At 67.6% G+C, this 114,255-nt stretch carries 107 protein-coding genes, 1 tRNA gene and 1 pseudogene (1 of these 109 only partly in view); 46 read left to right on the top strand and 63 right to left on the bottom strand.

Annotation, left to right across the window (positions count from 1 at the left end; genetic code table 11):
* Nucleotides 1–507: the 3' end of a VOC family protein gene (locus GOALK_RS08520; RefSeq protein ID WP_006358398.1), read on the top strand. 819 nt of this gene lie to the left of the window's left edge; only the last 507 of its 1,326 coding nucleotides appear in the window; its start codon lies off the left edge, out of view; its stop codon occupies nt 505–507.
* Between the two features lie 221 nt (nt 508–728).
* Nucleotides 729–2,291 (top strand): HNH endonuclease signature motif containing protein, encoded by a 1,563-nt coding sequence (locus GOALK_RS08515; RefSeq protein ID WP_006358397.1) that lies wholly within the window; start codon nt 729–731, stop codon nt 2,289–2,291.
* On the opposite strand, the gene GOALK_RS08510 is transcribed toward GOALK_RS08515, so the two are convergent.
* Nucleotides 2,288–2,761, bottom strand: a complete 474-nt coding sequence (locus GOALK_RS08510; protein WP_006358396.1) for an anthrone oxygenase family protein — start codon at nt 2,759–2,761, stop codon at nt 2,288–2,290. The two genes, GOALK_RS08515 and GOALK_RS08510, sit on opposite strands and share 4 nt — an antisense overlap.
* 52 nt (nt 2,762–2,813) lie before the next feature.
* On the opposite strand from GOALK_RS08510, the gene GOALK_RS08505 reads away from it, so the two are divergent.
* Together GOALK_RS08505 and GOALK_RS08500 are read left to right on the top strand one after the other, a co-directional pair.
* A complete protein-coding gene (locus tag GOALK_RS08505; protein ID WP_006358395.1) occupies nt 2,814–4,124 on the top strand; it encodes an outer membrane protein assembly factor BamB family protein in 1,311 nt (436 codons plus the stop codon).
* A gap of 186 nt (nt 4,125–4,310) precedes the next feature.
* Nucleotides 4,311–5,078 carry a lytic transglycosylase domain-containing protein gene (locus GOALK_RS08500; protein ID WP_006358394.1) on the top strand — a complete coding sequence of 256 codons (768 nt, stop codon included), beginning with the start codon at nt 4,311–4,313 and terminating at the stop codon, nt 5,076–5,078.
* A gap of 1 nt (nt 5,079) precedes the next feature.
* Here the strand turns inward: GOALK_RS08500 and GOALK_RS08495 are convergent, their stop codons facing one another.
* From GOALK_RS08495 to GOALK_RS08480, 4 genes are all read right to left on the bottom strand, one after another.
* Nucleotides 5,080–6,372: a M18 family aminopeptidase gene (locus GOALK_RS08495; protein WP_006358393.1), complete on the bottom strand. Its 1,293-nt coding sequence runs from the start codon at nt 6,370–6,372 to the stop codon at nt 5,080–5,082.
* Between the two features lie 10 nt (nt 6,373–6,382).
* On the bottom strand, nt 6,383–7,063 hold the full coding sequence (purQ, locus tag GOALK_RS08490; protein WP_005201295.1) for a phosphoribosylformylglycinamidine synthase subunit PurQ: 681 nt from the start codon (nt 7,061–7,063) through the stop codon (nt 6,383–6,385).
* Between the two features lie 5 nt (nt 7,064–7,068).
* Entirely contained in the window at nt 7,069–7,308 is a 240-nt protein-coding gene (gene purS / locus GOALK_RS08485) for a phosphoribosylformylglycinamidine synthase subunit PurS (RefSeq protein ID WP_005201292.1), read from the bottom strand.
* Nucleotides 7,309–7,376: 68 nt separating this feature from the next.
* Entirely contained in the window at nt 7,377–7,859 is a 483-nt protein-coding gene (locus GOALK_RS08480) for a glutathione peroxidase (RefSeq protein WP_006358392.1), read from the bottom strand.
* Nucleotides 7,860–8,030: 171 nt separating this feature from the next.
* On the opposite strand from GOALK_RS08480, the gene GOALK_RS08475 reads away from it, so the two are divergent.
* Nucleotides 8,031–8,525, top strand: coding sequence for a MarR family winged helix-turn-helix transcriptional regulator (locus GOALK_RS08475; RefSeq protein ID WP_006358391.1), 495 nt, complete (start codon nt 8,031–8,033; stop codon nt 8,523–8,525).
* 61 nt (nt 8,526–8,586) lie between these two features.
* Entirely contained in the window at nt 8,587–10,134 is a 1,548-nt protein-coding gene (locus GOALK_RS08470) for a DHA2 family efflux MFS transporter permease subunit (protein WP_006358390.1), read from the top strand.
* A gap of 76 nt (nt 10,135–10,210) precedes the next feature.
* On the opposite strand, the gene GOALK_RS08465 is transcribed toward GOALK_RS08470, so the two are convergent.
* Both GOALK_RS08465 and GOALK_RS08460 read right to left on the bottom strand, forming a co-directional pair.
* Nucleotides 10,211–12,358: a S9 family peptidase gene (locus GOALK_RS08465; RefSeq protein WP_006358389.1), complete on the bottom strand. Its 2,148-nt coding sequence runs from the start codon at nt 12,356–12,358 to the stop codon at nt 10,211–10,213.
* Complete coding sequence (locus tag GOALK_RS08460; protein WP_006358388.1) at nt 12,355–13,254, bottom strand: phosphoribosylaminoimidazolesuccinocarboxamide synthase; 900 nt, start codon at nt 13,252–13,254, stop codon at nt 12,355–12,357. The genes GOALK_RS08465 and GOALK_RS08460 overlap by 4 nt, the downstream gene beginning before the upstream one ends.
* Nucleotides 13,255–13,315: 61 nt before the next feature.
* Between GOALK_RS08460 and GOALK_RS08455 the strand changes: the two genes are divergently transcribed.
* Nucleotides 13,316–13,603, top strand: coding sequence for an Rdx family protein (locus GOALK_RS08455; protein WP_006358387.1), 288 nt, complete (start codon nt 13,316–13,318; stop codon nt 13,601–13,603).
* A gap of 3 nt (nt 13,604–13,606) precedes the next feature.
* Here GOALK_RS08455 and purB read toward each other — a convergent pair whose 3' ends face one another.
* The 3 genes from purB to GOALK_RS08440 form a co-directional block, all read right to left on the bottom strand.
* Nucleotides 13,607–15,034, bottom strand: a complete 1,428-nt coding sequence (purB, locus tag GOALK_RS08450) for an adenylosuccinate lyase (RefSeq protein ID WP_006358386.1) — start codon at nt 15,032–15,034, stop codon at nt 13,607–13,609.
* A gap of 65 nt (nt 15,035–15,099) precedes the next feature.
* Complete coding sequence (locus GOALK_RS08445; protein WP_006358385.1) at nt 15,100–15,486, bottom strand: hypothetical protein; 387 nt, start codon at nt 15,484–15,486, stop codon at nt 15,100–15,102.
* A 55-nt stretch (nt 15,487–15,541) separates the two neighbouring features.
* The gene (locus tag GOALK_RS08440) at nt 15,542–16,132 is read right to left on the bottom strand and encodes a TetR/AcrR family transcriptional regulator (RefSeq protein WP_197028075.1); all 591 of its coding nucleotides are present in this window, start codon (nt 16,130–16,132) and stop codon (nt 15,542–15,544) included.
* 298 nt (nt 16,133–16,430) lie between these two features.
* Here GOALK_RS08440 and GOALK_RS08435 point away from each other — a divergent pair, with 298 nt between their 5' ends.
* The 3 genes from GOALK_RS08435 to GOALK_RS08425 all read left to right on the top strand — a co-directional run bounded on the left by GOALK_RS08435 (nt 16,431) and on the right by GOALK_RS08425 (nt 18,170).
* Nucleotides 16,431–16,700 (top strand): metal-sensitive transcriptional regulator, encoded by a 270-nt coding sequence (locus GOALK_RS08435; protein WP_005201272.1) that lies wholly within the window; start codon nt 16,431–16,433, stop codon nt 16,698–16,700.
* A gap of 32 nt (nt 16,701–16,732) precedes the next feature.
* The gene (locus GOALK_RS08430) at nt 16,733–17,128 is read left to right on the top strand and encodes a DUF302 domain-containing protein (protein WP_040004088.1); all 396 of its coding nucleotides are present in this window, start codon (nt 16,733–16,735) and stop codon (nt 17,126–17,128) included.
* A 94-nt stretch (nt 17,129–17,222) separates the two neighbouring features.
* Nucleotides 17,223–18,170 carry an alpha/beta hydrolase gene (locus GOALK_RS08425; RefSeq protein WP_006358381.1) on the top strand — a complete coding sequence of 316 codons (948 nt, stop codon included), beginning with the start codon at nt 17,223–17,225 and terminating at the stop codon, nt 18,168–18,170.
* Nucleotides 18,171–18,195: 25 nt separating this feature from the next.
* Here the strand turns inward: GOALK_RS08425 and purD are convergent, their stop codons facing one another.
* Genes purD through GOALK_RS08410 form a run of 3 tightly spaced genes read right to left on the bottom strand, consistent with a single transcriptional unit; the run spans nt 18,196 to nt 22,710 of the window.
* Nucleotides 18,196–19,449, bottom strand: coding sequence for a phosphoribosylamine--glycine ligase (gene purD, locus GOALK_RS08420; RefSeq protein WP_197028074.1), 1,254 nt, complete (start codon nt 19,447–19,449; stop codon nt 18,196–18,198).
* A gap of 55 nt (nt 19,450–19,504) precedes the next feature.
* Nucleotides 19,505–21,460 carry an ArnT family glycosyltransferase gene (locus tag GOALK_RS08415; RefSeq protein WP_006358379.1) on the bottom strand — a complete coding sequence of 652 codons (1,956 nt, stop codon included), beginning with the start codon at nt 21,458–21,460 and terminating at the stop codon, nt 19,505–19,507.
* On the bottom strand, nt 21,457–22,710 hold the full coding sequence (locus tag GOALK_RS08410; RefSeq protein ID WP_006358378.1) for a glycosyltransferase: 1,254 nt from the start codon (nt 22,708–22,710) through the stop codon (nt 21,457–21,459). Before GOALK_RS08410 ends, GOALK_RS08415 begins: the two co-directional genes overlap by 4 nt.
* Nucleotides 22,711–22,816: 106 nt before the next feature.
* On the opposite strand from GOALK_RS08410, the gene GOALK_RS08405 reads away from it, so the two are divergent.
* Nucleotides 22,817–24,928: a RecQ family ATP-dependent DNA helicase gene (locus tag GOALK_RS08405; RefSeq protein WP_006358377.1), complete on the top strand. Its 2,112-nt coding sequence runs from the start codon at nt 22,817–22,819 to the stop codon at nt 24,926–24,928.
* A gap of 28 nt (nt 24,929–24,956) precedes the next feature.
* Here the strand turns inward: GOALK_RS08405 and GOALK_RS08400 are convergent, their stop codons facing one another.
* Both GOALK_RS08400 and GOALK_RS08395 read right to left on the bottom strand, forming a co-directional pair.
* Entirely contained in the window at nt 24,957–26,333 is a 1,377-nt protein-coding gene (locus tag GOALK_RS08400; RefSeq protein WP_006358376.1) for a wax ester/triacylglycerol synthase domain-containing protein, read from the bottom strand.
* A 143-nt stretch (nt 26,334–26,476) separates the two neighbouring features.
* The gene (locus tag GOALK_RS08395) at nt 26,477–26,902 is read right to left on the bottom strand and encodes an HIT family protein (protein ID WP_006358375.1); all 426 of its coding nucleotides are present in this window, start codon (nt 26,900–26,902) and stop codon (nt 26,477–26,479) included.
* Here GOALK_RS08395 and GOALK_RS08390 point away from each other — a divergent pair.
* The gene (locus GOALK_RS08390) at nt 26,877–28,094 is read left to right on the top strand and encodes a DNA adenine methylase (protein WP_006358374.1); all 1,218 of its coding nucleotides are present in this window, start codon (nt 26,877–26,879) and stop codon (nt 28,092–28,094) included. The genes GOALK_RS08395 and GOALK_RS08390 overlap by 26 nt on opposite strands.
* A 10-nt stretch (nt 28,095–28,104) precedes the next feature.
* Complete coding sequence (locus GOALK_RS08385; RefSeq protein WP_006358373.1) at nt 28,105–28,947, top strand: SPX domain-containing protein; 843 nt, start codon at nt 28,105–28,107, stop codon at nt 28,945–28,947.
* Here GOALK_RS08385 and GOALK_RS08380 read toward each other — a convergent pair.
* The 4 genes from GOALK_RS08380 to GOALK_RS08365 form a co-directional block, all read right to left on the bottom strand.
* Nucleotides 28,940–30,382 (bottom strand): sensor histidine kinase, encoded by a 1,443-nt coding sequence (locus GOALK_RS08380; RefSeq protein ID WP_006358372.1) that lies wholly within the window; start codon nt 30,380–30,382, stop codon nt 28,940–28,942. The two genes, GOALK_RS08385 and GOALK_RS08380, sit on opposite strands and share 8 nt — an antisense overlap.
* Complete coding sequence (locus tag GOALK_RS08375; protein WP_035752003.1) at nt 30,382–31,104, bottom strand: response regulator transcription factor; 723 nt, start codon at nt 31,102–31,104, stop codon at nt 30,382–30,384. Before GOALK_RS08375 ends, GOALK_RS08380 begins: the two co-directional genes overlap by 1 nt.
* A gap of 91 nt (nt 31,105–31,195) precedes the next feature.
* Nucleotides 31,196–31,882, bottom strand: coding sequence for a DUF899 domain-containing protein (locus GOALK_RS08370; protein WP_006358370.1), 687 nt, complete (start codon nt 31,880–31,882; stop codon nt 31,196–31,198).
* A gap of 74 nt (nt 31,883–31,956) precedes the next feature.
* Nucleotides 31,957–33,159 (bottom strand): winged helix DNA-binding domain-containing protein, encoded by a 1,203-nt coding sequence (locus tag GOALK_RS08365; RefSeq protein WP_006358369.1) that lies wholly within the window; start codon nt 33,157–33,159, stop codon nt 31,957–31,959.
* A gap of 441 nt (nt 33,160–33,600) precedes the next feature.
* Here GOALK_RS08365 and GOALK_RS08360 point away from each other — a divergent pair, with 441 nt between their 5' ends.
* Nucleotides 33,601–37,371: a WD40 repeat domain-containing protein gene (locus GOALK_RS08360; RefSeq protein WP_006358367.1), complete on the top strand. Its 3,771-nt coding sequence runs from the start codon at nt 33,601–33,603 to the stop codon at nt 37,369–37,371.
* Here the strand turns inward: GOALK_RS08360 and GOALK_RS08355 are convergent.
* On the bottom strand, nt 37,358–39,004 hold the full coding sequence (locus GOALK_RS08355) for a carboxylesterase/lipase family protein (protein WP_006358366.1): 1,647 nt from the start codon (nt 39,002–39,004) through the stop codon (nt 37,358–37,360). The genes GOALK_RS08360 and GOALK_RS08355 overlap by 14 nt on opposite strands.
* Before the next feature lie 85 nt (nt 39,005–39,089).
* Here GOALK_RS08355 and GOALK_RS08350 point away from each other — a divergent pair, with 85 nt between their 5' ends.
* Complete coding sequence (locus tag GOALK_RS08350) at nt 39,090–39,443, top strand: hypothetical protein (RefSeq protein WP_006358365.1); 354 nt, start codon at nt 39,090–39,092, stop codon at nt 39,441–39,443.
* On the opposite strand, the gene GOALK_RS08345 is transcribed toward GOALK_RS08350, so the two are convergent.
* From GOALK_RS08345 to GOALK_RS08335, 3 genes are all read right to left on the bottom strand, one after another.
* Entirely contained in the window at nt 39,433–39,690 is a 258-nt protein-coding gene (locus GOALK_RS08345) for a hypothetical protein (RefSeq protein ID WP_006358364.1), read from the bottom strand. The two genes, GOALK_RS08350 and GOALK_RS08345, sit on opposite strands and share 11 nt — an antisense overlap.
* A gap of 116 nt (nt 39,691–39,806) precedes the next feature.
* Nucleotides 39,807–39,881: transfer RNA gene (locus GOALK_RS08340), tRNA-Thr, on the bottom strand.
* Nucleotides 39,882–39,932: 51 nt separating this feature from the next.
* Nucleotides 39,933–40,319: a RidA family protein gene (locus GOALK_RS08335; protein ID WP_006358363.1), complete on the bottom strand. Its 387-nt coding sequence runs from the start codon at nt 40,317–40,319 to the stop codon at nt 39,933–39,935.
* A 166-nt stretch (nt 40,320–40,485) separates the two neighbouring features.
* On the opposite strand from GOALK_RS08335, the gene GOALK_RS08330 reads away from it, so the two are divergent.
* The 4 genes from GOALK_RS08330 to otsB all read left to right on the top strand — a co-directional run bounded on the left by GOALK_RS08330 (nt 40,486) and on the right by otsB (nt 44,588).
* Nucleotides 40,486–41,967 (top strand): threonine/serine exporter family protein, encoded by a 1,482-nt coding sequence (locus GOALK_RS08330; protein WP_006358362.1) that lies wholly within the window; start codon nt 40,486–40,488, stop codon nt 41,965–41,967.
* A gap of 113 nt (nt 41,968–42,080) precedes the next feature.
* Complete coding sequence (locus GOALK_RS24025) at nt 42,081–42,242, top strand: hypothetical protein (RefSeq protein WP_005200235.1); 162 nt, start codon at nt 42,081–42,083, stop codon at nt 42,240–42,242.
* Between the two features lie 4 nt (nt 42,243–42,246).
* Nucleotides 42,247–43,806, top strand: coding sequence for an alpha,alpha-trehalose-phosphate synthase (UDP-forming) (locus GOALK_RS08325; RefSeq protein WP_006358361.1), 1,560 nt, complete (start codon nt 42,247–42,249; stop codon nt 43,804–43,806).
* Nucleotides 43,803–44,588, top strand: coding sequence for a trehalose-phosphatase (gene otsB / locus GOALK_RS08320; RefSeq protein WP_006358360.1), 786 nt, complete (start codon nt 43,803–43,805; stop codon nt 44,586–44,588). The genes GOALK_RS08325 and otsB overlap by 4 nt, the downstream gene beginning before the upstream one ends.
* Before the next feature lie 6 nt (nt 44,589–44,594).
* Here otsB and GOALK_RS08315 read toward each other — a convergent pair whose 3' ends face one another.
* Both GOALK_RS08315 and GOALK_RS08310 read right to left on the bottom strand, forming a co-directional pair.
* Nucleotides 44,595–45,404 (bottom strand): transglutaminase-like domain-containing protein, encoded by an 810-nt coding sequence (locus GOALK_RS08315; RefSeq protein ID WP_006358359.1) that lies wholly within the window; start codon nt 45,402–45,404, stop codon nt 44,595–44,597.
* Nucleotides 45,405–45,474: 70 nt separating this feature from the next.
* Nucleotides 45,475–46,602, bottom strand: a complete 1,128-nt coding sequence (locus GOALK_RS08310; RefSeq protein ID WP_040004072.1) for an ROK family transcriptional regulator — start codon at nt 46,600–46,602, stop codon at nt 45,475–45,477.
* A 91-nt stretch (nt 46,603–46,693) separates the two neighbouring features.
* Between GOALK_RS08310 and GOALK_RS08305 the strand changes: the two genes are divergently transcribed.
* Entirely contained in the window at nt 46,694–47,470 is a 777-nt protein-coding gene (locus tag GOALK_RS08305) for an SDR family NAD(P)-dependent oxidoreductase (RefSeq protein WP_006358357.1), read from the top strand.
* A 12-nt stretch (nt 47,471–47,482) separates the two neighbouring features.
* Here the strand turns inward: GOALK_RS08305 and GOALK_RS08300 are convergent, their stop codons facing one another.
* Together GOALK_RS08300 and GOALK_RS08295 are read right to left on the bottom strand one after the other, a co-directional pair.
* Nucleotides 47,483–48,739 (bottom strand): L,D-transpeptidase, encoded by a 1,257-nt coding sequence (locus GOALK_RS08300; RefSeq protein WP_040004071.1) that lies wholly within the window; start codon nt 48,737–48,739, stop codon nt 47,483–47,485.
* Between the two features lie 50 nt (nt 48,740–48,789).
* Nucleotides 48,790–49,377 (bottom strand): helix-turn-helix domain-containing protein, encoded by a 588-nt coding sequence (locus tag GOALK_RS08295; protein WP_005200248.1) that lies wholly within the window; start codon nt 49,375–49,377, stop codon nt 48,790–48,792.
* Nucleotides 49,378–49,425: 48 nt separating this feature from the next.
* On the opposite strand from GOALK_RS08295, the gene GOALK_RS24580 reads away from it, so the two are divergent.
* Complete coding sequence (locus tag GOALK_RS24580) at nt 49,426–51,204, top strand: FAD-dependent oxidoreductase (RefSeq protein WP_306302396.1); 1,779 nt, start codon at nt 49,426–49,428, stop codon at nt 51,202–51,204.
* On the opposite strand, the gene deoC is transcribed toward GOALK_RS24580, so the two are convergent.
* The gene (gene deoC, locus GOALK_RS08280) at nt 51,169–51,915 is read right to left on the bottom strand and encodes a deoxyribose-phosphate aldolase (RefSeq protein ID WP_006358354.1); all 747 of its coding nucleotides are present in this window, start codon (nt 51,913–51,915) and stop codon (nt 51,169–51,171) included. The two genes, GOALK_RS24580 and deoC, sit on opposite strands and share 36 nt — an antisense overlap.
* Between deoC and purU the strand changes: the two genes are divergently transcribed.
* Nucleotides 51,874–52,767: a formyltetrahydrofolate deformylase gene (purU, locus tag GOALK_RS08275; RefSeq protein ID WP_006358353.1), complete on the top strand. Its 894-nt coding sequence runs from the start codon at nt 51,874–51,876 to the stop codon at nt 52,765–52,767. The genes deoC and purU overlap by 42 nt on opposite strands.
* On the opposite strand, the gene GOALK_RS08270 is transcribed toward purU, so the two are convergent.
* From GOALK_RS08270 to GOALK_RS08230, 8 genes are all read right to left on the bottom strand, one after another.
* Nucleotides 52,764–53,756 carry an alpha/beta hydrolase gene (locus GOALK_RS08270; RefSeq protein WP_006358352.1) on the bottom strand — a complete coding sequence of 331 codons (993 nt, stop codon included), beginning with the start codon at nt 53,754–53,756 and terminating at the stop codon, nt 52,764–52,766. The two genes, purU and GOALK_RS08270, sit on opposite strands and share 4 nt — an antisense overlap.
* A 763-nt stretch (nt 53,757–54,519) precedes the next feature.
* Nucleotides 54,520–56,298 carry an ABC transporter ATP-binding protein gene (locus GOALK_RS08265; protein ID WP_006358350.1) on the bottom strand — a complete coding sequence of 593 codons (1,779 nt, stop codon included), beginning with the start codon at nt 56,296–56,298 and terminating at the stop codon, nt 54,520–54,522.
* The gene (locus GOALK_RS08260) at nt 56,291–58,054 is read right to left on the bottom strand and encodes an ABC transporter ATP-binding protein (protein ID WP_040004070.1); all 1,764 of its coding nucleotides are present in this window, start codon (nt 58,052–58,054) and stop codon (nt 56,291–56,293) included. Before GOALK_RS08260 ends, GOALK_RS08265 begins: the two co-directional genes overlap by 8 nt.
* A gap of 779 nt (nt 58,055–58,833) precedes the next feature.
* Complete coding sequence (locus tag GOALK_RS08250) at nt 58,834–60,015, bottom strand: LmeA family phospholipid-binding protein (protein ID WP_006358347.1); 1,182 nt, start codon at nt 60,013–60,015, stop codon at nt 58,834–58,836.
* On the bottom strand, nt 60,012–60,887 hold the full coding sequence (locus tag GOALK_RS08245) for a carbon-nitrogen hydrolase family protein (protein ID WP_006358346.1): 876 nt from the start codon (nt 60,885–60,887) through the stop codon (nt 60,012–60,014). Before GOALK_RS08245 ends, GOALK_RS08250 begins: the two co-directional genes overlap by 4 nt.
* Before the next feature lie 24 nt (nt 60,888–60,911).
* Complete coding sequence (locus GOALK_RS08240; RefSeq protein ID WP_230461890.1) at nt 60,912–61,604, bottom strand: class I SAM-dependent methyltransferase; 693 nt, start codon at nt 61,602–61,604, stop codon at nt 60,912–60,914.
* Between the two features lie 107 nt (nt 61,605–61,711).
* Complete coding sequence (locus tag GOALK_RS08235) at nt 61,712–62,221, bottom strand: DUF2505 domain-containing protein (protein WP_006358344.1); 510 nt, start codon at nt 62,219–62,221, stop codon at nt 61,712–61,714.
* A 10-nt stretch (nt 62,222–62,231) separates the two neighbouring features.
* Complete coding sequence (locus GOALK_RS08230) at nt 62,232–62,738, bottom strand: DUF2505 domain-containing protein (protein ID WP_006358343.1); 507 nt, start codon at nt 62,736–62,738, stop codon at nt 62,232–62,234.
* A 38-nt stretch (nt 62,739–62,776) separates the two neighbouring features.
* Here GOALK_RS08230 and GOALK_RS08225 point away from each other — a divergent pair, with 38 nt between their 5' ends.
* Nucleotides 62,777–63,898: a UDP-N-acetylmuramate dehydrogenase gene (locus GOALK_RS08225; protein WP_006358342.1), complete on the top strand. Its 1,122-nt coding sequence runs from the start codon at nt 62,777–62,779 to the stop codon at nt 63,896–63,898.
* A 21-nt stretch (nt 63,899–63,919) separates the two neighbouring features.
* On the opposite strand, the gene GOALK_RS08220 is transcribed toward GOALK_RS08225, so the two are convergent.
* The 6 genes from GOALK_RS08220 to GOALK_RS08195 all read right to left on the bottom strand — a co-directional run bounded on the left by GOALK_RS08220 (nt 63,920) and on the right by GOALK_RS08195 (nt 69,393).
* Nucleotides 63,920–65,014 (bottom strand): alpha/beta fold hydrolase, encoded by a 1,095-nt coding sequence (locus GOALK_RS08220; RefSeq protein WP_035752122.1) that lies wholly within the window; start codon nt 65,012–65,014, stop codon nt 63,920–63,922.
* 60 nt (nt 65,015–65,074) lie between these two features.
* A complete protein-coding gene (locus tag GOALK_RS08215; protein WP_006358340.1) occupies nt 65,075–65,902 on the bottom strand; it encodes a MerR family transcriptional regulator in 828 nt (275 codons plus the stop codon).
* Between the two features lie 6 nt (nt 65,903–65,908).
* Complete coding sequence (locus tag GOALK_RS08210; protein ID WP_005200278.1) at nt 65,909–66,232, bottom strand: DUF2516 family protein; 324 nt, start codon at nt 66,230–66,232, stop codon at nt 65,909–65,911.
* A gap of 71 nt (nt 66,233–66,303) precedes the next feature.
* Complete coding sequence (locus GOALK_RS08205; RefSeq protein ID WP_006358339.1) at nt 66,304–67,389, bottom strand: hypothetical protein; 1,086 nt, start codon at nt 67,387–67,389, stop codon at nt 66,304–66,306.
* 14 nt (nt 67,390–67,403) lie between these two features.
* Nucleotides 67,404–67,937 carry a helix-turn-helix domain-containing protein gene (locus tag GOALK_RS08200; protein ID WP_006358338.1) on the bottom strand — a complete coding sequence of 178 codons (534 nt, stop codon included), beginning with the start codon at nt 67,935–67,937 and terminating at the stop codon, nt 67,404–67,406.
* A gap of 115 nt (nt 67,938–68,052) precedes the next feature.
* Complete coding sequence (locus GOALK_RS08195; protein WP_006358337.1) at nt 68,053–69,393, bottom strand: DUF445 domain-containing protein; 1,341 nt, start codon at nt 69,391–69,393, stop codon at nt 68,053–68,055.
* Between the two features lie 41 nt (nt 69,394–69,434).
* Here GOALK_RS08195 and GOALK_RS08190 point away from each other — a divergent pair, with 41 nt between their 5' ends.
* The 4 genes from GOALK_RS08190 to GOALK_RS08175 all read left to right on the top strand — a co-directional run bounded on the left by GOALK_RS08190 (nt 69,435) and on the right by GOALK_RS08175 (nt 73,041).
* Nucleotides 69,435–70,235, top strand: a complete 801-nt coding sequence (locus GOALK_RS08190) for a TetR/AcrR family transcriptional regulator (protein ID WP_187346472.1) — start codon at nt 69,435–69,437, stop codon at nt 70,233–70,235.
* The gene (locus GOALK_RS08185) at nt 70,232–71,059 is read left to right on the top strand and encodes an SDR family NAD(P)-dependent oxidoreductase (protein ID WP_006358335.1); all 828 of its coding nucleotides are present in this window, start codon (nt 70,232–70,234) and stop codon (nt 71,057–71,059) included. Before GOALK_RS08190 ends, GOALK_RS08185 begins: the two co-directional genes overlap by 4 nt.
* Nucleotides 71,056–71,907, top strand: coding sequence for a polyphosphate kinase 2 family protein (locus GOALK_RS08180; RefSeq protein ID WP_006358334.1), 852 nt, complete (start codon nt 71,056–71,058; stop codon nt 71,905–71,907). Before GOALK_RS08185 ends, GOALK_RS08180 begins: the two co-directional genes overlap by 4 nt.
* Nucleotides 71,908–72,087: 180 nt before the next feature.
* Nucleotides 72,088–73,041 carry a type IV toxin-antitoxin system AbiEi family antitoxin gene (locus tag GOALK_RS08175; protein WP_006358333.1) on the top strand — a complete coding sequence of 318 codons (954 nt, stop codon included), beginning with the start codon at nt 72,088–72,090 and terminating at the stop codon, nt 73,039–73,041.
* Nucleotides 73,042–73,209: 168 nt separating this feature from the next.
* Here GOALK_RS08175 and GOALK_RS08170 read toward each other — a convergent pair whose 3' ends face one another.
* The 4 genes from GOALK_RS08170 to GOALK_RS08155 all read right to left on the bottom strand — a co-directional run bounded on the left by GOALK_RS08170 (nt 73,210) and on the right by GOALK_RS08155 (nt 77,806).
* Nucleotides 73,210–73,992, bottom strand: a complete 783-nt coding sequence (locus GOALK_RS08170) for a hypothetical protein (protein ID WP_006358332.1) — start codon at nt 73,990–73,992, stop codon at nt 73,210–73,212.
* A gap of 252 nt (nt 73,993–74,244) precedes the next feature.
* On the bottom strand, nt 74,245–75,132 hold the full coding sequence (locus GOALK_RS08165; protein WP_006358331.1) for a 3-hydroxybutyryl-CoA dehydrogenase: 888 nt from the start codon (nt 75,130–75,132) through the stop codon (nt 74,245–74,247).
* 163 nt (nt 75,133–75,295) lie between these two features.
* Entirely contained in the window at nt 75,296–76,591 is a 1,296-nt protein-coding gene (aceA, locus tag GOALK_RS08160; protein WP_005200301.1) for an isocitrate lyase, read from the bottom strand.
* A 471-nt stretch (nt 76,592–77,062) separates the two neighbouring features.
* Nucleotides 77,063–77,806 carry a hypothetical protein gene (locus GOALK_RS08155; protein ID WP_006358330.1) on the bottom strand — a complete coding sequence of 248 codons (744 nt, stop codon included), beginning with the start codon at nt 77,804–77,806 and terminating at the stop codon, nt 77,063–77,065.
* Between the two features lie 93 nt (nt 77,807–77,899).
* On the opposite strand from GOALK_RS08155, the gene ramB reads away from it, so the two are divergent.
* On the top strand, nt 77,900–79,330 hold the full coding sequence (gene ramB / locus GOALK_RS08150) for an acetate metabolism transcriptional regulator RamB (protein ID WP_006358329.1): 1,431 nt from the start codon (nt 77,900–77,902) through the stop codon (nt 79,328–79,330).
* 3 nt (nt 79,331–79,333) lie between these two features.
* Here ramB and GOALK_RS08145 read toward each other — a convergent pair.
* Nucleotides 79,334–80,745, bottom strand: a pseudogene (locus GOALK_RS08145) (lipase family protein).
* Nucleotides 80,746–81,156: 411 nt separating this feature from the next.
* On the opposite strand from GOALK_RS08145, the gene GOALK_RS08140 reads away from it, so the two are divergent.
* Entirely contained in the window at nt 81,157–82,446 is a 1,290-nt protein-coding gene (locus tag GOALK_RS08140) for a lipase family protein (protein WP_035752127.1), read from the top strand.
* Between the two features lie 32 nt (nt 82,447–82,478).
* Here the strand turns inward: GOALK_RS08140 and GOALK_RS08135 are convergent, their stop codons facing one another.
* Complete coding sequence (locus tag GOALK_RS08135; RefSeq protein WP_006358325.1) at nt 82,479–82,943, bottom strand: MaoC family dehydratase; 465 nt, start codon at nt 82,941–82,943, stop codon at nt 82,479–82,481.
* Nucleotides 82,944–82,968: 25 nt separating this feature from the next.
* Here GOALK_RS08135 and GOALK_RS08130 point away from each other — a divergent pair, with 25 nt between their 5' ends.
* The 8 genes from GOALK_RS08130 (at nt 82,969) to GOALK_RS08095 (ending at nt 88,253) form a co-directional block, all read left to right on the top strand.
* Nucleotides 82,969–83,505 (top strand): carboxymuconolactone decarboxylase family protein, encoded by a 537-nt coding sequence (locus GOALK_RS08130; protein WP_035752040.1) that lies wholly within the window; start codon nt 82,969–82,971, stop codon nt 83,503–83,505.
* A gap of 26 nt (nt 83,506–83,531) precedes the next feature.
* Nucleotides 83,532–84,200 (top strand): class I SAM-dependent methyltransferase, encoded by a 669-nt coding sequence (locus tag GOALK_RS08125; RefSeq protein WP_006358323.1) that lies wholly within the window; start codon nt 83,532–83,534, stop codon nt 84,198–84,200.
* 28 nt (nt 84,201–84,228) lie between these two features.
* A complete protein-coding gene (locus GOALK_RS08120) occupies nt 84,229–85,047 on the top strand; it encodes a class I SAM-dependent methyltransferase (RefSeq protein WP_006358322.1) in 819 nt (272 codons plus the stop codon).
* Entirely contained in the window at nt 85,044–85,388 is a 345-nt protein-coding gene (locus tag GOALK_RS08115) for a cupin domain-containing protein (RefSeq protein ID WP_006358321.1), read from the top strand. Before GOALK_RS08120 ends, GOALK_RS08115 begins: the two co-directional genes overlap by 4 nt.
* Before the next feature lie 39 nt (nt 85,389–85,427).
* Nucleotides 85,428–86,093 carry a helix-turn-helix transcriptional regulator gene (locus GOALK_RS08110; RefSeq protein ID WP_006358320.1) on the top strand — a complete coding sequence of 222 codons (666 nt, stop codon included), beginning with the start codon at nt 85,428–85,430 and terminating at the stop codon, nt 86,091–86,093.
* A gap of 83 nt (nt 86,094–86,176) precedes the next feature.
* On the top strand, nt 86,177–86,656 hold the full coding sequence (locus GOALK_RS08105) for an MTB12 C-terminal domain-containing protein (RefSeq protein ID WP_006358319.1): 480 nt from the start codon (nt 86,177–86,179) through the stop codon (nt 86,654–86,656).
* Between the two features lie 5 nt (nt 86,657–86,661).
* On the top strand, nt 86,662–87,381 hold the full coding sequence (locus GOALK_RS08100) for an ABC transporter ATP-binding protein (RefSeq protein ID WP_006358318.1): 720 nt from the start codon (nt 86,662–86,664) through the stop codon (nt 87,379–87,381).
* Nucleotides 87,378–88,253 (top strand): ABC transporter permease, encoded by an 876-nt coding sequence (locus tag GOALK_RS08095; RefSeq protein WP_006358317.1) that lies wholly within the window; start codon nt 87,378–87,380, stop codon nt 88,251–88,253. The genes GOALK_RS08100 and GOALK_RS08095 overlap by 4 nt, the downstream gene beginning before the upstream one ends.
* On the opposite strand, the gene GOALK_RS08090 is transcribed toward GOALK_RS08095, so the two are convergent.
* The 3 genes from GOALK_RS08090 to lpdA all read right to left on the bottom strand — a co-directional run bounded on the left by GOALK_RS08090 (nt 88,174) and on the right by lpdA (nt 92,034).
* Nucleotides 88,174–89,058 carry a DNA-3-methyladenine glycosylase family protein gene (locus tag GOALK_RS08090; RefSeq protein WP_006358316.1) on the bottom strand — a complete coding sequence of 295 codons (885 nt, stop codon included), beginning with the start codon at nt 89,056–89,058 and terminating at the stop codon, nt 88,174–88,176. The two genes, GOALK_RS08095 and GOALK_RS08090, sit on opposite strands and share 80 nt — an antisense overlap.
* 135 nt (nt 89,059–89,193) lie before the next feature.
* The gene (locus GOALK_RS08085) at nt 89,194–90,432 is read right to left on the bottom strand and encodes a metal-dependent hydrolase family protein (protein ID WP_006358315.1); all 1,239 of its coding nucleotides are present in this window, start codon (nt 90,430–90,432) and stop codon (nt 89,194–89,196) included.
* Nucleotides 90,433–90,624: 192 nt separating this feature from the next.
* The gene (lpdA, locus tag GOALK_RS08080; protein WP_035752043.1) at nt 90,625–92,034 is read right to left on the bottom strand and encodes a dihydrolipoyl dehydrogenase; all 1,410 of its coding nucleotides are present in this window, start codon (nt 92,032–92,034) and stop codon (nt 90,625–90,627) included.
* Between the two features lie 119 nt (nt 92,035–92,153).
* On the opposite strand from lpdA, the gene GOALK_RS08075 reads away from it, so the two are divergent.
* From GOALK_RS08075 to GOALK_RS08065, 3 genes are all read left to right on the top strand, one after another.
* Nucleotides 92,154–92,774: a TetR/AcrR family transcriptional regulator gene (locus GOALK_RS08075; protein ID WP_035752045.1), complete on the top strand. Its 621-nt coding sequence runs from the start codon at nt 92,154–92,156 to the stop codon at nt 92,772–92,774.
* An 11-nt stretch (nt 92,775–92,785) separates the two neighbouring features.
* Entirely contained in the window at nt 92,786–94,066 is a 1,281-nt protein-coding gene (locus GOALK_RS08070) for an NADH:flavin oxidoreductase (protein ID WP_006358312.1), read from the top strand.
* 82 nt (nt 94,067–94,148) lie between these two features.
* On the top strand, nt 94,149–94,634 hold the full coding sequence (locus GOALK_RS08065) for a DinB family protein (protein ID WP_035752049.1): 486 nt from the start codon (nt 94,149–94,151) through the stop codon (nt 94,632–94,634).
* A gap of 7 nt (nt 94,635–94,641) precedes the next feature.
* Here the strand turns inward: GOALK_RS08065 and GOALK_RS08060 are convergent, their stop codons facing one another.
* Nucleotides 94,642–96,234 carry a serine hydrolase gene (locus tag GOALK_RS08060; RefSeq protein WP_035752130.1) on the bottom strand — a complete coding sequence of 531 codons (1,593 nt, stop codon included), beginning with the start codon at nt 96,232–96,234 and terminating at the stop codon, nt 94,642–94,644.
* 260 nt (nt 96,235–96,494) lie between these two features.
* Between GOALK_RS08060 and GOALK_RS08055 the strand changes: the two genes are divergently transcribed.
* The 4 genes from GOALK_RS08055 to GOALK_RS08040 all read left to right on the top strand — a co-directional run bounded on the left by GOALK_RS08055 (nt 96,495) and on the right by GOALK_RS08040 (nt 101,790).
* The gene (locus GOALK_RS08055; protein ID WP_006358309.1) at nt 96,495–98,555 is read left to right on the top strand and encodes a prolyl oligopeptidase family serine peptidase; all 2,061 of its coding nucleotides are present in this window, start codon (nt 96,495–96,497) and stop codon (nt 98,553–98,555) included.
* Between the two features lie 78 nt (nt 98,556–98,633).
* Complete coding sequence (locus tag GOALK_RS08050) at nt 98,634–99,332, top strand: TerD family protein (RefSeq protein ID WP_006358308.1); 699 nt, start codon at nt 98,634–98,636, stop codon at nt 99,330–99,332.
* Complete coding sequence (locus GOALK_RS08045; protein WP_006358307.1) at nt 99,329–100,108, top strand: cyclase family protein; 780 nt, start codon at nt 99,329–99,331, stop codon at nt 100,106–100,108. Before GOALK_RS08050 ends, GOALK_RS08045 begins: the two co-directional genes overlap by 4 nt.
* A gap of 5 nt (nt 100,109–100,113) precedes the next feature.
* Nucleotides 100,114–101,790: a thiamine pyrophosphate-binding protein gene (locus tag GOALK_RS08040; RefSeq protein ID WP_006358306.1), complete on the top strand. Its 1,677-nt coding sequence runs from the start codon at nt 100,114–100,116 to the stop codon at nt 101,788–101,790.
* A 39-nt stretch (nt 101,791–101,829) separates the two neighbouring features.
* On the opposite strand, the gene GOALK_RS08035 is transcribed toward GOALK_RS08040, so the two are convergent.
* The 9 genes from GOALK_RS08035 to groL form a co-directional block, all read right to left on the bottom strand.
* Complete coding sequence (locus tag GOALK_RS08035) at nt 101,830–102,624, bottom strand: hypothetical protein (RefSeq protein WP_006358305.1); 795 nt, start codon at nt 102,622–102,624, stop codon at nt 101,830–101,832.
* 50 nt (nt 102,625–102,674) lie between these two features.
* Nucleotides 102,675–103,625, bottom strand: coding sequence for a polyphosphate kinase 2 (gene ppk2 / locus GOALK_RS08030; protein ID WP_006358304.1), 951 nt, complete (start codon nt 103,623–103,625; stop codon nt 102,675–102,677).
* A 103-nt stretch (nt 103,626–103,728) separates the two neighbouring features.
* The gene (locus GOALK_RS08025; RefSeq protein WP_035752055.1) at nt 103,729–104,247 is read right to left on the bottom strand and encodes a DUF6764 family protein; all 519 of its coding nucleotides are present in this window, start codon (nt 104,245–104,247) and stop codon (nt 103,729–103,731) included.
* Nucleotides 104,248–104,380: 133 nt separating this feature from the next.
* Nucleotides 104,381–104,821: an SRPBCC family protein gene (locus GOALK_RS08020; protein ID WP_006358302.1), complete on the bottom strand. Its 441-nt coding sequence runs from the start codon at nt 104,819–104,821 to the stop codon at nt 104,381–104,383.
* A gap of 107 nt (nt 104,822–104,928) precedes the next feature.
* Complete coding sequence (locus GOALK_RS08015) at nt 104,929–105,606, bottom strand: DUF4166 domain-containing protein (RefSeq protein ID WP_006358301.1); 678 nt, start codon at nt 105,604–105,606, stop codon at nt 104,929–104,931.
* A gap of 148 nt (nt 105,607–105,754) precedes the next feature.
* Complete coding sequence (locus GOALK_RS08010; RefSeq protein ID WP_006358300.1) at nt 105,755–106,360, bottom strand: TetR/AcrR family transcriptional regulator; 606 nt, start codon at nt 106,358–106,360, stop codon at nt 105,755–105,757.
* A gap of 137 nt (nt 106,361–106,497) precedes the next feature.
* The gene (locus tag GOALK_RS08005; RefSeq protein ID WP_006358299.1) at nt 106,498–107,310 is read right to left on the bottom strand and encodes a tyrosine-protein phosphatase; all 813 of its coding nucleotides are present in this window, start codon (nt 107,308–107,310) and stop codon (nt 106,498–106,500) included.
* 50 nt (nt 107,311–107,360) lie between these two features.
* The gene (locus GOALK_RS08000) at nt 107,361–108,386 is read right to left on the bottom strand and encodes an alpha/beta hydrolase (RefSeq protein ID WP_006358298.1); all 1,026 of its coding nucleotides are present in this window, start codon (nt 108,384–108,386) and stop codon (nt 107,361–107,363) included.
* 701 nt (nt 108,387–109,087) lie between these two features.
* Nucleotides 109,088–110,713, bottom strand: coding sequence for a chaperonin GroEL (gene groL, locus GOALK_RS07995; RefSeq protein ID WP_006358297.1), 1,626 nt, complete (start codon nt 110,711–110,713; stop codon nt 109,088–109,090).
* A gap of 235 nt (nt 110,714–110,948) precedes the next feature.
* Between groL and GOALK_RS07990 the strand changes: the two genes are divergently transcribed.
* Nucleotides 110,949–111,842, top strand: a complete 894-nt coding sequence (locus GOALK_RS07990) for a TIGR03621 family F420-dependent LLM class oxidoreductase (RefSeq protein WP_006358296.1) — start codon at nt 110,949–110,951, stop codon at nt 111,840–111,842.
* A gap of 87 nt (nt 111,843–111,929) precedes the next feature.
* On the opposite strand, the gene GOALK_RS07985 is transcribed toward GOALK_RS07990, so the two are convergent.
* Both GOALK_RS07985 and GOALK_RS07980 read right to left on the bottom strand, forming a co-directional pair.
* A complete protein-coding gene (locus tag GOALK_RS07985; protein WP_006358295.1) occupies nt 111,930–112,589 on the bottom strand; it encodes a hypothetical protein in 660 nt (219 codons plus the stop codon).
* Nucleotides 112,590–112,605: 16 nt separating this feature from the next.
* Nucleotides 112,606–113,382, bottom strand: a complete 777-nt coding sequence (locus GOALK_RS07980; protein WP_035752063.1) for an SDR family NAD(P)-dependent oxidoreductase — start codon at nt 113,380–113,382, stop codon at nt 112,606–112,608.
* Nucleotides 113,383–113,642: 260 nt separating this feature from the next.
* Here GOALK_RS07980 and GOALK_RS07975 point away from each other — a divergent pair.
* A partial coding sequence (locus tag GOALK_RS07975) for a LysR family transcriptional regulator (protein ID WP_006358293.1) occupies nt 113,643–114,255 on the top strand: 613 nt, incomplete at its 3' end.

The raw sequence follows: 114,255 nt of genomic DNA, 5'->3' as shown, positions 1-114,255 counted from the left end.
GTCGACGATCTCGAGGCAGCACAAGCCCGTATCGTCGCGGCCGGCGGACAGGGCGAGTTCGGGACGAGCCCCGACGGTCACCGAGTCGTCGATGCCGTCGATGCGCAGGGCGTGCGTTTCGCAGTGTTCGCCCCCGAACCCGGCGACGTCCGACCCGACCAACACCCGCGCGGCATCGGAGCGATGAGCTACCTCACCGTGATGACCCCGGACAGCGCCCGCTTCCGCGACTTCTACGGTTCGGTACTCGGCTGGACGTTCCACGGCGGGCGGATCGACGACGGCTGGGAGGTCGACGACGGCCGACCCCAGGTCGGGATCGCCGGTGGCGCCGACACTTCCGTCGCAGTACCGATGTGGGTGACCGATGATGTCGAAGCAGCGGTCGAGCGTGTCCGCGCCGCCGGCGGCGGCGTCCTCGAGGAACCCCGCACTGCGCCATACGGCGTCTCGGCCCGATGCACCGACGACCAGGGAACGCAGTTCTACCTCGGCCAGTTGTTCTGAGGACGCGACTGACAGACGTCATTTCGGCGACGCGACTTCGATCGAGGTCGTGTCGCCGTATTGATGTCGCGTGCGACTTCATTTCGACGTAACCGACTGCCGCACAGGTGATTAGCTGCGGGCGCTGTGGATGGATTTCCGTTGTTGTCGGTGGGTTGCTTTAGATTGGTTGGTAACAGATTCAGCCAACCAGGTTGGGCTGTAGACGTTGTGGGGGCAGCGTGTCAGATACGTGGACCGATCTACCGGGCGAGTTCCTCGCCGGGGTCGATCCTGCCCACCCTGAACGCTCTGACACCGCAACCCATATGAAACGGTTCGGTTCGATCCGCCATGGTGAGGCTTATCTGGCGTGGTGCCGGTATGAGTCGATCGTCACCGTCTACGACCAGCTCGTGGTCAACACTCAGGGCGGGTTCTTCATCGACCGCTACACCGAGATGGTGACCCGGGTCTGCCGTGAGGGCGCCATCACCCGCTACCAGGCCGATCAGTGGGTGGGTGAAGCGCTCGCCCTGCGTGACCGGCTACCGAAAGTGCTGACCACCCTGCGCGACGGCATCCTGTCGCGGCAGTTGATCCAGACGGTCATCTCCCGCACCGACCTCATTTCCGACGCCGCGGTCATCGCGGACCTCGATACCGAGATCGAACGCATCCTGCGCACCAGGAAGGGCGCCTGGACCACACCGAAGCTGCGTGACATGGTCGATCGCCTCGTCTTCCGTCACGATCCTGACGCGGTACGGGAGCGGCGTCGTGAAGCGTTGGACAAGCGCGGTATGTGGACCGAGAACTTCACCGACGGCACCGGTGAGATCACCGGCGTGATGGCCGCGGAGAACATTCGCATCGCCGCGAAAGCAGTGAAAGCGCTCGCCGACACCGTCTGCGCCCACGACGGCCGCAACCGTAACCAGCGCAACTCCGATGCCATGTTCGCTCTGCTGACCGGCACCATCTTCGACTGCCAATGCCAGCGAGAGGACTGTGACGCCGAGATCCCCGACCCCGCCAAAGTGGTCCGGTCGGTGAGCACCGAGGTCGTCATCCACGTCGTCACCGACGCCGCCACCCTCGCCGGGGCACCAGGGATCGGTTGGGTCGACGGCGCCGGCGTCATCTCCGACGACCACGTCCGCGATCTCGCCGAACGGTCGGACTCCACCATCACACCCGTCACCCCGGTCCGCACACCACCGGCCCGCATCGTCGTCGAGGACGTCCCGTCGAAAGACGTCGTGATCGTCTACCCCGGTGCGCAAGCCGCCGACCCGTACCGGCCCACCACCGCGTGTGCTGACTTCGTGCGGGTGCGTGACGGCTATTGCACCGAACCCGGCTGCGGGTGTTCGGCTTTCGACTCCGATCTGGACCACGTCGCCGAGTACGACCACACCAATCCCGCCCAGGGTGGGGCCACATCGAGTGAGAACTTGAACGCCAAGTGCCGGTTCGGGCACCTGCACAAGACGTTCGGCGACTGGATCGACGTCCAGTACCGCGACGACGACGGCCACCTGGTCACCGAGTACCGCACGTCCGAGGGGTTCGTCATCCCCGGTGACGCCGAGAACCTCGAGGACTTCTTCCCGAACCTGCGTCGTATCCGCTACGAACAGCCACCCCAAGCCCCACCGACCCCACGGGTCATCACCGGGGACGACACCCCGCCCACCAGCAACCGGCTCGCGCACAAGCACGCACGCCGGCGGGCGGAGCGTGCCCGCAACCTCCGCGAGCGCGAACGCCGCGAGGCCGCGGACGGCCCGCCCCCGTTCTAACCCACGAGCAACCCGACCACCAGGACGACGACCGCAGCGGTGGTGAGCACCGATCGAACGATGTTCCACGGCATCCACACTGACGTGAATTCCGCCCAGACCCGGTCTGCCTCCGTGCCGTGGACATCGGCGGCGGCATCGAGGCGGTTGTTGGCCGGGACGTTCACCGTCATGGTGATGACGATGCCGAGCAGCGTGAGGAGGGTCGCGGCGAGGACCCACCAGCGCAGCCCGTCATTCCATGCGGCCCAGGTACCGAGGGCACCGAACACGACGCCACCGCCGAAGATGACCGCGAACAGCGGATTGAGGATGGCAGTGTTCATTCGTTGCATCGCCACGACCGCGACGTCGGCGCCGGCGCGGGTCAGTCCGGGGATCACGGCGTAGCCGAAACCTGCCAGCACACCAGCGCTGAGTCCCGTGGTCACGACCGTGAGGGTCACCAGTACATCCTGCAGTGGGTCCATAGAGAACAGTGCACCTCGTGGCCCGCGGAAACGCCATGGTTCACTCTTAGCCATGTCCTCACGCTCCCGCGCCCGGGCGCTTTCCGCGCGCCTGCCGTTCGGCATCGGGACGGTCGTACTGATCCTCTGCGCAGCAATGCTCGTCACCGTCGGAGTGGTGCTCTCCGGCGGCAAGTACCAGGTGGACGACGCCGAGTACGCCTACGGGGAACTGCGCGACTACCACCGTGCGCCGTCCATCGCCTGGACCATCGTCGGCCACGAGGATCTCCCCGACTATCGCGACGAGGTGACCATTCAGGTCGTCGACACCTCCGACGAGGGCTGGCTCATCGCCTACCCGTCGGGTCTGGGCCGCTCGTTCACGATGGTGGACCGCCGCAACGGCCGTCTCCTCTGGGACTCCCCGGTCAACGCCGGCCAGGGCGACTGCGCCTTCAACGAGGCCGGCCAGGTCGGGTGCGCTGTCCAACTCGGCACCCCGCTCGACGACGGCTTCTATCTCGTCGACGACGCCGGGGTCCCGACGCAGACGGCCCGATACCTCGACACCAAGAAGGTCGTGGGACTCGGCAACAACTTCCTACGGGTCAACCGGGTCGGTCACCAGCTCTCGTTGAACACGCCGGCCGGCAAGACCATCTGGGCACGCACCTTCGCGGCACCGGTCGTCGACATCGAGGTCACCGGCGACATCGTCGTCGTCAAGACCGCCGATGCCAGCCAGTTCCTGGTCAACCCGACGAACGGCGACAACCGCATCGCCTGCGACCAGTGCGACATCGCCCTCTATCCGACGGGCGTCACCGTCGAGCACCAGGACTACAACGCCGAGCGTGTCACCACGTACGCCACGATCAACGGACGCGTCGACCCCGACCCCGTCGACGACTCGGAGGGCCTGCAGGTCGAATCCGGGCCGTCGACGCTGCCGCTGCTGACCGCCTCCAACCGCATCTTCGCCGATCGCGGCGAGTACGAGGTGCGCGATCCGGCTCGGCAGGGCGCACTGTGGCGGATCAGCGACCGCGAACTGTCGAAGTCGGGCGCCATTGCCTGCGGCTCACTGGTGAACTTCGGACGCCTCGACGGGTCGCGGACGACGTACGCGCTCGCCGACGGCGATCACATCGGCAGCGGTCCGCCGCCCGGTCCGGAGCAACCAATCCTGGCCAATCCGGCCTGCATCGGATCGACGGGCACCACCATGATCCTGTCGAACCAGGGCCAGCTGACTGCCCTGACACCTGAGAACAGTGTGGCCTGGGAACAGGGCGTCGGTTCGCCCGGATTGATCAAGGTCGTCGAGGGTTACATCGTGCTCAGCGAGGGTTCCACGATGTCCGTTCTGCGCCCGAACTGAACCCGTGTGTGCGCCGTTTCACATTGTCGGCGGCGTCCACGCGACGACCTGCGCAGACACAAACCTGACCTGGTGTCCATACCCGCGTTGGTCACGGGAAGATAACGCTTTGCTCACGACCACGTGTACGGTCGGCTCGGTTCCGAAAGCACGAACCACAAGCAGTACACGTGAGGTCAGTCAGTTTTGGGTAAGCATTCCAAGCCACGGAAGAAAACACGCACACCGCTGTGGGCCACGGCCCTCCTCCCCGTCGGGGTCCTGGCAGGCGCGGCCACCGCAGGAGCCGAGCTGTCGCATCCGACAGCCGCCCCGGAGCCCAGCAGCCTCCCCACGGGCGTGACGGCCACCGCGGCCCCCGCTCTCACCCCCGCTGCGAAGGTGCACCCGGTCGCCCCGGCCCCCAAGCCGGCACACGCCCCGGTCATCCGCCCGGCGAGCGTCACCTCCGGCGCTGTCCCCGTGACCAACTACGACGCCTACAAGAAGGCCGCGAGTACCCTCACCGACACCACCCCTCGCTGCGGCATCGACTGGAAGGTCATCGCCGGCATCGGCAAGGTGGAGTCCCATCACGCCGACCAGGGCAACGTCAATCCCGACGGCGTGCTCCGCAGCGCCATCTTCGGCCCCCTCCTCGACGGCTCGCTCGGCGGCAACGAGGTCATCAGCGACACCGACGGCGGCGAGCTCGACGGCGACGCGACCTACGACCGCGCAGTCGGCCCCATGCAGTTCCTGCCGTCCACCTGGAAGGCCTACGCCGCCGACGGCAACGGTGACGGAAAAGCGGACCCGCAGAACATCTTCGACGCCGCGCTGACCACCGGTCGCTACCTGTGCGACGAGGGTCTGGACCTGCGCAACCCGGCGTCGCTGACCACCGCGATCCTGCGCTACAACAACTCCATGGAGTACGTGAACAACGTGCTCGGGTTCGCCCGCTCCTACTGATTCAGTTCCGAGCCAAGAAGGCTTGCAACGCAGCGGAATACATCGGCACGTCGGCGGCACCCATCAGTTCGCGCGCGGAGTGCATCGCGAGCTGCGGCGCGCCGACGTCGATCGTGGTGAGGCCCGTGCGGGTCGCGGTGATCGGTCCGATCGTCGAGCCGCAGGGCAGATCCGCGCGGTGGACGTATCGCTGCATCGGCACGCCCGCATCGTCGCACGCCACCGCGAAGATGGCTTCTCCCAACGCATCCGAGGCGTAACGAAGATTCTGGTTCACCTTGAGCACCGGGCCGCCGCCGATCGAGATGCGATGGCCGGGCTCGTGGCGTTCCGGATAGTTCGGGTGCGTCGCATGCGCCATGTCGCCGGACAGGCACACGCTCCCGGCCATCGCTTGCAGATAGTCGGAGCGGGAACCGCCGCGCGACAACACGATCCGCTCGCAGATCGAGGCCAGGAAGTCCGACGCCGCGCCACGCTCAGAGCCGCTGCCGACTTCCTCGTGGTCGAACAGCGCCAGCACTCGCGTATGCGCCGACGACGACCCGTCGAGCAGCGCCCGCAGACCCGCGTAGCAGGTGCCCTGATTGTCCAGACGCGGTGCGCTGAGCAGGTTCTCGGCCGCACCGATCACCGCCGACGGCGCGACGTCGTGGGTCATCAGTTCCCAGCCCAACAGGGTGTCGGGGTCGATGCCCGCGTACTCCGCGACCCAGCCGAGAACGTCCGGGGTGGCGTCGTCGAGACCCCAGAGACCGTTGACGTGTCGCTGCGGATCGGGTGAGACACCCTTGCGGTCCTCCGACAGGTGGATCGCCAGCTGCGGCACCCGCACCACCGCCTCGGTCACGTGGACGAGGGTGTGCGCCACCCGATCTCCCGCCCGATAGGCGAGCCGACCGGACAGACCGAGATCTCGGTCGAGCCAGGAGTTGAGCCAGGCGCCGCCGTAGGGTTCGAGCGCGATCATCGCCATCCCGGCCGACGTGCGGTCGGGATGCTGCTTCAACCGGAGGTTGGGGCTGTCGGTGTGGCCGCCGACGATGCGGAAGGCGGTACCGTCGCCGGTCTCCCAGGCGATGATCGAACCGCCGCGGATCACATAGGACTTCGACGACGCCGCGCTGACCGCAGCCGGCCACGCCTGCTCCTCGAAAAGCCTTGTGTATCCAGCATTCTCGAGCTCGCGGGCGACCGTGGCGCAGACGTGGAACGGCGACGGCGAGGCGTCGATGAACTCACCGAGCCCGGCCGCCGACGCGCTTGTCGGGATCCTCGGCGCTGCGTCGCTCATCCGGACGCACTCACACCGAGGCGAGGACCGAGTCGATCACCGAGTAGAACAGGCCGAGCCCGTCGTCGCTCGGGCCGGTCAGGGCCTCGGTCGCGTGCTCGGGATGCGGCATGAGACCGACGATCCGGCCGTTCGGGCTGGAGATCCCCGCGATGTCGAGTGCCGACCCGTTGGGATTGCGCTCCGGGTAGGTGAACACGATCAGACCCTCGCCCTCGAGTTCCTCGAGTTTGCGCTCCGACGCCACGTAGCGGCCCTCGCCGGACTTCAGCGGGATCAGGATCTCCGCGCCGCGCTCGAAACGCGTCGTCCACGCGGTCGTGTTGTTCTCGACCCGCAGCCACTCATCGCGGCAGATGAAGTGCAGACCCTCGTTACGGGTCAGCGCACCCGGCAGCAGGCCGGCTTCGCACAGAACCTGGAATCCGTTGCAGATCCCCAGGACCGGCATGCCCTTGCCCGCCGCCTCGACGACCGAACCCATGACCGGCGCGAAGCGCGCGATGGCTCCGGCGCGGAGATAGTCACCGTAGGAGAAGCCGCCGGGCACGATGACCGCGTCGACACCCTTCAGGTCGGCGTCGCCGTGCCACAGCGCAACGGGTTCGGCGCCGGCGAGCCGGACCGCGCGGGCGGCATCGACGTCGTCGAGGGTGCCCGGGAAGGTGATGACACCGATACGAGCTGTCATGCCGCCTACTCCGAGACCCGGGAGACGTTGAAGTTCTCGATCACCGTGTTGGTCAACAACTCTTCGGCGATCCGCTCCAGGGTCACGTCGTCGACGGTGTCGTCGACCTCGAGCTCGAAGCGCTTGCCCTGACGGACGTCGCCGATCCCGGTGAATCCGAGCCGACCCAGTGCGCCGACGATGGCCTGCCCCTGCGGGTCGAGAATCTCGGCTTTGGGCATCACGTCGACCACCACTCGCGCCATGGCACCGCTCCTCAATCTCTACTGATCAGTTCTCGCCTGGTCAGCTTACCGGGTGCCCCCAAATCGACTCAGAGCACGGATTCGATCGCGGCGACGACAGTCGGATCGGTCGGCTCGGTGCGGGGACGGAAACGGTTGACGACCTCACCGTCGGCGTTGACGAGGAACTTCTCGAAGTTCCACTGGATGTCGCCGGCCTCGCCGTCGGCGTCGGTGGCCTGGGTCAGCTCGGCGTACAGCGGATGGCGCGCGTCGCCGTTCACATCGGTCTTCTCCAGCAGCGGGAACGTGACGCCGTAGGTGGTCGAGCAGAAGGTCGCGATCTCCTCGGCGGTGCCCGGCTCCTGGCCCATGAACTGGTTGCAGGGCACGCCCACGACGGTCAGCCCCTTGTCGCCGTAGGTCTTCGCGAGCTGCTCGAGGCCCTCGTACTGCGGGGTGAGGCCGCACTTGCTGGCGACGTTGACGATCAGCAGCGGTCCGCCGAAGTCCTTCAGCGAGACTTCGGAGCCGTCGAGAGAGGTGACCGGGATGTCCTTGATGTTGCCCATGGGGAGAGATTAACCGGTCGCCAGAAGGCTGTCCGGCGCAGGACGACACGGTCAAACTCTGTACCTGCACCGAGCCTCCCGTGAGACGGGGGTCACACCATCGCGCAGATCATGTGCCATCTCACGCATATTGCGCTTCTGCAATAGTTGCGTCGGAGTTACTATTTTCCGGTGCCTGAGGAACCCACGTGCGCAGCGAGCGCCGACGAGTCGATCGAATCCGCTTCGGCGGCGCTCGTCGCATTCCTCGACCGTCTGCTCGACCTCGGCCGGCCGGAAACCATGGAGAGTCTCGCCGCCACCGACATCACCTTCTCCCAGCTCCGCGTGCTCTGTGCGCTCGGCAGCCACGACGGGCCGATGCCGGTCAACGCCATCGCCGACCAGGTCCAGTTGTCCCTCGCGGCCGCGGGCCGGACGGTCGACAAGCTGGTCAGCTCCGGTCTCGCCGATCGTCGTGAGGACTCGGCAGACCGTCGCATCAAGCGCGTCTCGCTCACCGACGACGGCATGCGCTACCTCGAGACACACCTGGCACTGCAACACGACACCGTGCGACGGTTCGTGGCCGGCCTCCCCGCCGAACTCCGGGACAACCTGTGTTCGGCGCTGCGACCCATCGTCGACGACGGCGTCGACCACTTCTGCAATCTGGCCACCCGTTGACCGCGAACACCTCCCGACACCTACTTCTCAGTCGCATCCCGACCGATAGGACAAACACCGCATGACATCCTCCACCGGAGGCCATCTCCACGAAGGTCCACCAGACACCAAGCTGGACAAGAACGTCCTGCTGGTCGCCGGTGTGGTCGTACTCGGCGCGATCATGTCGATCCTCGACGTCACCGTGGTCGGCGTCGCCCAGAACACCTTCCAGCAGGAGTTCAACACCGACGCCGCGGGTGCCGCGTGGACCGCGACCGGTTACACCCTCGCCCTCGCCGCCGTGATCCCGCTGGCCAGCTGGGCCGCGTCGCGTTTCGGCACCAAGAAGGTGTACCTGACCTCGCTGGTCCTGTTCACCCTCGGTTCGATCCTCTGTGCCTTCGCACCGAACATCGGCATGCTGGTCGCGTTCCGCGTGGTCCAGGGCCTCGGCGGTGGTCTGCTGATGCCGATCGGCATGATGATGCTGACCAAGGCGGCGGGTCCCGAACGCGTCGGTTCGGTGATGGCCGTCCTCGGTATCCCGATGCTCCTGGGCCCGATCTCGGGTCCGATCCTCGGCGGCGTGCTCATCGAGCAGCTCAGCTGGCACTGGATCTTCCTGATCAACGTCCCGATCGGCATCATCGCCTTCGTCTTCGCCTGGATCGTCCTGCGCGACGACGCCGAGACCAAGCGGTCCTCGATCGACTTCGTCGGGTTGCTGCTGTTGTCGCCGGGTCTGGCGCTGTTCCTGTTCGGCATCTCCTCGAGCGCCGAACACCGCACCTTCGTCAGCGGCTCGGTGCTGATCCCGACGATCATCGGCGCACTTCTCATCGTCGCGTTCATCGTCCATGCGCTCCGCGCGAAGAAGCCGCTCCTCGACCTGCGTCTGTTCAAGAACCGGACGCTGAGCATCGCGGTGATCACGATGGTCTTGTTCATGATCGCGTTCTTCGGTGCCGCACTGCTGTTCCCGCAGTACTTCATCGGTGTGCGCGGCGAGTCGACATTGACCGCGGGTCTGCTGCTCGCCCCGCAGGGTCTCGGCGCCATGCTGACGATGCCGATCGCCGGCAAACTCACCGACAGGATGGGCCCCGGCAAGTTCGTACTCGCGGGCATCGTGTTGATCCTCCTCGGCATGACCGCGTTCACCATGCTCGGCTCGGACACCTCGTACTGGCTGATCTGCGGTTCGCTGTTCGTCCAGGGCCTCGGTATGGGTATGACGATGATGCCGATCATGTCCGCGGCGCTCGCCACCCTGAGCAACGCCCAGGTGCCGGACGGTTCGACGTTGATGAACGCCATCCAGCAGACGGCCACCTCGATCGGCACCGCGGTGATCTCGGTGATCCTCGCCAGCAGCCTGGCCGGCAAGCCGGAGGCCGGTCTCGCGATCATGGCGAACACCTCCGACAAGCCGCTGCCCCCGGGTGTCCCGAACCCGTTGCCGGAGTCGTTCTTCGACACCGCCGCCGACGTGTTCTCCAACACCTTCCTGATCTCCGTGGTGTTGATCGCGCTCACCGTGATCCCGGCATTCTTCCTGCCGCGCAAGAAGATCGCGTCCCCTCTCGTCGAAGAGGACATGGATCGCGGTCCGATCATGATGCACTGATCGACCTCCTGGTCGAAACCAGAAGAGCCCCACCGCCCGCGAGGGTGGTGGGGCTCTTCTGATTCCTCTGTACCTTCTAGCCGTCGAGTGCGCCGGACTGCTGCAGAATCCAGGCGATCTCGAAAGCGACTTCCTCCCACTGCTTGTAGCGTCCGCTGACTCCGCCGTGACCGGCCGTCATCTCCGTTTTCAGCAGGATCGGGTTGCCCGACGTCGACTTCTCCTGGAGCCGCGCCACCCATTTCGCCGCCTCGGTGTACAGCACCCGGGTGTCGTTGAGCGAGGTCAACGCGAGGATCGGCGGATACGGCTTCGCGTCGACGTTCTCGTACGGCGTGTAGGTCTTCATGTACTCGTAGACCTTCGGGTCGTGCAGCGGGTCGCCCCACTCGTCCCATTCGATGACCGTCAGCGGCAGCGACGGGTCGAGGATCGAGTTCAGCGCGTCGACGAACGGCACCGAAGCCAGGATGCCGTTGAACAGCTCCGGCGCGAGGTTGGCCACCGCACCCATCAGAAGACCGCCGGCCGAACCGCCCTCGGCGACCATCTGCTGCGGCGTCGTCCATCCCGTCTCGACGAGATGGCGTCCGGCCGCGACGAAGTCGGTGAAGGTGTTCTTCTTGCTGAGGTCCTTGCCGTTCTCGTACCAGTAGCGACCCATCTCGCCGCCGCCACGGATATGGGCGAGGACGAAGACCATGCCGCGATCGAGCATGGACAGCCGGGACACCGAGAAATAGGGATCGATGCTGGCCTCGTACGAGCCGTAACCGTACAGCAGCAGCGGGGCAGGCTTCGCTGCGTCGGTCTCCTTGCGGCGCACCACCGACAGCGGGATCCGGGTGCCGTCGTCGGCGACCGCCCACTCACGGGACTGGACGTAGTCGGCGGGGTCGTAGCCGCCGAGCACCGGCTGCCGCTTCAGCAGTGTGCGTTCGCCGGTGGCGACGTCGAGTTCGAACAACTCCGCGGGTTCGATGAAGCTGCCGTAGCCGATGCGCAGCTTCGGTGACCACCACTCGGGGTTGCCGCCGAGCCCGGCCGTGCTCAGTTCCTGATCGAATTCGACCTCGTGGAAGTCGGATTCGACGGGGATGCCGTCGATCCGGCGGAGGTCCGCAATGGCCAGGCGCGGCAGCGCCTCTCGCCGGTATGACAGCACCAGGTAGTCGGCGAAGGCGTCGAGGTCCTCGACGCGGCGGGCCGGATCGTGTGCGATCAGCGGACGCCGGTCCGCGGGGCTGTCCACCGGCGCGATGTCGATGGCGAAGTTCTCCGCCTTCTGACCGTCCACGACCTCGTTGTGCACGATGACGAAGTAGTCGTCGCCGCCGATGACGGCATGTTCGACGCTGTACTCGACGCCGTCGACGCGCGGCACGACGCTGCGGAACTCACCGGTCGGGTTGTCGGCTTCGAGAACGTAGCTCTCCGAGGTGATCTTGGAGCCGACTCCGATGACGAGGTATTTGTCGCTGCGGGTGGTGCCCATGCCGACCCAGAACCGCTCGTCGGGTTCGTGGAAGACCTTGACGTCCTCGGTGCCCGCACCGATGTCGTGTCGCCACACCGTGTCCGGCCGCCATGCGGCGTCGACCGTCGAATAGAAGACGTGGCGGGCGTCGGCCGACCACACCGCGCTACCCGAGGTGTCGGTGACGACGTCGTCGAGGACCTGACCGGTACGAAGGTCCTTGATGCGCAGCGTGTATCGCTCGTCGCCGACGACGTCGGTGCTGTAGGCCAGCCAGTTGCCGTCGTCGCTGACGGTGAGCGCACCGAGGCTGAAGAAGTCGTGTCCCTCGGCCTCGACGTTGCTGTCGAGCAGGACCTCCTCACCGGGCAGCGTCACACCGTCGTCGACCTTCGGCGCGGTCCAGTCGTCGTCGCCGGCGATCGGGCACCGGCAGGACGTCGAATACTGTTTGCCCTCTTGCGTTCTGGCGTAGTACCAGAAGCGTCCACGTCGGACGGGCACCGACATGTCGGTTTCCTTGGTGCGGCTCTTGATCTCGTCGAAGATCTGCTTGCGCAGATCCGACAGGTGACCGGTGTGCGCCTCGGTGAACGCGTTCTGCGCCTCGAGGTAGGCGGTCACCTCCGGATCGTCCTTGTCGCGCAACCATTCGTAGTCGTCGACGAAGGTGTCGCCGTGGTGGGTGCGTTCCTTCGGGACCTTCTTGGCGACCGGCGGTGTCGCGGTGTTTCGCTCGTCGGTCACGAGGCCACCTCCGCGGTGGGCCAGTCGGCGAAGGACTTCTGCGAAATCCATTCGTAGGCATCGATGTACCGCTGGCGCGTCTTCTCGACGACGTCGTCGGGCAGCGATGGCGGAGCGACATCGGAGGCACGGTCCCAACCGGATTCGGCGCTGGTGAGCCAGTTCCGGACGATCTGCTTGTCGAAGCTGGGCTGGACCTTGCCGGCCGCGTAGGTCGCGGCCTCCCAGTAGCGCGACGAGTCGGGGGTCAGAACCTCGTCGGCGAGCACGAGCTCACCGTCGGGGCCGCGACCGAACTCGAACTTGGTGTCGGCGAGGATGATCCCGCGGTCGGCAGCCACCGCAGCACCGCGACCGTAGATGTCGAGGGTCGCCGACCGCAGCGCCCCGGCCAGCTCGGCACCCTCCTGTTCGACGACGCGCTCGAAGCTGATGTTCTCGTCGTGTTCACCCTGCTCGGCCTTGGTGGCCGGGGTGAAGATCGGCTCGGGCAGCTTGGAGGCCTCCGACAGACCCGCAGGCAGTTCGACGCCGCACACCGCACCGGTCGCCTGATAGTCGAGCAGACCCGAACCCGTCAGGTAGCCGCGCGCCACACATTCGACCTGCACCATCGGTAGGCGCTTCACCACCATCGAGCGGCCGACGACCTCGCCCGGGATGCGTTCGTCGGTGGGACCGCCGGCGAGGTGGTTGGGAACGCCGAGCTCGTCGAACCAGAAGAAGCTCATCGCTGTCAGGATGCGTCCCTTGTCGGGGATCGCGGGACTCAAGATGTGGTCGTAGGCCGAGATCCGGTCGGAGGCCACCAACAGCAGGGTGTCGGCGTCGATCTCGTAGATCTCACGGACCTTCCCCGACGCCAGATGCCGGTAGGACTGCAGTTCAGGACGCATGGACTCGACCCTAGAGGGTCACCGGTCGGCCGGGGGCGGCAGCCTCTGACATTCTTGACCGATGACCGCACCGCACATCACCATCACCTACTGCACCCAGTGCAACTGGCTGCTGCGGGCGTCGTGGATGGCATCGGAGCTGCTCAACACCTTCGGCACCGAGATCGGCTCGGTGACGCTGGTCCCCGGGACCGGCGGCGTGTTCCACATCGACGTCGACGGCACGCAGATCTGGGAGCGCAAACGCGACGGCGGATTCCCCGGGGCACCCGAACTCAAGCGCCTGGTGCGCGACGTCGCGCTCCCCGACTGGAAGCTCGGGCACGCCGACGCCTCCGCGCCGGAGTGACCCCTAGAGGATGGGGGCAGGTGCGTAGGCCGCGGCCTCCGGGTACTGGCCGATGATCTTCTCCGCGGCGGCGATGACGTCGGCGACCTGCTGTTCGGCGGCACCCACGAAGACCGACTTGTCGGCGAGCAGCTCATCGAGCTGGGCCCGGTCGAGCGGGATGCGGTCGTCGGCGGCGAGGCGGTCCAGCAGGTCAGGCTCGCGGCCCTCCTCGCGCATGGCCAGGGCCACCGCGACGGCGTTCTCCTTGATCGCCTCGTGCGCGGTCTCCCGACCCACGCCCGCACGCACCGACGCCATCAGCACCTTGGTGGTCGCGAGGAACGGCAGGTAGCGGTCGAGCTCGTTGGCGATGACCGCGGGGTACGCGCCGAACTCGGCGAGGACGGTCAGGAAGGTCTCCATCAGGCCGTCGATCGCGAAGAACGCGTCGGGCAGTGCGACGCGGCGGACCACCGAGCAGAAGACGTCGCCCTCGTTCCACTGGGCACCGGCGAGTTCGGCGGCCATCGAGCCGTAGCCGCGCAGGACCACCGCGAGACCGTTGACGCGCTCGCAGCTGCGGGTGTTCATCTTGTGCGGCATCGCCGAGCTGCCGACCTGGCCGGGCTGGAAGCCCTCGGTCACCAGCTCGTGGCCGGCCATGAGCCGGATGGTGTGGGCCAGCGACGACGGCGCGGCGGCGACCTGGACCAGCGCGGACACCACGTCGTGGTCGAGGGACCGCGGGTAGATCTGACCGACCGAGGTGAACGACCGCGCGAAACCGAGGTGGTCGGCGACGCGCGCCTCGAGGTCGGCGAGCTTGGTGGCGTCGCCGCCGAGGAGGTCGAGCATGTCCTGCGAGGTGCCCATGGGGCCCTTGATGCCACGCAGCGGGTAGCGGTCGATCAGCTCACGAAGTCGGGTGAGCGCGATCATGAGTTCGTCGGCGGCCGAGGCGAAACGCTTGCCGAGGGTCGTCGCCTGCGCGGCGACGTTATGGCTGCGGCCGGCCATCACGACCGAGGAGTACTGGGCGGCACGTTCGACGATGCGGGCCAGGACGGCGACGCCATGGGCGTGCACGTGCTCGAGGGAACGGAGGATCTGCAGCTGCTCGACGTTCTCGGTGAGGTCGCGGCTGGTCATGCCCTTGTGGATCTGCTCGTGACCGGCGAGGGCGTTGAACTCCTCGATGCGAGCCTTGACGTCGTGGCGGGTGACGCGCTCGCGGTCGGCGATCGAGGCGAGGTCTACCTGGTCGACAACGCGCTCATAGTCGGCGATGGCGTCGGCCGGGACGTCGATCCCGAGGTCGGCCTGTGCCTTCAATACCGCGATCCACAGTCGCCGTTCGAGGGCGATCTTGGTGGTGGCCGACCACAGCTCGGCGAGGTCGGTGGAGGCATAGCGGCTGGCCAGGACGTTGGCGATGACGGGCTTCGACACCCGCTCAGTGTAGGTCGCTCAGGAGCGGATCCCGAATTCCTCAACCCTGCCGACCCACACGACGCTCAGAACGCGAAGCAGGTGCCGTTGGACCCGTAGCCCTGTCGCACCTTCACGAGGGTGGGCTGCGAGGCCTTGCCGTTCTGGACGGCGTAGAGGTACTTGTCACCGATCCGACGGGGCACCCAGGTGACCGAGGCAAGGGCACCCGAGGGGAGATCGCGGCCGATGAATCGAGCCGGAAGACCCGGCTTGACCTCCCAGAACTCCACCCAGCCGGACGAGTTGACCGCGACGGTCACGGGGTAGGTGCACCCGGTTCCGTAGACCACCGACGACAACGGGACACCCGCGTCGACCCGACCGGCCGGCGCCGCCTGGGCGCCGGGAGCGACGAGCATCAGCACCCCGGCGATCGCGGACATGAGCGCGGCAACAAGACCTCTGCGCATACGGCGCCTACTCATCGAATCCCCCGACATCCGATTCCTTCTTCCTTTCCTGCGGTCACGCTCGCGGTGCCAGGACGTCGATCACCTCGAGCAGGACGTCGCGTACCGCGTCGATGGGCCGGACACCGTTCTGTCCGAGTGCGCCGACGATGGCGCCGTCCTCGATCCCGATCAGCTGGGCGATGTGGGCGGGGTCGGCAACCCGGCCGGACTTGGCGAGGACGTCGAGGTGACACATGGACAGCGTCTGCCACCTGTCGCTCACCACCTCGCGCAGCATCGGGTACCGCGCCGACAGCGCGATCATCTCGTAACGGGCCGACAGTTGCTGGATCGTGTCGTCGCCGACGACGACCTCGGCGAGGGCGGTCGAGGTCGCGGTCTTCCCGCGGCGTCGACGCGGAAGTGCGTTGCAGCGCTCGGTGACTGCCTCCGCGTCGTGGCTGCAGAGGCTGGCTGCCGCCTCGGCCATCAGGTCGTCGAGGGAGGCGAAGTAGTACGTCGTCGACGCCAGCGGCAACTGGGCACGTTCGGCCACCGCACGATGACGCACGGCGTCGAAGCCGCCTTCGAGCAGCAGCTCGCCGGCGGCCTCGATCAAGCGAGACCGCCGTCGCGCACCCTTGGGTGTCGCCGCCGACGTCATCATGTGGTTCATGCTGCCAAAGGCATCCGTACCGCCGTATTGCTTTTGCTCAAAGCGGTACAAGCACAGTCGATTTCCCGTATAAGACCCTGACACGCGTGGTGAATGCCCTGTTCAGGGCAGGTGCCAGTCGTCATCGGACACGAGGATCGCCTCCGCGGCCGACCTTCGCCGACTTCGCCACGCAGATGCCGACCGGACCAGACCGCTCCTCATACCCCAAGGGGTATGATCGACGTTTGTCGGGCAAGTCCACGCGTGCAGAACCACACGCGTGCAGAACCACAAGGAGGTCGTCATGGTCGGCGACGAAGAATCGATCGGCGTCGTGCTCAATCGGCTACGCCGCGCCCATGGACAGCTCGCGGGCGTAATCTCGATGATCGAACAGGGACGCGACTGCAAGGACGTCGTGACCCAACTCGCCGCGGTGTCGAGTGCACTGGATCGGGCCGGTTTCAAGATCGTCGCGACCGGCCTCCGCGAATGCATAACCGGTGAACAGTCCAAGGACTCGGAGCCGATGACGATCGATCAGATGGAAAAGTTGTTCCTGGCGCTCGCCTGACGCACGCGAGGAGCACCACGAGAGGAGTGATCATGAAACTCGGTTACCAGACGACCCTGAAGACGGACTTCGACGACGCGGTCGCGCGGACGCGGGAAGCGCTCAGCGATGTCGGATTCGGCGTGCTCACCGAGATCGACGTGAAGGCGACGCTCAAGAAGAAGCTCGACGAGGACATAGAGAACTACCTCATCCTCGGGGCCTGCAATCCGCAGTTCGCCCATCGCGCGCTCGGGATCGAGAGGCAGATCGGCCTGCTGCTCCCCTGCAATGTGGTGGTGCGCGACGACACCGACAACGCCGGGACCGTCATCGTCGAGGCGATGAACCCCGACATCATGGTCGCGGTGACCGACGCCCCGGGCCTGCCCGACGTGGCGTCCGGAGCAGCCGAACTCCTGCAGAAGGCCATCGCGTCGCTCGACTGAACGTCAAGTCCGAGACAGATTTCTCACAGCGGCGGCGAGTCGGCCGACTCGACGTTGCGTCGAGCCCGGGGTCCGCGATTACCCTGGTGCTTCGATGACGAGCGTGCGATCCCGATTCTCCGATGCAGCCGACCGCGACCTTCCGCGCGTGGGCCGTCGTGCCGTGCTCGCCGCCGGCGTCGGGGCCGCCGCGCTCGGACTGGCCGCATGCTCGGACAAGGCACCGTCGGCGTCGGTGCAGCCGCGCAACCTCGAAGGCCGTGCCGCCGACGACGAGCTGCCGATCGAGACCTCGCCGCCCCCGGTCACCAGTGGCCCCCCGCTGATCACCGGCAGCTTCAAGTCCGCCCGCATGGGCGGCCGCGACACCCGCTGGGCGGTCGCCCGACCCAACGGCGTGACCGGCAAGCTGCCCGTCGTTGTCGTGCTGCACGCGCTGAACACCAACGAGAAGACCATCTTCGGGTCGAAACTCGAGATGCAGACCGTGATGCAGCAGTACGTGGACAACGGCAACGCCCCGTTCGCGCTGGCCGCCGCCGACGTGGGCCGCAACTACTACCACCGACGGGCCGACGGCACCGACGGTGGCGCGATGATCCTCGACGAGTTCCTGCCGATGCTCGCGAACGATCCGCGGCTCAACCTGTCCACCGACCGCATCGGTCTCTTCGGATGGTCGATGGGCGGATACGGCGCGCTGCGTCTGGCGTCGATGCTCGGTGCGCCGCGCGTCGCCGCGGTGGCGGTCAGCTCGCCCGCGATGTGGGCCGATCCGCGCAACTTCCCCCCGCGCGCCTTCGACGGCCTCGCCGACTACCAGGCCAACTCGCTGTTCGGCGCGCAGCCGAGCTTCGCGAAGATCCCGCTGCTCATCAACATCGGTTCGAGCGACCAGTTCTACACCTACACCCGCCAGTGGGCCGCGGGCCTTCACCCGCCGGCCGCCTTCGGGACCGCCGCCGGTGGTCACACCAATCGGTACTGGCGCAGCGTGCTTCCCGAGCAGATCGAGTTCCTCGGCCGCAATCTCGCGAACTGAGTCCCCGACCCGCCCGGGTCTGCGGCTAGATGCTGATCTTGCCCTCGAGGGCGTTGCGACCGATGTCGGTGCGGAAGTGCGAGCCCGGCAGCTTGATCTTCGCGATCCGGTCGTAGGCCTGGGCGCGGGCCTCGGCGAGGTCGGCGCCGGTACCCACGACGGCCAGCACACGACCCCCGGCGGAGACGATCGCACCATCCGCATTCGTGGAAGTGCCGGCGTGCAGCACGCCCTCGGCGTCGGCGCCGGTGATGACGTCACCGGTGCGCGGCGTGCCCGGGTAGTTCTCGGCGGCGACGACCACGGTGACCGCGGCGCCGTCGTGCCATTCGAGTGCCGGCAGGTCGGCGAGGGTCCCGGTTGCGGTCGCGTTGAGCGCCGCACCGAGCGGGGACTTCAGCAGCGCGAGGACCGCCTGGGTCTCGGGATCACCGAAGCGGCAGTTGAATTCGACGACCGCAGGCCCGTCCTTGCCGATGGCGAGACCGGCGTACAGGAGACCCGAGAACGGGATTCCGCGCTTGACCATCTCGGCCGCAACAGGTTTGACGACCTCGTCGACGATGCGCTCGGTCATCTCGGCGGGCAGCCACTGCAGCGGTGTGTAGGCACCCATGCCGCCGGTGTTGGGTCCGGCGTCGTTGTCGCCGACCCGCTTGTGGTCCTGCGCGGGCAGCAGCGGCACCACGGTCTCGCCGTCGACGAGGCAGAACAGCGACACCTCGGGACCGTCGAGGAAGCTCTCCAGCAGGACGGGGTGTCCGCTCTCCAGGCACTCGGCGGCGTGGTCGCGGGCGACGTCGCGGTCGGCCGTGACGACGACGCCCTTACCCGCGGCGAGACCGTCGTCCTTGACGACCCAGGTGGGCCCGAAGCGGTCGAGTGCCGCGTCGAGGTGCGCGGGGTTGTCGACGATCTCCGCGTGTGCGGTGTGGACGCCGGCCGCGGCCATCACGTCCTTGGCGAAAGCCTTGGAGCCCTCGATCTGCGCGGCCTGCGCGCTGGGACCGAAGGTTGCGATGCCGGCTTCGCGCAACGCATCGGCGACGCCGAGAACCAGGGGCACCTCGGGTCCGATGACCACGAGGTCGGCTTCCAGCTTCTGCGCCAGGGCGACGACCGCCTCACCGGAGACCACGTCGACGGCATGGTTGGTGGCGATCGCCGAGGTGCCGGCGTTACCGGGAGCGACATGCAGGTCGGTGACCGACGGATCGTTCCTGAGGCCGATGAGAAGGGCATGTTCGCGGCCGCCCGAGCCGATCACGAGTACTCGCACGACCATGACTCTAAACGACTGCGTACAGGGCCCGCGTCACGCGCCGGTGAGCGCATCAGCCGGTCTGCTGGGTCAGGTCGTACATCGTGACCCCGTCGACCGTCACCGCGGTGAAGTTCTCCTGAACCCACGCACTGATCGACGATGCCGGACGTTCGGAGTCCGTGCCCATCGGGTCCCCGCCCATACCGGGCCCGCCACCACCGCCGAGGAAGTAGTGAATCCTTCTCTCGGCGACCAGTTTCTGGAACTCGGCGAGGGCCGGCGACGGATCGCTGCCGTTGAACCCGCCGATCGGCATCACCGAATGGCCGCTCTCGAGCTGGTAGCCCGAGGCGGACATCGACCCGACCGCCGCGGCCACCCACGTGTACCGGTCGGCGTCGGCGTTCAGCTTCTCGACAACGGCTGCGGTGGGGGTCGAACCGCGCAGCAGGCCACCGGGCCCGTCACCGCCGCGACTGCCGGGCATCCCCTGGCCGGGGCCTCCGCGTCCACCAGGGCCGAACTCGCCCTCGACCCGCGGGCCGGCGGTGATGATCGAACCGCTCTTCTCGGTCGTCACCGTGTCGATCGTGTACGCGACCGGACCGGCGAGTCCGGCGAGGATCGCACCGGTCACCGCTGCACCTGCGACACCGCGGAGGTTGGCGAAGACCATCGCGGCACCGGCGAGCAGGCCGACGACGAGGACCACGACGCGCAGCCACGGCACGAAGTCGGGGGTGCGGTTCAGCAGGACGAAGCCCCAGCCGGCCGCGATCCACACGGATGCGCCGAGAGCGATCCGGACCCACAGTCGGCCGCGGTGACTCCAGCAGACCGCCCCACCACTGGCGACGAGAGCAGCGACCGCCGGGGCGAGGGCTGCGGTGTAGTACTGGTGGAAGATCCCGGCCATGAAGCTGAAGACACCCATCGTGACCAGCAGCCACATTCCCCAGACCACGAGGTAGGCGCGACGCGGTTCGGTCCGTCGCGCACCGCCGATCAGGACTGCCGCGACAACGGCGAGTAGGAGCCCGGTCGGGATGAGCCACGCGATCTGACCGGCCTGCGCAGGTTCGAACATCCGCAGCCATCCGGTCTCACCCCACGGGCCACCGCCGGGGCCACGGGGGCCACCCATCTCGCCCATACCGGAACGGCCGGGGACCACGGCCCCGGTCTCGTTGCCGTTGAGTCGGCCGAACCCGTTGTAGCCGAGAGTCAGCTCGAGAATCGAATTGTTCTGCGAACCACCGATATACGGCCGCGAGGACGTCGGCCAGAGTTCGACGGCGAGTATCCACCAGCCGGCGCTCACGATCATCGCTCCGAGCGCGGCGAACAGCTGACCCAGCCGGCGCAACCAACCACGCGGACCGAAGGCCAGATAGGTGACCGACAGTGCCGGCACGATCAACATCACCTGCAACTGCTTGGTGAGGAATCCGAACCCGATGAACACGCCGGTGAGGATCAGCCACCGCCACCGGCCGTCGTCGACGGCCTTCATCAGCGACCACACGGCCGCGATCATCAGCAGGATGAGCAGGGCTTCGGGGTTGTCGAAGCGAAACATCAACGCCGCGACCGGCGTCAGCGCCAGTACCGCGCCGGCGAGGATTCCGGCCCAGTGGCCGAAGTACTTTCGCGTGATCAGGTACAGCAACGCGACCGATGCGACGCCCATCAGGACCTCGGGCACCAGGATCGACCAGGAGTTGACGCCGAAGATCCGGGCACTGATGCCCGGAATCCACAGCGAGGCAGGTGGTTTGTCGACGGTGATCGAGTTCGCCATGTCGCTCGATCCGAAGAACCAGGCCTTCCACGATTCCGAACCGGCCTGGATGGCCGCCGAGTAGAAGGAGTTAGCCCAACCGTTGGTCGAGAGATTCCACAGATAGAGGACACCGGTACCGATCAGCAGCGTGGCCAGTGAGAGACGTGCCCACAGCACGTTCTTCGCGTGTGCATGCGTCCGCGGAGCGGAGTCGAGGGGTGGGTCGATGGTCAGTGTCGTCATGCGACAACCTCCGGGGTCTTGCGGAACACCCAGCGGAGACCGACGAACCGGGTGAGCGTGGCCACCAGGTTCGCGACCACGAGGATGATCAGTTCGATGTGTTTGGTCGCGTCCGGCGCGACGGTGTGCAGGAACAACAGGGAGCCGGCGGTGACCAGCCAGCCGAACAGGAACACCCCGAGACCGAACAACTGGTGGCGGAGTGCGTTGTCACGCCCGCGGACGCCGAAGCTGAACCGGCGGTTGGCTGCGGTGTTCAGGACGGCGGTGATCGCGAGGGCGACCAGGTTCGACACCTGCGCTCCCAGGAACGAATGCAACGCCAGGAACAGCACCGCGAAGGAGATCGTCGAGGCGACACCCACCACACAGAACCGCGCGAGCTGACCGACCAAACCCTTCGGCACACCGTCGATCTGGGGGCCGGCCGCCCGGCCGCGACCGATGGAGGCGCGGAGCTGCGCGATCGGCAGCCGCCCCATCGCCAGCGCGAGACCGACTCGCGCACAACCCTTCAGATCGGCGAGTGCGGTGGGCACGATGTCGACGATGCTGTCCTGGTCGTCGACCCAGTCGACCGGGACCTCCGCGATCCGCAAGCCGATCTGCTCGGCGAGAACGAGCAGCTCGGTGTCGAAGAACCAGCCGGTGTCGACGACGAACGGCAGCAACCCGCGTGCGATGTCGGTGCGCATGGCCTTGAACCCGCACTGGGCGTCGGAGAACCTGGCGCCCATGGCGGTTCGGAGGATGAGGTTGTAGGAGCGCGAGATGAACTCCCGCTTGGGTCCGCGGACGACCCGCGACGACCGGCTGAGCCGGGTGCCGATCGCGATGTCGGAATGCCGCGACACCAGCGGGGCGATGAGCGGCATCAGCGCGTTGAGGTCGGTGGAGAGGTCGACGTCGCAGTAGGCGACGATCTCGGCGTCGCTGCACTGCCACACCCCGTTGAGCGCACGCCCCCGCCCCTTCTCCTCGAGGTGGACGACGCGGACGCCCTCGAGTTCGTCGACCAGACCGAGGGCGATCGCGAGGGTGTCGTCGGTGCTGGCGTTGTCGGCGACGGTGATGCGCGCCGGGTACGGGACGTGCTGCCGCAGATGGTCGGCGAGCTGGCGCACCGACGACGCGACGTCGGCCTGTTCGTTGTGGACGGGGACGACGATGTCGAGGACCGGGGTCGACGCCGAGCTGTCGGCGAGCGTGTACACCTGCGCCGTCCGGACCGGCGGTGCTTGCGGGATCATGAGGACCACGATCGGCTCGCGCCCTCGAACCACTCTGGAACCCGGCTGCAGGGTTCCTGTGAACCGTCGATCTCCACTGTCGGCCGTCGCCACTACATTGGGGCTCATGACCGCCACCCTCTCCCCTGACCAGCTGACCGCCGCCAACCGCGTGATCACCAGCCTGGCCGGTGAGGGCGCCGCGCTGCGCGAGGACCAGCTGCGCGCGGTGACCGCGCTGGCCGGGGGCGAGCCCGGCACACCCGGCGCGCGGGTTCTCGTGGTCCAGGCGACCGGGTGGGGCAAGTCGGCCGTCTACTGGTCGGCCACCGCGATCATCCGCGCCGGTGGCGGCGGACCGACGCTGATCGTCTCCCCGCTGCTGTCCCTCATGCGCGACCAGGTGTCCGCAGCGGCGCGTGGCGGCCTGTCCGCGGCGACGCTGAACTCGTCGAACGTCGACGAGTGGTCGGCGATCGAGGCGCAGTTGCGGGCGGGTGACCTCGACGTCCTGCTCGTCTCGCCGGAACGCCTCGCCAATCCCGGCTTCGGACGACGTGTGCTCGACGCACTGGCCGGCAACCTCGGACTCCTGGTGATCGACGAGGCGCACGCCGTCTCCGACTGGGGTCACGACTTCCGGCCCGACTACCGACGCGTGGCCGACGTGCTCCGCTCGGTCAACCCGACGACGCCGGTCCTGGCGACCACCGCGACCGCCAACGCGCGCGTCACCGAGGACGTCGCCGCCCAGCTCGACGCCGGTTCCGACGCACCGACACTCGTCCTCCGTGGACCGCTCGCCCGGAAGTCGTTGCATCTCAACGTTCTCGACGGACTCTCGCCCGTTCAGCGCTACGGCTGGGTGGCGCAGGCCCTCCCCCATCTCCCGGGTTCGGGCATCGGCTACGTTCTCACCGTCGCCGACGCCGACCGGCTGGTCGAGGCCATCCGCGCGGTACACGGCGATTCGGTCGAAGTCGCCGCCTATACCGGCCAGCTCGAAGCCGACCGCCGGCACGAACTCGAAGATGCGTTGCTGCACAACAAGGTCAAGGCGCTCGTCGCGACGTCGGCCCTCGGGATGGGCTACGACAAGCCGGACCTGGGCTTCGTCGTACACGTCGGTTCGCCGCCGTCGCCGGTTTCCTACTACCAGCAGGTGGGTCGTGCCGGGCGTGCCCTGGACGACGCCGTCGTGATGTTGCTGGCCTCGCAGACCGACGACCGGATCTGGGATCACTTCGCCACCGCGACGATTCCCGATCCCGACAAGATGCGCGATCTGCTGGCAGCTCTGGAGGCCGCCGACGAACCGCAGTCGCCCATCCAGCTCGAGGCCGCCACCCGCTTCCGCCGTACGCGAATCGAGTTGATGCTCAAGCAACTCGCCGTAGACGGCATCACCGACCGCACCCCCGACGGCTGGGTTGCCACCGGCAAACCCTGGACATACGACGCCGCACACTACGACGGCGTGCTCGCGGTCCGTCGCCGCGAGGCCGACATCATGCGCTCCTACATCGCCGGGCGCACCTGTCTGATGCGACTGCTGACCGAATCGCTCGACGACCCACAGGCCGCCGACTGCGGTCGCTGCTCGGTCTGCCGCGGCGCGCTGAGTGAGGGACTCCCCGACTCCGTCGATGCCGAGGTGGTCCGCACCGTCACGTCGACGCTGCGCCGCAGGGCGTCGACCCTCGATCCGCGGAAGATGTGGCCGGGCGGCGAATTCGGCCGTCGCGGAAGGATTCCCGCAGACCTCCTCGCCCAGCCGGGTCGCGTCCTCGCACACGCCGACGCCCCCGAATGGGTGGAGGTGCTGGCCGCCGCCCGCAACGGCGACGAACGCGCACTGGCCGAACTCGGCGATGCCGCCGTCGCGACGCTGTCCTCCTGGGTCCGCGAGACGGGTATCCGCGCCGACGTCATCGTGTCGCTCCGCCTGACCGGCACCAATCTGGCCGAGACGCTCGCCGAACATCTGCGCACGGTCGGGAAACGGGGCGGCGGAACCTTCCCCGTCCACCTGGGCGATCCGCCGACCGATGCCACCGGAGCAGTCGAGGCCGCCTACTGGCGCGACCACCTCGGCGATCCACCCGAGGTCGCCGGACAGAACGTGATGCTCGTCGTCGACGCCAACAGCTCGGGCTGGCCGATCACCCTCGCCGCCGCGGCACTCCGTGAGGCCGGGGCCGGTGCCGTCCTACCGCTGCTGATCCACCGGACGGTCTGACCCTTCGAGACGCTCGCGTGCTCGTTCCTCAGGGAGCAGGTCGGGCGAGCGAGAGCACCTCGTCGAACCCGTCGACGAGGCACGAGTGGAAGACGTCGACATCGGCGATGGCGCCGGTGTCGACATCGATCCCCAGCTCACACGTGTCGATGTAGCTGAGCAGGGTGACGTTGACCGCGGCCCCGATCGTGGGACCGAAGGCGTACTGGGCGGTCATCCGGGCGCCGCCGAGGTAGAGCGGCACCGGAATACCCGGCACGTCACTGCACAGGAAGTCGACGTGACGCAGGACCGAACCGATGTACCAGCGCGGCATCAGGTTCATGGTGCCGGCGATGAGCTGGGTGTACGGCAACGAGCGCTCGTCGCGGACACGTGAGGTCCGCCGGTGGATTCGAGCGATCCGTTGCGCCGGATCGACTTCGGCGACCGGCACGTCGAACCGCATCAAGGTGATCCGGTTGCCGCCTGGGGCGTCCTCCTCGGTCCGCAGGTTCACCGGCATACACAGATGGAGGTCACCGACTTCGACGTCGTGTTTCTCGTGGTACAGACGGAGCCCTCCGGCGACGCCCGCGACGAAGGCGTCGTTGAGTGAGCCTCCACCACGGTGCCCGGCGTCGCGCAGTTGCTGCAGCGGAACCTCGTGGACGTCGAGATGCCGTACCAACGAGCGTTCCGTCATCAGCGGCGATCCCGTCTCGTTGACGGGCCGGACGGTGCGGAACACCGATGCAGCTGTCTCGACGGCGTCACCGGCGGTCGCGATCGGATGGCGAATCGTGTTGAACGCCAAGCCCGGTACCGATTTCACGACTTCCATCACGGTGTTCGAGGCGCGCTCGGCGTCGAATCGCATCGAGTCCAGGTAGTCCCGCCACCAGGCTTCACCGTTCGGCGGCGTGATGGCGTCGGGCGTGCCCGGCGGATGGTCGGATTCCTCGGTCAGGTCGAAGAGCCGCATCGCGATCTCGATGGCCCCCACCCCGTCGGTCAGCGCGTGGTGGAACTTGCAGACGACCGCGGCACCGCCGTCGGCGAGCCCGTCCACAAGCGTCGCCTTCCACAACGGCCGGGCACGGTCGAAGTCCTCCATCGCCGCGATCCGCGCCATCTCCAGCACGGTGTCGAAAGTGGCCGGAGCGGGTGCCCCGACCCGGCGAATGTGGAAGTCGAGATCGAAATCCTGGTACGGGACCCACCTCGGCGGCGCCGACAGCGGCGAGTACACGACGCGCTCGCGGAACATCGGCAGGTCGGCGCTGATCGTCTCGAACCGGCTGCGCATCGCATCCCAGTCCGGTGTGCGGTCGAGCAGGATGACCGTCACCACCGTCGATCGCAGGCGCGGGTCGGACTCCATCGACCAGGTGAAAGCGTCGCTGTTGCGCATGTACTCGGTCATGACTGCCTCCGGTCATGACCGTACTCAGCCGCCGATCACACGTTGTCGTTTCGGCTCACCAGAGGACTTTGTACCTCTGCGCCCCGGGCGGCGAAACCCGCTCCCTGAGTAGCCCCGGAGCTTGCGGAGGGCGTATCGAAGGGTCAGTCGGCGACGTACTCGCCGTAGCCGAGCGAGCGCAGGCTGGCGCGGATCTTCTCGGCCGCGGCATCGAGGTCCTCGGGGCTGGCGTTCTTGTTCGCGTTGGCGAGGTCGAAGGTCTCGAGCGAGAGTCCCTGGAACACGTGGATGTGCACGTGGGGAACCTCGAGGCCGGCGATGAGCAGGCCGATGCGCGGAGCGTCGAAGGCGTCCTTGACGGCCCGGCCGACCTTCTGTGCGACGCCGCTGAGATGGGCGAACAGCGTGCTGTCCATCTGCTCCCAGTGGTCGACCTCGTTGCGCGGCACCACCAGAACGTGGCCGGGGGTGACCGGCTCGATGGTCAGGAACGCGACGGCTTCGCCGTCCTTCCAGACGAATCGACCCGGGATGTCGCCGTTGATGATCATGCTGAAGACCGATGCCATGGGCCCGAGTCTAGATGTTGTGGGGTTCGGCACCGAGGACGCAACCGTGTTCTCCACGGCGCTGTCGGGGGTCCATGACATTCTTTTCGGTGTGAGTGGGCCAGAATCCTCCCGACCGGGACGCAGCACCGGCAGACCTGTCGGATCCAGCGACGTCCTGGCCCGCGCTCAGCGCTTTCCGCGGTTGCGATACATGGGGTCGAAGTACCGGCTGCTCCCCCACCTCGAACGCACCTTCGCCGAGATCGGCGGGTCGACGGCGGTCGACGCCTTCTCCGGGTCGGGAGTGGTGTCGTACCTGCTGAAGGCGCAGGGATTCGAGGTTCTCAGCAACGACTTCCTCCACTTCCCGCATGTCATCACGCGTGCGTCGGTGGCTAATTCGAGCGTCCGCCTCGAGCCGGAGCTCGTCGAGCAGATCTGCGGGCCGGCCGCCGACGACCGCGACTACATCTCCCGCACCTTCGACGGCCTGTACTTCACCGCCGAGGACCGCACATTCCTCGACTCGGCGTGGTCGCACATCGACGCGCTGCGCGGCTACCGCCGCGACCTGGCCATCTCCGCGCTGGTCCTCTCCGCCGCACGCAAGCAGCCGCGCGGGGTGTTCACCTTCACCGACTCCACCCGCTATGCCGATGGGCGCCGCGACCTCACGATGTCGCTGCGCGACCACTTCCGGTTGCGCGCGGCCGCCGACTACAACGGCACGGTGTTCAGCAACGGCTGCAGCAGTCGGAGCGTCCAGGGCGACATCTTCGACCTCGCCCTGCCGTGGTCGGCGCCGCCGGATCTCGTCTACCTCGACCCCCCGTACGCGCCGCCCACCGACGACAACGACTACATCAAGCGCTATCACTTCCTGGAGGGCCTCTCCGCGTACTGGCGCGGGATGACCATCATGGAGAACACCAAGACCAAGAAGCTGCCCAAGCGCTTCACGCCGTTCGCCTACAAGCGGACGATCGAGGACGCGCTGCTGCGGACGTTCGAACACTTCGAGGACGCGGGCGCGATCGTGCTGTCGTATTCGTCGAACGCGTTGCCGGGCAAGGACCGGATCGTCGACCTCCTCGGCAAGGTCAAACCCTCGGTCGAGGTGATCGCCATCGACCACAAGTACAGCTTCGGCACGCACGCCGCGGCCACTCGCCGCGACGTCAGCGAGTTCCTGTTCATCGGACGGGACTGACGCCGAGCACATGAGTGACGCAGTTGACTTCGAGGATTATCTGAAGTCGTTGGGACGGTTGACCTCTCACGTCGACCCTACCGCCTCCACGCCGGAGGCCGAGCGGATCGTGGAGGCCACCGGGAGTCTCGGCGGTCTCCTCGACACCGACATCACCGGACTCGCCGCGTGGGTACGCGACAATCCCAACGACGTCCCGGTGCTCGGGCTCGCGGTCGGATTGTCGCAGGAGAAGCTCAAGAACGCGTTGCGCGACCGGTTCGACACCAGCGGCTGGCACGGACTGGCACGCACCCAGCCCGTCGACCTGGTGACCTGGCTCGACGCGGAATTCGACCTCGTCCGGATGCTCCGCACCCAGCTGGAACGCACCTACACCTTCGCCGACATCCTCGTGGCGCGCGCCGGAACCCGTGCCACCGCGACCCGTGCCGGCGCGTCGGGCCGTCGCATCGAGGACGAGATCGAGGACATCGCACGCGATCTCGACCTCAATTACACGACGCGATCACGATTCGTCGGCCGCAACGGACGCACCGCCCCCGCCGACCTCATCGTGGGCGATCCGAACTCCGCCGACATCGTGGTGGCCGCCAAGGGATTCGACTCGACCGGCTCGAAGCTCACCGACGCCGTGCGCGAGATCGAGGAGATGGCCGAGGTCCGTCTCCCGACGCAGCTCGTGCTCGCGGTGATCGACGGAATCGGCTGGAAATCACGGCAATCCGACCTCCGACGCATCCACCAGCTCTGGGCCACCCGCCAGATCGACGGCATGTACACCCTCGTCACGCTCGACCGGTTCCGCACCGACGTGGCCGAGTTCGCGAGGTTGCGACGATTGATCAGCTGAGGAGCGGCAGTCGCACCCAGAAGGTCGCGCCCTCGCCGGACGTCGACTCGACGCCGACCCGTCCGCCGTGCGCTTCGACCAGCGCGGCAACGATGGACAGCCCCAGACCGTTTCCGCCGCCGGAACCCCGGTGGCGTGACTGGTCGCCACGGTAGAACCGCTCGAAGACGTGTTGCGCATCCTCTGCGGTCAGCCCCGGTCCGGTGTCGGCGACCCTCAGCACCGCCTCCAACGTGCCGCCGGAGTCGGCCTCGACCGACACCCCGACCGTGATCGACGCCTCGGCCGACGTGTGGTTGATCGCGTTGCCGATCAGGTTGCGGAGCACCTGCAGCAGCCGCGGCCCGTCGCCGGAGACCAGCGGCGGATGGTCACCGGTCGTCACCTCGAGCCGGATGTCGCGTTCGGGAGCGCCAACGCGCGCGGACGCGACGGCCTCGGCGGCCAGGCCGAGTAGGTCGACGGGTGCCGTCGCGAGGGGGCGCTGCGCGTCGAGGCGTGCCAGCATCAGCAGGTCCTCGACGAGCAGGTTCATCCGACCGGCCTCGTCGTTGATCCGGCGCATCGCATCGGAGACGTCGGAGACCCCGCCCTGCGAATACAGTTCGGCGAAGCCCTTGATCGACGTCAACGGAGTGCGGAGTTCGTGGCTCGCGTCGGCGACGAAGCGCCGCATCTCCTCCTCGGAGGCGCGGGCTTGACGCTCCGACGCCGCGGTGGTCGCGAAGGCCTGCTGGATCTGGCCGAGCATGGTGTTCAGCGAAACCGACAGACTGCCGACCTCGGTGTTGGGAGCCGCCAACGGAACTCGACGCGTGAGGTCGCCCGCCGCGATCGCGTGTGCGGTCTCCTCGACCCTGCGCAGGGGCCGGAGACTGGTCCGCACGAGCAGATAGCTGAGCAACCCGATGAGGACCACGACGATGGCACCGATGGCGAACTGCAACCAGATGAGCCGACTGATCGTGGCGTCGATGTCGGTCATCGGGGTGGCCACGGTCGTCGTGCCGAACATGTTGCTGCGCTTGATCACCCGCCAGCGTGGTCCGTGCGGCTCCACCGATCCGACGGTGACCGGGCCGACGTTGTCGCCGGTGACCCCGTCGAGGTTCGGCGCATGGTCGAACTGGTTGTAGACGTTGGTCGCCGAGATGCCGGCCGGACCCCGGAAAGTCGACTCCACGTAGTACGGCGACGGCGGACGACGCGGCCCCGGCGGGCCGGGACGCGGATCGTTGGCCGGCGAGCGTGGATCGGCCCACGTGCGCGTGGCGTTCACGAGACCCTCGTCCGTGCGCGAGATCAGGTCCTGCCGCATCGACGACGTGACCGCCACTCCCGAGGCCAGCAACCCGACGACCACGAGCGCAAGCGTGAGAGCGACCAGGGAGAGCCGCAGTGGCACACCGCGCCTGCGGACTTCGGACGCAGCCATCAGTCGCGCGGCTCGCGCATCACATAGCCGACGCCGCGCAGGGTGTGGATGAGGCGCCGCTCGCCGTTGTCGAGTTTGCGACGCAGGTAGGAGACATAGGACTCCACGACGTTGACCTCGCCGCCGAAGTCGTAGTTCCAGACGTGGTCGAGGATGCGGGGTTTGGACAGCACCGTCCCCGCGTTGACCATGAAGTACCGCAGCAAGGTGAACTCGGTCGGCGAGAGCTGGACCGGTTGCCCCGCCTTGAAGACCTCGTGCGTCTCGTCGTCGAGTTCGATGTCGGCGAAGGTGATCCGGGACGAGGACTGCTCCGCTTCGCCGAAACCACTGCGGCGCAGCAACACCTGCAACCGGGCGACGACTTCTTCGAGGCTGAACGGCTTGGTGACGTAGTCGTCACCGCCGATCGTCAGGCCGTTGACCTTGTCCTCGACCGAGTCGCGGGCCGACAGGAACAGGGCGGGCGCCTCGACCCCGTCCGCGCGGAGACGGCGCAGCAGTCCGAAACCGTCCATGCCCGGCATCATCACGTCGAGGATCAGCACGTCGGGCTTGCGGCTCCGGCACCTGTCGATCGCCGCCGGTCCGTCGGCGGCCGTCTCGACGTCGTATCCCTGGAACTTCAGCGACACCGACAGCAGCTCGCGGATGTTCTCCTCGTCGTCGACGACGAGCACCTTCGCTCCTCGGGTTGCGTCGTCCTGGGCCGGTCTGGTCACTCTTCCACTGTTCCAGAGGGGCCTGGGACCTCACTGTCCGGACGCTGGGAGGTTCCTGTGAGTGCCGACCTGCGGTTCGATCGGTGAAACCTCACGCGGTGGGATCTCCGTAGGCGCCGGCGATGGCCTCCGAGTCACGCCAGCGCGAGTACGTGGGGCTCTGGGGCCAGCCGTCGGGTGAGTCCTGCCATTCCTCCTGACGCCCCCACGGGAGGACGTCGAGAAGCCCGAACGTGAACCCGAGCTGCTCGGTGCCGCGGCCGGTCGTGTGCCACGTGCGGTAGACCTTGTCACCGTCGCGGAGGAAGACGTTGATCGCGAATCCCTCGCCGGGCCCCGCGCCGACGTCGGCGGAGAACGTCGTGCCCGCCGACGAGTACCAGTCCATGCGGTTACCGACGCGCTTCTTGTAGGCAAGTGCCTCCTCGATCGGGCCGTGGGTGATGATCACGAACCGGGCGTCGTAGTCGGCCAGGTAGTCGAGTCGACTGAACTGAGTCGTGTACCCGGTGCACCCCGGGCACTGATAGGTCTCGCCGGGAGACCACATGTGGTTGTAGACGATCAGCTGGGAGCGCCCGTCGAAGACGTCCACGAGACGGATCGGCCCGTCGGGTCCGGTCAGGGTGTGGTCGGGCATCTCGACCATCGGCAGCCGCCGCCGCTGCGCCGCGATCGCGTCGAGTTCGCGCGTGGCCGCCTTCTCGCGGACCCGCAGTTCCGCGAGGGCCTTCGCCCAGGTGTCGTGGTCGGTCACGGGTGGGAGTTGATCGCTCATCGCGGCGCCTTTCGATCGATACGGGTGTTCTGCAGAGACAGACCGCGACTCGGAGCCCAACTCATCGCCTCGACTCAACGCCGCCGCATGTACGGCGCGGCGTACCCGATCTTCATGGAGCCGCCGCCGAGCCACGCCGCGAGCTCCTCGGCCCGCGCGCCGAGCTTTCTCCGGGCGTCGGCGGGCAGGGGCTCGAGCGGGTGGATCGCGATCGAGTTGTCATCCCGGCGATACCAGCCGCCGACGATCCGGCCGTCCCACCACGCGGTCTGGCCGCCGTTGCCGACGGAGTCGAAGACCTCGGGACCGTGATCGCCGAGGTAGAAGCCGCGCTCCTTGAACCCCATCGTGGTGGGGTCGAGTTCGGGCAGCAGAACCGCCTGCGGTTCGCAGTCCTGGTCGCCGGCCTCGTCATCGGCCTCGCCGGGGAGGTCGTCGGGCAGCACGTGTCCGACGCCGCCGCCGTCCAGTTCGACCTCGACGGTGCCGAGGTCGGCGAGGGCGGCTCGCACCGCGGTCTTGGTGGAACCGAGCCACCACACGAGATCGGTCTCGGTCCCCGGTCCGTAGGTGCGCACCCAGCGTTGGACGAGCGCCCGGTGGCCGTCGTGCACACTCGGCGCGTCCGGGGTCTCGCCGAGCCACACCTTCATCGACGTCCACGCCGGACGGGACAGGTGCCAGTCGAATCGGTTGGGTCCGCGGACGATGTCTCCGGAAGCGTCGAGCATGTTCAGCACTCGCGGTCCGAAATGGCTCTTCCCCGCCCACGACTTGCCCTCGCCGAAGGTGATCGAGCCCTCCAGGACGGGCAGCCGGGCGCGGAGCTCGGTCGACGTGAGCGATTCACCGCCGGCGAGTTCGGTGAGGACCGCGTCCCGCGCGGTCTCGATCCAGCCCTCCGGGTCGTCGACGTCGGGACTGCGGCGGAGATCGCGAAGCATGTTGGTGCGCTCGGAGGCAGAGATCCGGGGCCCGAGCGCACCGATCGCCTCGGCGAGGACGTCGCGGGGGAAGGCGAAGAGGGTCCGGCGCATCGCGAGGTGTTTGACGAGGGTCCGGTCGTCGTAGAGCGCGGTGTCGATGTCGGCGCGGGCCAGACCGTCGACGCGCGCCCACGCGGACAGGTAGACCGTCGACGGGGTGGTGGCGTGGAGACCGACCATCGTCGCGGCAACGTCGACGGCGGACCCTGCTCGCGACGCGGCGTCGAGGTGCATGCGGCGCATCAGCCGGGACCGGCGCGTGGTGTCGGTGATCCGGGGGCGCACTGGCATGCCGCGATCCTAGTGAGCCGACGAGGCGGTTGAAGCCGGGAGAGGAAGAGGGGAAGCGGGTGCCGGCTCCGGCCGACCCCCATCGACCCGGTGTTCCGGCACCCGCCCGGTTGCGTGGGCCGGACGACACACAGCCCCCGACGGGCAGTGCCTGAGAACACCTCCGTGTGTCCTGCGACCAACGCATCCTTACGCTCCCGACCCCCGTCAGGAACGCCCACCCAGGAGACCCCACCCCGCGTCCGGAGTACAGCCCCGTTCCGGATCGAGGGGCGAACACCGAGGTCAGGCGGCAAACGGACTATCCGGACCGGACACATCCGAATCCGGATCCGGACGTGTCCGTCGCCACCTTTGCCCTCCGACGGTGGCGCACCGGGGTCACCTGTCGCATGATGGATCGGTCGATCAGTCGTGCGGTCTGAGCGTGGAGTCGGGTGAGTGGATTTTGGTGAAGCGCTCGCGCGCCTTTTCGTGCAAGCGGGGCGCCCTACCCTCCGAGCGTCGGCGGCCCGGGCCAAGGTCTCCGCGCAACGGATCAGCGACTGGCGCAACGGCCGCCATCTCCCCCGCGACTTCGCGACCGTCGAGCCTCTCCTCGTCTGGCTGACATCCCGCGCGGTGGCCGCAGGCGTCACCGACGTCCTCACGATTCCCCGGTGGAAAGAACTGTGGGACAGCCATCTGAGCCAGAACGCGCCCGGGACCCCGGAGCCGCCCGCCCAGCACGCCCGCCCATACGCCGGACTGGCGACCCTCACCGCCGCCGACAGTGAGCTCTACTTCGGACGCGACGACCTCGTCGGCACGCTTGTCGACACGATCCTCGCCGCCGGCTCGGAGTCCGCGCCACTGTCGCCGGCCTCCCGGCTCGTCGTCGTCACCGGGGTGTCGGGGTCGGGCAAGTCGTCGTTGCTGCGTGCCGGCCTGGCCCGCGATCCGCGGATCTCGACCCCGCGTCTCGCCGAGATCATCCCGGACGGTCTCTCCATCGCGCCGCCGGTCGACGGCGAGAACGACGCGGTCATCGTCATCGACCAGTTCGAGAACGTCTTCTCGCTCGAAGACGAACTGCGGGCGACGACGATGCGCGAGGTCGAGGAACTCGCCGCCGACACCGTCGTGGTGGTCGGCATACGCGCGGACTTCTTCAGCCAGTGTGTGAAGTACCCGGTGCTGGCGGATGCCTGGCAGCACCGCTGCGTGATCGTCTCGGAGATGACGCGTACCCAGCTCCGCGAGGTCATCACCGCCCCGGTTCGCCTCGCCGGCGGACGCATCGAAGCCGGCCTCGCCGACGTGATGATCACCGACCTCTACGAGGCGTCGACGGTCGGTGACCGCGCCGGCCGGCTGCCGCTGCTGGCCCACGTCCTGCAGGCGACCTGGGCACGCCGCTCCGGCAACCGCATGACGCTGTCCGGTTATCGCGCGACCGGCGGCATCGCACGCGCCGTCGCGGACACCGCGGAAGCCGCCTGGGAGGCCATCGCCCCCGAACATCGCGACCTCGCCCGCGCGGTCCTGCTGTCGCTGGTCCACGTCGGTCCGGCCGGGATCGCGCTGCGGGTGCCGTTGTCGACCTCGACCATCGGCAGCCGCTTCCCTCCCGAGGTCTCGGCCGTCATCGACGAGTTCGCGCAGGCCCGATTGCTGACGGTGTCCGCGGAGTCGGTGATGCTCGTGCACGACGTGGTGCTGACCGCGTGGCCGCGACTCGCCACGTGGATCGCCGACGACTCCGACACCCACGTCTGGTGGCAGCAACTCGACGCCGACACCCGGTCGTGGGTGGCCAACGGCCGCAGCCGCTCGTTCCTCTACACCGGTTCGCGACTCGACGACGCCAAGAGCCACCGCGAAGCACTGCGCAGCAACTACGTCCACCTGCTGAGCCGGGAGAACGACGAGTTCCTCGACTCAGCGGTCGCGATGCAGCGACGCCGCCGGTTGCTGCAACTGGGCGCCGTCTCGGTCATCGTGATCCTCGCGATCGCGGCATCGATCATCGCGGTCTTCGGGTTCCGGCAGGCGCACGACCTGCGACAACAGCGCAACGCCGCCGAACGCGCGGCCCTGCTGTCCCACATCGACAGCATGGAGCACTCCAACCCGTCGCTGGCCGCGCGTCTCCTGCTCGTCGCCCATCAGCTCTACCCCGACGATCCGACGGTCGTCGGTCATCTGCGTGGCGCGGCCACCAGCCCGCTCGCGACGCAGGTCACCGGCCATACCGGACCGGTCTACGACCTGGCGTTCGACCGGACGGGCCGCTATCTCGCCTCGGCGAGCGGCGACCGCACGGTCCGCGTCTGGGAGGGCACCGACGCCACCCCGCAGTATCGCGAGGTGGCGACCCTGCACGGTTTCGGCAACTACGTCACCTCCACCGCCTTCCACCCCAACCGACCGTTGCTGGCCTCCTCGAGCGGTGACGGTGCGGTCCGGATGTGGGACCTCTCCGATCCCCGCCGGCCGGCGCTGCGGGAGACCGCATCACTCGGCCGCGGCACCGTCTACATGGCCCGCTTCTCCGCGGACGGGCGGACACTCGCCGCGTCGTCGGACGACGGTTCGATCACCGTGTTCGCGGTGTCGCCGACGGGGACCCTGCTCCAGACCGCCGTGCTCCGGGGCCACAGCGCCGCCGCACGAACACTGTCCTTCAGCCCCGACGGGCGGCTGCTCGCGAGCGGCGGGGACGACCGCGTCGTGCGGCTGTGGACCACCGGACCGGACCCCGCGCCGCTCGGCGAACCCGTCACCGGGTTCCCCAGCATCACGCACGCGGTCGCGTTCAGTCCCGACAGCCGCTCCCTGGCCGTCACCGGCGACAGCCCGAACGCGCAGCTCTGGGATGTGAGCAAGCCGCTGTCCCCGCGGCCGCTCAGCACCTCTCTCCCGACCGCGACCGCGGGCTCCTGGTCCATCGCCTTCGACCCGACCGGTTCGCAGGTCGCCTCGGCCCGCGCCGACGGCATGGTGCGGGTCTGGAACACGACCAACCCGGCTTCACCCACGGCCCAGTGGGCGCTGCAGACCGCATCGGAGCAAGGGTCGGTCCGCACCTTCTCGGCCACCTTCGACCCGACCGGTGACCGCCTGGTGTCCGGGCGTTCCGACGGGACGATCGACGTCTGGTCGTTGCCGGACCGTTCGGTCCCCGACCGCGGCGGCACGATCAGCGGGGTGGCCACCGATCCGGCGCAGCGCATCCTCGCGACCGTCGGCTCGGACACCACCCTGAACGTGTGGACCCTCGACGACGGCGAGATGTCGTTGCGCTCCCGCACTCCCATCCAGCGTCGGGTCAGCGACCACCCGCGCGTCTCGGTGAACGAACGCGGCACCCTCGCGGCGACGGCCAACAACAACGGCGGCCTCGTGGAACTGTGGGACATCGGCGACCCGGACGCCCCGCGGGCAGCGGCCCGGTTGCCCGTCTCGACGCGGTACTCGTTCCCGGTCGCCTTCGCACCCACCGGCGATGTCCTCGCGACCGGCGACACCGACACCACGATCGCGCTGTGGAACACCGCCGATCCCACCTCGCCGAGGCGGATCGGCGCATCCCTGCGCGGTCCCGCCGACCTCATCCGCAGTGTCGCCTTCAGCCCCGACGGCACCCGCGTCGCGGTGACCTCCGACGACAAGCGGGTGTACCTCTACGACCTGGAGTCCGGGAACCCCGATCCGGTGACGGTGATCTCCGATGACGCTCCCGTCACGCAGGCGGCCTTCGACGACGACGGAGAGGTCCTCGTCGTGGCGGCCCGTGACCTGTCCACCTGGCGACTGCCGGCGACGCACACCGACGGTGAACCCGAACTGATCGACCGCCACGAGGACATGTTCGCCAACACGCTGTCGATGTCGCCCAACCGGATCGCCGTCGGTACTTCCACGCACGACCTGATCAGCTTCGCGCTCGCCGACGACGGCACGCTCGGTGATCGACAGGCGGTGGGAACACTGCTCGACTCCACCGACACCACCACGACGTGGCAGGTCCCGGTCCGGCTCCCCGCCGACGACGAGATCATCGCCGGTGGCGACACCACCGGCAACGTCTACGTGCACACCCTGGACGTGCCCGACGCCCGCGAATGGATCTGCGGGACCTCGACTCCCATGACCGAGGAACAACGGTCGACGTACCTGCCCCACGCCTCCCTCCGAAGCGATTGCGACGCAACGGTCAGCGGAAGCTGAGCACCTCGTCGCCCCACGCCTCCCAGAGGTCGCCGTCGAGGTTCTGGACCACCCGGTCCTCGGCGTCGATGCGCAATACCGGACGGCGGCCGGTGTCGTAGGTCGGCCACTCGTCGCCGGGACCTCCGGTATCGGGTGCGCGACCGTGCGCGAACGATGTCCACCGGCGGATCAACCTCTGCGACACGGCTTCTCCGTGCTTGCGTCCGCCGAGCAGGAAGGTGATGTCGCGCGGACCCGAACCCAGGTTCCCCCACACGTAGGGCACCTCGGTGGCATGTGCGGCACCGAGACCCAGCAGCCGGAACATCCTGGTGGTCCAGTCGTAGCGGTACACGTAGACAGGAGCCCGGCGGGCGTGGGCGTCGGCGAGCCACAGCGTCGGCATGCGGAACGCGACGTCGCGGGCCACGCCGAGCCCGGTGACCTTGGGACGCAGGCCCGAGTACGCCGAAAGCACCTGTGCGCGTTCGGGTAACACGATGTCGGGGTACTCCTCGCGCATGCCGGCGAACATCCGCTCGATCTCCTCGGCGGTGATCGGCATGAGCGGCGACTTCATGTACTTGAAGAGGTTCGCCTCGTCGCGGTTGGTCCCGATGATCAGCGGTACGGGCAGTGCCCGGCCGTTACGGATGACGTCGAGGGGATGGTCGGGCAGCAGGTCGCCGTCGACGACCGGCGCGAAGGCGATGGTGCCGGGAGATTCGGTGGGCACCTTCTCGAACAGCTCGGTGGTGAGCGTCGAACACCGTGCGGCGTCGAGGGATTCGAGTCGCTTCACCACTTCCGCCGAGTCGCCCGGGTCCTCGATCCCGGCGGCGTTGAGCAACATGCGCGCGACGCGGGCGGCCCGGTCGGAGCCGTACATCGACGTCACCGGGGAACTCTGGGCGATGGCCCGGCCGAACATCCCCTCGGCCGCGGGTACCGTCAGCAGCGCGGTGACGAGGCCGGCGCCCGCCGACTCGCCGAACACGGTCACCTTGTCGGGGTCTCCGCCGAAGGCCGAGATGTGGTCGCGGACCCATGCCAGCGCGGTGAGGACGTCGCTGAGCCCGACGTTCGACTCGAAGCGGGGATCGATCGACGAGAGGTCGGCGAACCCGAGGACACCGAGCCGGTAGTTCAGCGTCACGATCACCACGTCGCCGGTGGAGGCGAGCGCCGCGCCGTCGTAGTAGGGCTGACTGCCGGAGCCGAGCACATATGCCCCGCCGTGGAGCCACACCATGACCGGCAGCGCGACAGCGTCGTGTGCGTGTGTCGAGGCACCCGGCGGCGTCCACACGTTGAGGTAGAGACAGTCCTCGTCCATCACGACGTCCGGACCGAGCCGGACCGCGGGATTGAGTTCCTGGGGGCAGACCGCCCCGAAGGAGGAGGCGTCGATGACGGTGTCGGAGCTTCCGTCGCCGTCGGCAGCGCCACGGTTGGGGAGCAACGGCTGGGCGCGACGCCATCTCAGTTCGCCCAGCGGAGGTCTCGCGTACCGGATGCCGCGCCACACGTCGGCGCGCTCACCGGCGATTCCGCGGTAGGTGCCGAGGGCGGTACGCGCGAGCGGATCCGCGGCCGATGGTGCCGAGGCCGCCTCGGCCACGGCTGAGGTACCCGGTTCGTCGTGTTCCATCCGTACATCGTGCACCGAGAACCCGTTTCCGGGCACGCGTTCCCCGCGGCGGGAATGTCGGGCACCGGCTGGGTAGAGTACGGCCATGGATGTACTACGCAACGTCGTAATTCTGCTGCACATCGTCGGCTTCGCTGTGACGTTCGGTGCCTGGTTCGCACAGGTGGTCGCCCGCGAGTTCCGCTTCACCCGGGCCATGGACTACGGCATCCTGCTCTCGCTGCTCACCGGCCTGGCACTGGCGGCACCGTGGCCCGCCGGAATCGATCTCAACTACCCGAAGATCGGCATCAAGCTGGTGATCCTGCTCGTGCTCGGCGCGATCCTGGGCATCGGCAGCGCCCGTCAGAAGCGCACCGGCGAACCGGTTCCGCGGGCGCTGTTCTGGACGGCCGGCGCCTTGTCGCTGCTCGCTGCCGGACTCGCCGTCATCTGGTGACCATCTCCAGGCGATAGACACACATCGTCGGTTCGGGCCGGACGGTGACCAGGTCGTGATTCGTCTTCTCGGCGGGACGGCCGAATGCGCCGACATGGGTGATGACCCGAAAGGACACCACCCGGTCGCCGTCCGGCGTGTGCGCGACGATCTGACCGATCGAGGATTCCTTGACCTCGGACCCGGCGCCCGAGTGCCGCAGCTGCTCGACCAGCCCCAGCAGGGCCACCGCCGCGACGAAACCCACCAGCCACCACCTCGTGCGGCGTCGGTGTCGGTGTCGCGCAGGCGGGCGGGGCCATCGACTCTCGGGTCCGGTGTGACCGTTCGTCATCTGGCTCCCACCGCGGGCCGGAGCCCTCGTGGAGCCCCCTGTCAGGATTGAACTGACGACCGCTCGCTTACAAGGCGAGTGCTCTACCACTGAGCTAAGGAGGCGTGCGTGCGCGAGTATATCCACCGCGCATGCGCCTGCCCCAGCGGACCCGGTCAGCCCGGGATCGCGGCGACCGCCTCGATCTCCACCAACTGGTCGTCGTAGGCGAGGACCGAGACACCGAGCAGACTGCCGGCCGGCTTGTGATCGCCGAAGGCCGCCGTCACCGCATCCCAGGCGACCACGAGGTCGGCCTGCAGGTGTTCGGCGACGAAGACGGTCACCTTGGCGACGTCGGACAGCGACGCACCGGCCTCCGCCAGTGCCACCTCCAGGTTCGCCATGCACTGCCGTGCCTGTTCGCTGACGTTCCCGGGGGCGACGGTGGCGCCCTGTTCGTCGATCGGCGCAGCGCCCGCGGTGAAGACGAGACTGCCGGGGGCCACTGTCGCGCTGCGGGTGTGACCGTCGAGGGGACCGTTGATCTGCACTGATGACATGCCGCGATCCTAGAGTGCGGTGGGGGCTCGCAGCGCTGCGTGGGACCGGCCGTGTCCGGGTAGTTCACATCTGAGATCGATTCGGTGCCAAGATCGAAGCGGCAGTCGACGATGTTCGACGACTCCCGACCGAACGCGAATGCTCGACTGACACAAGGAGGCATGCGTGCGCGAGTTCCTCGGCCGCGCGCTTCGTCGACTCACCGGAACCCGGCAGGCGACGATCGACACGATCGAGCCCGGCAGCATCATGGTGTCGCCGCGGAAGCCGATCGAACCGTTCGACGTCGCGGCGATCACCGAGGTCCTCGACCTCGCCACCAAGATCGGCGCCGTGTTGCTCGACTCGGGGACCGGCGCGATCGACACGCAGACCCAGATCAAGTTCGTCGCAGGTGTTTACGGTCTCGAGGACGTGGACGTCGACGTCACCTACAACACGATCGTCGTCAGCTCGCGACGCGGCGCGACGCTTCCGCCGATCACCACGATGGAGCAGGTCTACTACCGCTCGATGGACTTCACCCGACTCGCCCAGGTGGATCGGCTCGTCCGGCGCATCCGCGACTCCGGCATCACGCCGTCGACCGCTCACCGCATGGTCGACGAGATCATCACCGCCCCACACCCGTACCCGCACTGGGTCGCGACGGTGGCGTGGGGCGCGATGGCGTCGGGCATCTCCGTCCTGCTCGGCGGTCAGTACCTGGTCGCCGCGCTGGCCTTCGTCACCACGGTCGCGATCGTCCTGGTCAACCGGAACCTCAACCGGATCGGTACGCCCGTCTTCTTCCAGCAGCTCTCCGGCGGATTCATCGCCGTCGTCCCCGCGGCCCTCGTCTTCGGCGCGGCCGAGAGACTCGGTGTGGAGATCGCACCCTCGCAGGTCATCGCCGCGGGCATCGTCGTCCTGCTCTCGGGGCTGTCGCTCGTCGGTTCGGTGCAGGACGCCATCACCGGCGCTCCGATCACCGGCGTCGCCCGGTTCTTCGAACTCCTGCTCATGACCGGCGGCATCATCGCCGGCGTCGGTATCGCCATCCGACTGCTCGAGGCGGGCGGCATCTTCCTGCCCACGATCACCACCTCGACCAGCTTCGAGGCGGTCGAGTTGCCGGTCCGAGTGGCCGCGGGCGCCTTCGCCGCCTGCGCCTACGCGCTGGCCAGTTACGCCGAGACCCGCGCGCTCGGCGTCGCCTTCCTCGGCGGCCTGATCGGCACCGCGGTCGCGGCGTCGGCGACCTTCACCTCGATCGGCGACGTCATCGCCAACGGTTTCGCCGCGGCCTTCGTCGGCCTGGTCGGTGGCCTCCTGGCCCGTCGTGCGCTGACGCCGCCGCTCGTCGTCGCGGTCGCGGGCATCACCCCGCTGCTCCCGGGTCTCGCGGTCTACCGCGGTCTGTACGGCATCCTCAGCGAACAGACGCTCAGCGGCTTCACCTGGATCGCGAACGCCCTCGCCATCGGCTGCGCGCTCGCCGCCGGCGTCACCCTCGGTGAGTTCGTCGCCCGGTCGCTGCGCCGCCCCCAACTCCCGCCACGACCCGACTGGAGTCTGCGGCGCCGCCTCCTCGCCCAGCGCGAGGCCCGCGAGGGCCGAACGGTCCGTCAGAACCGTCGGTGGCCGCCCCCACCGCGGCGGTTCTGAGCACCCCCGCGACCCGGGTAGAATGGCGAATCGGGCGCGCCACCCATCGGCCGCTCCAGCCCGCACCGCTTCGAGCCACACCGCGACACCGCACGCACGACGAGGGGACTCACATGCCCGCGAAGACCACCGACATCGCCGACGAAGAACTGGAACCGGTAGCCGACGAGACCGCCAATTCGGCGCGCCGCGTCGTGGCCGCCTACGCCACCGACGCCGACGAGTGCCGGATGCTGCTCGCAATGCTGGGGATCGCACCGGGCGAGAACGCCTGATCCGGTGACGCCGCGACCGGCTGGAACCGGGACCGCCCCCATCCGTGACAACGAGTCCGGGGAGTGGCCGAACCGGGCTGCTCCGCACGACGGCGCAGAGTTCGTCGTCGTCGCCAACCGTCTCCCCGTCGACAAGGAGATCCTGCCCGACGGCACGATCAACTGGAAGCGGAGTCCCGGCGGTCTCGTGACCGCCCTCGAGCCGATCCTGCGCGCCAACACCGGCGCCTGGGTCGGTTGGTCTGGCATCCCCGATTCCGACGACAATCCCCCGGACATCGAGGGCATCGACATCCACGCGGTGCCGCTGTCCACCCAGGAGATCGCCGAGTACTACGAGGGCTTCTCCAACGCCACCCTGTGGCCGCTCTATCACGACGTGATCGTCAAACCCGAGTACCACCGCGAATGGTGGAACACCTACGTCGAGGTGAACCGGCGGTTCGCCGAGGCCGCGTCACGGGCGGCCGGCGAAGGTGCTGTCGTGTGGGTGCAGGACTATCAGCTGCAGCTGGTCCCCAAAATGCTGCGCATGCTGCGGCCTGATGTGAAGATCGGCTTCTTCCTGCACATTCCGTTCCCGCCGGTGGAACTGTTCATGCAGATGCCGTGGCGCACCGAGATCGTCGAAGGTCTCCTGGGCGCCGACCTGATCGGTTTCCATCTCCCCGGCGGCGCACAGAACTTCCTCTTCCTCGCCCGCCGGCTGGCCGGCCAGGCCACCAGCAAGGGCACCGTCGGCGTCCGCTCCCGTTTCGGCGTGGTGCAGGTCGGCTTCCGCACGGTGCGCGTGGGCGCGTTCCCCATCTCGATCGACTCCGGTGAACTCGCAGCGTTGGCCAAGACCAAGAAGATCCGGGATCGGGCCGCCGCGATCCGCCGCGAACTCGGCAATCCCAAGACGATCATGCTCGGCGTCGACCGCCTCGACTACACCAAGGGCATCGACGTCCGGCTCAAGGCGATCTCGGAGCTACTGGCCGAGGAACGGCTCGATCCGTCCGAGACGGTGATGATCCAGCTCGCCACGCCCAGCCGGGAACGCGTCGAGAGTTACAAGCAGATGCGTGCCGGCATCGAGCAGCTGGTCGGCAACATCAACGGCAACTACAGCCACACGGTGAGCCGCCCGGTCGTGCAGTATCTGCACCGGCCGGTGCCACGCGACGAACTGATCGCCTTCTTCGTCGCCGCGGACGTCATGCTGGTGACACCGCTGCGCGACGGTATGAACCTCGTGGCCAAGGAGTACGTCGCCTGCCGCAGCGATCTCGGCGGCGCTCTGGTACTCAGCGAGTTCACCGGTGCCGCAGCCGAACTGCGTTCGGCGTATCAGGCCAACCCGTACGATCTCGACGGGGTCAAGGACGCCATCGCGGCCGCGGTGAACCAGAGCCAACACGAGGGACGCCGCCGTATGCGGGCGCTGCGCCGCCAGGTGCTCGCCCACGACGTCGACAAGTGGGCCCGCAGCTTCCTCGGCACGCTCGGGGAGAACTCGGAGACCGAGCTGGAACCGAACCGTGGTGTGCACCTGGTCACCGACTCCCTCGACGACGCATGAGTGACACCGGGATTCCCGCGGACCTGCGTGCGGCCCTCACCGCGGCCGCACGCGCTCGCCGGTTGCTCGTCGCATCCGATTACGACGGATGCGTGGCGCCGATCGTGTCGCGCCCGGAGGACGCGGTCCCGAACCCGGCGTCGATCACCGCACTCGAGTCGGCCGCAGCACTGGCCGACACCGAGGTCGCGGTCATCTCCGGTCGTGAAATCGCCGTCCTCGCAAGCCTTTCCGGCCTGGGTGTACCGGTGACGCTGGTCGGGAGTCACGGCAGCGAGTTCGACACCGGGTTCGCGGTCGAGGTGACCGACGCCGCGCGCTCCCTGCTCGTCCGGCTCATCGACGAACTGCGTGACATCTCAGCACGTTTCCCGGGTTCGACGGTCGAGACCAAACCGGCGAGCACCGTGCTGCACGTGCGCAATGCGGATCCCGACGACGCCGCGACGGCACTCGAATGCGCACGATCGGGCCCCGGCTCCTGGGACGGCGTGCATTCCACCGAGGGCAAGTGCGTGCTCGAACTCGCGGTCATCGAGACCAGCAAGGGGCATGCGCTCGACGTCCTGCGGGAGCGGCTCGACTGCGACGTCGTCATCTACGTCGGCGACGACGTGACCGACGAGAAGGCCTTCGCGCACCTGCGGCCCGAGGCCGGCGACATCGGCATCAAGGTCGGCGAGGGTGCCACCGCAGCCGGATTCCGCATCGAGGACACCGACGACGTCGCCGCGGTCTTCGACTACGTGGCCACCGAGCGCCGAGCCGCGCTCGACGCCTGAACCGGTTCAGCCGATCATGACCCGGGTGGTCGCGTCGTCGTAGGGCAGGTCACCGCGAACAGTCGCGGTCACCGCGTAGTTGTTGAGCGTGATCGTGCCGCGGTGGTTGTCGAGGAACGCGGTGTCCGCGGCGTCGCGCCCGGTGGCGATCCGCACGAGCGATTGCCGCGGCGCCAGACGCGTCGCGTCGACGACCACCCACTCGTCGTCGATGATCGCCTCGGCGACGGCGTGGAAGTCCATCGGGGAGCACCCCGGCGCGTACACGGCGACGAGCCGGGCGGGGATGTTCAGCGCCCGCAGGAGCGCCACGACGAGGTGCGCATAGTCGCGGCACACACCTGCCCCGGCGAGCAGGGTGTCGACGGCACCGTCGATGGGATCGCTCGCCCCGGGGATGTAGTTGAGCCGCTGCTGGACGAAGGCCACCACCTGGTTGAGGAGTTCCTCCTCGGGCAGCGACAGATTGAACTGGCCGGCCACGAATCCGAAGAACTTGTCGCACTCGGCGTATCGGCTGGGGCGCAGGTATCGCGACCGGTCGGTGCTCTCCACCGGGATCGGGTCCGCGGGGGTGAGGATCTCGGCGGTGTAGTCGATCGTCAGCAGTCCGCGATCGAGTTGCATCCGGTGGATGCGCGACGCGTGTTCGGCGACGAGCTCCTCCACGGCGACCGGACTGCCGTCCAGCTCGATCTTGAGTTCCTCCTGCAGTTGCAGGCCGGGCAGCTTCGCCACCGTGATCTGCATCTCGAGTTCGGTCGGGTCGTCGATGCTCACCTCGAGTCGGGCGGACACATCGCGGGGCAGGGTCATGTCCCCCACCGTAGGGGATGAATTCCCGCACGGCACATACGGCGGTGCCGCACGCGAACGGTCCGCCGATTCAGAGTGTGGCGACGGCGGCGATCGGATCGGCGTAGATGACGCTGAGCGCGACCACGACCGCGGCGCTCTCCTGAACGTGCACACCGAATCTCGACGGCGCGATCTCCAGCGGCCGGTCGAGCGTCGACGCCTCGTCGAACGCCGCCTGCACCGGCGCAAGCCCGTGCGGGTGCGCCGAGAACGCGTCGCCGGCGACGACGATGGTGTCCGGGTTGATCACGTCGCGGATCATCGCGACTGCCTCCCCGAGGACCCGTGCGCGTTCGTCGACGATGCGCGACGAGTCCGGATCGATGCCGAGGCGGTGGGCTGCCGCCTGTGCGGCGTCGTCGCCGATGACGTTCTGCAGCCGCACCCGGGTGTGTCCCGGGGCGAGCACCGGCGCGGACACGGGCAGGTGCGCGATGGTCCCGGCCCCGCGCTCGGGGACGTGGACCCGGCCTTCGAGAGTCATTGCCATACCGGCGGTCTCGCGGGCGTAGAAGAAGAGTCCGGTTCCGGATGCGTCCCGCGATCCGGCCAGCAACAGTTCCGCGGCGGCCATCGCCTCGACGTGTTCACACACCGACACGGGGGTGTCGAGACGCGCCGCAAGCGTTTCGCCCACCGGGAGTTGGTGCCAGCCGAGGACGCGGTGATCCACCACACCCGTCTCCGCGTCGACCGCACCGCCGAGCGCCACCCCGCCCCACAGCAGACGACGTCCGCCGAATCGGCCGGCGAGCTCGGCGAGCCGCGCGCACAGTTGCTCGATCGCCTCCTGCTGATCACCCGACGGGGTGAGCACGGCATGGCTGTGCAGGGTGCGTCCACCGAGATCGGCGATGACCAGGACCGAGCGCCGCGCACCGATGTGCAGTCCCGCGACACACAGCGAGTCCCGGTCGATGGTCAGCGGATTCTTGGGCCTGCCAATGGTTTTCGGTCCCGCGAGATCGGGACGCTCGGCGACGAGTCCGTGGGCGGCGAGGGCATGGACCTGGCGGTTGATCGTCGCGGCGGACAGCCCGGTCGTCGAGGCGAGCTGATCCCTGGTCACCGGCCCACCGATCCGGATCGCGTGCAATACCGCGGCCGCCGGAGTGGACGTCAGTTGCAGCGCCGCCGGGATCACTCCCCCACGCATGGGACGAATGTAGCAGTGCGCGTGCACACACGGGCGCGGCGTCGTGCGGTGTCGTGAGGGCCGGGTCGCGACCTGGTCGTAAGGTGGGCCCATGAGCCCTGACACCAGCACCGGAGCCACCGCACAGACCTCGGACCAGCGACCGATCGCCGTCGTCACCGGAGCGAGTTCCGGCATCGGCGCCGCGACGGCCCGTCAGCTGGCGAAGCAGGGGTACCACGTGGTGCTCGGCGCACGTCGGGTCGACCGCGTCGAGGCGCTCGCCGCCGAGATCGGTGGAACCGGTAAGCAGCTCGACGTCACGGACGAGGCTTCGGTCGCGGCGTTCGTCGAGGGCCTCGACCGGGTCCACGTCCTCGTGAACAACGCCGGCGGAGCCAAGGGCCTCGACCCGGTGTCTAACGCGAACCTCGACGACTGGCGCTGGATGTGGGAGACCAACGTCCTGGGCAGCCTGCGGATCACCAAGGCACTCATCCCCGCGCTCATCGCATCCGGTGACGGGCTGATCGTCGCCATCACCTCGATCGCCGCCCTCGAGGCCTACGACAACGGCGCCGGTTACACCTCGGCCAAGCACGCCCAGGCGGTCACCCATCGCACCCTGCGCTACGAACTTCTCGGCCAGCCGGTGCGTCTCACCGAGATCTGCCCGGGCATGGTCGAGACCGACTTCTCGCTCGTGCGGTTCGAGGGCGACAAGGACCGCGCCGACGCCGTCTACCAGGGCCTCACCCCACTGACCGCGGACGACGTCGCCGAGGTCGTCGGATTCGTCGCCTCCCGCCCGCCGCACGTGAACCTCGACCAGATCGTCCTCATGCCTCGTGATCAGGCGTCGGCACGACGAAACATCAAGACCGGCTAGCGCGCTCGCGGTTCAGCGAGGTGCGGGAACGTTGGAGGTCGGGGCGCCGCTGGGCGTCGCCGGCACCGACGACTCCGTCACCTCGCCCTCGATGGCCGACATGCCCTGCCAGGCCTCCCAGTCGAAGATCCAGTCGTAGATGTCACCGTCGGCCTCCGACAACGGGATTCGCGTACCCGAGACCTCGACCGGGTCGCCGTAGACGGCCACCCGGAAGTAGCGTTCGGCGTCGGCCTCCGACAGGTTGATGCACCCGTTGGTGACGTTCGCCGTGCCCTGGACATTGACCGTCTCGGGGTTGGCGTGGATGAACTCGCCGTTGTTGGAGATGCGCACGGCCCAGCGTTCCCGGATGTTGAAGTAACCGGCGGCCGGGTTGCTCATGAAGAACTCGTCGTACTTCTCGGTGACCACGTGGATGCCGGAACGGGTCACGTTGCGGTCGAGATCGCCGCCGCCGTAGCTGCAGGGCAACGACATCAGCTCGGCGCCGTCACGGAGTACGACGATGCGGTGCGAGGACTCCACGGCCTGCACGACCTGCGCTCGGCCGATCGAGAAGTCACTCGTCACGTCGGCGGCCCCATAGGCACCGCCACCGTGATCGAGGCCGTACAGCTTCGCGTCCATGTGCACCTTGGTGCCGGGCGCCCAGTACTCGCGGGGTCGCCAGTGGACGCGTGAACCGTTGTCCTCGCCGAGCCACGCCCACGATCCCTCGGTGGGCGGCGTGGTCGTGACGGTGAGGGCCCGCTCCACCGCTTCCTTGTCCTCGACGGTCCCGTTGAACTTCAGGATGATCGGCGCGGCGATGCCGACCTCCTGGCCGTCGCCGATGTTGACGACGACGTTCAGCTGACTCGACGGTTCGAGGGTGGTGAAGCTCCCGGCGACCGGCACGGTCTTGCCGTCGATCCCGAGAGCCGTTCCGCTCCAGGTGTATTCGGTGCCGTATCCCAGGGGTTCGGCGATGGTGTAGCTCGTCCGGTCCTCCGACAATCGCCCGTTCACCACCCGCCCACGGGGGTTCGTCAGCTTCACGTCCGGGTTGAGCGTGCCGCCCTCGGCCTGCACGCCGATCTCGGCGATCGGACTGGGCGCCTCACCGTCGAGCGGAGGGGTGAAGGTCAGTTGGACCTTCGGCTCGGCAGGTTTGTCGTCGCCCGGGCCGGAACCGGAACCCGTACACGCCGCGATCGCGACCCCGAGTACGCCGACCCCGGCCGCGGCGAGCACAGCACGTCGGTTCACCGGGGCCTGAGAAGTCATCACCCGAACAAGCCTACCGATCTGCGGTTGTCGTTCGCGGAGCTGACGACTCACGGTTGCGGATCGTCGGCGGCGGTCGTCGCGGACGGCATGTGGGCGCGCTCGCCCGCGTGGTCCATGATCGACAGCACCTCGGCCGGGCCGTCGTGAGCGCAGATCGCATGCGGGATCATGGTCGAGAATTCCGCCGCATCCCCCTCCGGGACGATGATCGCGCGGTCGCCGAGCAGGAGCCGCACCGTCCCGGAAAGCACCGTGAACCATTCCCGACCGGGGTGAACCCGCAGGTCCCCGAGCGGTTGTTCACGCTCGAAGCGCATCTTCGCGACCGTCACCCCCTGCGGGCTGTTCTCCCGGGACAGCAGCCATATCGTCATCCCCTCGGCGGTGTGCGGCTGGGGACGGATCACGACGTCGGTGTCATCGGCGGGTTCCACGAGCTGATCCAGTGTCGTTCCCAGCGCCCGTGCGATCGGGACCAGCTGGTCCAGCGCGACCCGGCGGTGACCGGTCTCGATACGGCTCAGCGTCGACGGGGAGAGGTAGCACCGCGCGGCCAACGCATCGAGGGTCCAGCCCTTGGCCAGCCGGAGACCACGAATGCGCTGCCGGACCACCGCGTCGAGTTCTTGCGTCATAGGCAAGAATATATGCCCATCGAGCATGGGTGCGCTACCGTCGACGCCATGACCCACTCGCATTCCCGCTCCCATGGACACGACCATGACCACGACCACTTGGCGTCGGCGCTCGACCTCGATGCCGAACTCCTCGGCAGCTACATCGACGACGCGGCCACCGTGATCACCCGACATCTCGGACGGGCACCGCAACGGATCGTCGACCTCGGCGCAGGAACCGGCACCGGCACCGAGGCCCTCGCCCGCCGGTTCGGTGCAACCCACCTCATCGCGGTCGACAGCTCCGCGGAGATGATCACTCGCGTCGGCGAACGGGCCCGCGCCGGCGGATTCGAGTCGCGAACCACCACCGTGGTGGCCGACCTCGACGACGGTCTGCCACCGCTGCACTCCCCCGACGTCATCTGGGCCGCGTTGTCGCTGCACCATGTCGCCGACCCCGCGGCTCTCCTGCGCGAGGCCGCGTCCGCGCTCGCTCCGGGCGGCGTCGTCGCGATCGTCGAGATGGACGGCCTCCCTCGCTTCGCGCCCGATGCCGACTCGGCCCTGGGCACGCTCGAGGACCGCTGCCACCAGGCCGCGGCCGGTGCCGGATGGGAGGCGCTCGCCGACTGGACCGAAACCCTCGGCGAGGCAGGCTTCGACGTCGTCCACCGCGACACGATCCGCATCGCACGCACCGGACCCAACGAGACCATCGCCCGGTACGCGGTCCACTGGTTCAGCCAGTTCCGGCACCGGCTGGCCGATGTGCTCTCCGATTCGGATGTGGCACTTCTCGATTCCCTCATTGACCCCGATGATCCCGCGTCGCTGCATCGACGCGCCGATCTCACCCTGACCGCCGGACGCCGGCTGTGGATCGCCCGGCCGGCCACCGATCACGACGTCGCCGTCGTCGGCGGCGGCGCCGCGGGGTTGAGCGCCGCGACGACACTTGCCCGTTCACTGCGTTCGGTCGTCGTCATCGACGGCGGTGAACCGCGCAACGCACCGGCCGAGGGCGCACACAACGTGCTCGGTCAGGAGGGCATCTCCCCACTCGAGTTGCTGTCACGGGGACGCGACGAGGTCCGCGGCTACGGCGGCGAAGTCCGCTCCGGCACCGTCGTCGACGCCCGCCGGGAGGACGATCGGTTCACCCTGACCCTGGCGTCGGGCGGCACGGTCCGGGCGCGACGTCTCCTGCTCGCGACGGGCCTCGTCGACGAACTGCCCGAGATCCCCGGCGTCGCCGAACTCTGGGGACGCGACGCGCTGCACTGTCCGTACTGTCACGGCTACGAGGCCCGCGGTTCGCGCGTCGTGGTGCTGGCGACGAGCCCGATGTCGGCCCATCAGGCACTGTTGTTCGCGCAACTCTCCGGCGACGTCACCCTGGTCGCGCATGCCGGGGATGCCATTGTCGCCGAGGACCGCGCGAACCTGGCCGCCGCCGGGGTGTCCGTCATCGACGAGACCGTCGAGCGGGTCCGCACCCGCGACGACGCCGGTACAGCTCGTCTCGACGGAGTCGAGCTCTCCAACGGCACGGTCCTGCAGGCCGATGCCGTCGTCGTCGCACCGAGATTCCTGGTGCGCGGAGACCTCTACGAGCGCCTCGGCGGCACGCTGTCGCAGACCCCGATGGGCGGCGTCATCGAGACCGGGCCGATGGGCGCGACCGCGGTTCCGGGCGTCTGGGCGGCGGGGAACAACACCACGCTCAACGCGGTGGTCACCGTCGCGATGGGCGAAGGGGTCTCGGCGGGCGCGGCGATCAACGCCGACCTCGTGATGGCCGACGTGCTACTCGGGAAAGCCGTCGAGCACAGTCGCCGATGACGACAGGCCCAGCCGCGTCGCGCCGGCCGCGATGAGTTCGGCGGCGAACCCGGCCGTCCGGATGCCGCCGCTCGCCTTCACCCCGACGCGGTCGCCGACCGCGGCGCGCATCAGCCGCACCGCCTCGACGCTCGCGCCACCTGCGGGATGAAAACCGGTCGACGTCTTCACCATTCCCGCGCCGGCCTGCTCGGCACGGCGGCACACCTCGGTGACCGTGTCCGGACCGGCGATCTGCAGGAGCGCTGCCGACTCGATGATCACCTTGAGCAGTGTCGAATCCCCGACCGCCTCACGCACGGTCAGGACGTCGGCGAACACCTCGTCGTATCGGCCGTCGACCGCGGCGCCGACGTCGATCACCATGTCGACCTCATGCGCCCCGGAATCCACCGCCAGCCGGGCCTCGGCGGCCTTGACCAGCGAGTGGTGCTTGCCCGAGGGAAAACCGGCGACCACGCAGGTCCGCTGCTCACCGGTGTCGATCGGGAGCATCGACGGCGACAGGCACACCGCGAACACGCCGAGACGGGCGGCCTCGGCGACGGTGGCCTCCGCGTCGGCACGGGTGGCCTCGGGCTTCAGAAGTGTGTGGTCGATGATGGCGGCGACGTCGCTACGCCGCAGGTCCGTGTTCGTCACATCGACGAGCTTGGCACACTGAGGGGCGTGACAAGCGGACAGCTGACCCCGACCGACCAGACCGAGCATCGCTATGTGCTGACGCTCGGCTGCCCCGACCGCACGGGCATCGTCGCCCGCATCTCGACCTTCCTGACCGATGTCGGGGGCTGGATCACCGAGGCCGCGTACCACTCCGACGACGACACCGGCTGGTTCTTCACCCGGCAGGCGATCCGCGCCGACGAGGTGTCGTTCACCGCGGATGAACTCCGCGCACGCTTCGCCGCGGAGGTCGCCGCCGAGCTCGGCCCCGAGACCGAGTGGCGCCTCACCGACACCCGTGACACCAAGTCCGTGGTGCTGCTGGTGAGCAAGGAAACCCACTGCCTCATCGACCTTCTGGGTCGTGCGCATCGCGGCGAGCTACCGGCGACCATCCGGGCCGTTGTCGGCAACCATCCCCAACTCGAAGAGCTGGCAACGCGTTTCGAGATCCCGTTCCACCACGTCCCGTTCGGTGAGCGCAAGGCCGAGGCCTTCGCCGAACTCGCCCGGATCGTCGACGGTTATCGGCCCGACGCCGTGGTCCTCGCGCGGTTCATGCAGATCCTGCCGCCGCAACTGTGCGACGCCTGGGCCGGCCGCGCGATCAACATCCACCACAGCTTCCTGCCGAGCTTCATCGGGGCCCGCCCGTACCACCAGGCATTCGCCCGGGGCGTCAAGCTGATCGGCGCGACGTGCCACTACGTCACCGCCGATCTCGACGCCGGACCCATCATCGAACAGGACGTGATCCGGGTCGATCACAGCGACTCGGTGACCGACATGGTGCGTCAGGGACGCGACATCGAGACGCTGGTCCTGTCCCGCGGACTGCGCTGGCACCTCGAGGACCGCGTCTTGGTACACGGCCGGAAGACCGTGATCTTCAACTAGTTCAGCGCCCGCTCGTAGAACGACCACGAGCGGTGCAGCTGGTCCTGCCAGTAGCCCCAGGAGTGGGTGCCGGTGGGCGGCAGGTCGACCGTCGCCGGGATGTTCAACTGCTGCAGCCGGTTCACCAGCTGCAGGGTGCAGGTCATGGTGCCGCCCTCGATGGCGCCACCGACCAGGATCTGATCGGCGAGGGTGTCGGTCTTTTTCACGTACGCCGGGTTGTCGTACTGCCCGGGCAGGCCGGTCGCATTGGAGATGTACAGCTTGGTGCCACGCAGCTTGTGGGCGTTGATGACCGGATCGTGCTTACGCCAGCCGGGTCCGTTGTACGGGCCCCACATGTTCCTGGCGTCGCCGCCGCCGCGGACCTCGACGACCAGCCGGATGCTGTTCTGGCCGAACGGGTCGGCGGTGGTCGGGCAGCCGCTGTAGGAACCGACTGCCTCGTAAAGACCCGGATGCTCGATCGCGAGGTTCAGGACCGAGGTTCCCGACGAGGAGATGCCACCGATCGCGTTGCGCCCGGAGGTGTTGAAGTTCGCGTCGAAGACCGGAGGCAGTTCCTTGCCCAGGAACGTCGACCACTTGTGGACGCCGAGCTCGGGGTCGGGCTTCTCCCAGTCGGTGTAGTAGCTGAACTGCCCCTGGTTGGGGATGACGACGTAGAGGTTCTTGTTCTTGGTGAACTCGACGATGTCGGTCTTCGCCAGCCAGTTGGCGCCGTCCTCGCCGCCGCCCGCGCCGTTGAGGAGATAGAGGACCCCACGTGGCTTGGACTCGTCGGCCGGCTTGATCACCGTCAGCGGGATGTCTTTGTTCATCGCATCGGAATGCACGACGATGTCGGTGACCCGTTCGGTGGGCGAACCCGCGGTCACGAGACTCGGCGCCGCGGCTGCCATGCCGGCGGTGCCGGTGGCCGACAGCGTGAGCCCGATGCCCAGAGCGACCGCGATCACGGCGCCGCACCTGCGCAGACGCTGGTTCATGCATTCCTCCTCGTCGAGTCCCCGATAGGCCCCGGGGCGGGCGTGGGTCCTGTCAGATGGACCGTATCGTGTCGGGCTGCCGGGCGGACACGCACCGCGGATCATTCAACCGCCCGGACTCCCCGCTGACGACTGTTCGGCCCCGTTCAACACGAATCGCCTCACAGCCGGGGCCGTGAGGCGATTCGAAAAGACTGGTCGGACTACTCCGGCGTGTCGGAACCGCTCTCGAGCGAGCCGGTGAACACACCGAGGATCGCTTCGGTGATCGCGTCGGTGACGGCACCTTCGATTGCATCGCCAATTCCAAAGCTCATGGGAACTCCTTCGTTCGTGGGGGAAAGATTCGATGTGAGCGCCTGCTCCCACCTGTGCGGCGGCTCGAGACAGAGATTACATATCCGTCTCGACAATGTCTCCATTATTCCCGGGGACTTGTCACGAATACTTCTTTCGCCATCGACCGATGTCACAAAAGTCCAGCTCACACCACTGCGTTAATACGAACAATGGAATTCAGTGGGACGATCGTCCATCAAACCCGCGAAAACAATGGCCATTAGCAACGTTGATGCAACGTTTCGGTGGCGTATCGACTCAAAATCGCGCCAAACCTCCGTCACCGTAACTTTCCGATCGGTAGGTTTCGATTCCATACTCCATCGGTAAGTGGGTCAAGCGCTTGTTCAAATGGGACGAATACGCCAATGCGTTTCACGAAACGGATTGTTATGCACGCAAAAGGACCCTGACCTGTGGCGATTCATTCGGCACGCGATGCCGAATCGACGCCGCATCGTCGCGCATAGACCCCGCCGGCGCTGATCAGCTCATCGTGCGTTCCCGATTCGACGATCTTCCCCTCCTCGAGAACGACAATCTGGTCCGCGAGCGCGGCCGTGGCCATCCGGTGGGTGATCAGCAGCGTCGTCGTATCGGCGCGCAGACGTTGCAGCGCCCGCTGCACGAGCAGCTCGGTGCGGGGGTCGGCGGCGCTGGTCGCCTCGTCGAGGATGAGGATGCGGGGCGATGCCGCGATGGCCCGGGCTACGGTGACGAGCTGTTTCTCCCCCGCGCTGAGGTTCTCCGATTCCTGGCCGATGACGGTGTCGATGCCCTGGGGCAGCGTCGCGACGATCTGGTCGAGATGTCCGTCGTGGACCGCACGGTCCACCGCGTCGTCGTCGGACATCCCGTAGGCGATGTTCTCGCGGACGGTCCCGGTGAACAGCCATGGCTCCTGGGTCACGACCGCCATTCCGTCGCGCACCCGTTGCGGGCCGAGGTCGACGGCATCGTCACCGTCGATGGTGATCGAACCGCCGGTCGGACGGTAGAAGCCCTGCAGCAGGTTGGTGATGGTCGTCTTGCCCGCGCCGGTCGAGCCGACGATCGCCGTCGTCGTACCCGGCTCCATCCGGAAACTCACGGAGCCGAGCACCGGCATGCTCTCCTCGTAGGCGAAGGCGACGTCGTCGAACACGATCTCCGGCGGTCGACGATGACGCCCAGCCTGGTCCGGCCCCACCTCGCCGGTCTCCGACGCGCCGTCCTCCAGCTCGTCGAGCACCTCGCGCACCTTGCCCGCCGACACCGTGCCCGACTGCACCTTGGTCACGAAACCAGCGAGTTCACGTACCGCCGAGGACAGCTGCTGGGCGAAGATCACGGCCACCTGGGCGGCACCGAGACTCAGGGTTCCGTCGACGACCATGAGGCCGCCGAGGACCGCCAGGGTCAGGAACACCACGGCGTTGATCGCAGTGAGGACCGGCGCGAGTGTGCCGGCGGCCCACTGGGAGGAACGCGTCGAACCGAAGAGCTTCTCGTTGAGGGCGTCGAACCGACGCCGGGCGATGGGTTCGGCGTTGTACGCCTGCAGCATGCGGCGCGTGCTCAGCTCTTCCTCGAGGTGCCCGGTGAGGGCGGCCGTGGTGGTCCACCGGGTCTCGAGGAACGGTCGTGCCCGCCGCGCGATGACGACCGACACCGCTGCCGACACCGGCGCGGCGACAAGCGCGACGGTCGCCAACAGCGGCGAGACGACGAACAGCACGACGGTGACCACGAAAAGGGTCAGCACGTTGGTGGGCACGGTGACCAGCACCGGAGCGATCACGGTGGCGGCATTGTCGGTGTGCGCGGTGAGCTTGCTGACGAGCACGCCACGGTTGTTCGACTCGAAGTAGCGCAGCGGGAGCCGATGGACCTTGTCCTCGATGCGCGCGCGCAACCCCGCCACCGACCGCTGCACCGCGATGGTCAACATCTGCCCCTGGGTGAACGCGAGGCAGGCGACCGCCACATAGATCGCCGCCTGCACGCCGAGCACTGTCCAGAGTCGCCGCCAGTCCATGCCTTCCGCGCCCATCGTCCCGTCGACGATCACGTTCGTGACCACACCGAACAGGATCGGTCCGACGACCGCGCCCAGCGACGCCACGATCGCGCACAGCGAGATCGCGACGGCGCGACCCCGACTCAGGTGGAGTTGCCGCATCAGCCATCGCAGTGAACCGTCGCGCCGGTTCGTATCAGGCATCGGTCACCGCCTGGGCGTAGGCGATCTCGCGGTAGATCTCACTGTCGGTGCGCAGGGTCTCGTCGGTGCCGACGGCGACGAGACGGCCGTCCTCCAGCACGCCGATGGCGTCGGCATGCCGGACCGACGAGACCCGCTGGGCCGCGATCAGCACCGTTGCCTCCGGGTGGGCTCGTCGCAGATTGGCGATGACCTCGCGCTCGGTGTCGACGTCGAGGGCGCTGAAGGGATCGTCGAGCACGTACAGCGCGGGACGTCGGAGGACGGCGCGGGCCAGCGCCAGGCGCTGTCGCTGGCCTCCCGAGAAGTTGCGGCCCTCCTGCGCGACGCGAGCGTCGAGCCCCTCGGGCCGCGCCTCGACGAAGTCACGGGCCGCGGCCACCTCGAGCGCTTTCCACAGTTGTTCGTCCGTGGCGTCGGGACGACCGATCCGCAGGTTGTCGGCGATCGTGCCGGTCACCAGCGCTGCACCCTGCCCGACGAACGCGGTCCGCGCACGTACCCACGCCGGCGCCAGGCCGGTCACGTCCGTGCCATCCCACCGGACGACGCCCGAGTCGGGGTCGGCGAAGCGCAACGGCAACGACAGCAATGTCGACTTCCCGCTGCCGGTACCGCCGAGGAGTCCGGTGACCGTGCCGGCGGCGCACGTCAGCGAGACGGCGTCGACCGCGGGGGCGTCCGCGCCGGGAAAGCCGACGGAGACGGAGCTGAAGACCACCGCGGGTGCAGACGACGTCACGCCGGCTTCGGCGTCGCCGGGTTCGAGGACCTCGGTGTCGAGGACCTCGGCGATGCGGCCCGCGCTGGTGACCGCGCGTGGGATGACACCGGCGATCACGGTCAACAACGACACGGCGAGCAGGATCTGGCTGAGGTATCCGACCGCGGCCGTGATCTGACCGATCTGCATCTGGCCTCGGTCCACGAAGGTCGCACCCACCGCGACCACCGCGACCCCCGCGAAGTTGGATACCACGGTCACGGTCGGGAGCAGGAGAACCTGCGTCCGTCCCAACCTCAGAGCGACGCCGGTGAGTTCGTCGTTTTCGGTCGCGAAGCGAGCGCGCTCGCGGTCCTCCTGCCGAAACGTCCTGATCACGGCTATGCCCCGCAGCTGTTCGCGAAGCACCCGATTGATGGCGTCGAGCCGACCCTGCAGTCGCCCGGCCCATGGGACGATGCGCCGCACGAGCACCCCGACCAGCGCGACGAGGACCAGCCCGGCCACGAAGATCACCGGGGCCATCCGCCACGCCTGCGACAGGGAGAGCACCAGCGCACCGAACAGCATGAGCGGCGCGGTCACGACGATCGTAAGGAAGATGAAGAGGAACCCCTGGATCTGTCCGACGTCCCCGGTGGATCGGGTCAACAGGCTGGACAGGCCCAGCCGGGAGACCTGCTGATCGGTGAACCTGCCGATCCGGCCGTTGACCCGGCCGCGCAGATCGCGTGCAGACCTCGCCGAGAGGTGCGACGCGAGGTAAGTCGCCCCGAGCGAGACCGCGAGGTTGATCACCGCCACTGCGACCATGACGAGTCCCACGACCTTGATGGTCCCCACGTCGCCGCGCAGGATTCCGTCATCGATGATCGCGGCGTTCAGCGCCGGCTGGGCCAGCGAGGTGAACACGCTCGCGAGTTGGAAGACAACGAATCCCGCGAACACCCGGGGAGAGGCAATCAGTCCGGTGCCGACGAGGCCGAGAAGGGCTCGCACCTCGTATCTGCTCATCGAGGGGGCTACGGGCATTGGGCGAGACTACTCCGACCAGTTCGATGAGCGGGGAAACAGGTCTGTATGCACAACGGGATTCCCAAGGATCGGTTCATCCACGTGTCAGTAGTGTGCTGATATTGCCATGTGAACGAGCACGACTCGATTTCGAACACGCGCCTGTTGACCGCCGACGAACGTGCAGAAGCGCTCGACCTGCTGGAAACCGGCTTATGGGAAGTGCCGATGTATCGATGGCTTCTCGGCCCGAGTGCCGAATCCGACGCGTACAGGTGGTTCGGCGAAGTGCTTTTCGCCGACCACCTACCCGGTTTGCATGGCCGGTTCTCCGAGACCGGTGACTTACTGGGTTTGGTCGCCACGGCCGAGCCGAACCACTCGACACAGCCGGTGGATCAGGACTTGACGGCTCGCACACGCCATTTCGTCACAACCCTCGACGGATTCGTCGAGCGATTCACCGAGCTTCGCGAGAAATCTCGTGAGTCGATGTTGACGGGCACGGTCAGACTGGTGTTCGGCTTGGTCCACCCCGACCATCGACGCCGCCGAGTTCTGTCAGACCTACTCCGTCCGATCGTCGACCAGACCGGCCGGCGGGGGTTGTCGGCGACCCTCGGAACCGCGGACCCCCAGCTTCGGGAGTTCTTCTGTCGCCGAAGCTGGGGTGGAGAGGTCTACGGAGAGTTCAGCCTCACCGACGGACCCACCGTGTGGTTGGTGAGGATCGGGCCGCCGACAAACGATCAGCACTAGGCGTCGTCGCGCGAGACATCCGGCCGATCGCCCATTGATCAGACCGAGCATCCCGACTGCTGGTCGTTCCCGGTCATCTCGTTGGTCAGCTGAACATCCGAGCCGCTGATCGCGAACTCCAGACCCGTGTCGGTGACCTTCAGCTGATCGACCTGGACCTCGTCGAAGAACGGTCCGAGCGCCGAGGTGGTGATCTGGTCGACGATCTGCTGTGCGAAGTCCGGCGGGATGCCGAACACCAGCGCGCTTGCCTTGACGACCTCGAACTCGACCCGGCCGCCGGTGAGGACGGGTTTGATCGTCGCCGAGACCGGGACGGAGAAGAACATGACCGGGAAGCCGGCCTGGACCTCGAAGGTGCCGTCGGCCGCGTTGCCGGTGATCTCCTCGACCGAGCCGACCGGGCTCGCGCCGTTGCCGGTGCTCTGGCCGCCGGCACCGGCGGGAGCGCTTTCCTTGCTGAGTTCGACGATCCGCTCGTAGGGGATGAAGCCGTCGCCCCTGAGGCTGCGGATGTCGGTGCTGTTGTTGTCGCCGGAGATCCCGTCGGCGCGCATGTGCAGACGCACGCCCTGCGGATCGGAGCCGTCCTTGGTGTCGACCTGGACGTACGGAACGTCGCCACTGCCCTGCAGGATGATCGGCTTGCGGCTCAGCGACACCGAGGTGGGCACGCCGGTGAGACCGCTGAACGACTCCTCGAGGCAGTTCGTCACCTTGTTGCGCAGATAGAGCTCGCTGCCGACCGCGCCGATGACCACGAGCAGCAGCACGGCGATGGCGCTCAGCGCCACGATCTTCTTGGTGCTGCGGCTCTTTCGCGGCGAGGTCAGCACCGGACCGCTGCCCGGCGTCGCCAGGGGTGCGCTCGAGTCGTCGTGGTAGGGCGTCTCCCCGGGCGCGAACTGCGCGGTGCCCGGCCGGCCGGGCCCGCCGCTCAGGTCGGAGGTGTCGGCCTCCGAGGGCGGCACGTTCGAATACGCCTGCGCCCCGGGCGCGATCGGAGTCGTGGGGAACTGTTCGGTCTCCCCCGACTCGGGAACGTCTGTACCGGTGGAGGGCTCGACTGGCTCAGCGGACCTGGTGGGGTCGGCGTCCTCCACCGGACGCCAGTCGTCGCCGGTGGATTCGGTGTGATCGGTGGGTCCTGCGGATTCGGTGGGATCGTGCGACTCACCCTGGTCTCGGGGGCCACCACCGGGAATTTTGCTGTCGCTCATGGATTCCGTCCTCGGTCGTCGGACTCTCGAAGCCGTTCGCCGGTGGGTGCGACCTTGCTGGACACCGCACCGCCGGCAGGCAGCTCTCGCTCGTTGGCGAGGACCGCCAGTTGTTTACGAGCCTTCTCGACCAGTGCCAGGTCGAGGTCGTGGACATCGACACCGACCCTCTCCGGGTACGCGGCGACCACGGTACCGAAGGGGTCTGTGATTTGGCTGTGTCCGATCCCGGTCGGGGCCCCCGACCCGGCGACCGCCTCATCCGGGGGAAGTGCCTGCCCCACGGCGACGACGAACGTCGTCGAATCCAGTGCCCTGGCCGTCGCGAGCACCTTCCACTGATGGATCTTGCCAGGCCCGGCACCCCAGGACGTCGGCACGACGACGATATGCGCGCCACGTCGGGCGAGGTTCGTGAACAGTGCGGGGAACCTGATGTCGTAACAGGTGGCCACCCCCACGGTGACCCCGTCGACCTCGAAGGTCAGCGGTTCCGAACCGGCCGCGACGGTCTTGGACTCCTGAAACCCGAAGGCGTCGTACAGGTGCAGTTTGTCGTATCCCTGACGCGACCCGTCGGGGTGTGCGACGAGCACCGTGTTGAACACGCGGCCGTCGTCCGACGGGGTGAACATCCCGGCCACCACGGTCACGCCGGCCGACGCCGCCACCTCCGACACCGCCCTCGCCCACGGCCCGTCGAGATCCTCCGCCACCGGCTTCAACGGAACGCCGAACCGGCACATGGTCGCCTCCGGGAACACGACCAGGCGCGCCCCGCGCGATGCGGCGTCCTGCGTCGCCGCGCGTAGGGTCACCAGGTTCTCGCTCGGATCGTCGGTCGAACTGATCTGAGCCATCGCCACACGCATAGCCGCCACAGTAGTGCCCGCGGTCTAGGGGGCGACGGCTTCCCACGGGACAGTCAGCACGTTGTCCGACATCCGACGGCGGGTGACGACACAGTCGACGCCGCGTTCGCGCAGCAGGTCCTGGGCGTGACGCCAGCGGACGCGTGGCCCGTACGGCGCCAGCGGGGCGGCGATGTCCCAGCACTGGTCGGCGAGGGTCAGCAGGTCGTGGATCTTCTCGCCCGGCACATTGCGATGGATGAGCGCCTTCGGCAGTCGTTCGGCGAGATCGGATGGGCGCTCGGAGTGTTCGGGAGCCCAGCAGAGCGTCAGGCTGACCGGCCCCGCGACGTCGAGCAGCACCCACGTACAGCGTCGGCCGATCTCGTCGCAGGTGCCCTCGACGATCACCCCGCCCGGCGACAGAGCCGCACGCAGCCGCGACCACGCGGCGTCGACCTCGGTCTCGTCGTACTGCCGCAGGACGTTGAAGGCGCGCACCACCCGGGGACGCAGGCCCGCCATCTCGAAGCCGCCGACCGCGAACCGCACACCGTCGCGCGGGTCGACGACGCGGGCCGGGTCGATCTCGAGTCCCACCATCTCCAGGTCGGGGGCTACGCGGCGGAGCCGGCCGGCCATCTCGACGGTGGTGTCGGGGCGTGCGCCGTAGCCGAGGTCGACGACCAGCGGACGGGCGACATCGAGGGCCGCGATCACGGCCGGTTCATGAGCCATCCACCGATCCACCCGACGGAGACGGTTGATGTTGGTCGTTCCGCGCGTCACCCGGCCGATCGGACTGTTCGACGGCCGTCGCCCGGACTGCTGTCCGGGGGTGCGACTCACAAGTTCTTGTCGATCCAGTCCTTGGCGTACTCGGCCTCGGCCCGGAACAGATCGACCAGGTTGATGAGGATCATCTGCTCGAGCTTGCCGTTGACGAACGGGACGAAGACCTTCGCCTCACTGGTCCGGCGGATCGTGCAGCCGTCGTCGGTGGGGAACAGTTCCTGCCAGCCGTTGAGGCTGCCCGGACCCGCGGGGATCGACGCGTTGTAGGTGCCCTTGGTGTGGTCCGGGTCGAACGGACCGAGGGTCTCCTCACGCGTGATGACCATGTCCTTCATCATCACCGTCTGCGCGAGCGGGGGCAGCTGGTCGCGACCGATCGTCTGCCTGAGGACGACCTTGACCCCGTTCTCGTCGGAGGTGAAGGAGGCGACCTCGCAGTGCGGCGAGATCATCTGGAATCCCGCCATCATGTCGTCCCAGTACTGCTTGATGCTGTGCGCTTGGTAGAGCTTCTCCGCAGGGTGGGTGTAGCGAGCGGAGTAGCTGAGCCGTCGTGCCATGACGACCAGGCTACGTCAGCGGATTTCCCGACTCCCAATCGACGGTGTGCCCACACTCGTGATCGAGCAGGCCGACCAGCTCGCTGACCACGGCCTTCTCGATCTTCCCACCGAACATCGGCAGGTTCACCGACACCTCGGCGGAGCAGTCACTGGTCGCCGGATCGCCGGCGGTGGTGATGGTCCCGTACACGTTCACCGGCACCGGGGCGCCCTCGACCGTGGCGTGGATCTCACCCTCGATCCGGTCTCCGACCAGCCGAAATGTGTTCTTCCGCGGAATCCGGAGGTCGCCGGGCATGATCTTGGTGACCGCCGACGGGAGCTTCTCCGAGGGGATGCCCTGACTCATCTCGACGGACACGGTGTCGCCCGCGATGTTCACCTTCTCGACGTGGCCGTGACCGGAGTTCATCCGCTCCACCAGATCGTGCCAGTACTGCTCAGTGGTGTAGAGCGCCCAGAGCCGTTCGGTGGAGAACGGGTAGGACACCGAGTGCTGCAGCTTGCTCGCCATGAGGAGAACGCTACCGTTCGCCGGTTACCGTTGAACGCGTGACCGACACGCAGACGCCGCTGAGCGCGCCCCTCGCCGAGCTGACCACCCTGCGTCTGGGCGGCCCGGCCCGCGAGATCGTGCGCTGCCCGGACACGCGCAGCATCGTCGAGACCATCCAGGAGCTCGACGAACGGTCCGAACCCGTGCTGGTGATCGGCGGCGGGTCCAACCTCGTCATCGGCGACGCCGGCTTCGACGGCACCGCCGTCGTGCTGGCGAGCAGCCGCATCGAGTTCGGCTCGGGCCGCGAGTCGGGTCGTCCGCATGTCGTCGCCGACGCCGGCGTGGGCTGGGACGACCTGGTCGCCGCGACCGTGGAGGCGGGTTTCGGAGGGTTGGAGTGCCTGTCGGGGATTCCGGGCGCGGCCGGTGCGACGCCGGTGCAGAACGTCGGGGCCTACGGAGTCGAGGTCGCCGACATCCTGCGGTCGGTCCAGGTCCTCGACCGCCGGTCGGGCACCCTGCGGTGGGTCTCCCCCGCCGAGCTCGGACTCGGCTACCGCACCAGCAATCTGAAGCACCGCAACGATTTCGTGGTGGTCGCGGTGTCCTTCTGGCTCAACGACGATCGCGCGAGCCAGCCGATCCGGTACCGCGAGCTGGCCACGACGGTCGGTGTCGAGCCCGGCGACCGCGTCGACGCCGTCACCGCCCGCGAGGCGGTGCTCGGACTGCGTCGCGGCAAGGGCATGGTCCTCGACCCCGACGACTTCGACACCTGGAGTGCCGGTTCGTTCTTCACCAACCCGATCGTCGACGGCGAGGACGCCCCCGCGGTCCTGGAACGCATCGCGGCGAGGGTCGGCGACGACGTGGCGATCCCGTCCTACCCGGCCGGCCCGCAGCCGAACACGGGCGACTCCCCGAACGCCGACGCCCCCACCGCGATCAAACTGTCGGCGGGGTGGCTCATCGAACGGGCCGGCTTCGGACGCGGCTACCCGTCCGCCGACGCCCCGGTCCGCTTGTCCACGAAACACACTCTGGCGCTGACCAATCGGGGTGCGGCTACCACCGAACAGCTGCTGACGCTCGCGCGCGAGGTCCGCGACGGCGTTCTCGACACCTTCGGCGTCACCCTGCGACCCGAGCCGGTCTTCGTCAACTGCGCGCTGTGACGCCGGGTCGGATGTCGCGACTCAGCTGACCCGCTGCTCGGCTCGCGAGACCTCGGCCACCAGGTCGTCGAGCATTTCGTTGAACCGCTCCGCGGCCTCGATGCTCGTCATGTGGCCGACGCCTTGGTAGACGACCAGATCACGCAGCGAACCATTGCGCCGCAACACCTCTGCCATCTGTTCGGCATGAGTGCGCGGGGTCAGCCGGTCCTCGGTGCCGACGACCACGGTCGTGGGCACCGACAGCGCGGCCAGCCCCGGCGTGACGTCGAGTTTGCCCATCGCCGAACCCCAGCCGGCCCGTGCGCGCGGGGGGCAGGCTCCGATCATCTCGTCGACGAAGTCGACGTGCGCCTTGCGCGCGTGGGGTCCCAGTGCGATGTAATGCGAGATGCGAACGCCGTAGGGAGTCTTGGGGATCGGCACCGGCATCGAGGTGAACGCCTTGGCCACCACGGGCGCGAACGGCCGCGCATACGCGGGCAGATCAACCGGGACGAGGGTGTGGTTCTCCAGGACGCCCTTCGCTGCGGTCGAGACGAGCACCACGGCCGAGACCCGCGAGCCGACCTTCTCCGGGTACTGCCCCGCCCACGACATGATGGTCATCCCGCCCATGCTGTGCCCCACCAGGATTGCGCGCCGGCCGGCGGGCACGGCTGCCTCGAGCACAGCGTCGAGATCCTGTCCGAGCATCGCGATGGTCGGACGCCGGAGGCCTCGCTCACTGAGTCCGTGACCACGCTGGTCGTAGACGACCACGCGTCGGCGACCGCCCTCGGAGGAGGCGAGGTGATTGATCTGCGGATACCAATACGCGGTGTTGCAGGTCCAACCGTGAACCATGACGATGACGTCACCGTCGTCGTCCGCTGCGTCGTCGGAGCCGTAGATCTCGACATTGAGGACGGTCCCGTCGGAACTGCGGACCGGCAGCCGGTGCGGCGCCGAGTCGGGCGCGGTGAGCAGGTCGTCGGGACCGTCGTCGACCGCGAGTTCGGCGCGCAGCGCACTTCGGGCGATACCGGCGAGCACGGTGCCCACGCCGACCCCGACCACGCCCGCACCGATCACGGTCGCGATTCCCCCGACGTTCACCAACGACCTCTTGTTCACCGGCACTCCTCCAGCCTCGGACGGGTCGTCCGCAAGGGAGACCCGAGGGGGGCGCCGCGTTCAGCGCCCCGTGTCGGTGTTCAATGTACCAATATCCGTTGTCTCATAGCCGGGGTCAGGCTGGTCACCGGACGAATTCGGCGTCGTGGAGTCAGGTTCGTCATCCCCGGTGGTGGCATCGAAGTAGGTCGCCGCCCGCCCGATCGCCTGGGAGATCTGCTCGTCGAGGGCCCGGCGGAACGTCGTCTCGACGATCTCGTGCGCCATCGGACGAACCGTCTGGATCAGGTCAGCCATCTCGCTCACGCCGGCCTCGCCCAGGTCGGGAAGGTTCTCGTCGAAATACTTGTCGGTGATGATCGACACAAAGCTCGACGCCACGTCCTCGAGATCGTCCTGGACACGAACCCACCGGTCGAGGAGGAACTCCAGGTCGACACCGGCCTTCACCAGGACCTCGGCACCCTCGAGGAGCTCGGGGTTGCGGATCGCATAGTGCGTGCCGTCCTTGGCCAGCAGACCCAGCTTCTGACTGAGCGCGATGGACCTGTCCGACGCGTTGAGCGTCTTCTTCAGCTCGGCGATGGTGATCGTCGCGGCGCGCTTGAAGTTGCGGAATCGACCGCCCTTCGGCGACCCGCGCAGGATCTGTTCGACGCGCATGCCGTGGTGGGCGGCGTGCAGCAACTCGCTGATCGTCGCGAACGTGTACCCGCGTTCGAGCATGCGGGAGATGAGGTTCAGGCGGACCAGGTGCTGGTCGGAATACCAGCCCGCACGGCCGCGGATGGTGGGTGGCGGAAGCAGTCCGCGGTCCTGGTAGACCCGGATGTTGCGAACGCTGACCCCCGACGCCTCGGCGAGGTCGTTGATCCGATACTCCGCCACGATGCCTCAGGCCTTTTTGCTGAACCAGGACTTGCCCTGGATGTCGTCCACACGTTTGCGCACGTCGACCAGGTACACGAGCATCGCGACCACGCCGATGATGCCCAGGAAGCTCACCGCGCCGAAGAACCAGATGAACAGCGACGCGGCGGCCAGGATCGCAACCCAGATCACCTTGCTCTGCCGGTCGACCGCAGGGAAGGCATCGGGCCGCTGAATGGCCGCGTGGATCAACGCGACGACCGCCGCGATCCCCGCGACCACAGTCAGGACCAACATGATCAGACTCTGCCCGTAGGCCAACACGCTGAAGACGTCCACGCCGAACACTCTAGTCCCGTGCGCCCCGATTGCCGCAGCAGCCCACGACGCCACGCGCGGGCGGAACGTGCGCCGAGGGATCAGTCGGCGCGGGGAGTGGCCTTCTTGGCAGCAGTTTTCTTGGCGGGAGCCTTCTTCGCGGCCGTCTTCTTCGCTGCGGTCGTCTTCTTCGCCGCGGTCGCCTTGTTCGCCGCTGCGGCCTTCTTCGCCGCGGGTGTCTTCTTCGCAGCCGCCTTGGTCGGTGTGGCCTTCGTCGCCTTGGCGGGGGTGGTCTTGCGGGCCGGGGCCTTCTTGGCCGCGGCGCGTTCGGCGGCGCCCTTCACCGCGGCGGCCTTCTTCGCCGGCGCCTTCTTCGCGGGAGCCTTCTTGGCCGGGGTCGTCTTGGCGGGGGCCTTCTTCGTTGCCGCCTTCTCGGCCGGTGCCTTCTTCGCGGGTGCCTTGTCCGCGGCAGCCTTCGCGGGAGGGGTCGCCTTGGCGGGGGCCTTCTTCGCCGGAGCCGGCGCCGCAGCGACCGCCCGCACCGGAGCGTCGGCGCTGGCGTCGCGGATCGTGCCGTCGGGTCCGCTGCCGTCGGCCAGCCCGGCCAGGCGCAGCGCCCGCTCACCAACCGCGCGAGTCTGCTCGGAGATCGTCCCCAGCGCCTCCTCGGTGAGACCGACCGCGTCGCTGTAGACCTTCTCGAGCTTCGGCAGGTTCTCCCCGACGACCGGCTGCGACAAGAGCTTCCCGACGGCCTCGTCACGCCGTTCCGACAGGGACGTCAGCAGCCCGGCCGCGACGGCGAGATAGGCCTCGGCGACCTTGCGGAGCTCCTCCGGGGAGAACCGGGCGCGCAATTCCTCGATCTCGCTGGGCAATTCGACCGGAAGCGTCGACAGCTTCGACTTCGCCTCCTCGAAGAGCGCCAACGCGGTCGCGAGCGCCTCGTCGATCCTCGCCTGGGCGTCGTCCCGGGAACCCGTGATCTTCGCCTGCGTCGAGCCGACGGTCTCGACCAACTTCGACTGGGTGGTCTCGACAGTCTCGGCGAGCCTCGACTGGGTGGTTTCGACGGTCTCGGCGAGCTTGGACTGGGCCTGTTCGCTCGCCGCCTCCCCGCGCTGCCGGACCTCGGCCAGCAAGGCGGCCACCTGTCCCACGGCTGTCGTCAACGGGTTCTCGCTCATTCAGCTCTCCTGCCTCAGTTCTCTCGGAACTCGTCTTTCTCGGAACCAGTCGAGGAGATCGCGTTCTCCTTGCGGAAGGACTCGTAGATCTCCAGCAACATCTGTTTCTGACGCTCGTTGATCGAGTCATCTGCGATAAGAGCATCACGGACCGGGCTCGCGGGGCGTTCTTCGAGAATTCCTGCGCGCACGTACAACACTTCCGCAGACACCCGTAGGCCCTTGGCGATCTGGGCGAGGACGTCCGCGGAGGGTTTCCGGAGGCCTCGCTCGATCTGACTGAGGTACGGATTGCTGACCCCGGCACGTTCGGAGAGCTGCCGGAGCGAGACCTTTGCGGCCACTCGCTGGGACCGGATGAAAGCACCGATGTCCTGCGCCGCGTTCGCCACCGCGTCCTGCGCGGCCGTCGCGACGGCCTCCACGGCCTCGACCGCCATCGCCGTCGTGCCGTCGCCGTCGTCGGACGCATGATCCGCGGAGTCGACGGACTCGGCCTCGCCGTTCACGACGGCGTCGACGGAAGCCTCGTCCTTGTCGCGCTTCATCACGCTCCGTTCCAGGGGTGGATCATCTCTACCGAGTATCGACGTCGCTGCTAGCACGTGCAAGCACACAGCTAATCCGGGCGTCGGATCGTGGGCGGATCACCGGGATTCGACGTCAGTGGAAGATCAGCACCGACGTCGTGTGGATGACCAGGCCGGCGAGCGCACCGACCACGGTGCCGTTGATCCGGATGAACTGCAGATCGCGTCCCACCTGCAGTTCGATCTTGCGGCTGGTGTCGTCGGCGTCCCAACCGCGCACGGTCTCGGTGATGACCGAGATGATCTCCTGCGAGTAGTTCGCGGCGATGTGGTGCGCGACCCGCGCGACCCAGCCGTTCATCTTCTCCTGCAGCGGACGGTCGTCGCGAATCCTGGTGGCGAGCTGGATGATCGAGTCCGACAGGGTGTTCCGCAGCGTGCTGTTGGGGTCGTCGAGCATCTGCTCGATGACGGCCTTGCCGGTCTTCCAGGCGGTCGACGCCGCGCCGGTGACCTCGTCGCGACCCACCAGTTCCATCTTGATCGCCTCGAACTTCTCGATCATCTCGGGATCGTTCTGCAGGTCGTCGGCGAACTTCTCCACGAATTCGTGCATGGCCCGGCGCAATTCGTGGTCGGGGTCGGAGCGCACCTTGTAGGTGAACTCGACGAGCTCCCGGTGGATCTTGTCGCCGACGAGTGTGTTGACGAACTTCGGCGTCCACTGCGGGCCGTCGCGGTCGACGAGGCGGTCGATGAGGTCCTGGCTGCCGATCGCCCATTCGTGCGCGCGATCGCACAGCATCTGGAAGACCGGTTCGAGGCGGTCCTCGGCGATGAGCTGTTCCAGGATGCGGCCCGTCGGGGGTGCCCACTGGGGTTCGGCGACCCACTTCAGTGCGGCCTGGATGAGCTGTTCGACGTCCTCGTCGCGGAGCATCTCCGACGCGAGCTGGATCGCGCGCGCCGCTTCGCCGGAGATCCGCGGCGCGTTGCGCGGATCGGCGACCCACGTCGACAACCGTCGCGGCAGATCGATCTGCTGTGCGCGGTAGACGACGACCTCGGGCGTCATGAAGTTCTCTTCGATGAAGCCGCCCAGCTGGTCGCCGATGTCGTCCTTCTTCTTGCGGATCAGGGCGGTGTGCGGGATCGGGATACCCAGCGGATGCCGGAAGAGAGCCGTCACCGCGAACCAGTCGGCCAGCGCGCCGACCATGCCGGCCTCGGATGCGGCCTGCACATAGCCGACCCACGCGGCGACGTCGGCGCCGTCGCGGTGCTCGAGGTAGCGGGTGAAGAGGTAGACCACCGCCGCGAAGACCAGGAAGCCGGTCGCGACCGCCTTCATCCTGCGGAGATCCCTGCGTCGGCCGGCATCCCCGGCGCTGTCCCCTCCGAATCCAGGGGCGGACGGCGCATCGGGCTTGCCCTCGGGCTGCCCGGCGACTCCTTCGATCACTCTCGATGCCATGGCACCAGTGTCACCCATCAACCGACTACGCTGGCGTCGTGATGGCCAACCGCCCCAATCCCGCAGCTGCTGCGCGTGCAGCGATGGCGGCTGCGGCCAACGTGACGCGCGGCCTCGAACAGGTTCTGACCACGGTCACCGAGACCGGCGCCAAACCGGACGGCCGCAAGCAGCGCTGGGAGAAGCACAAGCTCGCCCGACGCACCGAGCTGACCGACGGCGTCATCACCGCTGTCCGCGAGCTCGGCGCCGACGTCGGGATGGACGAGATCGCCGCCCACATCGGTGTCTCCAAGACCGTTCTCTACCGGTACTTCACCGACAAGAGCGACCTCGGGGTCGCGACCACCGTGCGCTTCTTCGAGAACACGATCTGGCCGCGACTGACGGAGGCGCTCTCCGACGACGTCGACGAGTACACGCTCACCCACACGATCATCGGTGTGTACGTCCACGCGGTCGACGACGAACCCAACCTGTACCGCTTCGCACTCGCCAGCTCGCCGACCTCGTCGCCGGCTCCCGCCGACTCGGTACGCCTGGTGTCGCAGCTGGTCATGAGCAGCATCGTGATGCGCATGACCGAGCGCGGCGCGGACACCACCGGCGCCGAGCTGTGGTCGCACGCTCTCGTCGGCGGTATCCAGCACGTCGTCGACTGGTGGATGACCAGCCGCACGCTCGACGCCGACCAGGTCGTCGACTACCTGACGATGATGGTGTGGAGCGCGGTCGTGGGCGTCGCCGCCGTCGACGGCTCGCGCGAGGCCTTCCTCGCCTCTCCCCCGCCGCTGACCGAACCAGCACGCGAGGCGCCGTCCGACGCGACAGGCGGCTCATGAGCCGGGTCGCGCTGGTGACCGGCGGTAGCCGGGGCGTCGGCCAGGGCGTCGCCCGTTCGCTCGTCGACGACGGCTGGACCACCTACGTCACCTCACGTCACGGCACCGGACCGGAGGGCGCCATCGCCCTTGCGTGCGACCACACCGACGACGCCGCGGTGGCCGCGGTGTTCGACGAGATCGCCTCTTCCAGTGGGCAACTCGACCTCCTCGTCAACAACGCGTGGGCGGCGCCGAAGGGATTCGGCGGGTTCTCGGACCCGTTCTGGAAGCGCCCGGTCGACGACTGGGACACCCTGATCGGCGTGGGTCTGCGTGCCCACTACGTGGCCTCGGTGCATGCGGCGCAGCTGATGACCGAGGCCGGTCGGGGTCTGATCACGAACATCTCGTCGTTCGGTTCCCGCGGCCATCTGCATTCGGTGCTGTACGGGATGAGCAAGACGGCGCTGGACAAGATGGCCGCGGACATGGCCGTCGAGCTGAAGGGCACCGGGGTCAGCGCGATCTCGTTGTGGCTGGGCCTGATCCGCACCGAGCTACTGCTGTCGCTCGGCCTCGACGAGTTCGCCGGTTTCTCGCTGCAACGAGCCGAGGACCCGGAGTTCGTGGGTCGCGTGATCTCCCGCCTCGCGCAGGACCCCGACCTCGCCGCGCACAGCGGCCACACCCTCGTCACCGCCGAACTGGGCGCCCGCTACGGGATCGTCAACAACGATGGCACACCACCGGATTCGCATCGCGGCGCATTCGGCGGCGGGCCGCTGTTCCCGCCGGCGATCGAGACCGATCAAGCAGTGGAGCCACGAGAGGACGAGTCATGAGGAACGGTTGGTCCATTCCCGCCGCCGGAGCCCTCCGCGCAGGTGCGGTCGGGCCGATCGCCTCCTTCGACCCCGGATCGACGCCCGGGTTCGACGGTGACAAGATCTCCGGCGCAGAGCTTCTCGTGAAACGCGGTGAGGAGCTGGCCGGCCTCCAGGAGTTGCTGTACGCCAACGGCCGTGCCGGCGACCACCGGTCGGTACTGCTGGTCCTGCAGGGCATGGACACCGCGGGCAAGGGCGGCATCGTCCGGCACGTGGGAGGTCTCCTCGACCCACAGGGGTTGTCCATCAAGGGATTCGGGAAGCCGACGCCGGAAGAGTTGCAGCACGACTTCCTGTGGCGCATCAACAAGGCGCTCCCGCCCGCCGGCCGGATCGGGATCTTCGACCGGTCGCACTACGAGGACGTCCTGCCCGTACGGGTACACAACCTCGTCCCGAAGTCGGAGTGGGAGAAGCGCTACGATCTCATCAACCAGTTCGAGTCCGAACTGGTCGCCAACGGCACCACGATCATCAAGTGCTGCCTGGTGGTGTCCAAGGACGAGCAGAAGGCACGTCTCGCCGAACGTCTCGACCGTCCGGACAAGTACTGGAAGTTCAACCCGGGTGACATCGACGAGCGCGCCCACTGGGACGCCTACCTCGAGGCCTACCAGGACGTTTTCGACCTGACCGACAAGGACTCGGCACCCTGGTTCGTGATCCCCGCGAACCGGAAGTGGTTCGCCCGCCTCGCTGTCTGCGAGCTGCTCACCACCGCACTCGCCGGCCTCGATCTCGACTGGCCGAAAGCGGATTTCGACGTCGAGGCCGAGAAGAAGCGGCTCGCCGCCAGCGACTGAACGTCGCGAAAAGAGCCACTCCCGCGTGAGCGCTTCGTCGCCGCGGGAGGAGTTCCTTTGCGCGGGCGCCAGCCGATAAGCGGGAGGGCAGGGGTACGGCGGGAGGGAAACGGACACGCGGCGGGAAGGCGATGAGATCGGTGGGAGCCGAAATGCGTTTCGGTGCGTCAAAGAAGGATGATGGCCTTCCCAATCGATCAGTACGGTCTCGTCAGGAGAGCCGCAGCGCTCGACGCCGCGATCTCCGACAACGAGCTCGCGGCCGCCGTCCGCCGCCGCGAACTCATACGTCTCGTGCCAGGCGTGTTCGTACCGGCATCGACACAGTTCGTCGGACATGAGGGCGCCCAACGGTTACCCCGGTTCAAAGCGATCGCGGTTGCGACCAACTGCGACGCCGGTGCGCAGGCAATGCCGCTGAGTCATGCGTCGGCTGCCGCCGTCCACGGACTCCCACTCCTCAAACCGGACATCGAGTCCGTGCACGTCGTGAACGGGAAGAAGTCGGGTGGATTCATCCAGGGGCACCGCCACGTCCACGCAGCACCATTCGGTGACGACGACATCGTCGAGGTCGACGGCATGCTGGTCACGACCCTCGAACGCACCGCGGTCGATGTCGCAACGAGCGGCACTTTCGCCCAGTCGCTGGCCGCATTCGATCAGGCCCTGCGTACCGGCGCGAACGCCGAAAAGCTCGCACATACCCTGGCGGATCGTCGACGCCGAGGTGTCCGCACCGCCCGACGGGCGTTGCGACTCGCCGACCCCCTGTCCGAGAACGTGGCCGAATCCTGGAGTCGCGCGCAGATGATCGAGGCGGGGTTGCCGATACCGAGACTCCAGCACGAGTTCCGCGGCCGTCGCGGCACCTACTATTCGGACTTCGACTGGGACGAGCGGCTCATCGGCGAGTTCGACGGGATGGTCAAGTACGGCCGGCTGCGCAAACCCGGAACCACCGTCGAAGATGCCGTGATGCGGGAGAAGCGTCGTGAGGATGACCTGCGCGCTCTCGGTGCCATCGTCGTCCGATGGACGTGGACGGATCTCAAGAAGGGTGCGGTGGTGGGGATGCTTCGTCCGTGGCTGGAAAGTCTGAAGCTGCTGTCGTCGAGGACCATTCCCGCGTGACTGTTTCCTTGCCGCCGGCCCGATTCCCTCGCGCTTATCGGCTGGCGCCCGCGGGAGGTAGTCCTCCCCGCGGGAAGGAATCCAGCCCGCGCGGGGGAAACACCCGAGCGCACACACGACGACGCCCCCGCCGGACAGCGGGGGCGTCGTAGTGACTTGCGCGAGTGCTTACTTCGCGGTGGTCGCCTTCTTGGCCGGAGCCTTCTTGGCGGGCGACTTCTTGGCCGGGACCTTCTTCACCGGGGGAACCGACTCGTCCTTGGCCTCGGCGACCTTCTTGGCCGGCGATGCCTGGGCGGTGCGGGCCTTGGCCTCGACAGTGCCTGCGGCGCCGTCGATCTCCTTGGCCGCGTCGTCGGCCTGCTCCTTGATGTCGCCGCCGATCTCTTCGATGGCGACGGCGACGTCCTCGACCTCTTCGCTCACGCGACCGGCCAGCTTGGCGGCGCGCTCACCGACGAGGCGGGTCTGCGAGGACACGACGCCGAGGGCGTCTTCGGTGATGTCGACCGCGTCGTTGTAGACCTTCTCCACACGGGACAGGTTCTCCTGGACGACCGGCTTCTTGCGCAGGCGCTCGAGGGTGGCCTCGCCACGCTCGGCGAGCGTGTTGTAGAAGTCGGTGGCCTTCTCGACGTACGGGTCGGCCAGCTTCTTGAGCTCGTCGGCGGTCAGCTTGCCGCGGAGTTCGTCGATCTCGGTGGGAACTTCCTCGGAGAGCGACTCGATGCGGGTCTTGGCCTCATCGAAGCGGCTCTGAGCCGTCTCGGGCAGGTCGGTGATGAGGGCCTTGGTCTCGGTGTAGCGAGCCTCGAGACGCGTCTGGGCGGTCTCGGCGGCGGCCTCGGTGCGCTCACGGAGCTCGGTGAGCTTCTCGGTGACCTGCGTGAAGGCATAGTCACCGGCGCCGACTGCGGCGTAGAGGGGGGCGTAGTTACGGGTGGTGGTCACGAGTGACTCCTTCTGTTGGCACCAATCGCGCTGCAGCACATGCGGTCTCGCCGATCTCGGCATCATTGCCGGGCGCATGTCGGTTTGTCGTCGGTTCGACCCGATGTCCGGTGTCGCAAGCCGCCATGATCTTCCGGCTCGTCACCGCGCGAGATTAGGGAACCGCGGCGCCATCGGTATTGGTGTTTCCGAAGTCCAGTATCCACGCCGTGCTAGCAAATGCAAGCATTCTGCTAACACCTGTGTCTCAGCTCACCTTTTGCCGGCGAGAACCCGCTCGTACTCATAGAAGCCGTGACCGGCCTTCTTGCCGAGACGGCCCGAGGTGACCATCTGCACCAGCAGCGGGGGCGGCGCGTAGAGCGGCTCGTCGAACTCCTCGTGCATCTTGTCGGCAATGGCCTTGACGGTGTCGAGACCCACCAGGTCGGCGAGCTTCAGCGGCCCCATCGGATGGGCGCAACCGAGCATCATGGCCCTGTCGATGTCCTCGACCGTCGAGAATCTGCTCTCCACCATGCGGATCGCGGAGAGCAGATAGGGAACGAGCAGGGCGTTGACGACGAAGCCCGAGCGGTCGGCGGAACGGATCACCTGCTTGCCGAGGACGTCGTGCGCAAAGGTTTCGGCCCGCGCGGTCACCTCGGGAGCGGTCACCGGCGTGGTGACGAGCTCGACCAGAGGGAGCACGGGTACGGGATTGAAGAAGTGGAGGCCGATCACGCGGGCGGCGCTCTGAGTCGCCGTGGCCAGCTTCATGATCGCGATGGAGGATGTGTTCGACGCGAGGACCGCGTGCGGATCGTCGACGATCTTGTCGAGGTCGGTGAAGATCGCGGTCTTGACGGCCTCGTCCTCGACGACGGCCTCGCAGACCAGCTGACGGTCGGCGAAGTCGTTCAAATCCGAGGTGAAGGTGAGTCGGTCGGCCGCCTGGTCGCGTTCGCGTTCGGTCAGTTTGCCGCTCGACACTCCCCGATCGAGCGAACTCAGGATGCGGGCGCGCCCCGCGGAGAGGAGATCGCGGGTGGATTCGTAGACCAGTACGTCGGCTTGGGCCCGGGCACACACCTCGGCGATCCCGGCGCCCATCTGTCCGGCTCCGACGATGCCGACTCGGGTGATCTTCTGGCTTGTCATGTCAGATCCTCCGGGAAACGCCTATGTGACAACTGATCTCGTAAGAACACGGGTAACTCCCGGGGTACGACCAAAGCCCTTGATACGCCAGCAGGCGGCCCGCAGCGAAAGCCGCGGACCGCCTGAAGGGGTTCGCCAAAGTTCCGGGCAGGCGGAATAGCTCCTAGTGGAACTGGCCCTCTTCGGTCGAGCCCTTGAGAGCTGCGGTCGAGGTGTTCGGGTCGACGGTGGTGGCGATGCTGTCGAAGTACCCGGCGCCGACCTCACGCTGGTGCTTGACGGCGGTGAAGCCACGCTCGTCGGCTGCCTTGAACTCGCGGTTCTGCAGGTCGACGAAGGCGGTCATCTGCTCGCGGGCGTAACCGTAGGCAAGGTCGAACATGCCGTAGTTGAGCGAGTGGAAGCCGGCCAGGGTGATGAACTGGAAGGTGAAGCCCATGGCGCCCAGCTCGTTCTGGAACTTGGCGATGGTGCTGTCGTCGAGGTGCTTGCTCCAGTTGAACGACGGGCTGCAGTTGTAGGACAGCAGCTGGTCGGGGTACTCGGCCTTGACGGCCTCGGCGAACTTGCGAGCCAGCTCGAGATCCGGGGTACCGGTCTCCATCCAGATCATGTCGGCGTACGGAGCGTAGGACTTCGCACGCTCGATGCACGGCTCGATGCCGTTCTTCACGTGGTAGTAGCCCTCGGCGGTGCGCTCACCGGTGACGAACTGCTTGTCGCGGTCGTCCACATCGGAGGTGATGAGGGTCGCGGCCTCGGCGTCGGTACGCGCGATGACGACGGTGGGGACACCGGCGACGTCGGCGGCCAGGCGGGCCGAGTTCAGGGTGCGGATGTGCTGCTGGGTCGGGATGAGCACCTTGCCACCGAGGTGGCCGCACTTCTTCTCCGAGGCGAGCTGATCCTCCCAGTGGGTACCGGCAGCACCCGCGGCGATCATGGCCTTCTGGAGCTCGTAGACGTTGAGAGCGCCACCGAAGCCGGCCTCACCATCGGCGACGATCGGCACGACCCAGTTGTCGACCGAGTCGTCACCCTCGACGCGGGCGATCTCGTCGGCGCGGAGCAGCGCGTTGTTGATGCGACGAACAACGTTGGGAACCGAGTTCGCCGGGTACAGCGACTGGTCGGGGTAGGTGTGGCCGGACAGGTTGGCGTCACCGGCGACCTGCCAACCCGACAGGTACACGGCCTTCAGGCCGGCGCGGACCTGCTGCACGGCCTGGTTGCCGGTGAGGGCGCCGAGAGCGTTGATGTAGGAACCGTCACCCTTGGTCACGCCGTCCCACAGGATCTCGGCGCCACGGCGGGCGAGGGTGTGCTCCTCGACGACCGAACCCTGGAGCTGAGCGACCTGCTCGGCGGTGTAGTCGCGCTTGATGCCCTTCCAGCGGGGGTTGGTGTCCCAGTCCTGCTGGATCTCCGCGGCGGTGCGGGGCTTTCCGACGTTGCTCATTGGCTACTTCGCTTTCGTTGTCCTGCTCGTCCCGACCGGGTCGGATCGGGGCGACCGGCCCGGCGCGCCGCCGAGGCCTGGAGTGCTGACCGGCATCCCTCGTGAACCCCGAGAGCTTTACACTCGCGCGTCCGGCGGCGGTGTCGGCCGGATTTGCGAACTCTTGGGCTTCCGTCTGTGGTGCCTGCAGCAAGGGTGCCACAGGACAAACCCGCAGGTCCAACCCTCAGCGAGTGCAAATCCGGGTTATTTTTTGACGAGGGTTTGCAAATTCTGCAAATCTTGTCGTGTGAAAACCCCCGCGGTCCGTCGAAAAAAGTACGCGCGTACTGGGATTTCCTACTCAGGAGTACAGCACACTCCCCGGCCGCGATGCGAGGTATCGAGGAGACCGCGCTCGGCGCAGACCGGGCACGGAGTGACGACATTCACACCGCGCAGACGGCCGGATGAGCCCTTCGAGGGGCTCGATCAGGGGACGGTGACGCGGCCGATCGCGTCGCCGAAGAGCTCCGCCATGGCAGCGGAGTCGACCGGTTCGGTCGGGTCCGTGGGCGGATCGGCGGCCGGGGTCGCAGCGCCCGACACCGTCAGCTGGACGGTGACCGGACCCGACGCCGGTCGGTCCAGGGCGGCGTATCCGGCGAAGCCGACCTGGCGTCGGACCCCGCCGTCGGGAAGCGTGGTGGTGACCTCGGACCGCGTCAGCAGCATCTGCTCGCCTGCACCGAGCCCGCCGTCGATCTCGGGTGGCGCGATCTCGGTGTACTCGGTGACGACGCGACTGCCGGCGAGGTTACCGGTGGTGATCTCGGTGGTCGTGCGCGCACAGCGTCCGGTGGTGGCGAGCCGGTCCGCGTCGATGTCGCGCCGCGCCTTCGTGACCAGCTCGACGAGCACCCCGCTGCCACCTCGACCGGCGAGGACCGCCGAGTTGTCCGCGGTCAGCTCTCCGTTGAGGTCCGCGTCGGCGGTCGGGACGCAGTACTCAGGGGTGACGCGGGTGGTGCGCGCGGCGTCGATACCCGCCCGGTTCCCGGCGACCAGGTCGCTGACGGACAGCGCCTCGGCGGCGAATCCCGGCGGCAGGTCGGATGTCGGGAGCAGCAGGTCGGACGGTGTGCGCGGCGCAGGCGCCCCGGCCGACCCGGTCGAGCACCCGACGCTCGCGATCATCCCGGTCACCAGCACGAACGTCGCGGCCGTCACCCGCATCGGGGTGCGGAGTCGGCCGTGGGGTGAGCGCACGCGGCCACCGTACCCTGAAGGGGATCATCGATCTGGCATCCCCTGTTCCGGAGGTGACGAGTGAGCAGGACCTACGTCGGATCTCGGCTGCGCCAGTTGCGCTCCGAGCGCGGACTGTCGCAGGTGGCCCTCGCACAGACGCTGTCGATCTCCGCGTCGTATCTCAACCAGATCGAGCACGACGCCCGACCGCTCACGACCTCGGTGCTGCGCAAGATCACCGAGGCGTTCGGCGTGGACGCCGGGTTCTTCGACTCCCAGGACGACCTCCGACTCGTCGCCGAACTGCGTGAGGTGCTGCTCGACGACGACATCGAGGCCGCGCCGGGCGCGCATGACGCCTCGCAGATCAGCACGATGGTCGCTGCACATCCGGAGATCGCGCAGGCGATGGTCAACCTCCACCGGCGCTACCGGATCGCGACCGACCAGCTCGCCGCGGCCACCGACGAACGCGGCGACCGCAGCATGCGCGGCACGATCAGTGCGCCGCACGAGGAGGTGCGCGACTACTTCTATCAGCGCCGCAACTACATCCACGAGCTCGACATCGCCGCCGAGGAGATGACGAACCGGATGCGCATGCACTCCGCGGACATCCGGCGCGAGATCATGAACCGCATCGAGAACGTGCACGGGATCAGCATCGTGCGCCGCGTCGACCTCGGCGACTACACCCTGCATCGCCTGAACGCCGAGGAGCGCAGGCTCGAGTTCTCCGCCGCCCTCTCCGCCGGACAGCGAACCTTCAAACTCGCCAGCGAGCTCTGCTACCTCGAGTACCACGACCTGCTCGACGAACTCGTCGACCAGGGCAACTTCACCAGCGAGGACGCCCGATCGCTGGCGCTGCTCGGACTGGCGAACTACTTCGCCGCGGCCGTCGTCCTCCCTTACAGCCAGTTCCACGGCGCCGCAGAGGATTTCCGCTACGACATCGAGCGACTGTCGGCGTTCTACGCGGTCTCCTACGAGACGATCTGCCACCGGCTCTCGACCCTGCAACGCCCCAACCTGCGCGGCATCCCCTGGTCGTTCGTGCGCGTCGACCGTGCCGGGAACATGTCGAAACGTCAGTCCGCCACCGGTTTCCACTTCTCCTCCAGTGGCGGCACCTGCCCGCTGTGGAACGTCTACGAGACATTCGCCTCGCCGGGCAAGATCCTCACCCAGATCGCCGAGATGCCCGACGGCCGCAACTACTTCTGGGTCGCACGGACCGTCGAACGACGGGCGGCGCGTTACGGACAACCCGGCAAGACCTTCGCCATCGGCATGGGATGCGAACTCCGCCATGCCGGCCGGGTGATCTACTCCGACGGCCTCGAGATCGGCCCGCAGGCGCACGTGACCCCGATCGGTGCGGGTTGCCGGGTCTGCGAGCGCACCAACTGTGCGCAGCGTGCGTTCCCGGCGCTGGGTGCGACGCTGCGCGTGAACGAGCACTCCTCCACGGTGTCGCCGTACATGGCGATCACCGAGACCCGGTGACGATCAGCGACATTCGTTCGTGGCGGGGATTCCCTGAAGTCGACGGTCGAGCCAGGTGGCCACGTCCGGGAACGAGGTGAACACCGCGGTGATGTGCTCGATCGGGTACTCGCGGTAGCTCGCGGTCGCACCGAGCTCGCACTGTTCCTCGAACAGTGCCCGCGCCTGGGCCGCGGGAATCCACCATTCATAGGCCCCGTGGTAGATGAACAGGGGCATCGTCGCCTTCTGCCCCGACATCGAGGTGACGTCGAAGATGTGCTCGGCGACCGGTGTATGGAACGGGTCGGGGTCGACCGAGAGCAACTGTGTGGGCATGTGGGAGATACCCAGTTTGCCCATGTCGCCGGTACACAGATCGCGCAAGGGGGACGTCGCGAGCCAGCGCGCGGCGTGGTTCGACATCTCCAGGATCTCGGGACGCTCCCGAGCCACGCCCAGCATCGCGGAGTGGTAGACCCCGGAGGCCAGGTTGGCGTTCATCGCGCCGGCCAGGGCCCGGTAGTCCGCCGGCACACCGCCGATGGCCGCGCCGACGAACCGTCCCGCCTGATCGGGCGCGTAGGAGGAGGCGAGTCTCGAGGCGGCATTGGTCGCGATCGCGCCGCCGGAGTACCCGTTCATGACGATCGGACCCCGGCCGAACTCTTTCGGGTCCAGCTTCGCGGCGGCCCGAACGGAATCGAGGACGACATGAGCGCCCACATACGGTTCGGCGTAGGCCATCCGGGCGCCGGTGTGGTCGGGCACGATCACCGCATATCCGCGGTCGAGCGCCAACTGCGTCAGCGGGGGGAACAGGTCGGTGCTGTTGGTGTCGTCGTTGTACCCGTGGGAGAACGTGTACCCCGGCGTACAGGTGGTTCCCAGTGCGACGATCGGCGTGTTGTTGATGACGACCGGTCGCGGCCCCGGACCCGTCCACTGCTTTCGCGGGACGAACAGGGTCGCCGTACCGAACAGCGGCCCGCCGGTGGCATCGGTGGTGCGGAACTTGACCTGCCGAGCCGAGCGCAAGGGCACCGTGACGAGAAAGCCGGCCACCGGAGTCACGTCCCGGGTCGCGATCAGGTCGCCGGGCTTGCGTCCGGCGAGGTCGGCGGGCCAGTGATCGAAGAATCGGTCGCCCACCGGCGACGGCATGACCGCCTCACGTAGTTCCTGCAGCTCACGGGAACCGCCTTCGATCCTCGACCGCTGCGGGATGCGCTTGAGTTTCTTGATCGGGGGCGGCGGCACCACCGCGTCGATCTCGCCCGGGATGTTCGGCTGGATGGCGGTCAGGTTCGGGGGCTCGGCACTCGCCACGGCGCCCGTCCCCACTCCCCGAGACCGGAGACCAGCGTGGCCGTGGCGACGCCGACGATCACCAACGCGCGCAGCGTCCGTGGTCGCCACCTGCCCATCGAACGCATCACCAACACTCCTGTCATGCGGGCGATTCCGGGTCAGCTCACCCCCGATGGTCAGCCCGACTCGCTCCTCCGGTCCGGATTCCGTCATGCTAAACGGCCGCACGGACTTCGGCAGGACACACCCTTGTTCACGCCGGAAAATCCGATCGTCCGGCTCATTGTGGATCACGGTTCGATCTCGAAGAAACGACCATCGGGGCGCCGGACATCGACACCTGGTCGCTCGTCCTAGTGTCGACCGCAGTGAGACGACGATGCACTCACACGCTGCGGAGGCACCCGATGGCGACAACCGCGAACGGTCGACGACACCGGAACGGTCGCCGGGCGCTGATCGTGGGGATCGCCGCCGGGTTGGTGGCTGCGTGGTGTGCTGTTGCACCGGGGTACGCCGCCGGCGAACCACCGAACATGATGCCGGTCCCGCCGCCGGTGGCCGATGCACTCGACGCGGCCGTGCCACCTCCTCCGATCCCGCGCCTGCGGGACATACCACCACGGGCACGGGCAGCCGGATTCGACCACCGCACACTGGAGTTGCGGGAGGCTCTGCTCCCTTCGCCCACCGGGGATCCGCTGTTCGACCGTTGGCCCGCGGATCTGCCGGCGCTGCGGCCGGGGCAGGTCATCGCGGTCCGCGACGTCACCGCCACCGCGGGCCCGGTCGTCACCGTTCCCCTCCGGTCGGCCACCCTGATCAAGTTCGCCACCACCGACGCGACCGGCGCCCCGATCTTCGGCACCGCGACACTGCTCATCCCCAACCGGCCGACCCGCGGACCCCGCCCCCTGCTGGTCAACAACCTCCCCATCGACTCGCTCGGCGCCGCCTGCACACCCGGATACACTCTGGCGCACGGCTTCTCGATCGCGACGAACCTCACCGACCTGATCCCGCCGACCACCCAGCTCGCCCTGAACGACGGTCACGCAGTCCTCGTCCCCGACCACCAGGGGCCGCGGATGGCGTACGCCGAGCCCGTGCTCGCCGGGCACGTCGTTCTCGATGCGATCCGAGCCGGACTGTCAGTGCGCCCGGAAACGCTGCGGCACAGCAGGATCGCGATGACAGGCTACTCGGGTGGGGCGATCGCGACGCACGGGGCGTCGAAGCTGGTCGGCGAGTACGCACCCGAACTGTCCGACCGGATCGTCGGCGCCGCCCTCGGCGGGGTGCCCGCGGATTTCCGGATGCTCGTCGGCAGCATGAACGCGAATCTGGCCTCCGGGCTGTTCCACGCGGCGACCTTCGGCATCGCCCGCGAACGCACCGAGATCCTCGCGCTCGCCAATCGCCCCGCGCGGTGGCTGGCCACGTCACCGTTGAAGAACGTCTGCGTCATCCCCGAAGCACTGGGCGGCGGGACCTTCATGCCGATGCAGCTGATGTCGAATGACCCCGATCCGTTCCACTCGCCCGTCGCCGAGCGCATCTACCGGCTCACCGCGATGGCCGACCGGAAATCGGTGGTGCCCTTGCTGATCTACCACGGCACCCACGAGTGGTGGATTCCCGCGGCGGGCGCACGTGCGCTGTACCGGCAGCAGTGCGGATACGGCGCCACCGCCGCCTACCGGGAGATCTTCGGCGAACACCTCACCGGCGCGATCCTGGGTTTCCCGGTCGCGCTGGAATGGCTGAACGAGCGGCTCGCCGGCCGCCCGGCCCCGAACGAATGCACGCGGCGCCCGGCCGGGTGAGGCCGAGCGCCGCGTGACGGGTCGGGAGTGGATCAGTAGACGAGGACGCGCAGGTTCTCGGCGACGCATGCGGGCTTGGACTCGCCCTCGATCTCGACCGTGTTCGTCACGACCATGTTGACGCCCTTGGGGGTCTCCTCGATCGAGGTGATCACCGCGTTGGAGCGGATGCGGGCGCCGACCTTCACCGGGTTCGGGAAGCGCAGTTTGTTCATGCCGTAGTTGAGGACCAGTTTGGGGCCGTCGATCGTGAAGATCTGGCCGGCGAGCATCGGCAACAGCGACACGGTGAGGTAGCCGTGGGCGATCGTGGTGCCGAACGGACCCGACTTCGCGCGCTCGGGATCGGTGTGGATCCACTGGTGGTCACCGGTGGCGTCGGCGAATGCATCGATCCGCTCCTGCGTGATCTCCAGCCACTCGCCCGATCCGAGGTCTTCGCCGATCGCGGCCTTGAGTTCCTCGACACTGGTGAACGTCCGTGTGCTGTTCGTCATAGTGGCCGTAGTCTACCGTGGCCCCATGAGCGCACCGCGAGTCACACCGGGTGGTCTCCGAGATCTCGGACCCTTCAATTTCGTCTTCGCGCGTGGGGCTGCACGGGTCATCGGAGTAGACGACGCCCACATCTTCTCCACGCTCGGCCGGGCGAAGGGACTGTTCCGCGGCTGGCTGCATTACAGCGGCCGGTTGATGCCCTTCGGGACATTGCCGCGCAAGGACTCCGAGATGATCATCATCCGGGTGGCCCATCTCCGCGGCTGCGACTACGAACTCGACCATCACCGCCGGTTGGGGCGCCGGGCCGGTATCGATGACGCCGAGTTCGAGCGCATCCTCTCCGGCCCCGACGCCGGGTGGGGCGACCGCGAGCGGGCCATCCTCCGCGCGGTCGACGAACTGGTCGACACCAAGGACGTCTCCGACATCGCCTGGGCCGCTTTGGCGCGGCATCTCGACAATCGCCGCCTGATCGAGTTCACCCTGCTCGTAGGCCAGTACGACAGCCTGGCCACGACGATCCACACGCTCCGCATCCAGCGCGATCATCACACCTGACGGTCACCCCTGACGAGGGATGAGCGATGGAGTCGATCAGCCAGCGCCTGATGCGCAACGCCGCGTTCGCCGAGATCTACGAGAACCTCTGGCGACCGACGTTCACGAGGTTGTTCAGTCTCGGTGGGCGTGCCACCGAGGACTACGACCGTGCACTCCGGGCCTACCTGTCCCGCCCCGGTGACCGACTCGTCCTCGACGTGGCCTGCGGCCCAGGCAATTACACGCGACTCATCGCCGACGGCCTGACCGGCGACGGGCGCTGCATCGGGATCGACTTCTCCGCCCCGATGCTCGCCCGCGCGGCCCGCACCAACGCCGTCGACCGCGCCGCCTTCCTCCGCGCCGACGCCCACTCGATCCCGTTCGAGGACAACACCTTCGACGTCGTCACCTGCCTGGCCGCCCTGTATCTCATCCCCGACCCGCTCCCCGTCGTCGACGAACTGGTGCGGGTCACCAGGCCGGGCGGCGAGATCGTCATCTTCACCTCCGTCGCGACCGTGGTGACCTCCCTTCCGGGCGTCCAGCGGGTCGTCGGACTGACCGGCTTCCGCATCTTCGACGAGGACACGATCACCGACCGCCTGCGCGCCGCGGGCGCGGTGGGCATCGAGCAGACGATCACCGGCCACGGACAGTACGTGCTGGCCGTGAAACCGGGGTCCATGAGCACTTCAGGGGATTTACAGTAAAGTCCTCCTCGAAATAGGGAGGTTAGGTATGACTAACGAAACTACGTCCGGGGATCTGCTGCCGTTCGGCCAGCGCAAGACCGCGGACATGCCGGGCCACTGGCTCCTCGCCCGACTCGGCAAACGAGTCCTGCGGCCGGGCGGACTCGAACTCACCGAGAGCCTGCTCGACGACGCCCGCATCAGCGGCGCCGACGTCCTCGAGATCGCCCCCGGCCTGGGCAAGACGGCCACCGCGATCCTCGAGCGTTCGCCGAAGAGCTACGTCGGCGTCGACGACGACCCGGACGCCGTCGTCCTCACCAAGGGCGTCATCGGTGAGCGCGGTCGGGTCGTCGCGGGCGACGCCTCGGCCACCGGACTCGACGACGCGAGCACCGACGTCGCCGTCGGCGAGGCGATGCTGACGATGCAGTCCGACCGAAACAAGGCCAAGATCGTCGAGGAGGCCTTCCGTGTGCTGCGTCCCGGCGGCCGCTACGCGATCCATGAGCTCGCGATCAATCCCGACACCCTCCCCGACGAGGAGAAGACCGAGATCCGCAAGTCGCTGGCGCGATCGATCAAGGTCAACGCCCGCCCGCTGACCGAGGCCGAGTGGCGCAAGCTGCTGACCGACGCCGGCTTCGAGGTCACCACGGTCAAGTTCGCCAAGATGGCGCTGCTCGAGCCGCGTCGCGTGATCGCCGACGAGGGACTCCTCGGCGCACTGAAGTTCGTCGGCAACGTGATCCGCGACGGCGATGCACGCAAGCGCGTCCTCGCCATGCGTTCGACGTTCACCAAGTACAAGTCGCACATGGCCGCCATCGAGGTCATCGCGACCAAGCCGGAGACCACGAAATGAGCGACTCGACCGTGATCACCGGCCTGACCGAGAACACCGGCAAGGCGGGCGACCGGCCCGACATCTCCGTTCTCTCCCGCAACGACGGCGGCAACGTCATCCGCCTGTCGTTCCTGTCCGGGCAGACGATGCCCGACCATCGCGCCGGCCGGCCGATACTGGTCATCGGCCAGACCGGCGAGATCGACTTCACCGTCGGGGAGACCACCACCCGCCTCGAGGCGGGCGTCGCGATCCACGTGAACGCCAACATCCCGCATGCGCTCGAAGCGCGGACCGATGCGGTCGTCACACTGGTCGTGTTGGAGAATCCCACCGGAGAGCAACCCTCCGGGGACTGAGAGCAGGCGTGGGGCGCGTCGAGATCGAGAGGACCAACCATGGCGGCCAAGCAGCGCGACAAGATCATCGCCCTGCTGTCCGAATCGGTCGAACCGATGGTCGCCGGAGAGGTCTCGACGCGCCTCGACCTGCACGTGACCACGGCCCGGTTCCACCTCGCCAAGCTGATCGAGGAGGGGCGGGTCGAGACCACGACCGTTCCGACGCCGGGCGTCGGCCGCCCCCGCGTCGGCTATCAGGTGGTCCGCCAGGCGCCCACCGGTGCACTCCTGGGCCATCTCCTGGGCCAGTTGGGCAGCACGCAGGCCACGCGTGAACATGCCGGAGCCGAGGCCGGTCGCCTCTGGGCCGAGGAGCATGCGCGCCCGGTGTCGGCGACCGATCTGCCCGACCCGGTGACCGTCGCCGCGGAGACTCTCGGCGCGCTGGGATTCCAGGTCTCGAACATCATGAGCGCCTTCGGCTCTCACGAGCTGCGGCTCTGCTCGTGCCCGTTGCGGGACGTCGCCCGTACGCATCCCGAGGTCGCCCGCGGCGTCGCCCGCGGCGTCATCGAGCAGGCGCTCGCCGCCAGCTCCCCCGCGCTCAGTTCGCAGTATGCCGTCACCGTCGCCCCCGACCCCGCCGGTGGCGACTGCGAGATCGTGCTGCGCCTGGCCCCGTTGCGGCGCAGTACAACCCGCCTTGAAGCCCCACTCAGGTGAGGCTTGCCTTAATTAATTTGAAGGATTAAGTTTCTCCAAAGGCGTTGGCGAACGACCACCGCCACACAGGAGGGACCCACGTCATGCATCTCATCCGCAGGATGACCATCACGCTGCTCGCGACGCTCGTGGCCGTCGTCGGGCTCGTCGCGGCCACCGGCGGTGCCTCGGCCGCCAAGACCTTCCCACCGGACTTCAAGGTCACCACCGACCGCCCGACGCTCGCCGACCTCAACGACATCGTCGAGTTCCTGGTCGAGACCCCGGCGTCGGATCAGGCCAAGGCCGCCAACGTGGAGGGCGGGATGAATGCCGTGATCGTCCCCAAGACCGTCTACTCGCTCGGCCTCTTCCGCGCGCCGCGCGGCTGGAACGAGGTGACCGGTCCGCTGGTTCAGAAGGGCAACAGCGCCACCGCCACGCTCAACAGCGGCTCCGCCGGACGTCCCACGATCCGCATGACCATCGAGTTCAAGAAGCTCGACGGCAACTGGAAGCTCGCGGCCGGCTCGCTGTGCCAGGGCGTCAAGACCGTCGGCCTGAACATCTACTGCAACGCCTAGTAGCCGTGCTCGACATCAGCGGCCTGTCCGTCCGAGTGGGCGGGCAGGCCGTTCTCGATGGGGTGACCACCCGCGTCGACGACGGTGAGCTGGTCTACCTTCTCGGCCGCAACGGCACCGGCAAGACGACGCTGCTACGGACGATCTGCGGCGTCATACCTCCCGCGTCGGGCCGAATCCTGATCGACGGCAAGCGATTCACCGAACTCGACTCACCGTCCACGGTGATCGGTATGCACCTGGGCACCGACGACGCCCACCCCGGCCACAGCGCACGGCGTCACCTGACCTGGCTGGCACGGGCCGGTGGGATCCCGACCGGCCGGGTCGCCGAGGTGCTCGACCTCGTCGGACTCACCGACGTCGCCGGCCGCCGCGTCGTCGACTACTCCCTGGGCATGCGCCAGCGACTCGGGATCGCTGCCGCCCTCCTGGGCGATGCGCGGACCCTCATACTCGACGAGCCGGTCAACGGTCTCGACATCGACGGCATCCGTTGGCTGCGAGGACTTCTGCAGGATCTCGCCGGCGACGGCCGCCGCCTGCTCATCGCCTCGCATCACCTCGACGAGGTGGCCCGCACCGCCGACCGCGTCGTCGTGCTCGACTCCGGCCGGATCGCGGCCGATGCGCCGCTGACCGAGTTCGTCGGCGGGCACGCCGATCTCGAGGAGGCCTACCTCGCCGCGGTGGGCGGGCACACCCCGGCAGGAGTCATCGCATGACCACCACACTCGCCGGCGTCGCGGGCCAGATACGTCGCGGCACACGCGCCGAACTCACCCGCGTCGGCGGTGCACGCAGCATCCTGCTCTACGGATTGATCCCGGGCGCGGTGTTGCTACCCCTTGTCATCACCCTCGGCGTCGCCACCGTCGCCGAACGATTCGCGTCGATCTCGGGGAGCATCCAGGTCACCTCGGTCACCACCACCAACTCGGTCTACTGGGTCATCACCTTCACCGTGATGATCTGGGCCGTCGTCGCCGCCTACGCACAGGCGACCGCCGAGCGCGGCGCGCTGGGAGAACTCGCCCGCCACCTCTACCCGCGGCGCTGGACCGGTCTGGTGTCCCGGTGGATCGCCTACGGCGTCGGTGCCGCGCTGTGCAGCGCCGCACTGGTCGCGCTGGTCATGGCGATCCTGCCCACCTTCTTCCCGAAGGTCTACAGCGGCGTCGACATCGGTTCACCCGAGGGCCTCCGCTTCCTGATCGCGGTACCCGTCTTCGCGGTGTTCACCGTCGGGATCGGCATCGGACTCGCAGCGATCATCGGACACCCGGCAGGAACCGTTGTGGCCCTCCTCGGTTGGACGTACGTCATCGAGAACGCGATCAGCCTGGTTCCCGACGGTTACACGCTGCAGCAGTACATGCCCTTCCTCAACGGAACCTTCGGCACCGGGCAGGAACTCGCATTCATGCCGCCGTGGGGTCCCACCGGCGGGCTGCTCTACTGCGGCGCGGTCGCGGTGGCCCTCTTCGTCCTCGGATGTGTCTCGCTGACGTTCCGGGTCAGAAGGACCGGTAGTCGCGCACCGTCATCCGCGGTCCGCGCCGTTCTCGCCGGACGCCGTGCAGCTCCACCATCCTGATGATCCGACGCCGTTGTCCGGCATAGGGTTCCAGTAGCTCGAGCATGCCCGCGTCGTCGACCGGTTCGCCGATGAGGGTCAGGCCCACCAGCGTCGGGATGTGATAGTCGCCGACCGACACCGCATCGGTGTCGCCGACGGCCCGGGCGCGCGTCTCCGCCTCGGTCCAGCGCCCCACGCCCCGCAGGAGCCGGAGCCGATCGTGGTGACGTTCGACGTCCATCGCGGTCGCCCCGCGGATCGTGCGCATGCGCACGGGTTCGATGCCGCTACGGTGCCACTCCCACGACGGGATGTCCGCCCACGCGGCCCGCGGCGGCGGTACACGCATCGTGCCGGGTACCGGACCCGGCGCCGGCTCGCCGAAGCGTCGGACCAGATATCGCCAGGCGCGAAAGGCCTCCGCCCCGACCACCTTCTGCTCGAGGATCGCCGGTACCAGCGCCTCCCACACCCGATCGGTGCGGCCGATCCGCAGGCCCGCCGAGCGACGGACGAGTCCGGCGACCACGTCGTCGTGCACCGCCATCGCCTCCGGCTCGTCGGAGGCGCCGAGGAAGTCCGGCAACTGCTCGAGCAACCAGTCGCCGCCGGGCCCCCAGGCGCGTCCCAGCACCCGCGAACCGTCGATGCGCAGCGTCACCGTGCCGGGCCCGTCGGGGGTCTGCACCGAACGCCAGATCGACCCGTCGTTGCCGTAGACGAACGTGGGGTCGCCGGCTCCGCGTCGGAGATGGCCGACGGTGCCACGGACGTCGAGCTGCCATGGCAACTCCCATTCCCGGGCACGCTCGTCGGCACTCACCGTTCCGAGCGTAGCCCGCCCCCGCGCAGTCCGTTTCTCGTCGAATTCTCCGAGAATGCACTCGCTGACGTGCGTCCTATTCGTCTGTCGTTCAGCGAATGGACGGCTCTCGCGAGATGCGTCGGTCGAAACCGATCAGACCGCGTAACCGCCACGGTTGGAAGCGGTCTTGCCCTCCTTGAGGACCAGAAGGATGTTGTCGTGGTCGGCGAGCGAGTCGATGTCGGCGAGCGGATCACCCTTGACGACGACGACGTCGGCGAGCTTGCCCGCCTCCAGGGTGCCCAGCTTGTCGGCGACGTCGCAGAGCTCGGCGGAGGTCTTGGTGCCGGCGACGATCGCCTGCATCGGGGTCATGCCACCGAACTTCACCAGGCAGCCGAGCTCGCCGAGGGTGGCACCGTGGTCGGGGACCAGACCGGCGTCGGTGCCGACGGCGACCTTGATCCCGGCCTCGACCGACGCCGCGATGGACTCGTGAGCCAGCTTGTGCCACTTCTCGGACTTGGCGACCGCCTGCGGCGTCGCGGTGTCCGGCTTCAGGGTCTCGATCAGAGTGGGGACCAGGAACTGACCGCGCTCGACCATCTCCGTCCGGAGTTCGTCGGTGAGTGCGTACCCGTGCTCGATGGAGTGCGCGCCACCCTGGACGGCGGCCTGGATACCGAGGAAACCGATCGCGTGCGCGGCGACCTTGCGTCCGCCGTAGTTCTCGGCCTCCTCGACCAGCGCGGCGACGATCTCGGTGCGGGCACCCAGCCAGTCCGGATCGTCGCTGGGCGAGGAGACACCGCCGCTGGAGGCGACCTTGATGACGTCGACGCCGCTGCGGAGCAGCTCGCGGACGGCCTTGCGCGCCTCGTCGACGGTGTCGACCAGCTCACCGCCGATCAGGCCGGTTCCGCTGAGGCCCGACGGGATGTGGAAGTCGGCGTGACCACCGGTCTGGCTGAGCATCTTGTCGGCGACCAGCAGACGCGGGCCGGCGACCAGACCGTGGGCGACGGCGTCGCGGACGCCCACGTCGACACCCATGAGGTCGCGGACGGTGGTGACACCGGCCTCGATGGTGGTCTTGAGCCGGTCGATGAGCTCGAAGAAACGGTACGACGCCGGCACCATCGCGGCCATGATCGGCGAGCCCTTGGTGCCCGGCAGCGAGAGATGCACGTGGCAGTCGAAGAACCCGGGGGTCACGGTGTTGCCCCCGACATCCACCTTCACCGGCTTCGCCGATTCGTCGATCTGCGGGGCACCGGAAGCCGCACCGGCGTAGGCGATCTTGCCATCGTCGATCACGACGACCGCGTCGGCGATCGGGTCGGCGCCGGTCCCGTCGATCAGGCGAGCATTGTGAAGGATCGTTGTGGTCATGACTTTTGGTTATACCGTGTATTCATTCTTTTCCCGGCATCCGAGGGAGAACCTCACACCGGGTCCCGCATTCATGCGCAGATTTGTTCCTCGGAATAGGCACGAAATTGCCACTCGCCGGAACCACGCAAACAAAATGAGGGATTCATACCGTTTTTCCGGCACGAATCCCTCACTTTGCGAAGTGGACTTCTACAGGTTGATCATGTGCCCGATCGCGCCGTGGAAAGTCTCTTGCAGCGCCTCCGACATCGTCGGGTGGGTGTGCACGTTGCGGGCCAACTCCTTGGCGGTGAGATCCCACTTGTGGGCCAGCGTCATCTCCGGGAGCAGCTCGGACGCACCGTCACCCACCACGTGGCCGCCGAGCAGCTCGTCGGTGTCGGCGTCGGTGACCAGCTTGGCGAAGCCCGCGGTCTCACCGAGACCCTGCGCCTTGCCGTTGGCGGTGAAGGGGAACGTGGTGGCCTTCACGTTGTAGCCCTCGTCCTTGGCCTGCGCCTCGGTGAGACCGAACGACGCGACCTGCGGCTGGCAGAAGGTGGCACGCGGCAGGAAGCGGTAATCGCCCAGGGTCATCGTCTCGGCGCCGGCCATGGTCTCGGCAGCCACCACACCCTGCGCTTCGGCAACGTGGGCGAGCTGCAGCTTGGCGGTGACGTCACCGATGGCGTAGATGCCCTCGACATTGGTGCGCATGTGGTCGTCGATGGCGATCGCGCCGCGATCGGTGAGTTCGACGCCGGTCTTCTCCAGACCGAAACCCTCGACGCGGGGGGCGAAACCGACGGACATGAGGACCTTGTCGACGGTCAGCTCGCCTTCTTTGTCCTTGGCGTCCTTGTAGCTGACGGTGACGCTGTCGCCGTTGTCGGTGACCGACTGCACCTTGGTGGAGGTGAGCAGCTTGACGCCGAGCTTCTTGTATTCCTTGGCGACGGCCTTCGACGAGTCGGCGTCCTCGTTCGGCAGGACGCGGTCGAGGAACTCGACGATGGTGACGTCGACGCCGTAGTTGGCGAGCACGTAGCCGAATTCCATACCGATGGCACCCGCGCCGACGATGACGATGGATTCGGGCAGCTCCCGGGTGAGGATCTGGGTTTCGTAGGTGACCACGTTCTCCGACAATTCGACGCCCGGCAGGAGCTTCACGGTCGAGCCGGTGTCGATGATGACGTTGTCGAAGGTGATCTCCTGATCTGTGGAATCAGATGCGTCTCCGCCGCGGACCTTGATGGTCTTGGCATCGGTGAACACGCCGTAACCGTCGATCTCGGTGATCTTGTTCTTCTTCATCAGGTAGTGGACGCCCTTGACGATGCCGTCCGAGACCTTGCGGCTGCGGTCGAACGCCGCGCCGAAGTCGAAGGACACGTCGCCACTCATGCCGAAGGTCTTGGCCTGGTGATTGAAGATGTGTGCCAGTTCGGCATTACGGAGCAACGCCTTGGACGGGATACATCCGACGTTGAGACACACACCGCCCCAGTACTTCTCCTCGATGACAGCGGTTTTCATGCCCAGTTGAGCCGACCGGATCGCGGCTACGTACCCACCTGGACCTGCACCCAATACAACTGTTTGAAAGTGTTCAGCCACGCCTGCCACCCTACGTCCCGTCGATGGTCCGTCGCAGTCCGTCCCGCTACTCCCTGGTAACACCACCACGATTTCAATCACTGTTTGAAACGCTGTTTGATCTGTGGTTCCATCCCACTGTGACCCAGACCACCGACGCGACGCCGTCCGGGACCGGCTCGCCCGGTACCCGCGAGACCCTGCTCGTCGTCGCCGAACGGTTGTTCCTGGCCGAGGGCTACGACAAGGTGTCGGTCCGCGCGATCTGCGCCGCCGCCGACGCAAACCCCGCGGCCGTGCACTACCACTTCGGGACCAAGGACGATCTGACCATCGCCCTTCTCGAATCCCGGCTGGCACCGTGCTGGGCAGACGCGCTGGCCTCGATCGATCCCGAGAACGATTCGGTGCGCCACGTCGTCGACGTCTTGCTCGCGCCGTTCGTCGATCTCCAGTGCGATCCGACCGGGCACCTACACCTGCGCCTGCTGTCGCGGTTCGTGCTGACCCACCCGACGGTCGGCTGGACCGCCCGGTGGTTCGGCCTCGATCCGTTCGCCGACCTCCTGCTCGACGCCATCCCCGGACTGCCCTCCCGCGCGGCACGGCGCCGCTGGGCACTCGCCTTCCAGCTGATCCTCCTGCGCTTCGGCAGCTCCGAGCCACTCGACGCCCAGGCCGTCGACGCCCTCGCGGGGTTCGTCACCGCGGGACTGTCGGCGCCACCAGACCCCAGCCCGTCCGAACAAGAAACCGATTGAGAGGAACCGACGTGGACAGCCCCGACGCCGGACCGTTCAGCCCAGCACAGCTCGGCCCGCTCACCCTGCGGAACCGACTGATCAAGTGCGCCACCTTCGAGGGCATGACGCCCGACGCGCTCGTCACCGACGAACTCGTCGAGTTCCACCGTGAGGTCGCGGCCGGCGGTGTCGCGATGAGCACCGTCGCCTACTGCGCGGTCTCACCGGAGGGCCGCACCGACCGCCACCAGATCTGGATGCGTCCCGAGGCGATGCCCGGACTGCGCAAGCTGACCGACGCCATCCACTCCGAAGGCGCACTCGCCGCCGCACAGCTCGGCCACGCCGGCGCGGTCGCGAACTCGGTGTCGAACCGTGCCAAGGCCTGGGGTCCGGGCCGAATCCCCGCGCCGATGGGGATGTCGTTGACCCACAAGGCGAGCGTCTCCGACATCGCCGAGCTGCGGGTGAAGTTCCGGCAGGCCGCCCGCATCGCCGTCGACTCCGGCTTCGACGGGCTCGAGATCCACTGCGGCCACAACTATCTCATCTCCAGCTTCCTGTCTCCCCTGCTCAACCACCGCCGCGACGGGTACGGCGGCAGCCTGGTCAACCGCGCGCGTATGGCACGCGAGGTCGTCGAGAGCGTGCGTGAGGAGGTCGGGGACGAGGCCGCGATCTGGGTGAAGCTCAACACCTACGACGGCGTCGGCAAGCCCGACATCGAACGGTCGCCGGAGGCACGAACGAAGGGCCGCGCCAAGCTCAGCGGCTTCAACGTCGACGAGGCCTGCCAGGTGGCGCAGCTGCTGGAGTCCGACGGCCATCTCGACGCCATCGAACCCACCGCGGGCAGCTCGCTGCTCAACCCGATGTACCTGTTCCACGGCGAGGCGCCGCGCAAGGAGTTCGCCGCCGCCTTCTCCGGTCCGATGAAGTACGGGCTCAAGGCTTTCGCGCCGATCTTCCTCAAGCACTATCAGTACCACGACGGCTACCTGCTGCCGCTCGCGCGGGAACTGCGGAAGGCCGTCGACCTGCCGATGATCCTGCTCGGCGGAATCACCGACCGGGCCTCGATGGACACCGCGATGGCCGAGGGGTTCGAATTCATGGCGATGGGCCGGGCGGTCCTCCGTGAGCCGGATCTGCCGCTGCGGATCGCCGCAGACCCGTCGACGACGTCGAAGTGCGTGCACTGCAACCTCTGCATGCCGACGATCTACTCGCACACGCGGTGCCCGATCCGCACCGGCGAGGTGCCCGATCCCCTCGCGGTCTCGTCGTCGGTGAGCGGCCCGGCCAGCTGACGCCGCGGTAGCTGTCGCGTGTCGTGGCGCCGACCGCACCGATACGCGACAAGTGCGCCGTGCTCCCGCCTATGGTGACCCCATGGCTCCTCGCCGCAAGGACACACCGCCGCCGGCGACCGGCGGAACGGAGAAGGAAGTTCTCGTCGGCTTCCTCGACTACCTGCGCTCGTCGGCGGTGTCGAAACTCGACGGTGTCGACGAGGCCGACGCGCGCGCAGCCGCCGTGCCGTCGGGCACCAACCTCCTCGGGCTGGTGCGGCACCTGACCTTCGTCGAACGGTTCTTCTTCCTCGGCGAGGACACCGCCGACTGGAAGGCGACGTTCACCTGCGGGGAGTCGGATACGGTGCCCGGCATCCAGGCCGGCTACCGGCAGGCGGTGGCCGAGGCGAACGCGGTCATCGAGGCCTACGCTGACCTCGGCGAGCCCGCGCCCAGGGCCGCCGGCCGACGATCCTCACCGTCGATGCGGTGGGCGCTGACCCACATGATCGAGGAGACCGCCCGCCACGCAGGCCATCTCGACATCATCCGCGAGGGCGTCGACGGCCGGACGGGCCGCTGAACCGGCCTCAGCTGCGCAGGAAGACCCCGTCGCTCTCTTCGTCGTCGTAGTACTCGATCGTCATCTTCGGGCCGTCGAAGGTCACCTGGGAGATGCTGCCGAGTTCGGCGTTCTCGTCGTGCAGGGTGAAGGTGAAGATGTTCCGATCCCAGTGTGCGAGTTCGTGTTTGCGGACTCCACCGGGACCCATCTCGAGGAACAGCTTGCCGTCCCGTTCGACGACCTCGGCCGGTCCGTAGACTGCGTTGGCATATGTGCCGACGAATGTCGGCAACGGCTGGGCCGGAGCAGGATTCGCCGGTGCCTGCTTTCCGACGAGGTCGCCGCTGGGCACACTCAGCGGCGCATATGCCTTGGCGTACAGCGCACGCCAGTCGCTGCGGATCTCACCGAACTGCACGAGATCCATGAACTCCGCGGCGAGTGCATCGACCGCCCCGATGGGTGCGGCGTTGGACAGCACCACGATCGCCGTGTCCGCGGACGGCAGGATCGAGAACGAGGTTCCAGCACCCGAGGCGAAGGCGCCGGCATGGCTGAACTGGGTGCGCGCATCGGTGGTGACGCCGACGTTGAAGCCGTGCCCGTAGAACCCGGCACGGTCGTCCGGCGACGCCGGCGGGTTGGACACGATCTGCGGAGAGACCGCCGGCAGCAGGGCGTCCGGCGCGACGATCTCGGCGCCGTTGTGCTTGCCCTGCGCCAGAACCATCTTCAGCCAGACGGCCATGTCGTTGACCGTGGAGCTCACCCCGCCGGCCGGCGACTGGGCGTCGGGGTCACGGGGGATGTCGGTCTTGGCCCACTTGCCGTCGATCTTGATGTGCCCGACGGCTCGGTCGGCCCGCTTCTCGAAGTCGGCGTAGCGGGAACTGGTGCTGGTCATGCCCAGCGGCCCGTAGATGAGGTCCTGCGACAGCGTCGGCCAGTCCTTGCCCGCCTTCGCGGCGACTGCCTCACCACCGGTGGTGACACCGAAGTTGGTGTACGCGTAGCTGATCCGGAACGGGTCGAGAGGCATGAACCGAAGCCGCTGGAGGATTTCGGTCTGCGAGTAGCCCATGTCCTCGAGCTTGTCGCCGGCGTGATCGGGCAGACCGGATCGGTGCGAGTACATGTCGCCGACGGTCACGGTCCGGGTGACGTACGGTTCGGCGAGCGCGAACCAGGGCAGCCCCTCGACGATCGGCATGCCCCAGGCAACCGTCTTGTCGGTGACCGCCGCGCCGACCACCGTCGATCCGACCGACTTCGACACAGACGCGAGCTGAAAGACCGTGTTCGGATCGACCTTCTGCCCGGTCGTCAGGTCCTTGACCCCGAACCCCTTCGCATACTTCGTCTCTCCGCCCGACACCACCGCCACCGCGAGTCCGGGCAGACCCGTCGACGACATCAACGACTCGGCGAGCCCGTCGAGCTGCCCGACCGCTTTGTCCACCGCACCGTCGGGTAGCGGCATCGCGTCCACGGCGTTCGGGTTCACCAGCGCCGACGCCCCCGACGGTTCGGTCGGCGGGTTGCCGGTGCCGGACGAGGCCGTGTCGCACGCAGCGACGAGGGCGATCACCGACAGGGCCGAGCAGGCCGCGAGTGACACGCGTCCCCATCCCGGGCCGCGCCATCGTGATTGTCGCCCCGCGGCGGAGTCGGTGTCGGGGCCGGAGCGTCGGACAGGGACCGAATCGGTAGTGGGCATGCGGATCTCCTCATCCTCGCGGAGAAAGATACCGCGAAGACGCCCTGACGTGCACATTCCGTGGTCCACCGGCACGATTTCGGCCTGGATGGGCACAGACGTGACGAGGGCGGGTCCCGCACCGGCGGTGACCTGCACCCGTCCCGCGTAAGTTGGACGCCATGACCGAGCACGCCGACGGCATCTCCACCAGCACCGACACCGACGATCCGTTCCTCTGGCTCGAGGACGTCACCGGCGACGACGCGCTGGCCTGGGTACGCTCCCACAACGACCCGACCGTCGAGAAGCTCTCGTCGTCGGACCGCTTCCGCGACATGGAGGCGTCGGCGCTGGCGATCCTCGACACCGACGACCGGATTCCGTTCGTCCGGCGTCGCGGTGGGTTCCTCTACAACTTCTGGCGCGACGCGACCAATCCCCGCGGGCTCTGGCGGCGGACGACGCTGGAGTCCTACGTGACCGATGCGCCCGAGTGGGAGATCATCCTCGACGTCGACGAACTCGCGCGCACCGAGGACGAGAACTGGGTGTGGTCGGGGGCCACGGTGCTCCGTCCCGAGTACGAACGCGCGCTGGTCTCGCTGTCGCGGGGCGGTGCCGACGCGAGCGTGATCCGCGAGTTCGACATCCCGACGCGGCAGTGGATCACCGACGGCTTCTCCTTGCCGGAGAACAAGTCGAGTGTGCGCTGGATCGACCGCGACACCGTCTATGTCGGAACCGATTTCGGCGATCAACCGGACGGCGTCGGGTCGTTGACCGACTCCGGCTATCCCCGCGTGGTCAAACGCTGGTCGCGGGGCACCCCGCTGGAGGCCGCGACCACCGTCTTCGCCGGCGAGAAGAGCGACGTGTCGGTGCACGCGATCTACGACGACACCCCCGGCTTCGAGCGACATTTCATCTTGCGTTCGACGGACTTCTTCAACTCGCTCATGTTCGAATTACGCGACGGCGAAACGGAACTCATCGACGTCCCGACCGATGCCCACGCCGGTGTGCGGATGAACTGGCTGCTGGTGATGACGCGGTCGGAGTGGACGGTCGACGGTACGACCCATGCGCCGGGCACCCTGCTGGCCTTCGACTACGACGACTACCGGGCCGGTGGCCGCGAGCCGACCGTGCTGTTCACCCCGGATGCCCACACGAGTCTCGTCGACTATGCCTACACGCGTTCGCAACTCATCATCGTGACGCTGCACGACGTGCACACCATGGTCGAGGTGCGCAAGCTCGGCAGCTGGGAGGTCATCGACTTCCCGGGCCTCCCGGGCCTCGCCACCGTGTCCGTGCTCGACACCGATCCGGACGAGAGTGACGAGGTGTTCTGGATGGCCACCTCGTTCACCGATCCGCCGAGCCTCCTGCACAGCAACGGGACCGCGCCGGAGGTCATCAAGCGCAGCCCGACGTACTTCGACTCCGAATCGGTGATCGCCGAGCAGCATTTCGCCACTTCCGACGACGGAACACAGATTCCCTACTTCGTGATCCGTCGACGGGAGGTGACCAGCGGTCCCACCCTGCTCTACGGCTACGGCGGGTTCGAGAACTCGCTCACACCCAGTTACCTCTCGTTATCGGGCAAGAACTGGATCGAGCGCGGCGGCATCTACGTCATCGCGAACATCCGCGGCGGTGGCGAATACGGTCCGTCGTGGCACACGCAGGCGCAGAAGGCCGGACGCCACAAGGTGTACGAGGACTTCGCCGCCGTGGCACGTGCCCTCGTCGACGGGGGCCTCACCACTCCGGAACAGCTGGGCGCACAGGGCGGTTCCAACGGCGGACTCCTCATGGGCGTCATGCTCACCCGATACCCGGAACTCTTCGGCGCGTTGGTGTGTCAGGTCCCGCTGATCGACATGAAGCGCTATCACCTGCTCCTCGCCGGCGCGTCGTGGGTGGCCGAGTACGGCGACCCCGACGATCCCGAACAGTGGGAGTTCATGAAGCCGTTCTCGCCATACCAGAACATCGATCCCGGCGCCTCGTACCCGCCGATCCTGGTCACGACGTCCACCCGCGACGACCGCGTCCATCCCGGCCACGCCCGCAAACTCGTTGCGCGGCTGGAGGAAAGCGGTCACCAGGTTCTCTACTACGAGAACATCGAGGGCGGCCACGGCGGCGCCGCGGACAACAAACAGGCAGCGTTCAAGTCCGCGCTCGCGTTCGAGTTCCTGTGGCGGACGCTCGCTCCTCAGGCGGATTGAGGTCGCAGCTCCACTACCCTGGGCAGCAGATCACCGCGACCGACAACGATGCCGCCCACGACGAGATGAGGAAACCTGATGGGGATCGACTACACCAAGCGCCCGAAAGCCCAACCCCCGCAACCGCCCGCACAGCCTCCGGCTCCGGGTCACGGCCAGCAGCCGCCGGCCCAGCCGGTGTCGCTCTCCAAGATCACGCTGACCAAGTCGGCGCCGAGCATCTCGTTGAGCAAGCAGGGCGCGGCCACCGGTCAGGTGCGCGTCAACCTCAGCTGGACCGCGAACTCCTCCGGCGGCGGCTTCTTCCGCAAGGCCAAGGGCATCGACCTCGACCTCGCCTGCCTGTGGGAATTCACCGACGGCAGCAAGGGAATCGTCCAGGCCCTGGGCAATTCGTTCCGGGCTCCCCGCGACGGGGAGCCGATCATCTACCTCGACGGTGATGACCGGAGCGGCGCCGGCGGCGAGAACATGTACATCGACCTCGCCGCCACGAACCGAATCCGTCGAATCCTGATCTTCGCCTACATCTACGAGGGCACGCCGAACTGGGCCAGCGCCAACGGCGTCGTCACGTTGTCGCCGGTCAGCGGACCGCAGATCGAGGTCCGACTCGACGAGGCCGACCAGTCCGCGATCTCCTGCGCCATCGCGCTGCTCGAGAACCGCGGCGGCGAACTGGTGATCAACCGCGAGGTGCGCTACATCCGAGGCGCTCAGGACAAGATCGACGAGGCCTACGGCTGGGGCATGAACTGGCGGGGCGCGCGCAAGTGACCGCCACCGCCCTGCCCGGTTTCCTCACCGGCCTCGCCGACGGATCCCTCCGGGTGATAGACCTGACCACCCCGCTGTCGAGTTCGACCCCAGCCCTGCGGTTGCCGGCCCCGTTCGCGAACCTGATCGACTTCAGCCTCGAAGAGGTCAGCGCCTACAACGAACCCGGACCATACTGGCGGCACAACAACATCCACACCGGCGAGCACATCGGCACCCACCTCGACGCACCGATCCACTGGATCAGCGGTCGCGACGGTGACGACGTCTCCCAGATCCCCGTGCAGCGGCTGATCGGTCCGGCAGCCGTCCTCGACCTGACCGCGAAGGTCGCCGACAACCCCGACTATCTGCTCGAGGTCGCCGACGTCGAAGCATGGGAGGCCGAGCACGGCGAACTGCTGCCGGGTGCCTGGCTCCTGCTGCGCACCGGATGGGAATCACGAGGTGGGTCGGAAGCGGAGTTCCTCAACGCCGACGAGACCGGCTCGCACACCCCGGGCGTCTCGGTCGAATGCGCCGAGTGGCTGGCCGTGCAGCGGCAGATCACCGGACTCGGCGTCGAGACCGTCGGTGTCGACGCAGGTCTCGCAGGTGGTTTCGAGCCGGCCTTCCCCGTCCACTACCACTTCCTCGGAAACGACAAGTACGGCCTCACCTCGCTGCGGAACCTCGGTGCGCTGCCCGCCACCGGTGCCGTGATCGTCGTCAGTCCGCTCCCGATCGTCGGCGGTACCGGCAGCCCGTCGCGGGTGCTGGCCATCGTCGAGAGCTGATCGGCGTGACGGCCTCAGCGACAACGTACGGCCCGACGGTCGCCGACGTCGCGGGCCGTGTTCTCGCCGATCTGGGCGTCGGTCACGCGTTCGGGGTCGTCGGCAGCGGCAACTTCGTCATGACCAACGCGCTGCGCGCCGGCGGGGTCGGATTCACCGCGGCACGCCACGAGGGTGGCGCGGCCTCCATGGCCGACGCCTACTCGCGCATGTCTGGACGGGTGGGTGTGCTGACGGTGCACCAGGGTTGCGGTCTGACCAACGCGGTCACCGGCATCGGCGAGGCGGCGAAGAGTCGTACCCCGATGATCGTGCTGACCGCCGACGCCCCGGCTGCCGCGCTGCAGTCGAACTTCCGGATCGACCAGGACGAACTGGCGACGAGCGTGGGCGCGGTGAGCGACCGCGTCTACGGCCCGAACACCGTGGTCGCCGATGTGACCCGGGCGTACCGGACCGCAGTGACCCAGCGCCGGACCGTCGTGCTCAACATCGCGATCGACGTGGCCGCGGCACCGGTCGAGGTGCCCGGGCCGGTCGCCGCTTCGTTCGGGGCACCGCGGATCCGGCCCGACGCCGCGTCGGCGGAAACCCTCGTCGCGGCGATTCGCGCGGCCCGCCGGCCGGTCTTCGTCGCCGGACGGGGCGGTCGTGAGGCCGGTCCGCAGATCGCGGAGCTCGCGGAGGCAAGTGGTGCGCTGCTCGCCACGTCGGCGGTCGCCAACGGCCTCTTCGCCGGAAATCCGTTCTCGCTGGGCATCTCCGGCGGCTTCTCGTCGCCGACGACCGCGGAGCTCATCGCCGGCGCCGACCTCATCGTCGGGTGGGGATGCGCGCTCAACATGTGGACGATGCGGCACGGCCGGCTCATCGGCGACCAGACCGTGGTGGCCCAGGTCGATGTCGAGGTCGAGGCGATCGGCGCGCACCGCCCGGTCGACGTCGGCGTGGTGGGAGACTGCGCAGCAACCGCTGCCGACGCGCTCGCCGCACTTTCCGGTGATCCGCTGTCGCACAACGGATACCGGACCGATGATGTGGCCGAACGGATCGCCGCGTCGGCGCGGTGGCAGGACGTCCCGGTCACCGCCGAGCCTGTCGACGGCCGAATCGATCCGCGCGCGTTGAGCATTGCTCTCGACGAGATCCTGCCTGCCGACCGCATCCTGTCCATCGACTCGGGCAATTTCATGGGGTACCCGTCGACGCATCTGTCGGTGCCCGACGAGTTCGGCTTCTGCTTCACCCAGGCATTCCAGTCGATCGGCGTCGGACTGGGCACGGCCATCGGCGCGGCGATCGCCCAACCCGCCCGGTTGCCTGTCCTCGGCACCGGTGACGGCGGTTTCCTGATGGCGATCTCCGAATTGGAAACCGCCGTCCGCCTGGCACTTCCGCTCGTCGTGATCGTCTACAACGACTCCGCGTACGGCGCCGAGGTACACCATTTCGGCGACGCCGACATGACGACGGTGACCTTCCCCGAGACCGACATCGCCGCCATCGCCCGCGGCCACGGCGCGACGGGCGTGACGGTCACCGGGTTCGACGACCTCGACGAGGTTCGACGCTGGGTCGCCTCACTCGACTCCCCCGAACCGTCCGGCCCGCTGGTCATCGACGCCAAGATCACGAACGACGGCGGATCCTGGTGGCTCGCCGAGGCCTTCGCCGGGCACTGAGAGGCTCGCTTCGCTCGCGGCTGGAGGGAGCGGGACGGCTCAGCGCCGGCCCGCGAAGACCATCCGGCCGATGAGCCCGACAACGACCATCGCGACGCCCACCCCGCCGACGATCAGCGCGACCTGGGTGAGGTCGGAGTAGGCCCCGTCGATGATCAGCTCGGCCACCTGCCGACCCGATGATTCGGCACCCGCGACCTCCTGCTTGGCGCGGTCGGCGAAGAACAGGCCGATGACCCAGCTCGCGACCCCGGCCGCGGCAGCGCCCAGCCCGAGCCAGGCGAAGACCGTGCTGCGCCGGTGCGCGAGCAGAAGGGCGAGGAGTCCGGCGATGACCGCGACCGCCGCCGCACCCCGGGCTAGCATGGTGATCTGGCTGCCGACCTCGGCGTATCTACCGGCCTCGAGACCCGAAGCCCCGTTGGTCAATTCGACGACGACCGGTCCCGAGATCTCGTTCGGGGTGCCGGTCAGATTGAGCGCCCGGTTGATCATCGCGGTGATGTCGAGCTGCATGACGGACGTGTCCTCACCCGGTGCGGGTTCGGTGAACAGCCAGGCGTGCTGCTGGCCGACCACATCGGCGAAGTCGAGCCGGAACTGCTCGCTGTCGGTGTACGTCGCGGCCAGCGGACGCACCAGCGCACCCGCGATCGGGAGATCGGTGCGGGCGGTGGCCTGGGCGGCGATCTCGTCGGCGAGGTAGTCCTTCACCTTCTGGTTCTCGGCCATCGGCGCGACGGTGGAGACGAATCCGTCCTGGTCGACGATACGCAGGTCCAGCCACAGAGCCGGGACCGCGAGCACGGTCGCCGCCATCGCGACGAGCGTCATCAGAGCACTCAGAAAGCTTCGCACCCCACGAGGCTACCGAGCCCCGACTGCTACTCCCCGACGACGTCCGCGGCACGCCCGACGATCAGCGGATCCGGTCGACCGACGAAGTCGTGGTTCTTGCCGTCGTACTCGAACAGGCTGAGCACGTACCGCATCGCATTGATGCGGGCACGCTTCTTGTCGTTGGACTTCACCACCGTCCACGGCGCGTGGTCGGTGTCGGTGGCGGCGAACATCGCCTCCTTGGCCTCGGTGTAGGCGTCCCATTTGTCGAGCGAGGCGAGGTCCATCGGCGAGAGCTTCCACTGCCGGACGGGATCGATCTGGCGGATGGCGAACCGCGTGCGCTGCTCGAGCGGGGTCACCGAGAACCAGAACTTCACCAGGTTGATGCCGTCGTCGACGAGCATCTTCTCGAAGGCCGGGACCTGCGACATGAACTGTGTGTACTGCTGCGGATTACAGAAACCCATGACGCGTTCGACGCCGGCCCGGTTGTACCAGGACCGGTCGAAGAAGACCATCTCGCCACCGGCCGGCAGGTGCTGGACGTAGCGCTGGAAGTACCACTCGGTCGCCTCGCGCTCGCTCGGCTTCTCCAAGGCGACCACGCGAGCACCACGCGGGTTGAGGTGTTCGTTGAAGCGTTTGATCGTGCCGCCCTTGCCGGCGGCGTCACGACCCTCGAAGACCAGCAGGTGGCGCTGCCCGGTCTGCTTGGACCACTTCTGGAGCTTGAGCAACTCGATCTGCAGGCGACGTTTGGTGACCTCGTACTCGCGCCGGCTCATGCGCTCGGAGTACGGGTAGTCCTGACGCCAGGTGTCGACCACGTTGCGATGCGGCAGCGTCAGCAGGACGGGGTCGTCGTCATCGTCGTCGTTCACGGTGAACTGGGTGACATCGTGCAGGTCGACGAGTTGCTGAAGTGCCTCTCGGCCGTTCAGGACACTGAAGTCCGGGCCGACGTGGGGGTCTGCGTCGTGTAGATCGGTCACGATCCCAACGATAGGACGACCGGGTGGACCACGCCCGACGCGCCGGTGAACGACGCGCCGCGTCGGGCGGGTTTGGTCTCAGATCGGTGGACGAGCCGACCGGTCAGTTGCGCAGATCGATGGAACCCGAATGCAGGCAGGCCTTACCGGTAACCGAATCGAAGGCCGCCGCGAAGCCGCCGCTGCACACCGCGCCGTCGGGTCCGGCGTAGGCCTGGCCACCCCAGCCGCCGACCGCCACCGTGGTGCCGCCGCGCCGCGCCTGCGCGATCGACAGCGCCTTGGGACCGGTGGTCACCGAGTACGCCACGCCGCGCGAGTTGGCACCTGCGAGGGCCGACGAGCCCGGCTGCAGGTTGTACGACGAGGCGTTGCCGCCGTTGTCCGACACGGAGATGGCCGTGCCGTTGCCACTGCGGTCCTCGGCGGTCGCGCGGCTACCCAATCCGGCCTTGGCGCCGCAACCGCTCGCACCTACGACCCGTTCGATCTGTTGCCCGTTCGACGCCGTGCACTGAACAGCCGATGCGACACCCTCACCGGACAACCCGGCGAATGCGACACAACCGGCGCCACCGGCGAGGAAGACCAACGCCCGGACGGCAAATTTGTTCATTTTCAAGGGATTTGGCCTCCATGGTGCAACGGCTGGGCTGATGACGATCCCAGGGTACCCGCGGTCCGCGCGGGCCACCCGGGGGATCGTCGGGTCGACACCGTCCGGATGACGGCGACCCGGTTCGGGCGCGGTTTGCTCAGCCGGCGGCGCGCTTCTCGGCTTCGGCGGTGAGCCCCTTGCGCGAGGTGTCGACGGCCATCTTCTGGGCGCGCTTGACGATCAATCCGGGCAGTTTGATCTTGAGATCGACCTCCAGGTCGAAGTGCACGTGCGAACCGGTGTCGGTCGCGGTGACGGTGTACTTGCCGCGCTGTTCACTGAGCTGATTCGACTTGATCAGGCGCCATTCGCAGGTCGTGTCGGTCCACTCGTACGTACAGGTCTGTTCGTCGGAGATACCCGCCGCGGTGACCACCATGCGCACGGTCCTCGGTGCGCCGTCGTCGTGCTCGTCGATGATCTCGGCCTCTTTGTGGGGGCCCGACCACTCGGGGAGGGACTCGATGTCCATGAGTACTTCCATCACCACCGAGACCGGGGCGGCGATGTGGAATTCGATGTTCGCGGAGACAGCCATGGGGTGAACCTACCGTCCGGCCTCCGCGGGCACACACCGAACCGTGCGCCGTCGGGATTCGTCCTGGTCGGGTGACCAGGTTCACCCAGCTCGCGCCTCGACGGGGATCAGCTCTCCCGGTCGACGAGGTTCACCGGCCACGCCTCGTCGGGGATGTCGCGGAGTGTGCACGCCTGGTCCGCCGCCGTGAACCATCCTCGGAAATGCATGATCTCGCCGATGACCGGATTGCGAACCGTCATGTCACAGCGGAAGCGTTCGCGCTTCTCGTCCCACCCCTCGATGTATTTCATCTGCGCGGTGAAGAGGCCCTTCATGCCCACCTTCGGTCCGCGCCCCAGCCAGCGCATCGGTCCGCTCTCGAGGAGCAGCTCGCCGGCCGGGGTCACCGACGGCTCGATCGGATAGAGGAACTCGGGTCCGTCGCCGAAGTAGTCGACGAGTCCGCTGCGTCCCGCGACGAGGAGGGAGTTGAGCTTGCGCGGGCCGGTCGTGTACCGGAAGGTCCGCAGTACCGCGAGGGACTCGCGCTCGAGTTCATCGACGTAGCAGTAGTAGGCCTGGGTGAACGGGACCATCCGACTGGTCTTGGACGGCAGGGCGTTCCGCTTGGCGTAGTGCCAGAGAGCCGGTGGGGGCAGGACCGAGGACACGTACACCGACTCGTACATGCCGTGGCAGATCTGGGCGACCCCGGAGGTGGAGTCGATGCCGTAACGCCATGCGACGTTGGGGTGGAGGCGGTCGAAGTCCGAGCCCAGCTCATGCCGGAAGACCGGCGTCATCGTGTCCCCTCCCGAACTCGGCCCAGCGTCGTTCACACGGCGTACTGCCACCGAGGTGGCGCCACCGTGAACCTACTACGGAGCCCGCCGCAAGCCAACGACGTACAGATGACCAGGTCTGCGGGTTCGCCAGAACCGGTGGGAATGCCTACCGGTAGACCGCGGCGTCGCAGAGGGCGGCCAGTTCGGCGATGACCCGATCGAGCGGTTCGACGCTGCGCTGCGTCTGACAGAGTGCGACCGCCCCCTCGATGGCGGCCACGATCAGGTTCGCCAGCGAATCGGCGCGCTCGCTGTCCACACCGTCGACGACGAGCCGGGCGGTGATCAGATCGGCCCAGCGGCGGAGGATCTCGGCGGCGGCGTCGGCCACCTCGGGCTCGCCGCGACGCGCCAGGCCGCCGGCCATGACCGGGCAGCCGAACTGAAAGTCGGTGTTGACCAGCATGCGCCGCCACACGCCGCCGATCTCGCGAACCGTCTCGGCGGGGGTGAGCGTAACCCGGCGCGCGAGCCGCTCGGCGATGAAGTCTCCCGCGTACTGGACCGCCTCGGTCATGAGCTGCGTCTTGCCGCCGGGAAAGTGGTGGTAGATGGACCCGCGAGGCGCGGCGCTCGCGGAGATGACGTCGCCGATCGAGGTCGCGGCGACACCGTCGCGACCGATCAGGTCCGCGGCATGGACGATCATCCGCTCACGCGGACCACGCTCATCCGATCCGGAGATGACGGATTCGGCGGAATGCGGCGCCATGACCTGCTCCTTCATCTCGTCCGGGTGGTCTATGCAACTATACATAGCCCGATCGCCCGGGAGGCGTGTCCGACCGGGTACGCAGACCGTGGTCGCACACGGCATGACCACGCGCATCGTCTTCCGGTGGACCCGGGTCAGGCCTCCACGAGGAAACGTTCGCGGATCTTGTCCTGCTCGCGGGTACCGATACCGAGCGCCTCGCTGAAGTACCCCTCGATGCCGCCGTATCTGGTCCGCACCTCATCGAAGGCCGCGTCGAGGTATCCCGCGTCGACGCCGAGCACGCCGACGAGAAGTTGCGGGTCGCCGCCCGCGGCCGCGAAGCCGTCGAAGATGTGCCTCAGCGCCGGGATGAGGCGCTCGTTGGTCAGCAGGTAGTCGCGGTAGACGTCCTCTTCACCCACCCCGACCAGGGTGAGGAATGCCGCGGCGGCCCAACCGGTGCGGTCCTTGCCGGTCGTGCAGTGGAAGAGGATCGGGCTCGGCGCGTCGCCGAGGAGCCCGCGATAGAACTCCGAGTAGGCGGCCGTGGCACTCGGCAGGGTGATCATCTCGCGGTAGGTACCCGAGATCATCTCCCGCGCCTTACCCCCGGCCAGGACCTTGTCGGCCTGGGCGACCACGGCCGGATCAGCGAGTACGGCACCGATGTTGGCCGGGATCGACATCTGCGCGTCGGCGAGCACGTCGAGCCCGACCTCGGTGACGTCGGGCAGGGACGGGTCCGGGATGGCCTCCCTCTCGTGCACCGAACGGAGGTCGTACACCGTGCGCAGGCCGAGGCTCTCGAGGGCGGCGACATCGGAGTCGGTGAGCGACGAGAAGTCCGTCGACCGGAACAGCAACCCGGAACGCACCACTCGCCCGTCGGCGGTCCGCCAGCCGCCGAGGTCACGCAGATTCGGGAGGCTGCCGATCGGGCTCGGCGCACCGGGTGTCACAGTCACGCGACTCATCGTCGCAGATGAACACGCCTCACCGGCGTCCAGCCGGCAGATCAGCGGGTCAGAGCGCGCTCGAGCATCGGCCACGACTTGGCCAGCTGGTCCTGCCAGTACGGCCACGAATGCGTCCCGGGCTCGTAGTCGATCGTCGCGGGGATGCGTAGCTGCTTGAGCCTCTTGTCGAGGTTCTGCGTGCAGTAGTAGGTCGCCGCCTCGAGAGGGCCGCCTACGCCGACGATCCTGGCGTACTCAACCACGTCACCGTCGATCGCCTCGTTTGCCAGGTGATCGTGCCTTCCGGGCATGCCGGTGCCGCTGCTGACATAAATCGCCTTGCCACGGAGTTTGTGGGCGTTGACCACTGGGTCGTGAGCACGCCAGCCGGGCGCATCGAGGGGTCCCCAGATGTTGGTGATGTCCCCGCCGTTCCCGCCGACCACCGCCTGGACGGCCAACTGGCCGAGCCTGGTGGTGGTCTCGGCACATCCGCTGTAGGACGCGACCCCGCGATACAGCTCCGGCGCCGCCTCGGCCAGGGCGAGCACCGATGTTCCTGCCATCGAGATCCCCGCGATGGCGTTGGCCCCGGTAGCGTTCAGCTTCGCGTCGATGACCGGGGGCAGCTCTTGGGTCAGAAATGTCGTCCACTTGTTACGGCCCAAGACCGGATCGACCTTCACCCAATCCGTGTAATAGCTGTATCCGCCACTCATCGGAACGACGATGTTCACGTTCTTGTCGGCGGCGAATTCGACGATGTCGGTCTGGGCGAACCAGTGTGCATCACCCTCCCCACCACCGGATCCGTTGAGCAGATAAAGCGTGGGCCGGGGCACCGACCTGTCGGCCGCGACGAGAATCCGGATCGGCACATCACGGTTCATCGACGTCGAGTGCACAGTCAGGTCAAGGGCCCGCCCCTCGGCCATCGCTTCCGCGAGCCGGTCGGCCCGCTTGGACTTGGCCCCCGTGTCCGCCGTCGCTGTCACGGAAAAGCCAATCGAGACAACGGCTACGACGAATGCGATGAACGCCTGGACCGTACGGCGATGGAGGTTGCCGCTCGTCACGGACATCATCGTCCCTTCATATGTCGACGCGTGGAACCTGCCCGGACAACAGATTTCCAACGCTCGGGTATCGATCCGAATACATTCGCGACCATACTCACCCGCGACGACAGCATCGGTTTGTTCAGCGATTCCGACACGAATCCTCGAGAACGCAATCGCGAATAGCAATCCACAATCACGAGTTCGTGATCATTAGGACGACCGTCCTCACTCGGCCAAAAACGTTGTGACCGGGCATTCTGCAAATCGCGTCACCGACGTTGGAGATCGGATTCGACGAATGTCTCATCGCCTTCGGCACATGCACGCACAAGAATTCGACCGGTCGGACGACCCGCGGCGTGTCGTCGGCGGGCGTGGCGTTTCCTAGGCGTCCACCGGCCCCGGGAACATCCGCCGCGGATTCTGCAGGAGCGCCGGCGGGATCACCGATGACCGTGCCACCGTGCCGGTCCACCGGACGCGCCGGAGATGTGGAGCGAGAGTCTTGCCACGAGGAACGTCTGCATCCGGAGTGCCATACCCAAACCCGACTGTTCACACACGACGGGTCAGTCGGCGTGCACCTTCTCCAGGACCTGGGTGAAACCTTCTGCCGCGCACCATTCCGGCGGCGACTCGAGAACCAACACACGAAACCGGCCCACTCCTGGAAGGGAGTGGGCCGGCTCGTGAGATGTAGAGCTGGTGAAGCTAGGGGTTCTGAATCAGAAGCCCATGCCGCCCATCTCGTCGGCACCCGGCATGGCCGGAGCAGCGTTCTTCTCCGGCTTGTCGGCGACGACGGCCTCGGTGGTGAGGAACAGAGCCGCGATCGAGGCTGCGTTCTGCAGCGCCGAGCGGGTGACCTTCACCGGGTCGTTGATGCCGGCGGCCAGCAGGTCCTCGTACTCACCGGTGGCGGCGTTGAGGCCGGTGCCGGTGGGCGAGTTCAGGACCTTGTCGGCGACGACGCCCGGCTCGAGACCGGCGTTGATCGCGATCTGCTTGGCCGGAGCCGAGAGAGCGACGCGGACGATGTTGGCGCCGGTGGCCTCGTCACCCTCGAGCGAGAGTGCGTCGATGGCCGGCTCCGACTGCAGCAGGGCCACGCCACCACCGGCGACGATGCCCTCTTCGACGGCAGCCTTGGCGTTGCGCACGGCATCTTCGATGCGGTGCTTGCGCTCCTTGAGCTCGACCTCGGTGGCCGCGCCCGCCTTGATGACCGCAACACCGCCGGCCAGCTTGGCCAGACGCTCCTGCAGCTTCTCACGGTCGTAGTCGGAGTCGCTGTTCTCGATCTCGCCACGGATCTGCGCCACGCGACCGGCGATGGCGTCGGGATCGCCCGCGCCCTCGACGATGGTGGTCTCGTCCTTGGTGACGACGACCTTGCGGGCGGTGCCGAGCAGCTCGACGCCGGCGCCCTCGAGGGACAGGCCGACCTCTTCGCTGATGACCTCGCCACCGGTGAGGATGGCGATGTCGGCCAGCATGGCCTTGCGGCGGTCACCGAAGCCCGGAGCCTTGACGGCGACGGACTTGAAGGTGCCCTTGAGCTTGTTCACGACCAGGGTCGACAGGGCCTCGCCCTCGACGTCCTCGGCGATGATCAGCAGCGGCTTACCGGCCTGGATGACCTTCTCCAGCAGCGGCAGCAGGTCCTTGATGGTCGAGACCTTGCCCGAGACCAGCAGGATGTACGGGTCGTCGAGGACGGCTTCCTGGCGGTCGGCGTCGGTGACGAAGTAGCCCGAGATGTAGCCCTTGTCGAAGCGCATGCCCTCGGTGAGCTCGAGCTGCAGGCCGAAGGTGTTGGACTCCTCGACCGTGATGACGCCTTCCTTGCCGACCTTGTCCATCGCCTCGGCGATGAGCTCGCCGATCGAGGGGTCGCCGGCCGAGATGCCTGCGGTCTGAGCGATCTGCTCCTTGGTCTCGACCTCCCGGGCGCTCTTCAGCAGCGACTCGGTGACGGCCTCGACGGCCTTCTCGATGCCGCGCTTCAGACCCAGCGGGTTCGCGCCGGCAGCGACGTTGCGCAGACCTTCGCGAACGAGGGCCTGGGCCAGAACGGTAGCGGTGGTGGTGCCGTCACCTGCGACGTCGTCGGTCTTCTTGGCGACCTCTTTGACGAGCTCGGCACCGATCTTCTCGTACGGGTCCTCCAGCTCGATCTCCTTGGCGATGGACACACCATCGTTGGTGATCGTGGGGGCGCCCCACTTCTTCTCCAGCACGACGTTGCGACCCTTGGGTCCCAACGTCACTCGGACTGCGTCGGCGAGGCTGTTGAGGCCCCGCTCGAGGCCGCGACGGGCCTCTTCGTCGAACGCGATTTGCTTGGCCATGGGTAAGTGATCCTCCGAAGGGGGTGACACTAGGTTCGTATGGCCGGAACTCGGTGCCCGCGACGGACGACCGGTGTGTCATTCGGTACCGATCTCACCGTCCCGACCTGGCACTCACAGCTCGCGAGTGCCAAGGTCCGTTTTAGCACTCGACCCTGCCGAGTGCAAGGTTGCACCGGACCGGGGCCACCGCATTCGCCCGGCCGGCCGCGGCGACCCTGGTTACGTTGAGGACATGTCTCTCGCGTCCAGGGCGTTCCGGTTCGGGGTCAACATGCTCGCAGTGGACTCCAGCGCGTCGTGGGAAGGCCGCGCGCGACACGTCGAACAGCTCGGCTTCGACGTCCTGCTGGTCCCGGACCACCTGGGCATCCCGAGCCCTTGGCCTGCGCTCGCGACGGCCGCCGCCACCGAACGCCTCCGCGTCGGGCCCTTCGTCCTCAACGCGGCATTCACCAACCCGGTGCTGCTCGCCCGCGACGTGGCGACCGTCGACCAGCTGTCCGACGGCCGTGTCGAGCTCGGCCTGGGCACGGGCTACGTCAAGGAGGAGTTCGAGGCGGCCGGAATCGAATTCCCAACGGCCGGGCGCCGCGTCGACCATCTGGGCGACACCGTGGCCCGGGTGACCTCACTGCTCTCCGCCCCCGAGCACACCCCACGTCCGGTACAGGGGCGCGTGCCTCTGCTTCTCGGCGGCAACGGCGACCGTGTGCTTCGGATGGCCGCCGAGCACGCCGACATCGTGGGGTTCACCGCGGCGCGCACCGGTCGGAAAGGTGACCTCGAGCCGCTATCGGCCACGGACTTCGACGAACGGGTCGCGTTCGCACGCGACGCGGCCGGCGCCAGGTCCGGCGATGTCGAGTGGAACCTGCTGATGCAGATCGTCGTGGTCACCGACGACCCGCGACGCATCGCCGAGGAGAACATCGCGAAGTGGGAGTTGCCGATGAGTCCGGAGGAGTTCCTCGACCTACCGTCGGTCCTCATCGGCTCCGCCGCCGACATCGCCGCACGCCTCGTCGAACTCCGGAAGCGCACCGGGATCAGCTACCTCACTGTCCTCGAACCGGTCCTCGAGCAGTTCGCGCCGGTGATCGGGTTGCTGCGTGACATCGACCGCTGATTCCCACGACCCCGCACGACGAGCCGCCGCGGGGGTGGTTCCCCCGCGGCGGCTCGTCGACCGAAGCGAATCAGACCCTCGAACCGGTCACTGCGGCACGCCGTACTTGTCGATGATCGGAGCCAACAGTTCGGCGGCGCGCGCGCCGGTGATGACCTCGTCGTTGCCGACCTTGGTGACTACTTTGGACTCGGTGTCCTCGTAGACGTGCTCGCCGATCATCTTGCCGTCCTCGTCGTAGGGCCAGAAGAAGGCGAGCGTCCGGCGGACAAGGTAGAACGAGTCGGCGTCGTACTGTGACGACGAGGGTGCGCCCGGATCGTTGTTCACCGAATCGAAGACGTTGTCGCCGAGCAACGCACCCGGCACGAACTGGCTGAACTCGGCCTCTCCGGCGAAGCCCCAGTCGTGCACGGCCATCTTCTGCTTTCCCGTCCACATCACGAGCATGTCCATCGCAGCGAGCTGCTGATAGAAGGCGCGAACCGTGTCCATCCCGTCGAGGATGGTCCCCTGCCCACCTTCGAAGAGCCGGTAGTGCGGATGCGGGACGGTCATGTTGGGTGCGAGCAGTTCCTCGTAGCGACCGGAGACCTCCAACAGTCCATGCCTGCGATAGTTGATGAGGATCTTGCGGTGCTTGGGATTCTCCAGGGTGTCTATGAGGTCGTCGACGTCGTCCATCATGTGGACGAACTCCTCCTCATACGACGTACGGGTGGCAACGGAAACGTGGGCTGTACTCATTGTTGTGCTCTCTCCTTCACAGGTACTTGCTGAGGTCTGGGTAACTACCGATCTCGTAACCGCCGTCGACGACGAGGCTGGAACCGGTGATGTAGCTGGCGTCACCGGAGGCCAGGAACACCGCGGGGGCCGCGAGCTCCGACGGCTTGGCCGGCCGCTTGAGGACTGCGTTGGCGTCGAATTCGGCCATGATTCCCTCGTTTTCGAGGATGAAGCCGGCCATCGGGGTGTCGACGAGACCGGGCAGGACCGAGTTGACGCGGATTCCGTGGCGCCCCAGTTCGAGGGCCGCGTTCTTGGCGAACATGTCTGCACCGGCTTTGCCTGCGGCATACGCACTTCCGCCGTACAGCGGAATGTGGGCATTGACCGATGACACGACGACGATCGATCCGCCGTTACCGGCACGGATCATGCTCTGCGCCGCGTACTTGGTGCAGAGGAACACACCGCGCAGCACGATGTCGACGGTGAAATCCCATGTTTCCCCGTCCAAGTCGGTGATCGGACCAGGACGGATCGCGCCGGCCACGTTGAACAGACTGTCGAGGCCGCCGAGGTCGGACTCCGCACGGGCGACCGCCGCCTGGATGTCGCCCGCGTCGGTCACACTCCCCGGCTGGGCAATGTAGTTGTCGCCGAGCTGTTTTGCCGCGTCGTCCAGACCACCGGAGTCGAGATCGAAGGCGACCACCGACCCTCCGTCGGCGATGAGGCGCTCGGCGATCGCGTACCCGATTCCGGATGCGGCTCCGGTGACGATCGACCGTTTGGGTGCTGAAGAATTGGACATGATTTCCCGTCGTACGAGGAGTGAGAAAGTCGCCGCGAAAGATGGCGGCGAGTCGGCCGGAATGATCTCCGGCACCGATGCCCGAGCCCGCGATCGGCGGGACTGATCAGACCTTCGGTGTGAGGTCAATCATCGACCTCGGCACAACGTCGCGTCCATGACATATCCACTCGCTACCGTTAGCCTTTTGCCTAACATCGCAGATGAGCGGCTCGTAGACTAGTGGTCTACATCACATCCACTTGATAGAGTCTGTCCCTGTGACCCTCAACCTGCACCTGGTGCGCTACCTGATCGCCCTCGTCGACGAAGGGCATTTCGGACGCGCTGCGGAGCGTCTGTACATCAGCACGCCATCGCTGAGTCAGCAGATCCGGAAGCTGGAACGGTCCCTCGGTGCGGAGCTGGTCGACCGGACGGCACGCCCCGTCCGTCCGACCCCGGCGGGTGAACGGTTCCTCGCGGAGGCCAGAGAGTCGGTCTCGGCAGCGGACCGGGCTGTCGCCGCGGTGGACAGCTACCGCCGAGAGTTGTCCCACACCTTGCGAATCGGCTTCATGACGGCGTCAACGGGAAGCCGCACCCACGAGATCCTCGACGAGCTGCGGCGCCGGGTACCCGACGTGACGGTGCAGATGGTCGAACTCCCGTGGTCGCACCAGACCTCCGCGGTGCGTGAGGGCCAGGTCGACGCCGCACTGGTGCGGCCGCCCTTCGCCGATTCCAGCGGCCTGCGACTCGACGTCATCCGCCACGAAGGTCGAGTCGTAGCTCTGCCGAAAACTCATGCGCTGGCTGACCATTCGGTGGTCCACCTCGCCGACCTCGACGACGAGATCCACGTAACCAACGACGACGCCGACCCCGTTTGGG

Source organism: Gordonia alkanivorans NBRC 16433 (genome assembly GCF_000225505.1).
GTDB lineage: Bacteria > Actinomycetota > Actinomycetes > Mycobacteriales > Mycobacteriaceae > Gordonia > Gordonia alkanivorans.
Note: the sequence above shows the minus strand (reverse complement) of the source record. Positions and strands in the feature narration are given on the sequence as shown.

What these genes read in the sequence shown, in the direction of transcription:
- deoC (WP_006358354.1), bottom strand. Translation starts at nt 51,915, where the DNA reads ATGCTCGGTCTGGTCGGTCGGGGTCAGCTGTCCGCTTGTCACGCCCCT.
- GOALK_RS08105 (WP_006358319.1), top strand. Translation starts at nt 86,177, where the DNA reads ATGCATCTCATCCGCAGGATGACCATCACGCTGCTCGCGACGCTCGTG.
- GOALK_RS08250 (WP_006358347.1), bottom strand. Translation starts at nt 60,015, where the DNA reads ATGAGCGACAGCAAAATTCCCGGTGGTGGCCCCCGAGACCAGGGTGAG.
- GOALK_RS08190 (WP_187346472.1), top strand. Translation starts at nt 69,435, where the DNA reads ATGGCCAACCGCCCCAATCCCGCAGCTGCTGCGCGTGCAGCGATGGCG.
- GOALK_RS08200 (WP_006358338.1), bottom strand. Translation starts at nt 67,937, where the DNA reads ATGAAGCGCGACAAGGACGAGGCTTCCGTCGACGCCGTCGTGAACGGC.
- GOALK_RS08300 (WP_040004071.1), bottom strand. Translation starts at nt 48,739, where the DNA reads ATGACTTCTCAGGCCCCGGTGAACCGACGTGCTGTGCTCGCCGCGGCC.
- groL (WP_006358297.1), bottom strand. Translation starts at nt 110,713, where the DNA reads ATGGCCAAGCAAATCGCGTTCGACGAAGAGGCCCGTCGCGGCCTCGAG.
- GOALK_RS08155 (WP_006358330.1), bottom strand. Translation starts at nt 77,806, where the DNA reads ATGCGGGTGACGGCCGCGACGTTCGTGCTGGTGACCGGGATGATCGCG.
- GOALK_RS08205 (WP_006358339.1), bottom strand. Translation starts at nt 67,389, where the DNA reads ATGAGCGAGAACCCGTTGACGACAGCCGTGGGACAGGTGGCCGCCTTG.
- GOALK_RS08230 (WP_006358343.1), bottom strand. Translation starts at nt 62,738, where the DNA reads ATGGCGAGCAAGCTGCAGCACTCGGTGTCCTACCCGTTCTCCACCGAA.
- purQ (WP_005201295.1), bottom strand. Translation starts at nt 7,063, where the DNA reads ATGACAGCTCGTATCGGTGTCATCACCTTCCCGGGCACCCTCGACGAC.
- GOALK_RS08335 (WP_006358363.1), bottom strand. Translation starts at nt 40,319, where the DNA reads ATGTCATCAGTGCAGATCAACGGTCCCCTCGACGGTCACACCCGCAGC.
- purS (WP_005201292.1), bottom strand. Translation starts at nt 7,308, where the DNA reads ATGGCGCGAGTGGTGGTCGACGTGATGCCCAAAGCCGAGATTCTCGAC.
- GOALK_RS08505 (WP_006358395.1), top strand. Translation starts at nt 2,814, where the DNA reads ATGTCCTCACGCTCCCGCGCCCGGGCGCTTTCCGCGCGCCTGCCGTTC.
- GOALK_RS07985 (WP_006358295.1), bottom strand. Translation starts at nt 112,589, where the DNA reads ATGAGTACAGCCCACGTTTCCGTTGCCACCCGTACGTCGTATGAGGAG.
- GOALK_RS08085 (WP_006358315.1), bottom strand. Translation starts at nt 90,432, where the DNA reads ATGACCACAACGATCCTTCACAATGCTCGCCTGATCGACGGGACCGGC.
- GOALK_RS08365 (WP_006358369.1), bottom strand. Translation starts at nt 33,159, where the DNA reads ATGCCAGTGCGCCCCCGGATCACCGACACCACGCGCCGGTCCCGGCTG.
- GOALK_RS08015 (WP_006358301.1), bottom strand. Translation starts at nt 105,606, where the DNA reads ATGACGCCGGTCTTCCGGCATGAGCTGGGCTCGGACTTCGACCGCCTC.
- GOALK_RS08380 (WP_006358372.1), bottom strand. Translation starts at nt 30,382, where the DNA reads ATGGCTGCGTCCGAAGTCCGCAGGCGCGGTGTGCCACTGCGGCTCTCC.
- GOALK_RS08305 (WP_006358357.1), top strand. Translation starts at nt 46,694, where the DNA reads ATGAGCCCTGACACCAGCACCGGAGCCACCGCACAGACCTCGGACCAG.
- GOALK_RS08480 (WP_006358392.1), bottom strand. Translation starts at nt 7,859, where the DNA reads ATGGGCAACATCAAGGACATCCCGGTCACCTCTCTCGACGGCTCCGAA.
- GOALK_RS08265 (WP_006358350.1), bottom strand. Translation starts at nt 56,298, where the DNA reads ATGCCTGATACGAACCGGCGCGACGGTTCACTGCGATGGCTGATGCGG.
- GOALK_RS08405 (WP_006358377.1), top strand. Translation starts at nt 22,817, where the DNA reads ATGACCGCCACCCTCTCCCCTGACCAGCTGACCGCCGCCAACCGCGTG.
- GOALK_RS24025 (WP_005200235.1), top strand. Translation starts at nt 42,081, where the DNA reads ATGCCCGCGAAGACCACCGACATCGCCGACGAAGAACTGGAACCGGTA.
- GOALK_RS08270 (WP_006358352.1), bottom strand. Translation starts at nt 53,756, where the DNA reads ATGAACCAGCGTCTGCGCAGGTGCGGCGCCGTGATCGCGGTCGCTCTG.
- GOALK_RS08245 (WP_006358346.1), bottom strand. Translation starts at nt 60,887, where the DNA reads ATGCGTGTGGCGATGGCTCAGATCAGTTCGACCGACGATCCGAGCGAG.
- GOALK_RS08440 (WP_197028075.1), bottom strand. Translation starts at nt 16,132, where the DNA reads ATGACGTCGGCGGCGACACCCAAGGGTGCGCGACGGCGGTCTCGCTTG.
- GOALK_RS08180 (WP_006358334.1), top strand. Translation starts at nt 71,056, where the DNA reads ATGAGGAACGGTTGGTCCATTCCCGCCGCCGGAGCCCTCCGCGCAGGT.
- GOALK_RS08140 (WP_035752127.1), top strand. Translation starts at nt 81,157, where the DNA reads ATGATGCCGGTCCCGCCGCCGGTGGCCGATGCACTCGACGCGGCCGTG.
- GOALK_RS08020 (WP_006358302.1), bottom strand. Translation starts at nt 104,821, where the DNA reads ATGGCTGTCTCCGCGAACATCGAATTCCACATCGCCGCCCCGGTCTCG.
- GOALK_RS08035 (WP_006358305.1), bottom strand. Translation starts at nt 102,624, where the DNA reads ATGACGCTCGTCGCGATGGCGGCGACCGTGCTCGCGGTCCCGGCTCTG.
- GOALK_RS08510 (WP_006358396.1), bottom strand. Translation starts at nt 2,761, where the DNA reads ATGGACCCACTGCAGGATGTACTGGTGACCCTCACGGTCGTGACCACG.
- GOALK_RS08135 (WP_006358325.1), bottom strand. Translation starts at nt 82,943, where the DNA reads ATGACGAACAGCACACGGACGTTCACCAGTGTCGAGGAACTCAAGGCC.
- GOALK_RS08410 (WP_006358378.1), bottom strand. Translation starts at nt 22,710, where the DNA reads ATGATCCCGCAAGCACCGCCGGTCCGGACGGCGCAGGTGTACACGCTC.
- otsB (WP_006358360.1), top strand. Translation starts at nt 43,803, where the DNA reads ATGAGTGACACCGGGATTCCCGCGGACCTGCGTGCGGCCCTCACCGCG.
- GOALK_RS08010 (WP_006358300.1), bottom strand. Translation starts at nt 106,360, where the DNA reads ATGGCGCCGCATTCCGCCGAATCCGTCATCTCCGGATCGGATGAGCGT.
- GOALK_RS08175 (WP_006358333.1), top strand. Translation starts at nt 72,088, where the DNA reads ATGGCCTTCCCAATCGATCAGTACGGTCTCGTCAGGAGAGCCGCAGCG.
- GOALK_RS08435 (WP_005201272.1), top strand. Translation starts at nt 16,431, where the DNA reads ATGGTCGGCGACGAAGAATCGATCGGCGTCGTGCTCAATCGGCTACGC.
- GOALK_RS08390 (WP_006358374.1), top strand. Translation starts at nt 26,877, where the DNA reads ATGATCATGCTGAAGACCGATGCCATGGGCCCGAGTCTAGATGTTGTG.
- GOALK_RS08455 (WP_006358387.1), top strand. Translation starts at nt 13,316, where the DNA reads ATGACCGCACCGCACATCACCATCACCTACTGCACCCAGTGCAACTGG.
- GOALK_RS08120 (WP_006358322.1), top strand. Translation starts at nt 84,229, where the DNA reads ATGACTAACGAAACTACGTCCGGGGATCTGCTGCCGTTCGGCCAGCGC.
- GOALK_RS08185 (WP_006358335.1), top strand. Translation starts at nt 70,232, where the DNA reads ATGAGCCGGGTCGCGCTGGTGACCGGCGGTAGCCGGGGCGTCGGCCAG.
- aceA (WP_005200301.1), bottom strand. Translation starts at nt 76,591, where the DNA reads ATGAGCAACGTCGGAAAGCCCCGCACCGCCGCGGAGATCCAGCAGGAC.
- GOALK_RS08000 (WP_006358298.1), bottom strand. Translation starts at nt 108,386, where the DNA reads ATGATGTCCGTGACGAGCGGCAACCTCCATCGCCGTACGGTCCAGGCG.
- GOALK_RS08415 (WP_006358379.1), bottom strand. Translation starts at nt 21,460, where the DNA reads ATGACGACACTGACCATCGACCCACCCCTCGACTCCGCTCCGCGGACG.
- GOALK_RS08260 (WP_040004070.1), bottom strand. Translation starts at nt 58,054, where the DNA reads ATGCCCGTAGCCCCCTCGATGAGCAGATACGAGGTGCGAGCCCTTCTC.
- GOALK_RS24580 (WP_306302396.1), top strand. Translation starts at nt 49,426, where the DNA reads ATGACCCACTCGCATTCCCGCTCCCATGGACACGACCATGACCACGAC.
- GOALK_RS07990 (WP_006358296.1), top strand. Translation starts at nt 110,949, where the DNA reads ATGTCTCTCGCGTCCAGGGCGTTCCGGTTCGGGGTCAACATGCTCGCA.
- GOALK_RS08110 (WP_006358320.1), top strand. Translation starts at nt 85,428, where the DNA reads ATGGCGGCCAAGCAGCGCGACAAGATCATCGCCCTGCTGTCCGAATCG.
- GOALK_RS08195 (WP_006358337.1), bottom strand. Translation starts at nt 69,393, where the DNA reads ATGGCATCGAGAGTGATCGAAGGAGTCGCCGGGCAGCCCGAGGGCAAG.
- GOALK_RS08495 (WP_006358393.1), bottom strand. Translation starts at nt 6,372, where the DNA reads ATGAGCGACGCAGCGCCGAGGATCCCGACAAGCGCGTCGGCGGCCGGG.
- GOALK_RS08130 (WP_035752040.1), top strand. Translation starts at nt 82,969, where the DNA reads ATGAGCGCACCGCGAGTCACACCGGGTGGTCTCCGAGATCTCGGACCC.
- GOALK_RS08240 (WP_230461890.1), bottom strand. Translation starts at nt 61,604, where the DNA reads ATGGCTCATGAACCGGCCGTGATCGCGGCCCTCGATGTCGCCCGTCCG.
- GOALK_RS08310 (WP_040004072.1), bottom strand. Translation starts at nt 46,602, where the DNA reads ATGCGTGGGGGAGTGATCCCGGCGGCGCTGCAACTGACGTCCACTCCG.
- GOALK_RS08400 (WP_006358376.1), bottom strand. Translation starts at nt 26,333, where the DNA reads ATGACCGAGTACATGCGCAACAGCGACGCTTTCACCTGGTCGATGGAG.
- GOALK_RS08460 (WP_006358388.1), bottom strand. Translation starts at nt 13,254, where the DNA reads ATGCGTCCTGAACTGCAGTCCTACCGGCATCTGGCGTCGGGGAAGGTC.
- GOALK_RS07980 (WP_035752063.1), bottom strand. Translation starts at nt 113,382, where the DNA reads ATGTCCAATTCTTCAGCACCCAAACGGTCGATCGTCACCGGAGCCGCA.
- GOALK_RS08050 (WP_006358308.1), top strand. Translation starts at nt 98,634, where the DNA reads ATGGGGATCGACTACACCAAGCGCCCGAAAGCCCAACCCCCGCAACCG.
- GOALK_RS08235 (WP_006358344.1), bottom strand. Translation starts at nt 62,221, where the DNA reads ATGGCACGACGGCTCAGCTACTCCGCTCGCTACACCCACCCTGCGGAG.
- GOALK_RS08055 (WP_006358309.1), top strand. Translation starts at nt 96,495, where the DNA reads ATGACCGAGCACGCCGACGGCATCTCCACCAGCACCGACACCGACGAT.
- GOALK_RS08065 (WP_035752049.1), top strand. Translation starts at nt 94,149, where the DNA reads ATGGCTCCTCGCCGCAAGGACACACCGCCGCCGGCGACCGGCGGAACG.
- GOALK_RS08370 (WP_006358370.1), bottom strand. Translation starts at nt 31,882, where the DNA reads ATGAGCGATCAACTCCCACCCGTGACCGACCACGACACCTGGGCGAAG.
- GOALK_RS08315 (WP_006358359.1), bottom strand. Translation starts at nt 45,404, where the DNA reads ATGACCCTGCCCCGCGATGTGTCCGCCCGACTCGAGGTGAGCATCGAC.
- GOALK_RS08295 (WP_005200248.1), bottom strand. Translation starts at nt 49,377, where the DNA reads ATGACGCAAGAACTCGACGCGGTGGTCCGGCAGCGCATTCGTGGTCTC.
- GOALK_RS08470 (WP_006358390.1), top strand. Translation starts at nt 8,587, where the DNA reads ATGACATCCTCCACCGGAGGCCATCTCCACGAAGGTCCACCAGACACC.
- GOALK_RS08125 (WP_006358323.1), top strand. Translation starts at nt 83,532, where the DNA reads ATGGAGTCGATCAGCCAGCGCCTGATGCGCAACGCCGCGTTCGCCGAG.
- GOALK_RS08425 (WP_006358381.1), top strand. Translation starts at nt 17,223, where the DNA reads ATGACGAGCGTGCGATCCCGATTCTCCGATGCAGCCGACCGCGACCTT.
- GOALK_RS08115 (WP_006358321.1), top strand. Translation starts at nt 85,044, where the DNA reads ATGAGCGACTCGACCGTGATCACCGGCCTGACCGAGAACACCGGCAAG.
- GOALK_RS08095 (WP_006358317.1), top strand. Translation starts at nt 87,378, where the DNA reads ATGACCACCACACTCGCCGGCGTCGCGGGCCAGATACGTCGCGGCACA.
- GOALK_RS08350 (WP_006358365.1), top strand. Translation starts at nt 39,090, where the DNA reads ATGGATGTACTACGCAACGTCGTAATTCTGCTGCACATCGTCGGCTTC.
- GOALK_RS08165 (WP_006358331.1), bottom strand. Translation starts at nt 75,132, where the DNA reads ATGACAAGCCAGAAGATCACCCGAGTCGGCATCGTCGGAGCCGGACAG.
- GOALK_RS08395 (WP_006358375.1), bottom strand. Translation starts at nt 26,902, where the DNA reads ATGGCATCGGTCTTCAGCATGATCATCAACGGCGACATCCCGGGTCGA.
- GOALK_RS08385 (WP_006358373.1), top strand. Translation starts at nt 28,105, where the DNA reads ATGAGTGACGCAGTTGACTTCGAGGATTATCTGAAGTCGTTGGGACGG.
- GOALK_RS08445 (WP_006358385.1), bottom strand. Translation starts at nt 15,486, where the DNA reads ATGCGCAGAGGTCTTGTTGCCGCGCTCATGTCCGCGATCGCCGGGGTG.
- GOALK_RS08430 (WP_040004088.1), top strand. Translation starts at nt 16,733, where the DNA reads ATGAAACTCGGTTACCAGACGACCCTGAAGACGGACTTCGACGACGCG.
- GOALK_RS08355 (WP_006358366.1), bottom strand. Translation starts at nt 39,004, where the DNA reads ATGGAACACGACGAACCGGGTACCTCAGCCGTGGCCGAGGCGGCCTCG.